We start from the raw sequence: 110,537 nt of genomic DNA, 5'->3' as shown, positions 1-110,537 counted from the left end.
GCCGTCGAGGACGAACACCGGCAGGATCAGGTCATCGACACTGAGGCGGTGCTCGCGCACCAGGCGCCGGGAAAACTCATCGCGGCGATTGCGGCGCAGGCGAGAGGCGGGGAACAGGCGATTACTCACAACAGGCTCCAGAGCCCGCACAGCGGGCGAGTGTGACAGTTATAAGCGGACATTATGACCAATTGATGACCGTCATAGCGGATCAGCGACGGTCCGCCGCAGGCCCATTGTGGTCGCGCCGGCCCGCATCCGTCGAGTCGCCCGCGGTTTTCCGCCTGGGCCGAAGAGCCAGGCCCCGCCCTGCGCCGGCCGACCGCGGCGACAGAGTGCGCATCGCCAGCAGACGGCAACCTCGGCGAGGGCGATTGCCGGCCCGGCTACCGCCATCCCGCCTCAGGCCGGCAGCACCTGTACCGGGCGCGGAGCGAGGTACAGGGCCAGTGCGCTGGCCAGGCCATAGCCGAGCAGCAGGGCCCAGCCACGCCCATCCATGGCCAGCAGCCCGAGGCCGTCGGCCAGGGCGAACAGCGGCAGGTTGGCCAGCAGCCGGACGCCCTCCAGCGCCCGCGCCCAAGTCCGGTTCTCCAGCCATACCCCGAGGCTGTAGAGCCCCAGGGCCAGCCAGACACAGGCTAGGCTTAGCGCCTGCACCGATTGCCCCTCGGCAATCGCCAGCAGGTAGCAGCTGGCCAACAGATAGCCACTGAACTGCACGATCGCATAGAGCCGCTGGTAGCGGCTCAGCGGCACCTCGAATTTGACGAACCGGCTCAGGTTCGGCTTGACCTGCGGATACCGCGCCGCGACATCCGTCGGGCGCCAGCCGGTGGGCATAAACCAGATGCGCAGCCGGTCCCACCAGGACGCCGCGCGCCGCGCATCCCGCCAGAGCGCCACGTACACCTGCAGATTGGCCCACAGCGGATTCCAGCTGGCCAGCGGCGTGGTCACACCGAAGATCGCCGGCTGCTCGTCCAGTTCTTCCTGATAGCTGCCGAACAGCCGGTCCCAGAGGATGAATACGCCGCCGTAATTGCGATCCATGTACACCGGGTTCTGCGCATGGTGCACGCGGTGACTGGACGGGGTGATGAAAATCCACTCCAGCCAGCCGAGCTTGGGCACATGGCGGGTATGCACCCAGAACTGGTAGAGCAGGTTCAGTGCCCCGACCGTGAGGAACACCAGCGGCGGCACCCCGAGCAGGGCCAGCGGCAGGTAGAAGACCCAGCCCAGGAGAAAGCCGCTGCTGGTCTGGCGCAACGCCGTGCTGAGGTTGTACTCCTCGCTCTGGTGATGCACCGCGTGCGCCGCCCAGAGCAGGTTGCGCTCATGGCCCAGGCGGTGCAGCCAGTAATAGCAGAGGTCGTAGCCGAGGAAGGCCAGGAACCACAGCCAGGGGTTGTCCGCGGGCCACTCGGCCAGCGCCCAGTGCTGCCATGCCCAGCCGTAGGCGAGCAGACCGAGCGCCTTGCTCAGCAGGCCCGTGGTGATCGAGAGCATGCCGGCACTCAAGCTGTTCAGCGTATCGGCCAGGCGATAGCTGCTGAGGCCCCGCCAGCGGTCGGCCAGCCATTCGAGGGCCATCAGGGCGAAAAACCCGGGCACGGCGTAGAGGATGTAATTCATGTCGGCGTCATATCCCTGTACGAAGGCAAGGGCTAGGATTGCACTAGATCCTAACGCGCTGGCGGCGTGCCGCCCGCGGCGCACCACGACAACCCGAGAGACATTTGACGACAGCATGCGCCGATCCCTTCGCTGGCTCCTGTGCGGCCTGATCCTGCTGAGCCTGGCCGCCCTGCTCGGGCTCTATCCCTATCGCGCCGCGCTGTTGCCCGCGCACGACGACCTGGCCAGGGCGAAGGCCCGTCTGGCCCCCCAGCTGAGCCTGTTTACGCCGACCGGGGCCGGCCCCTTCGCCACCGTGCTGGTGTTTCATGGCTGCAGCGGGCAACGCCAGGCGATGGTCGACAGCGTCAAGGCCTGGCTGCTGCCGGCCGGCTATGCCGCCCTGTTCGTCGACAGTTTCGCCGCACGCGGCATCGACGACTGGCGGCCGGTATGCGCCGGCAAGCGGCTCTGGGGCAATCAGCGGGCGCTGGACGTCTACGCGGCCATCGAGCTGGCGGCGCAGCTGCCGCAGGTCGATGGCCGGCGTCTGGCGCTGCTCGGCTTCTCCCATGGCGGCTGGAGCGTACTCGATGCCCTGGCCTATGGCGGCGCGGCCGGGCATGGCTTCTCGGCGCCGGGCCCGCAAGGCCTGGCCCGGGTCAAGGCGGCGATCACCTACTATCCCTATTGCGGCTTTCCGGCCCAGCTGCAGCGCCACCTGAGCGCCGACCCGCCGCTGCTGATGCTGCTGGCCGGCGAAGACCGGGTGACCGATCCCCGCCAATGCCTGCAGGCCCTGGATGGCTTGCCAGTCGGCGCCGTACAGGTGCAGCGCTATGCGCACGCCGGCCACGTGTTCGACCATGCCAGCGAACTGGCCACCTACCAACCCCAACTCGCCGAGGATGCGCGACTGCGAGCCAGCGACTTTCTGCGCGCCCACCTCGGCCCCGAACCATGACCAGGAGTAGACGATGAACAAGAAGGTAGCGGTGATTCTTTCCGGCTGTGGGGTCTACGACGGCTCGGAAATCCACGAGAGCGTGATTACCCTGTTGCGCCTCGACCAGCGCGGCGCCGAGGTCCAGTGCTTCGCACCGAACGTGAACCAGCTGCACGTGGTCGACCACTACAGCGGCGACGAGGCGGACGAAACCCGCAACGTGCTGGTCGAGTCGGCGCGTATCGCCCGCGGCAAGATCAAGGACGTACGCGAGCTGCACGTCGCCGACTTCGATGCGCTGATCATGCCCGGCGGCTTCGGCGTGGCCAAGAACCTCTCCGACTTCGCCCTGAGTGGCGCCACCTGCACGGTACAGCCCGATGTGCTGAACGCCGCCCAGGGCTTCGTCAAGGCGGAAAAACCGGTGGGCCTGATCTGCATCGCCCCGGCCCTGGCGGCGAAGATCTTCGGCGCCGGCATCGTCTGCACCGTCGGCAACGACCACGACACGGTCGCCACCCTGGAGCAGATGGGCGCCGTGCACAAGGAATGCGAGGTGACCGAAATCATCGAAGACCCGCTGCACAAGCTGGTCACCACCCCGGCCTACATGCTCGCCCAGTCGATCAGCCAGGCGGCGGCGGGGATCAACAAACTGGTCGACCGGGTGCTGGAACTGACCCACGCCGACTGACCCTCAGCAGGCCGATCCGGCCAATGCGCGCGCCACTCCCGCCGCACCCCTGGCCAAGTGCCCGGGAGTGCGGCAGCGTGACGACAATCCCCAGCGAGCATGGCGCCGATGACCAGCCAACCCTTCGAACTCACCGCCGAACTGCAGCAGGCGGTGAGCAGTTTTTTCCAGCACATCCCGTTCAACCAGGTGCTCGGCATCCAGCTCGATGAGCTCAGCACCCAGCGGGTGACCATGCACCTGCCGATGAAGCCCGAGCTGATCGGCAACTTCGTCCACGGCATCCTGCATGGCGGCGTGATCTCGTCGCTGCTGGACGTGGCCGGTGGCGCCATGGCCCTGATCGGCGCCTTCGAGCGTCACCAGCACCTGTCCAGCGCCGAGCGCATGGCCCGGCTGTCGAAGCTGGGCACCATCGACCTGCGCATCGACTATCTGCGTCCCGGCCGCGGCCAGCGTTTCACCCCCAGCGCGGTGCTGCTGCGCTCGGGCAACAAGGTGGCGGTGGTGCGCAGCGAGTTGCACAGCGACGACGGCACCCTGGTCGCCGTGGGCACCGGCACCTACCTCTGCGGTTAGGCACGCGCCAGACGGGTGAGGATGCGGTCCAGCGAGTTGGCGAAGGTCTGCCGGTCCTTGTCCGAGTAGGCGGCCTGGCCGCCACCGACCTGGCCCTGCTCGCGTAGCTCGGTGAACAGATTACGGGTGGCCAGCTTGTCGCCCATATTGCGCTCGTCGAATTCGCGGCCACGCGGGTCGAGGGCGGCCACGCCCTGCTTGACCAGGCGATCGGCCAGCGGCACGTCGCTGCAGATCACCAGCTCGCCCGGCACGGCGTGCTCGACCAGGTAATCATCGGCCGCATCCGGCCCGCTCGGCACCACGATCAGGCGCACACAGGCGAAGCTCGGCCGGGCCACCGGCTGGCCGGCGACCAGCACCACCTCTAAGCCCCGCTTGAGGGCGAACTTCACCACCTGATCGCGCGCCGCCCGCGGGCAGGCATCGGCATCTATCCACACTCGCATCGGCCTTCACCCTCCGTCGCCCTGTCGCTCAATCCCGGCATCTTAGGTCATTTGCCGGACGTCGGCAGGCGCGAGCCTCAGGCCGCGCCGAGCGGGCTCCGGCGCCGCTCGCCAACCCAGCTGCGCCCGTAGAGCAGCGCGATCATCGCCAGGGCCAGCCCCTGGGCCGCCAGACTGTAGCCATCGGCATGAATGCCCAGCCAGTCGAAATCGAAGAAGGCCACGGGGCGAGTCGCCAGCACGCCGGCCTCCTGCAGGGCGGCGACGCCGTGGCCGGCGAACACCACCGCCAGCACGCAGAGCAGCACCGCGTTGGCGCTGAAGAAGGTCGCCAAGGGCAGCTTGCGTGAGCCGCGCAGGATCACCCAGGCCAGGCCGAGCAACAGCAGCAGCGCCGCGCCAGCGCCGGCCAGGACCAGGCCATGGCCCTGCGGGCCGGCCTGCAGCCAGAGCGTCTCGTAGAACAGGATCACTTCAAACAGCTCGCGGTAGACCGAGAAGAAGGCCAGCAGGGCGAAGCCGAAACGCCCGCCACCGCCGACCAGGCTGCTCTTGATGTAGTCCTGCCAGGCGGCCGCATGGCGGCGGTCGTGCATCCACACCCCGAGCCAGAGCACCATGACACTGGCGAACAAGGCAGTGATGCCTTCGAGCATCTCGCGCTGGGCGCCGCTGACGTCGATCAGGTAGGCCGCAAGCGCCCAGGTGCCGACCCCGGCCAGCAACGCCAGCCCCCAACCCAGGTGCACACTGCGCACCGCCCGCTGCTGTCCGGTGTTGCGCAGGAAAGCGAGGATCGCCGCCAGTACCAGGATCACCTCCAGGCCCTCGCGCAGCAGGATCAGCAAGCTGGAAAAGAAGCTCAGCGAGTCCGACAGGCCGCCACCGTCGAGCAGGGCCGCGGACTTGTCCAACTCGACCTTGGCCGCCTCCAGGCGTTGCGCCGCCAGGGGCAGCGAAGCGCCATCCTGCAGCGCCTGACGGTAGGCCATCAGCGCCTTCTCGGTGGTCTTGCGCTGGTCCGGATCGAGATTGTTCAGGGCGCTCTCGACCAGCTCGAAGCCTTCCAGGTAGGCGCCGACCGAGAGGTCGTAGGCCTGCTCGCGTTCACCGCGGCCATAGGCCAGCAGGCTCTGCTCCAGGGTGGTGCGGCTGTGTTCGATCAGTTGCAGCGGCCCGCGCTGCTGAGCCGGCGGCCGGGCCCGCTGGGCACGAAATGCCGCCGCGGCCGCCGCGCCCTGCTCCGCGGCCACCTGCGCGGGGGTGGTGGCCGCCAGGGCAGCCAGGGTAAAGGGCGCGGCCTCGGCCGCCGGCGCGGCGCTGAAGCCGGCAATATAGCTGGCCAGATCCCAGCGCTGGCGCTCGTCGAGCTGATCGGCGAAGGCCGTCATGTCGGTGCCGTCGATGCCCAGGCCGATGGTGTTGTACAGGTCGTACAGGCTCAGCCGGTCCATCCGCGCCAGGTCCCGCAGGTTGGCGGGCGGCGGTTCCAGGCCGATCCCGGCGGGGCCGTCGCCGGCGCCCTGCTGGCCGTGGCAAACGCTGCAGTGTTGGGCGAACAGCGGTGCGCCGCGAGCCGGATCGGGGGTGATGGCCGGCGTCTGGCTGACCGCATAGGCCCTGGCCAGGGTGGCGGCCAGTTGCCGAGCCTGGGCGGCGACGGCACTGCCCTGCTCGCGCCGCTCGATGCCCTGGCGTAGGCTGGCGATACCCTGCTCCAGTTCGACCTGCTCGCGGCGTGCCGGCAGCGCGACAATCAGGCCCTGCAGCACACCGAGAAACTCCAGTTGCTCGCGGTACTCGCCAGCATCGACCACTTCGCCATTGGCCACGGTCGCCGGATAGTCCGCGCCCAGGTAGCCCAGCAGGTGCAGGGCCTGCGCCGCGTCTGCAGCGGGCTCGGCCAAGGCGCACAGGCTGCACAGCGCCAGCACAGGCACCAGCAGCCAGGGCAGAATACGGGAAGACGACATGGGGCCAATCCAAATAAGAATTAATAGTGTTTGATTATTGTCCTCCCCGGATCCGCTCTCAAGCCCCGGGCCACCTTCATCATGCGACCTTTTGTCGCCACCCAGCGGAGTCTTCGCCATGCACCTATGGGATCGCCTGCAGGAACCCGCCAATGCCCTGGTCTGCGGCGCCAGCCGCGGCATTGGCCTGGCCCTCGTCGAACAACTGCTGCAGCGCGAGGAGGTCGCCGGCGTGTGGGCCATCGCCCGGCATGCCAGCGAGTCGCCGGGCCTGACCGAGCTGCTCGAGCGCCATGGCGAACGCCTGCGCTGCCTGGATGTGGATGCCTGCGACGAGCAAGCGTTGAGCCGGCTGGCCGTACGGCTGCAGGACTGCCTGCCGCGCCTGCACCTGCTGCTGTGCACGACCGGGGTGCTGCACGACGGCGCGGCGAGCGCCGAGAAGGGCCTGGCGCAACTGGATCTGCCGGGCCTGCAGGCGGCCTTCCAGACCAACGCCTTCGCCCCGATCCTGCTGCTAAAGCACCTGTTGCCACTGCTGCGCGGCCGTCATCCGTGCACCATCGCTGCCCTCTCGGCACGAGTCGGCTCGATCGGCGACAACCGCCTCGGCGGCTGGTACAGCTACCGCGCCAGCAAGGCCGCACTGAACCAGCTGCTGCACACCGCCAGCATCGAACTGGCCCGACTCAACCCCGAGGCCTGTGTGCTCGCCCTGCATCCGGGCACCACCGCCACCGAGCTGTCCCGGCCGTTTCAGCGCAACGTGCCGGCCGACAAGCTGTTCAGCCCCGCCTTCGCCGCCGCCCGGCTGCTGGAGCAGGTCGAGCGCCACGGTCCGCCGCAGTCCGGCAGCTTCTGGGCCTGGGACGGCCAGCCGATCGAATGGTGAGCGCGGCGCGGAGTCAGGCCGGGGCGCGGCGCAGGGTGGCCAGTAGCGCCGCGGCGCCGACGAACAGCCCGGCGAAGGTACGGTTCATCAGCCGCTGTTGGCCGGGCGAGCGCAGCAACCGCAGGACCCGCGAGGCGAGCCCGGTGTAGCCAGCCATCACCACCAAGTCGACAGCGATCATGGTCAGCCCCATCAGCAGGTACTGGCCGAGCAACGGCGCCTTTGGATCGAGAAACTGCGGCAGCACCGCGAGCATGAACACGATCGCCTTGGGGTTGCTGATGTTGACCAGAAAGCCGCGGCTCACGAGCACCAGCGGTCGCCCCAGCGGGCGGATGGTTTCGGCCGCCATCTCGGCGGGCAGGGCCTGCCACTGGCGATAGCCGAGATACGCCAGATAGGCCACGCCGAACCACTTGATCAGGCTGAAGGCCAGCGCCGAGGTCGCCAGCAGCGCGCCCACGCCGGCGGCGACGATCAGGATCTGCAAGGCCAGGCCCAGTTGCAGACCCAAGGCGTTCCAGTAGCCGCGCCAGAAGCCGTACTGCAGCCCGGCGGACATCGAGGCGATGGCCCCGGCACCGGGCGACAGGCTGATCACCCAGCAGGCGACGAAGAAGGCGAGCCAGGTTTGCAGTGCCATGGCAGATACCTCAGAACAAGTGAAGGAAACAAGGACAGGCCCAATAGCCTACCCCCTGCCAGGCAAGGCGCCCAGCCTCGCCGGTCAGTCCGGCGAAGCCTTGCGCAGCTGCACCGGCTCCGGCGTCTCCTGACGTGCGCGCGCGCGGGCGGCGCGCAGGCGAATGTTGATCGCCTCCACCGCCAGCGAGAAGGCCATGGCGAAGTACACATAGCCCTTGGGCACATGCACGTCGAAAGCTTCGGCCACCAGCACGGTGCCAACCACGATGAGGAACGACAGGGCGAGCATCTTCAGGCTCGGGTGGCGGTCGATGAAGTCGCTGATGGTGCCGGCCGAGAGCATCATCACCAGCACCGAGATGACGATGGCGGCGATCATCACCTGGACATTGTCGACCAGGCCGACGGCGGTGATCACCGAGTCGAGGGAGAAGACGATGTCGATGATGGCGATCTGCACGATGATGCCCATGAAACCATAGGCCTTGCCGCCGGCCTGCTGCGCCTCCTCGGCGCCCTCCAGGCTGTGGTAGATCTCCGCGGTGCTCTTGAACAGCAGGAACAGTCCGCCGAAGAACAGGATCAGGTCACGCCCGGAGATACCCATGCCGAGCACCTGGAACAGATCATTGGTCAGGCGCATGACCCAGGCGATCGACAGCAGCAGGAGGATCCGCGTGCCCATGGCCAGGGCCAGGCCGAAGAGCCGCGCCTTGGGCTGCTGGGCCTTGGGCAGGCGACTGACCAGGATCGAGATGAAGATGATGTTGTCGATGCCGAGGACGATTTCCAGGGCGGTCAGGGTGAGAAACGCGACCCAGATTTCCGGGTTGGTCAGCCATTCCATCAGGGTCAGATCTCTAAGTGACGGGTGGGAGAAACTTCGCCATTGCGCCAGCGGCGCACGGCTTTCTGGAAGAACAGGCTGTTGGGCACCTGCAACTGGGCGCCATTGGATCCCTCGGCCAGGTCCTGCAGGGTGGTATAGAACAGGTTGATGGACAGCACCCGGCCCTTGATCCCGGTCTTCTCGGCGCCATCGATCAGCTCGAGGTGGTCCCCCAGGCGAAACGGCCGCAGGGCAAAGATCAGCAGGGCGCAGAACAGGTTGGACAGCACGCTCCAGATGGCGAAGAAGGCCACCGCCGCCACGGCGACGAAGCCGGTCAGCGCGGTCCACAGGATCTGTGCCGAAACACCGAGCCGCTCGAGTACCAGCAGGCCGGCGCTGCCGATTACCAGCCAGCGCAACACGGTGCGCAGCGGCCGCAGCAGCTCCGCCGGCAACTGCGGGTAGCGCGCCGCCAAACGCCGCAAGCCGCGCCCGAGCAAACGCTGCAGCAGCCACGCCAGCAGCAGAATCAGCAGCACCTGGCCGGCCCTTATCAGCGGCTCGCTCCAGGTGACCAGCCATTGCCAGTCCGGCAGTGCAACAGTCAACTGGCGGCCTCCAGTTCGGCCTGCAGGGCCTCAAGGGTTTCCAGGGCGAGCATCCAGCGCTCCTCCAGATCCGCTTCGCGGCCCTTCAGCCTGGCCTGCTCGGCCAGCAACTCGCGCAGCTCGTCCTTGCGCGCCGGCTCGTAGAGCTCACTGTCACCCAGGCGGGTCTCCACCGCAGCGAGCTTCTCGTGCAGCTGGCCGAGTTCCTTCTCCAGCTTGTCGGCTTCACGCTTGTGCGGCGCCAGCTGCTGGCGCAAGGCCGCGGCGGCCTGGCGCTGGGCGCGCTTGTCGGCCTTGTCGACGCCACCGTCCCCGCCGCCCGCCGACACCGGCGCCTGCCGGGCGCGGTAATCGACCAGCCAGCGCGCGTAGTCTTCCAGGTCACCGTCGAACGGCTGGACCCGGCCATCGGCCACCAGCAGGAACTCGTCGGTGGTGCTCTTGAGCAGGTGGCGGTCGTGGGACACCACCACCACCGCGCCGGAAAACTCCTGCAGGGCCATGGTCAGGGCCAGGCGCATCTCCAGGTCGAGGTGGTTGGTCGGTTCGTCCAGCAGCAGCAGGTTGGGCCGGCCCCAGGCAATCAGGGCCAGCGCCAGGCGCGCCTTCTCGCCACCGGAGAAGTTCACCACCGGCTCCTCGCAACGCGGGCCACGGAAGTCGAAGCCGCCGAGGAAGTCACGCAGCGTCTGCTCGCGCTCGCTGGGCGCCAGACGCTGGAAATGCAGCAAGGGGCTGGCCTTGTCGTCGAGGGCATCGAGCTGATGCTGGGCGAAGTAGCCGACCACCAGGTTCTCGCCGCGGCGCAGGCGCCCGCCGAGCGGCTCAAGTTCACCGGCCAGATTCTTGATCAGGGTCGACTTGCCGGCGCCGTTGGGCCCGAGCAGGCCGAGGCGCGCCCCTGGCGCCAAGCTCAACTTGACCTGCTCGAGCACCACCTTGTCGCCATAGCCCAGGCGCCCCTCACTGAGGTCGAGCAGTGGACTGGAGATCTTGCTGGCCTCGCGAAAGACGAAGTCGAACGGCGAATCGACATGCGCCGCCGACAGTTCCTCCATGCGCTCCAGGGCCTTGATCCGGCTCTGCGCCTGGCGCGCCTTGGTCGCCTGGGCCTTGAAGCGGGCGATGTACTTCTCCATGTGCGCGCGCTGCGCCTGCTGCTTCTCGTAGGCCTGCTGCTGCTGGGCCAGGCGCTCGGCGCGGGTGCGCTCGAAGGCCGTGTAGCCGCCGCGGTAAAGGGTCAGCTTCTGCTGGTCGAGGTGGACAACGTGATCGACCACCGCATCGAGGAAGTCGCGGTCATGGGAGATCAACAGCAGGGTGCCCGGATAGCTTTTCAGCCAGCCCTCCAGCCAGAGAATCGCGTCCAGGTCCAGGTGGTTGGTCGGTTCGTCCAGCAGCAACAGGTCGGACGGGCACATCAGCGCCTGAGCCAGGTTCAGGCGCATGCGCCAGCCCCCGGAGAAATCGCCGACGCGTCGATCCATCTGCGCGCTGTCGAAGCCCAGGCCCGCCAGCAACTTGCGCGCGCGCGCGTCGGCGCTGTAGCCGTCGAGGTTGTCCAGCTCGGTGTGCAGGCGGGCGATGGCCGCACCATCGTGAGCCGCCTCGGCCCGGATCAGCTCGGCCTGGACCCGGCGCAGATGGCTGTCGCCATCGAGCACGTAGTCCACCGCCTGACGCTCGACGGCATCGACCTCCTGGCGCATATGAGCGATGCGCCAGTCCGCCGGAATCAGGCAATCGCCCGCGTCCGGCGTCAGCTCACCGCGCAGCAGCGCGAACAGGCTGGATTTGCCGGCGCCGTTGGCGCCGATCAGGCCGGCCTTCTGGCCGGGATGCAGGCACAGCTCGGCGCCTTCTAGCAGACGCTGCGGGCCACGCTGTAGAGTGAGGTTCTGGAGTCGGATCATAATGGCGGCGGAGTCTACCAGAGTCCCTCGCCGCATACTCGGAATGCACCATGCCTGCTGACCTGTGGCGTTTCGCCCAAGACTATTACCAACGCCCGGGCGTCGAGGCCGCGTGCCTGCAACTACAGGGCCAGGGGGCGGACGTCTGCCTGCTGATCTGCGCCGCCTGGCTGGGCCGGCGCGGGGTGGCCTGCAGCACGGCGCGCGTCGCGCAACTGCGCCGCCTTGCGCAACCCTGGCAGCAAGAGGTGGTCGGCGTGCTCAGACAGGTGCGCCAGGATTGGCGCGATGCGGCTCGCCACGACAAGCAACTGGCCGAGCTGCGCGAACGGGTCAAGCAATTGGAGCAGGAGGCCGAACGCCTGCAACTGCAGCGCCTGGAATCGCTCGGCGAGGCCTGGCCGTGCGCGGTCGCGGCGGACTCGCTTGCCTGGCTGGAGCAGGTGTTACCGACCGCCTGCCGAACTGACCGCGCCGCGCTTGTGCAGCTGCGCGACGCGGCCATCCAGCCCTAGGAGGCGGCAGGAGGTGTGCGGGTACCGGCAGCGGGGGCCGCACCCTCCTCGCTCGCCGGCGCGGCGGCGGGCTTGGCCGCCGTCGGTTTAGCGGCCACTGGTTTGGCCGCCGCCGGTTTGCGTGCCGCCGGCTTCTTCGCCGCAGGCGTGACCCGCGGTTTCGCGGCGGTCCGGGCGGCGGGCTTGCCGGCGGTTTCGGCAGAGACAGCACCCTCGCTCGCGACCGACGCGGGCTTGCTCGTCGGCTTGGCGCGGCGGGTAGCGGCCGCTTTGACAGCAGGCTTGGCGGCGCCAGAGCGGCCAGCCGGTTTCGAGGCAGCTGCGGCGGCCGGGGCCTGATCGGCAGCGGGCTTGGCCGCTGTGGCGGTGGTTTTCCGCGCCGCTGGTTTTGCTCGCGGCTTGGCCGGGGCCTTGCTGGCTGCAGGTGCGGCAGGCGACGTGGAGGCCGGCGCCTTAGCCGCGGCCGCCTTGGCGTCACGATGACTCAGGGCCTTGCCGACCGCCTCCTTGACCTTACCCACGCCCTGAGCCAGCTTCAGACTCTCCTGGGCGTCACGCTTGAGCCCAGCGATATAGCTGCGGGTCTCGGCCTGGCGCTCCTTGAGTTCGTCGAGCAGTTCCTCCAGTTCGGCCACGGCGGCCTTGGCCTTCGCCTGCGTCTTGACCTTGCCGGCAACGGCCGCCTGCTGCAGCTTGTCACGCGACTTGTGCAGCTTTTCCTGGGCCTTGCCACGCTGCTTTTCCAGCTTGGCGAGTAACTTTTCCGCCTCGAGCAGCGCCTGCGAACAGGCCTGCTCCAGGTGCTCGAGCAGGCTACTGGACAACTGCTGAAGCAAATGCAACGGCGTATTGACCGATTTCTTCTTCGAGTTCTTCTTTGCCGACATAGCTCGCCTCCTGGCGGGTAGGGATGCCCCCATACTAGCCCCCGTACCTGTCACTCGCTAGCCGTGATACTCGCCCGGCGCGCCGATATGGCATGACCACGACGCGCCGGCAGGCACTGGCGAATGGCAAATGGCAAATGGCAAATGGCAAATGGCAAATGGCAAATGGCAAATGGCAAATGGCAAATGGCAAAGACAGGCTAGGAGCGCCGGATGTTTCTTGCCAGTGGATCCGCAGAAGATGAACGCAGACCGACCGACAGCAGCAAGCTGTAGCGGTTCAGGAAAGGCTGCATTGTCGACCTGCTGGGCGCCTGGGCCGAGGACGCAGCCCAGATAGCCAGGCTTCGTCAGTGGGCTGGAGCGACCTGTTGCTGATGAGCGTTGTGCAGCACTTCGATCAGGCAGTCTTCCAGCTCGAAGCGCTCGTGCAGCAACTGCCCGAGATGCGCCACTTCTTCACTGAGGGATACGCCCTCGCGGCAATCGCCATTGTCGCAACGGTCATTGAAGGACAACGCCACTTCGGTGATCGCTTCGATACGTGGATAGATCTGCTTGGCCAGGTCGAGCCCGCGTTGATCGCCAAAGGCCTTGGCTTCACTGGTCAACTGCTCGTAGACCTCGAAATGGCCCGCCGACACGTAATCGACCAGAACCTCGCAGAACCTCTGCAAGGTTTGCGCGTTAGCACTGGGCGCCTGCGGGGAATTGCTGATGGCGGTGAAGGCAGCCACCAACTCTTGGCGCTCCTGCAACCAACGGTCAATCAGCAGGTGAACTCCACCCCAACGTTCCTGGGCGTTCTGACAACTCTCAAGCATGATGACCTCGCTTCCCTTGTTGGCGTTGCTGTTATACGTCCGCTCCGAGACGTTATTCTGTCTATCGGTGCATGATCTTGGGAAGGCAACCGCAGAATGGCAAATTTCCGGCGGTGCGTGCAGGCAGATTATGCCGCTGGGCTTGCGCCATCAAGGCGCACCGCCGAGAAACTTTCATACGAGCGTTTAATCTGCAAGCCGCGCGGCAACGGCCGCCGGCGCGCAGCCGGCGGCCGCACTGCGCATCAGTGCGTACGGCGAAAAACGCCTGGCCCTGCGGCCTCTGGCGTCAAACTCTGCGCAGCAACTGGAGCAGGGCGAACAACCCCATGGCGACAAAACCGAGCAGGCTCCACTCGGGAATGCTCATGCCGAACAGGGTCCAGTTGACCTCGGCGCAATCGGCCGAACCATGCAGAACCAGGCGCACGATATCCTGAAAGGGCAGGGCCTCCATCATGTAGTCGAGACTGGGCAGACAGGCCGGCAACTCGTCCGCGGGAACCCCTTGTAGCCAGATTTGCCGGCCTGCCGTGGCGCCGCCCGCGCCGGCGAACAGCAGCGCCAGCACCGCGTAGACGCCGCGCCCCAGGGCGCCAGGCGCATGCAGGGTGGCCAACAGGCAGACCAGGCCGAAGCCGATCACGCAGATGCGCTGCACCACGCACAGCGGGCACGGCTCCAGGCCGACCACATGCTCCAGATAGAGTGCGGCCCCCATCAGCGCCACGCTGGCGAGGAAAGCGAGAAAGAACAAGGAACGCGGGCTGGCCAGGGGCATGGCGGCTCCGAAAGTGATCAAAGGGTGCCTACGGTAGTGGAAAGCCCCTCGCCCTTTCAAGCCAAACAGCCAGCCCAGAGCGGCTGGCCATCAGCAACGCGGCACCGGGCGTCCATCGCCCGCTGCGCGCTCGGTCTCATCCGCGAACCGCAGTCGCCACCGGCTGCGGGCCGCCAAGACGCTGATCGAGCAGACTCAGGCCCTCCTGAAACAGCTTGTTGCTGCCTTCGACCTCGCCCAACTGGGCCAGCAGGTGCGCCAACTCGGCACAGGTTTCCGGGTGGCGCTGGAACACCAGGCTGCTTTCGAAATACTCGCGGGCCTTGCCCCACAGCTTGCCGTGCAGGCATATCCGACCGAGGGTGAGCAGCAGGTCGGCATCCTTGGGGTGGTCCTTCAACCAGCCCTCGGCCACCTGCAGCTGGCGCGCCGGGTCGCGGCCACGGAGCAGGCCGTAGAGCCGCACCAGACGCGTATCGTAGTGACGTTTCAGGGCCTGCTGCAACAATTCTTCGGCTTCGGCCTCGGCGCCTAACAGGCGCAGCTGCTCGGCATACACGACCAGCAATTCCGGTTCCTGGCGCTGCGCCGAGGACAGCTGCTGCCAGGCCTCGGTCAGGTTTGCCAGGGCGCCGGACACATCCCCTTCGCTGGCCTGGCCGGCATCGGCCAAACGGCCACGCCAGGCGCGCTGCTCGACCTCCAGCAACTCGGCGGCGCTAAGGACCTTGAGCTTGCGCAACTCCGGCAGCAGGCCGAGCAATGCCGACCAGCCGCCCGTCAGCAGGTACAAGCGCTGCAACTGGCGCAGCACCTGACGCTGCTGGGGATGGCGCCGATTCATGACTTCGAGTGTGTCCTTGGCTGCCTCTAGGTCACCCCGCTCTTCCTGCAATTCGGCATGGTTCAGGGCGATGGCCAGCTCGGCCTCCGGTTGGCGCTTGAGGGCCTGTTCGAGCAGGCTGTCGCTGTCTTCATGCTGACCGAGCTTGTGGGCCGCACGGGCGGCCCCCAGGTAATACATCAGCGGCTGCTCCTCGCCCTCTGCAGCCCGGCGCAGGTGACGCAGGGCTCGCACCCAGCGCCCCTCGGCCAGGTCGAGGAAACCCTGCTCGCTGGCCTGACGCACGCGCCGGCTGCGATGCAGGCCGGACCAGGGGTTGACCAGGCCAAACGATACCAGCAGCAGGCGCACCAGCAGACGCAACAGATAGAGCAGCAGGACGACCACGGCTGCCAGCACCAGAAAGGCCCACAGGCTCGACTCGTAGCGAAAGCCCTGGTAGGCGAACAGCACATAGCCCTTGTGTTCGGCGATGGCCAGGCCGAGCAGCGCCAGGCCGGCCGCCCCGAGCAGCACGACGAGCAACAGGTAGATGCGCTTCATGGGCGAGCCTCCTCGGCGCTTGGCGCCGCCTCGTCCGGCGCCTCATTGGCCTGAGCCTGGCGCTCGACCCGCTGACGCGCCGACTGCTTGTGCTCGATGTAGGCCTGCACCGCCGTGAGCGTGCCGCTCAGATCCGGCACTACCACCGCCACCGGTCGCTCGATCAATTCGTCGGCACGCATGCGCAGGGCCCGGCTGGCCGGATTGTCACGATTGAAATTGCCATCCAGCACATCGCGCGCCTGCTCCAGCGCCCGGCGATAGACCTCGGACTCGCCGTGCAACGCCGCCCACTGCGCCTGCTCCAGCGCCAGGCTGAGGGCCAGCCGCACTTGCGCCAGGCTCTGCCCGGCCAGCAGCGGCCGGATGTTCTGGTCGGCATTGAAATCGAGGCGGAAATACTGCGACAGGGTTTCCAGGCCCCTGGCCCACCAGCTGTCTGCATCGCTCTGCGCGGCCAGGTCGGCGAGCACACCGCCCTGGCTGTCGAAGGCCGGGTTCAGCGCATTCAACTGCATCACCTGCTCACGCAGGGCGCCGAGTTGAAGGAACAGCCCGGTGCGATCGGGGTCGACCGTGGTGCGCAGCGCTTCCAGGCTTCTGGCCAGCTGCTCGCGCGCGGCAAAAGCGGCGGGGTCGTCCTGATCGCGAAGAATCTCGTCGGCGCCCTGCACCAGGGCCGTGGCGCTGTTGATGTCCTGCAGCGCCGACAGGCGCAGGCTGGCCAGGCGCAACAAGTGCTCGGCCTCCGCCAGGCGCCAGTCCTGGCGGCTGGCACCGAGCGCCGTCTCCAGGCGCTGATTGAGCAGCTGCTGATCGCCTTGCAGCTGGGCAAGCAAGCGCCGCTGCGCCTCCAGCTCGTCGGCTGGCGGCAGTTGCTGCAGGCGCCCGCCCAGGGTCGCGACCCGCTGCGCCAGGGCCTCGGTCTCGCCGCGGGCCTCCTGCAACCGGCCGAGCTGCTGTTGTTCACGAGTCTCCAGCGCGCGTAGCTGCCAGGCACTCCAACCCGCCGCGCCGGCCCCGGCGGCTGCGATCAGCAGGGCCAGCACCGCCAGGCCGGTGCCGCGCGACGCCGGTTTGTGCGCCGCGCTGGCCGAGGCGGCGACGGCGTCCGGTACAGGTTGCTCTTGCTCTTTCGGGGAAGTCGCTTCGCTCACGTATCCATCCTTTGCATCAGAGGTCGGGGGCAGGTTGCGCCTGCAACGCCGCCAGCAACGCCGCGGCATTCGCGCCACGGCAGTCCACAACAGTCTCGGCGCCCGCGGCGCGGGCCTGATCGGCCACCCGCGGACTGGGTACAAACAAGGGTAGCCCGGCCAGCGCAGACCAGTCGGCAGCGGCCAGTTGCAGCAGGTTGGCGAGCCCCTGGCCACTGCTGACCACCAGGCCGTTCAATTGCTCCGTGCGCACCCGTTCGGCCAGCGCCCGCGGTGGATAGGTCGGCAGCAGGCGACGATACAGCGGCAGATAGTCGACCTGCACACCCTGCTCGCGCAATCGCTCGGCGAGCCATTCGCGGCCATCCTCGCCCCGCATGATCAACACCCTTGGGGTATGCGCCGTGGCGACGGCCTGCTGCAGTTGCGGCAGGTCGAGCAAGGCTTCGCTGTCGTCCGCCCGGTCCGGGCAATACACGGTCAAGCCATAGTCATCGAGGATCTGGGCGGTCGCCGCGCCGACGCCGAACCAGGGCTGCGCGGCCAGTGGCTGCGGCCAGTAGCGATCGAGCAGCTCCAGGCCAAGCCGCGCCGCGGGCTTGCTCACCACGATCACCGCGCAGTAACGGTCCAGGTCGAGAATCGCGGCGCGCTGCTCGGGCGTCTCGGCCAACGGCTCGATCGCCAGCAGCGGCAGGCTGCTGCTGTAGATGCCCTGCTCGGCCAGGGTCGCGGCCAGAGCCGCGCACTCTGGCGCCGGCCGGGTCAGCAGCAAGCGCCAGCGACTCACTCGGCAGCGGCCTCGCCGTAGACCGCCGCGAGGATCGCCGCGGCGCCCTGGGCCAGCAGCGCCTCGGCCACCTCGACGCCGAGCCGCTCGGCCTCGCCGGCCGGGGCGCGGCGCTCGGCCCGCAGCAACAGGCCGCCATCGGGCTGGCCGACCAGGCCACGCAGCCACAGCTGCTCGCCCTCGAGCACCGCGTAGCAGGCGATCGGCACCTGGCAGCCACCATTCAGGCGCTTGTTCAGCGCCCGCTCGGCGCTGACCCGCAGCGCGGTATCGCGATGGTGCAACGGCGCCAGCAACGCATGGATCTCGGCGTCGCCGGTGCGGCACTCGATGCCGACCGCACCCTGTCCGCCCGCCGGCAGGCTCTCATCGACGCCGATAGAGGCGCGGATGCGCTCGGCGAAACCGAGGCGGATCAGCCCGGCGGCGGCGAGAATGATGGCGTCATACTCGCCGGCGTCGAGCTTGGCCAGGCGGGTATTGACGTTGCCGCGCAGGAAGCGGATCTGCAGGTCGGGCCGGCGCGCCAGCAACTGGGCCTGGCGCCGCAGACTGGAGGTGCCGACCACGCTGCCGGCCGGCAGCGCGTCGAGGCTGTCATAGCTATTGGAAACGAAGGCGTCGCGCGGATCTTCGCGCTCGCAGATGCAGTACAGGCCCAGCCCCTCGGGAAAGTCCATCGGCACGTCCTTCATCGAATGCACGGCGATGTCGGCCTGGTTGTCCAGCAGGGCGGTCTCCAGCTCCTTGACAAACAGCCCCTTGCCGCCAATCTTGGCCAGCGGCGCATCGAGCAACTTGTCGCCGCGACTGACCATCGGCACCAGGCTCACCCTCAACCCCGGATGAGCCTGCTCGAGGCGGGCCTTGACATGTTCGGCCTGCCACAGAGCCAGGGCGCTTTTTCGGGTGGCGATACGGATTTCACGGGGCATGGGGCAATTCCAGAAAACGAACTGCCGGGGATAATAACAGGCTGGCCAGGCTCAAGCCCAAGCGCTCGAGACACGCCGGCAGCCAATAGCGACTAGAGGCTGCTCATCAGCTTGCGCACCCCGGCGACATGCCGGCGACTGACGATCAAGGCCTCGTCACCAAGCCCCTTGAGAAACAGCTGAAAATGTCCCAGCGGCGTACGCTGCAAGCGCTCGATTCGGTCCCGGGCGACCAGCGCATTGCGGTGGATGCGCACGAAGCGATCGCCGAACTCATCCTCCAGCGCCTTGAGCGGCTCGTCCAGCAACACCTCGCCGCCCTCGTGGCGCAAGGTCACGTACTTGTGGTCGGCGATGAAATAGATCACCTGATCGAGGGGGATCAGCTCGATGCCCTTGCGCGTGCGCGCACTGATATGGGTGCGCGGGCCGCTGCCGCTTTCCGCCGCCGGCCGGGTCAGCGCCGCGAGCTGCACGCGGTTCGGCCGCTCGGCCTTCTTCAATGCTTCGCTCAGGTTCTCGGGGCGCACCGGCTTGACCAGGTAGCCGACGGCACTGACCCTGAACGCCTCCAGGGCGAACTCGTCGTGGGCGGTGCAGAAGATCACCGCTGGCGGCGCCTCACGCTCGCAGAGCTTGGCCGCCACCTGCAGTCCGTCGAGGCCAGGCATGCGGATATCCAGCAGCACCACATCCGGCTTGAGGCTGTCGATCAGGGCCAAGGCCTCTTCACCGTTGCTCGCGGATGGTTCGAGGACACGGTAGCCATCGAGTTCGCCGACCATGCGGCTGAGGCGCTCACGGGCCAAGGGTTCGTCATCGACGATCAGGACATTCATAGGGCTCCGACTTCCTGCGTGAGTCTGGCACAAGGATAGCGTAGACAAGTGAAGTGGCGGCCGTCACGGCGCTCGACGCTGAGACTGGCAGCCGGCCCGAAAAGTGCCGCGAGGCGCGCATGGATATTGTCCAGGGCCTGGTGCGTGCCAGTCGACGCCTGCCCCTCGCCTCTCTCCTCGTAGGGGTTGCTCACGCACAGGTGGAAGGTGCCGTCGGCATAACTCGCCTCGACACGCACCAGGCCACCCTCGATGCGCGGCTGAATGCCATAGATCAGGGCATTCTCCAGCAGGGGCTGCAAGGTCAGTTGAGGAATCGGTAGATCGCTGGGCACGCCATGCACCTCCCATTGCAACTGTAGTCGCTCGCCAAGGCGGTAGTGCTCGATCGACAGATAACGCTTGGCCAGCTCCACCTCCTCGCGCCAAGGCACCAGGGAACCGGGTCTGGCCAGGCTGGCGCGGAACAGGTCGGACAGATCCAGCACCGCCTGCTCGGCCTTGTCCGGATCGACCGCCACCAGGCTGGCGATGCTGTTCAGGCTGTTGAACAGGAAATGCGGACGGATCCGCGCCTGCAAGGATTCGATGCGCGCACGCAACTCCGCCTGCTCCTGCCGCCGCCATTGGCTCTGCAGATAAAAATAGCGTAGCAGCAGCGCCGACATGATCAGGCTGATCAAGGCATGGCGCAGGTAGAGCTTGGCCTCGCCGGCATGCGGCAAGGGCCCGCCGAGGCTGTAGAAGTCGGCGACGGCGGTGCAGGCCAGGGTCAGGCCGACCACGATCGCACAGCACAACCCCCCGGCCAGTGCCGGCCCGAGGCGCGCCAGCAGGGGCCGCAGACGACACAGCAGGGCGGCCGAGAGCAGCACGTTCCATTGCACGAACAGGGAGGTCAGGGCCAGGCGCACCCAGTCGAAACCGGGCTGCATGGGCTCGGCCAGCACCAGCACCAGCACCAGCAACTCGGCCAGCAGCACCATGCTCAGCAGGGCCTCGGACTGGCAGAGCTCCGGGACGAAGAAGTCGTCGACGGCCGCCGTGTGTTTGTTCATTTCACCCCCTCGAATCGGCATGGGCGCAGTTTCCGCGCGCCCTGCCCGGGCGGCAAGGGTGCCGGCCTCCGGCAGGCGAAATAAAGCCCGCGAATGGCGCCTGACGAAGCAAACTGTGACCGGCGCAACACTGCCCGGGCGATTGCCGCGCGGCCCGATTGGCAGCAGTGGCCCGGCGATTTTGCCCATCACCCCTGTTATTATCGGCTGACTATTCCGTCACGCCGGCCGCCATCCGCGGCCGCCCGAACAGCGCACCAGCCGAGCGAATCCCATGAGTACAGAGAAGACCAACCAATCCTGGGGCGGCCGCTTCAGCGAACCCGTCGACGCCTTCGTCGCCCGCTTCACCGCCTCCGTCGAGTTCGACAAGCGCCTGTATCGTCACGACATCATGGGCTCGATCGCCCACGCGACCATGCTGAGCCAGGTCGGGGTGCTCACCGAGGTCGAACGCGACAGCATCATCGGCGGCCTGCAGGCCATCCAGAGCGAAATCGAGGCCGGCCAGTTCGACTGGCGCGTCGACCTGGAAGACGTGCACATGAACATCGAGGCGCGCCTGACCGACCGCATTGGCGTCACCGGCAAGAAGCTGCACACCGGCCGCTCGCGCAACGACCAGGTGGCCACCGACATCCGCCTGTGGCTGCGCGACGAGATCGACGTCATCCTCGGCGAGATCAGCCGCCTGCAGCAGGGCTTGCTGGAGCAGGCCGAGCGCGAGGCCGAGACCATCATGCCCGGCTTCACCCACCTGCAGACGGCCCAGCCGGTGACCTTCGGCCATCACCTGCTGGCCTGGTTCGAGATGCTCAGCCGTGACTACGAGCGCCTGGTTGATTGCCGCAAGCGCACCAACCGCATGCCCCTGGGCAGCGCCGCCCTGGCCGGCACCACCTACCCGATCGACCGCCAGATCACCGGTCAGTTGCTCGGCTTCGACAGCATCGGCGGCAACTCGCTGGACGGCGTCTCCGATCGCGACTTCGCCATCGAGTTCTGCGCCGCCGCCTCGCTGGCGATGATGCACCTGTCACGCTTCTCCGAGGAGCTGGTGCTGTGGACCAGCGCGCAGTTCCAGTTCATCGACCTGCCCGACCGCTTCTGCACCGGCAGCTCGATCATGCCGCAGAAGAAGAACCCGGACGTGCCCGAGCTGGTGCGCGGCAAGACCGGCCGGGTGTTCGGCGCCCTGACCGGCCTGCTGACCCTGATGAAGGGCCAGCCGCTGGCCTACAACAAGGACAACCAGGAAGACAAGGAGCCGCTGTTCGACGCCGCCGACACCCTGCGCGACTCGCTGCGCGCCTTCGCCGACATGATCCCGGCCATTAGACCTAAGCATGCGATCATGCGCGAAGCGGCTCTGCGCGGTTTCTCCACCGCCACGGATCTGGCCGACTACCTGGTGCGCAAGGGCCTGCCGTTTCGCGACTGCCACGAGATCGTCGGCCATGCGGTGAAGTATGGCGTGGACAATGGCAAGGACCTGGCCGAGATGAGCCTGGAAGAGCTGCGTCAGTTCAGCGACCAGATCGAGCAGGACGTGTTCGCTGTGCTGACCCTGGAAGGCTCGGTGAATGCCCGCGACCATATCGGCGGCACCGCGCCAAACCAGGTGCGCGCGGCGGTCAAGCGCGGCCGCGAACTGCTCGCCGGCCGCTGATCACCGTGGCCCAGGCGGCTCCCCCGGGAGCCGCCTCATCTCAGCCCTTCGCCTTGGCCTGAATCATCGCCAGAAACGCCGGCATGGCAGCATCGCGCTCGGCGGCGATGCGCTGCACATGGGGGTTCTGCTTGAGCCGGGTGAGCAGCTCGAGCGCCGCCGGGAAGTCGGCCAACAGGTCGAGGTCGAACAGCTTCTTGGCCACCCCGCAGGCCAGCTCGATGCTGTAAAGGAAGTAGATGTCGGCCAGGCCGAAGCCCTCACCGGCGAGGTAGGGCGCGAAACGACCATGGCGTCTGAGGGTGGCCATACCTGCCAGCAGTTCCTCCCGGCAGCGGGTCTTGAGCGCCGCGGGGATGGGCGCCGCGAAGAACGCCTCGGCGTAGCCGAGACGTGCCGGCAGCTCGATGTACAGCTCGATTTCCTTCATCAGACTGCGCACCTGGGCCCGGGCGAATGCGCCCTCGGGCAACAGCGGCCGGCCCTCACCGGCCTCCTCCAGGTAATCGAGAATCGCGCTGGTCTCGTTGATGAAACCCTGCTCGGTCTCCAGCACCGGCACCTTGCCGCGTGGGCTGATAGCGAGAAAATCCTCGCCCTGAGTGGCGTAGACGGTGACTTCCTCGAATGCCAGTCCCTTTTCCAGCAGAGCCAGCTTGACCATATTGAAGTAGTTGCTGACCGCGAATCCGTATAGCTTGAGCATGGCAACGGCCTCCGACGCCGACGATTGGACCACTACCTTTAGCCGATGACCGCGCCGGCGGCCAGTCGCATCGACTCGGTGAATGGCGCGCCCCGCGCCGGGCTGGCACACTGCAGACAAACTCCACGGACAACACCGCCATGAGCGAACACGATCAAGACGAAGACGAGGCCTTTGCCGAAACGGCGCTGATCCAGGCCATCGAGAATCAACTCGAGGCCGGCGAACCGCCGGCGGCCCTGGCCACCCTGAACAAGCTGACCCTGGTCGGCTATGAGCGTGACGAGATCCTGCAGATGATGGCCCTGGTCCTGGCCCATGAAGTCAAGGCCATGCTGCGCGAGGATCGCGCCTTCGACGGCGACGCCTACGAACAGTCGCTGCGCGCCCTGCCGGCCTTGCCGGATGAAACGGCCTGAATTGGCCTGCCAGTCGCCGGAGCGCGCGCGCGCCAGCGCGGCTCGCTACACTGCACAGACCCGCGGCCTGCTTCACCCAACGCGGGACACCCTCGGGCCGGCCGCACGGTCCAACAGATAATCACAAGAGCCTGGAGCACTTATGTCCATTACCCCTGAGCTGGTTGCCGAACTGGAACTCCTCTCGCTGTTCAACCTGGCCAATATCCAGGAAGGCCTCAAGGTTCACCATGTTGCCGCGCCCGAGGCGATCGCCGCGGCCAAGCGCTTGCACGCCAAGGGCCTGGTCACCCAGGAAGATGGCGGCTACCTGACCAGCCTCGGCGTGGAAGCCGCCGAGCATGCGCAAGGCCTGCTGACCATCCTCAAGGTCGGCGAAACCGCCTGATCCCGCCCTGCCCCGCTCGCCGTCGCCCTTCAGGTCGGCGCCGAGCGGGCGATATAACCCTGTACACAACACCCGACACCCGCAATCGAGCCCTGCATGACCCGCAGCCAGGAAATTCGCCCGGACATCGACGACGGCATCGACCGCAAGGTCCTGGGACAGCTGCGTGCGCGTTTTCTCAAGGTCAATGACGGCCGCCTGGACCGCGCCATGCAGGCGCTGTCGACGCGCCAGCAACTGGTGCTCAAGCTGCTGCCGCTGTTGCTGCACGTCAATCACCCGCTGCTGCCCGGTTATGTCTCCGGGCTGACCCCGGCCGGCCTGAGCGGCTACCAGCCGAGCGCCGAGGTGCTGGCGGAGGCCCAGCGCCTGACCCGCTCGTTCGCCTACAAGGCGCGGCGCGGCAATCCGCTGGGCGGCGCACCTAATCTGCCGATTCATGGCCTGTTCCTGATGGGCAGCCTGGGCACCGTGGCCCAGGCCGAGCAGAGCGACATGGACCTGTGGCTCTGCCATGCCGCCGATCTGGCCCCGCTGGAGCTGATCGAACTGCGCAAGAAGTGCGACCAGCTCGAGGCCTGGGCCGCGACCCTGGGTGCCGAGGTGCATTTCTTTCTGGTCGACGCCCTGCGCTTCAGCGCCGGCGAGCGCGAATCCAAGCTGACCTCGGACGACTGCGGCACCACCCAGCACTACCTGCTGCTCGACGAGTTCTACCGCACCGCCATCTGGCTGGCCGGCCGCACACCGCTGTGGTGGCTGGTGCCGGTCTACGAGGAAGCGCGCTACCGCGACTACGTCGACACCCTGCTGAGCAAGCGCTTCATCCGCGCCGAGGAGGTGATCGACCTCGGCCACCTGGCCCGCATCCCGCCGGCGGAGTTCATCGGCGCCGGCATGTGGCAGCTGTACAAGGGCATCGAGTCGCCCTACAAGTCGGTGCTCAAGCTGCTGCTCACCGAGGTCTACGCCAGCGAGCACCCCAGGGTCGAGTGCTTGTCGCTGCGCTTCAAGCAGGCGGTCTACGCCAATCGCCTCGACCTCGACGAACTCGACCCCTACATGGTGGTGTACCGACGCCTGGAGGAATACCTCAGCGGCCGCGGCGAGCACGAACGCCTGGAGCTGATCCGCCGCTGCCTGTACCTCAAGATCGACAAGAAGCTCAGCCGGCCGCCGCGCGATCGACGCAAGAGCTGGCAGCGCCTGCTGCTCGAGCGCCTGACCGGTGACTGGCAGTGGGACAGCCGGCAGCTGGCCCTGCTCGACAGCCGCAGCCAGTGGAAGATGCGCCAGGTCGGCGCCGAGCGGCGCATGCTGGTCAACGAGCTGACCTACAGCTACCGCTTTCTCTCCCAGTTCGCGCGTAGCGAACAGGCCGGCAGTTCGCTCAGCAGCCGCGACCTGGGCGTGCTTGGCCGCCGCCTGTATGCGGCCTTCGAGCGCAAGGCCGGCAAGGTCGAGTTTATCAACCCGGGCATCGCCCCGGACCTCGCCGAGGACACCCTGACCCTGGTGCACTGCCATAACGAGAAGGCGCCGGACGACAGCCAGTGGGCGCTGTTCAATGGCAGTCTCGGCGCCCAGGAATGGCGCGATTTCGCCCCGCTGAAACGGGCGCGCGAGCTGATCGAGCTGCTCGCCTGGTGCCACCGCAACGGGGTGATCGACAGCAGCACCCGGCTGTCGCTGCACCCGGGCAACAGCGACCTCAGCGAATTCGAGCTGTCCAGCCTGCTGGCCAGCCTCCAGCAGGCCCTGCCGCTGCCGTTTGCCGCCGTCGCCGAAGCGGCGCTGTTGCGCGCCAGTGCGCCACGCGAGGTGCTGCTCCTGGTCAATGTCGGCCTCGACCCGCTCAAGCAGCACAGCCTGATGAATGTGCACATGACCAGCGAGCGCACCGACGCCCTGGGCTATTCGGGCGTGCGCGAGAACCTGATTCTGACCCTCGACCAGGTCAGCCTGAACAGCTGGAACGAACTGCTGGTCAGCCGCTACGACGGCCCTCAGGCCCTGCTCGACTGCCTGCGCGACCTGCTCAACAGCCTGCCGGCCAGCGGCGAGCGGCCGACCCTGCGGGTGCGCTGCTTCTGCCGCAACCGCGCCCATGCCATCGCCGAGCGGGTCGAGGCGCTGTTCGCCGAGGTCCTCGGCCACTTCGATGGCGCGCAGCCGATCCGCTACCTGCTGCAGATCAAGCAGCAGTTCCATGTCCTCGACCTGATCCCCGGCCAGGTCCGCCACACGGCATTGAGCAACCTGCCGGCCCTGCTCGACCACCTGGGCCAGGATCAGCCCGGCTACCGCCCCCTGCACCTGGATCGCAGCGCGCTGGAAGGCGAGGACCTGGCCACGATCCTGCCGCTCGGCCAGCCCGACTGCATCCAGGTGTTCTATCGCCTGGACGAAACCGGCGAGCAGGCCGAAGTGACCGTGCTCGATGAACACAACGCCCTGTGGCGCCAGCGCATGGCGTTTCGTGACGAGCAGAGTCTGCTGACGCCACTGCAGCGTTTTCTCCAGTCGCTGCTCTATCGGCGCAACGCCCAGCTGCCGCTGGACAGCCCGCAGCCGACGCCGGCACTGGAGGTCCTCTACTATCAGGTGCTGCCGGCGGCGCCGCTGCGTGCGCAACGCCTGGAGCGCCGGCCGCCGCCGCAGTCGCCGCTCAGCCACCCGTTCTACGATGTCCAGGCGATCGTCGAACCGGCCGATGGCAAGCGGCGCCAGGTGACCCTGTACTGCAACCACCGCGAATTCTCCGAACTGGAGTATGCCGGCGACCTGTATGCCGCTGTGGCCCGGCACATCCTCGCCCAGCGCCGCGGCGGCGAGCGCTACCCCTGCTACATCACCGACCTCGACCTTTCCGCGGTGCTGGAGGGCCAGGCGCAGACCGTGCACTACCTGCGCTACAAGGCCGAGCTCGAGAATGCGCTGAACCAGGCCCTGCAGCGCGCCTGAACCCGGAGCGGGCCGCCAATGACAGCCGGCAACGGCCGATTGCTGCAGTTGCGGTCGCCGGGCGACAGCTGGGGACGACCAATGCTGATCGTGAATCCGTTGTTCAAGCCCTTGCGGCAATCAACGAAACAAAACCCCGCGTGGCGTCGCGGGGTTTTGCCTGTGTCGGGCCGACCGTAGCACAGCCGCCCGAATCGACCAGAGCGGGCGCTCAGGCCCAGGGCTGGCGCAGGCGCGCCTGGGCAGCCTGGCAGATGGCGCGTCGCCGCGCCGGGTCGGCAGCCCCCCATTCGAGGATCTCCGTCAGCAAGCGACCACAGCCCAGACAGACGTCGCGCGGGTCCAGGCAGCACTGCCGCCGACATGGCGAGGCGACCGATTCCTGGGCATCCACGGCCGGAGAGGCGCGTGGGCTATCAGAGCTCTTCGAACTCAAGATCGGCTCCCGACTGTTCCAGGGTGATACGCGCAAGCATCTCGCCGAGCTGCTCGGCGCTGCTGTCGCAGACCCAGCGCTCGCTGGCCGGATCGTAGTCGAAGTGGAAGCCGCCCGAGCGCGCCGCCAGCCAGAGCTGGCGGATCGGTTCCTGGCGGCTGAGGATCAGCTGCGTACCATTCTCGAACCGCACCGTGAGTACCCCGGCGGAGTTTTCCAGATCGATATCCAGGTCGCTGTCATCGAAGATGTCCTCCACCGCCTGCTGCGCGGCGTCGACCAGGTCGTGAAAGCGGGCTTCGGTCAAACTCATTGCGGGTGTCCTCGAAATAATCAGGCAGGTGGATTCTGGGCTCGTGCGGCGCCCTGCAAACAGCGCCGGACCTGCAGCGCTCGGGCATCAATTGCCCGCGGTCGGTGCCAGACCACGGCGATAATGCAGCAGCAGTTGCCGATGTGTCTCGCCCGGCAGCAGGGTGCAGGATAACCCAGCTACCCCCTTCGACACCCATCGCGGCAATGCGCAAGCGGTGCCGGCAGGACTCGCGGCGCGCTCCAGGCTGGTCAGTGAAAGCGGACCTCGGAGCGCTGCGCAGGGCTCCCGGCAGCCGCCTCGGGCGTCCGTAAAAACCGACGAAAGCCCCGTCCGCCGGGAATCCCGGCGCATAGGCAAGGCGCTGGGGCGCCGGTATACTCCTGCGCATTACTGCTTTATCACAAGGATTTCGCCATGAAGCGGCTGTTGACTGCCCTTTTCGCGCTCGTCGCCCTCACCTCCGTGCTTGCCGGTTGCGGCCAGAAAGGCCCGCTGTACCTGCCAGACGACGGCAAGACGGCACAAGAGCGCGACCGAGACGTCTTTCTCTAAGGGGGTTCCATGCAAGCTTTCAACCACCGCGACGGCGAGCTGTTCGCGGAAGGCGTGGCGCTGTCCGCCATCGCCCAACGCTTCGGCACCCCGACCTACGTCTACTCGCGCGCCCATATCGAGGCGCAATACCGGGCCTATGCCGATGCCCTGCAGGGCATGCCGCACCTGGTCTGCTTCGCGGTCAAGGCCAACTCCAACCTGGGCGTGCTGAACGTGCTGGCACGCCTCGGCGCCGGTTTCGACATCGTCTCGCGCGGCGAACTGGAGCGCGTGTTGGCCGCCGGCGGTACGCCTGCCAAGATCGTCTTCTCCGGGGTCGGCAAGACCCGCGACGACATGCGCCGTGCGCTGCAGGTCGGCGTGCACTGCTTCAATGTCGAGTCCAGCGATGAACTGGAACGCCTGCAGCTGGTCGCCGCCGAACTGGGCGTCAAGGCGCCGGTATCGCTGCGGGTCAACCCCGATGTCGACGCGGGCACCCACCCGTACATCTCCACCGGGCTGAAGGAGAACAAATTCGGCATCGCCATCGCCGATGCCGAGCAGGTCTACGCCCGCGCCGCCGAACTGGCCAACCTCGAGGTGATCGGGGTCGACTGTCATATCGGTTCGCAGCTGACCAACCTGCCGCCCTTCCTCGATGCCCTCGATCGCCTGCTGGCCCTGATCGATCGCCTGGCCGAGCGCGGCATCCAGATCCGCCACCTCGATCTCGGCGGCGGTCTCGGCGTGCAGTACCGCGACGAGCAGCCGCCGCTGGCCGGCGACTATATCCAGGCCGTGCGCCAGCGCATCGCCGGCCGCGAACTGGCCCTGGTATTCGAGCCGGGCCGTTCGATCGTCGCCAATGCCGGCGTGCTGTTGACCCGGGTCGAGTACCTCAAGCACACCGAGCACAAGGATTTCGCCATCGTCGACGCGGCGATGAACGACCTGATCCGTCCGGCGCTGTACCAGGCCTGGATGGACGTGCAGGCGGTGCGCCCGCGCGAGGGCGCGAGCCGTCCTTACGACATCGTCGGGCCGATCTGCGAGACCGGCGACTTCCTGGCCAAGGAGCGTGAACTGACGCTGGCCGAGGGTGACCTGCTGGCCGTGTGCTCGGCCGGCGCCTATGGTTTCGTCATGAGTTCCAACTACAACACCCGCGGCCGCGCCGCCGAGGTGATGGTGGACGGCGAGCAGGCCTACCAGGTGCGCCGACGCGAGACTCTCGACGAACTCTTTGCGGGCGAAAGCCGGTTGCCGGAGTAAGGCCATGTTATTGCGCTTTACCAAGATGCACGGCCTCGGCAACGACTTCATGGTGCTCGACCTGGTCAGCCAGCACGCCCACATCCAGGCGAAGAACGCCAAGCAGTGGGGCGATCGCCACACCGGCGTCGGCTTCGATCAGCTGCTGATCGTCGAACCGCCGAGCAACCCGGACGTCGACTTCCGCTACCGCATCTTCAATGCCGACGGCTCGGAAGTGGAACAGTGCGGCAATGGCGCGCGCTGCTTCGCCCGTTTCGTGCTGGACAAGCGCCTGACCGTGAAGAAGCAGATCCGTGTCGAGACCAAGGGCGGCATCATCGAACTGCACGTGCGGCCCGACGGGCAGATCACCGTGGACATGGGCGCCCCGCGCCTGGATCCAGCCCAGATCCCGTTCCTCGCCGAACAGCAGGCGCTGAGCTACCCGGTCGAGGTGGACGGCCAGACCTACGAATTGGCGGCGGTGTCCATGGGCAACCCGCATGCGGTGCTGCGGGTCGACAGCGTCGATGCCGCGCCGGTGCATGAACTGGGGCCGAAGCTGGAACACCACCGGCGCTTCCCTCAGCGGGTCAACGTCGGCTTCCTCCAGGTCATCGACCGCCAGCGCGCACGCCTGCGCGTGTGGGAGCGCGGCGCCGGCGAGACCCAGGCCTGCGGCACCGGCGCCTGCGCGGCAGCGGTAGCGGCGATCAGCCAGGGCTGGATGGACTCGCCGGTGCAGCTGGAGCTGCCCGGCGGCAAGCTGACCATCGAGTGGGCAGGCCCTGGCCAGCCGGTTATGATGACCGGACCCGCGATGCGCGTGTACGAAGGACAGGTTCGCCTATGACCGACCAGCAGGATTCGCCCAAGCCACTCGATCCGGAGACGGTTGCCGCCTACCTGCGCCTGCATCCGGAATTCTTCATCGACCACGACGAGCTGATCCCTGAGCTGCGCATCCCGCACCAGCGTGGCGACACCGTGTCGCTGGTCGAGCGCCAGGTCAAGCTGCTGCGCGAGCGCAACATCGAGATGCGCCACCGCCTGTCGCAGCTGATGGACGTGGCCCGCGACAACGACCGCCTGTTCGACAAGACCCGCCGCCTGGTGCTCGACCTGCTCGACGCGGCCAGCCTCGAGGAAGTGGTCAGCGCCGTGGAAGACAGCCTGCGCCATGAGTTCCAGGTGCCCTTCGTCAGCCTGATCCTGTTCAGCGAGTCGGTCCTGCCGGTCGGCCGCTCGGTCAGCAGCGCGGAGGCGCATCAGGCCATCGGCGGCCTGCTGGCTGGCGGCAAGACCATCTGCGGCGTGCTGCGCAGCCACGAACTGGCCTTCCTGTTTGGCGACAGCGAGGCCGAGCAAGTCGGTTCGGCGGCGGTGGTGGCGCTGAACCACCAGGGCCTGCACGGCGTACTGGCCATCGGCAGCAGCGACCCGCAGCACTACAAGAGCTCGCTGGGCACCCTGTTCCTCGGTTATATCGCCGAGGTGCTGGCCCGGGTGCTGCCACGCTTCGCCATGCCGCTACGCTCGGTACGCTAGCCGAGCGCCCGCTGCGGGTCGCTGCCGCTCAGCTCACTGCCACGAGAATTCAGCATGACATTCAGCAGCACCACGCCCATTCTGCGGATTTTCGACGAGGCCAAGGCCCGCGAGTTCTACCTGGACTTCCTCGGCTTCAAGCTCGACTGGCAACACCGCTTCGCCGAGGACCTGCCGCTGTACCTGCAGATATCCCGGGACGGCTGCGTACTGCACCTCTCGGCGCACCACGGCGATTGCTGCCCGGGGGCGGCCCTGCGCATCGAAACTGATGATCTGCAGGCATTGCATCAGGAGCTGCTGGCCAAGGCCTACGGCTTCGCCCGCCCGGGCATCGAGCAGATGCCCTGGGGCAGCGCCGACATGCCGATCCACGACCCGTTCGGCAACCGGCTGATCTTCACCAGCGCGGCCGGGACCTGACCCGCCGTCCGGGAGCTCGCATGCAGCGCCACCTCGATGCCTATCTCGACCACCTGCGTCACGAACGCCAGGTCTCGGTGCACACCCTCGATGGCTATGCCCGCGACCTGCGCAGGCTGATGGCACTCTGCGACGACGAGGGCCTGCCCGACTGGACTGGCCTCGACGGTCGTCGACTGCGCCGCCTGGTCGCCACCTTGCACCAGCAGGGCCAATCCAGCCGCAGCCTGGCGCGCCTGCTCTCGGCGGCGCGCGGCCTCTACCGCTACCTGATCCGCGAAGGCCTGGCCCAGCAGGACCCGGCCAGCGGCCTGAGCCCGCCGAAGGGCGAGCGGCGCCTGCCCAAGACCCTCGACACCGACCGAGCCGCACAACTGCTCGACGGCGCACGGGAGGACGACTTCATCACCTGCCGCGACCAGGCCATGCTGGAACTCTTCTACTCCTCGGGCCTGCGCCTGTCCGAGCTGGTCGGCCTGGACCTCGACGGACTCGATCTGGCCGCCGGGCTGGTGCGGGTGCGCGGCAAGGGCAACAAGACCCGCGAGCTGCCGGTCGGACGCAAGGCTCGCGCGGCCCTGGATCAGTGGCTGACGCTGCGCGCCCTGGCCCGGCCGGTCGAGGCTGCGCTGTTCATCAGCCAGCGAGGACGGCGCCTGGGCCCGCGCGCGGTGCAGTTGCGCGTGCGCCAGGCGGGCGTGCGCGAACTGGGCCAGCACCTGCATCCGCACATGCTGCGCCACAGCTTCGCCAGTCATATGCTGGAGTCCTCCCAGGACCTACGTGCGGTACAGGAGCTGCTTGGCCACGCCGACATCGCCACCACCCAGGTCTATACCCACCTGGATTTCCAGCACCTGGCCAAGGTTTACGACAGCGCCCACCCCCGGGCCAAACGCAAAGGCAGTAGCGAATGAGCATTGAGCTGATCACCTTCGACCTCGACGACACCCTGTGGGATGTCTCGCCGGTGATGCAGGACGCCGAAGCGGCGCTGCGCAACTGGCTGGCCCTGCACGCCCCGCGCCTGGGCGGCGTTCCGGTCGACCACCTGTGGTCCATCCGCGCCCGCCTGCTCGCCGCCGAACCCATGCTCAAGCACCGCCTCAGCGAGCTGCGCCGGCGCATCCTGTACCACGCCCTGGAAGAGGCCGGCTACCCGCACGACGAGGCACAGGCCTTGGCCGAATGCGGCTTCCAGGTGTTCCTCGCCGCCCGCCATCAAGTCGAACTGTTCGCCGAGGTGCACCCGACCCTGGAGATCCTGGCCGCTCGCTACACCCTGGGGGTGATCACCAACGGCAATGCCGATGTACGCCGCCTGGGACTGGCCGACTACTTCCAGTTCGCCCTGTGCGCGGAGGAGCTGGGGGTCGGCAAGCCGGACCCCAAGCCCTTCCAGGAGGCCCTCAGGCGCAGCGGCATCGCCGCTCGGCACGCCGTGCATATCGGCGATCACCCCAGCGACGACATTGCCGGTGCCCAGGCCGCCGGATTGCGGGCCATCTGGTTCAATCCCCTGGGCAACCCCTGGGAGGCCGCCGAGACGCCCGATGCCCAGATCAGCAGCCTGGCCGAACTGCCCGCGCTGCTGCAGGGCTGGCGCTAGCCCGCGCACGCGGCTGAACGCGAGAAACAAAACACCCTGCGCAGGGCCAGCCTGCGCAGGGCGTCGGGAAGAGCTTCTCGGCAGTCCGCCACACAGACGGACGCCGGGTGGGCGGTCAGGCCTCAGATAGGCCGACTGCCGTATTTGCTGTCCGGTTTCTTGGGCGGGTCGGAGACCACATTGGGCTCGACCTCCTGCACCTTGCCACCACGCGCCAGGAACTCTTCCATGGCCCGGGCCAGGGCATCGCGCTCCTTCTGCTTGGCTTCGACGCTGGGTAGCTCGTTGACATCGACGGCCTTGGCCTTGGCCTTGCTCTTGCCGGCAGGAACGACCTCGTCGTCGCCATCATCGCCGTCGTCACCATCGTCGGCGGCCGCCAGCTCTTCGCCGCTGTCCTCGTCGGCCCCTTCGAGTTCGTCTTGTTCCAGATCTTCGTCGCTCATGTTCAACCTCATGACTTGCGAAAAGCAGGTTAGTTATAGCCCAGCTGCGTAGGCATTCGTACGCCGCCGGGAAAAATTCAATTGACCTTGCCTGGCAAAGCCGCCGAGCGCTCGTTGCCTCGGCTCGGGTGAGCGCGCCTTTGCAGGCGGCGCTCACCCCACCGGGCGCATTCTAGCGCGCCGCCAGAAAAAACAAAGGGCGCCCTTAGGCGCCCTCGCTGAAACCAGTAGCGATCAGGACTTGGTGAACTCCGGGTAGGCTTCCATGCCGCATTCGGCCAGGTCCACACCTTCGTACTCTTCCTCTTCGCTGACGCGCAGGCCGATGACCGCCTTGAGGATCGACCAGACGATCAGGCTGGCCACGAACACCCAGGCGAAGATGCAGCCGATACCCAGCAGCTGGGCGCCCAGGCTGGCATCGCCGTTGGTCAGGCAGACCGCCAGCAGGCCCCAGATACCGACCACACCGTGCACCGAGATGGCGCCGACCGGATCGTCGAGTTTGAGCTTGTCCAGGCCGAGGATGGAAAACACCACCAGCACGCCGCCCACTCCACCGATCAGGGTGGCCTGCAGGGCAGTCGGGGTCAGCGGCTCGGCGGTGATGGCCACCAGACCGGCCAGGGCACCGTTGAGGGCCATGGTCAGGTCGGCCTTGCCGAACAGGATGCGGGCGACGATCAGCGCCACCACCAGGCCGCCGGCGGCGGCCATGTTGGTGTTGACGAACACCTGGGCCACCGCGTTGGCGTCTTCGATGGTGCTCATCTTCAGCTGCGAACCGCCGTTGAAGCCGAACCAGCCCATCCACAGGATGAAGGCACCCAGGGTCGCGATCGGCAGGTTACAGCCGGGAATGGCATTGACCTGGCCACCCGCGCCGTACTTGCCTTTACGTGCGCCGAGCAGCAGCACGCCAGCCAGTGCGGCGGCGGCACCGGCCATGTGCACCACGCCGGAGCCGGCGAAGTCGAGGAAGCCGGCTTCGTTGAGGAAGCCCGAGCCCCACTTCCAGAAGCCCTGCACCGGGTAGATGAAGCCGGTCATGACCACCGCGAAGGCGAGGAAGGCCCACAGCTTCATGCGCTCGGCCACCGCACCGGAGACGATCGACATGCAGGTCGCGGCGAACACCACCTGGAAGAAGAAGTCGGAACGGGCCGAGTAGTAGGGCGCATCATCGCCACCGGCGAGGACCGACTCGACGCTGTTCTCGTCGCCGAGCAGGAAGCCCAGGCTCGGCAGGATGCCGCCTTCCGGGCTGGAGTACATGATGTGGTAGCCGATCACCAGATACATGATGCTGGCGACGGCATACAGGGCGATGTTCTTGGTGAGGATTTCGGTGGTGTTCTTGGAACGTACCAGGCCCGCCTCGAGCATGGCGAAACCGGCCGCCATCCACATCACCAGGGCACCGCAGATCAAGAAATAGAAGGTATCGAAGCCGTACTGCAGTGCAGTCAATGCTGTGTTATCCATGGTTCACCTCTTTCCGGCGCGCTTTTTTATAGAGCGCTGTTCGGTTAAGGCGCCCGGGTTGGCTCCGGGCGCACTCCGTGTGCTTACAGGTTGTAGCCACGCTCGTTGTGCAAGGCGAGATCGAGCCCCACTGTTTCCTCCTCGTCAGTGACCCGCAGGCCCATGACCAGGTCGATCACCTTGAGGATCACGAAGGTGACGATGGCGGTGTAGATCACGGTGAAGGCCACGCCCTTGAACTGGATCCACAACTGCAGAGCGATGCTCTCCACCTCGCCGAAGCCGCCCAGTGCGGGCGCGGCGAATACCCCGGTGAGCAACGCGCCGACGATGCCGCCGATGCCGTGCACGCCGAAGGCGTCGAGGGAGTCGTCGTAGCCCATCTTGCGTTTCAGGCTGGTGGCACAGAAGAAGCAGATCACCCCGGCCGCCAGGCCGATGACCAGGGCGCCCACCGGGCCGACAGTGCCGGCGGCCGGCGTGATGGCAACCAGGCCGGCGACCACGCCGGAGGCAATGCCCAGGGCGCTGGGTTTACCGTGAGTGATCCACTCGGCGAACATCCAGGCCAGTGCCGCCGCCGCCGTAGCGATCTGGGTCACCAGCATGGCCATGCCGGCCGTACCGTTGGCCGCCACGGCAGAGCCGGCATTGAAGCCGAACCAGCCGACCCAGAGCATGCCGGCGCCGATCAGGGTCAGCCCCAGGTTGTGCGGCGCCATGGCCGTGGTCGGAAAGCCCTTGCGCTTGCCCAGCACCAGGCAGGCGACCAGACCGGCGATACCGGCATTGATGTGCACCACGGTGCCGCCGGCGAAGTCGAGCACACCCCAGTCCCACAGCAGGCCACCGTCGCCACCCCAGACCATGTGCGCGATGGGCGCGTAGACCAGGGTAAACCAGACAGTCATGAACACCAGCATGGCGGAGAACTTCATGCGCTCGGCAAAGGCGCCGACGATCAACGCGGGGGTGATGATGGCGAAGGTCATCTGGAAGACGATGAACACGCTTTCCGGGAAGGCCGCAGTCAGGCTGTCGGGGGTCACGCCGTTAAGGAACGCGAGGCCCAGACCGCCGACGAAGGAGTTGAAGTTGACAACCCCCGCTTCCATGCCAGTGGTGTCGAATGCCAGGCTGTAGCCGTAGACCATCCACAGGATGCTCATCAGGCCGGTGATGGCGAAGCATTGCATCATCACCGAGAGGATGTTCTTGGAACGGACCATGCCGCCGTAGAACAACGCCAGGCCGGGAATGGTCATGAACAGCACCAGCGCCGTGGCCGTGAGCATCCAGGCGGTATCGCCGCTGTTCAACACAACCTCGTCGGCCAGGGCCAGGCCAGGGAAAACGAGGGACAAAAGGGCTCCTAGCCCTGCGAATCTTCGCAGAGTCATGGTTTAACTCCTGGGGCGGGGGGTTCGGAGGCTTAGATCGCGTCGGTATCGGTTTCGCCGGTACGGATGCGGATCGCCTGTTCCAGGTTGACCACGAAAATCTTGCCATCACCGATCTTGCCGGTGTTGGCCGCCTTGGTGATGGCCTCGATGACCCGATCCAGCTGGTCGTCGGCGATGGCCACGTCGATCTTCACCTTCGGCAGGAAATCGACTACGTATTCGGCGCCGCGGTACAGCTCGGTGTGGCCCTTCTGACGCCCGAAGCCCTTGACCTCGGTGACAGTGATGCCCTGCACGCCAATCTCTGACAGTGATTCACGAACGTCGTCCAGCTTGAACGGCTTGATGATGGCAGTGACTAACTTCATGAAACTTTCTCCCGTGTAAGGTGGACTTGCCCCAGGAATTACGAACCCGACTCAAGTCTAAGCGCAGTGTCTGGCTTTTGTAATGCATCGGCTGTCCTTGCTTGGCGACCCCGATACCCACCAACCGCTCCTGGCGAAAGGCGTTCTGCCTCGCCGGATGCACTGGAACTGCATCGGTGCATCCGTCACCTGCGTCCAAGCAGAAATCTTGCCAATTTAGCGAAAAGCGCTTTTTTTCAGTCAGTTACCAGCAAAATGCTGTCCGAACGCGCACTGCACCAGGAGAATAGCGCACGATATCGGTGCGCGCCCGCCAGCTGCCATGCGCGAAAAGTGTGCAGCCGGCCGGCGCACCCGGCGACGTGCTACACTCGCCCGCTCTGCTACTGGAACCTCGCCATGCTGCCGCCCAAAGCCCTGCTCGATGCCCTCGGCTCCCACGCCTCGCGCCTGTTCAATGGCGATACGCCGCTTCCGCGCAGCGAGTTCGAAGCCCAGTTCAAGGCGCTGCTGCAGAGTGGCTTCAGCAAGCTCGATCTGGTCAGCCGGGAAGAATTCGACAGCCAGATGACCGTGCTGGCGCGCACTCGCGCCCGCCTGGAGGCCCTGGAAGCCAAGGTCGCCGAACTGGAAGCCCGCCTCGCGACAGAGCCCGCGCCGCCCGCCGAGTAAGCACTCGGTCCATGGCGGCAGACGATCAAGGAGCGATCGATGTCCCTGGCCATAGTCCATAGCCGCGCCCAGGTGGGCGTCGAGGCCCCCGCCGTCACGGTCGAGGCGCACCTGGCCAATGGCCTGCCGTCGCTGGCACTGGTCGGCCTGCCCGAGACCGCGGTCAAGGAAAGCAAGGATCGCGTGCGCAGCGCCATCCTCAACTCGGCGTTCGACTTCCCGCCGCGGCGCATTACCCTGAACCTGGCCCCGGCTGACCTGCCCAAGGACGGCGGCCGCTTCGATCTCGCCATCGCCCTGGGCATCCTCGCCGCCAGCGGTCAGGTACCCGGCGCCGCCCTGGAGCAGCTCGAGTGCCTGGGGGAGCTGGCCTTGTCCGGCGCCATACGCCCAGTCCAGGGCGTGCTGCCCGCCGCCCTCGCCGCGCGCTGCGCCGGACGCACCCTGGTGGTGCCCAGGGCCAATGCCGAAGAAGCCAGCCTGGCCTCGGGCCTGAGCGTGATCGCCGTCGACCATCTGCTGGAACTGGCCGCGCATCTCAACGGGCATACGCCAATCGCCCCCTACCAGGCCCAAGGCCTGCCGCGCCAGGCGCAGCCATACCCGGATCTGGCCGAGGTACAGGGCCAGGTGGCGGCCAAGCGCGCCCTGCTGGTCGCTGCCGCAGGCTCACACAATCTGCTCTTCACCGGCCCGCCCGGTACCGGCAAGACCCTGCTGGCCAGCCGCCTGCCCGGCCTGCTGCCGCCGCTGGACGAGGCGGAGGCCCTGGAGGTCGCCGCCATCCACTCGGTGGCCAGCCATGCGCCGCTGGACGCCTGGCCGCAGCGCCCGTTCAGAAACCCCCATCACAGCGCCTCCGGGCCGGCCCTGGTCGGCGGCGGCAGCCGCCCGCAACCCGGCGAAATCACCCTGGCCCATCAGGGCGTGCTGTTCTTGGATGAGCTGCCGGAATTCGACCGCAAGGTCCTGGAGGTACTGCGCGAGCCCCTGGAAAGCGGCCAGATCGTCATCGCCCGGGCGCGCGACAAGGTACGTTTCCCTGCACGATTTCAGCTGGTGGCCGCCATGAACCCCTGCCCCTGTGGATTTCTCGGCGACCCCAGCGGCCGCTGCCGCTGCACCCCGGAACAGATCCAGCGCTACCGCGGCAAGCTGTCCGGACCGCTGCTCGACCGTATCGACCTGCATGTCACCGTCGCCCGGGAAGCCACCGCGTTGCATGTGCCAACTGGCGAATCCGGCGCCGACAGTGCCAGCAGCGCCGCCCGGGTCGCCGCCGCACGCCGGCACCAGCTGCAGCGCCAGGGCGTGGCCAACGCCTTTCTCGACCTGCCCGGCCTGCGTCAGCACTGCAGCTTGCTGGCGACCGATCAGGCCTGGCTGGAGAGCGCCTGCGAGCGCCTGGGTCTGTCCCTGCGTGCCGCGCACCGGATCCTCAAGGTGGCGCGCACCCTGGCCGATCTGGAGCAGGCCGAGCAGATTGCCCGTCAGCACCTGGCCGAAGCCCTGCAGTACCGCGGCCACCCGCAGAGCTGAGCGCGGCGCCGCCGGCGCTCAGCCGATGCGCTCGACCGCGGGCAAGCGCATCGCCGCCACTTCGGCGAGGAGAAAATCGCGCAGCCGCTGGAAGCGCTCCTGGCCGCGGCGCGCCTTCGGCCAGACCAGGTAGTAGCTGCAACCGCTGGGCACGGCGCAGGGCCAAGGCAGCCCCAGGCGGCCCTGCTCGACATCCTCGGCGATCATCACCAGGTCGCCGATCGACACCCCATAGCCGCGCGCCGCGGCGACCATGCCCAGCTCCAGGGTGTCGAATACCTGGCCGCCCTTGAGCGGCACCTGCTCGCCCAGGTCCATTGCCTGCAACCATTGGCGCCAGTCGCGCCGGTCCGGCGTCGGATGCAGCAACTCGGCGTCCTGCAGCCGCGCCAGATCCCAGGGCGCGGCGCCAACCGCTTGCGGCGCGCAGACGGGGATCAGCCACTCGTCGAACAGCCGTGTCACCTGCCACTCCTCGGCAAAGCCACCGGCACTGAGCAGCACCGCGCAATCGAAGGGCTCATGCTGGAAATCCACCTTGTCCACGTCCATCCAGGCACTGGTCAGCTGCACCTCGATGTCGCGCTGCTGCAGGCGAAAGCGCGACAGCCGCGCCAGTAGCCAGCGCATGGTCAGGGTCGAGGGCGCCTTCAGGCGCAGGATCGCATCGTCCACACGCAGCAGGGTGCAGGCGCGCTCCAGGGCATCGAAACCCTCGCGCAAGCCGGGCAGCAACTGACGTGCCGGCTCGGTCAGTTGCAGGCTGCGACCGCGGCGCTCGAACAGACGGCAGGCGAAGTGCTCCTCCAGGGTGCGCACATGCCGGCTCACCGCGCTCTGGGTGATCGCCAGCTCTTCGCCGGCGCGGGTGAAGGAGCCGTGCCGTGCCGCCGCCTCGAAGGCACGCAGGGCGTAGAGCGGTGGAAGGCGTCGATTCACAGCGCCACTCCATGAGTATTAGTCATGCATTGCATCGTTTTTTTCCCTTTGTGGCCGTCGCCTCAACTCCCGAGAATTGCAGAATTCTCGGCCTGCACGAATTCCCGTGGCAAGCCCTTTCACTGAGCCAAACTCATCATGAGCCACGCCCTTCGCAATGAACTCCTGGCCATCCTGCGCCTGGCCGGCCCCCTGATCGCCGCGCAACTGGCCCATGTGCTCATGGTCTTCACCGATACCGTGATGATGGGCCTGCTCGGCCCGCAGGCCCTGGCCGGCGGCGGCCTTGGCGCAGCCAGTTATTCATTCGTGTCGATATTCTGCGTCGGCGTGATCGCCGCCGTCGGCAACCTGGTGGCCATCCGCCATGGCGCGAACGACCCGGCCGGGGTCACCCGCCTGACCCAGAACGGCCTCTGGCTGGGCTGGACGCTGGCCTTGCTGGCCGGCCTGGCGCTGTGGCACCTGCAGCCGCTGCTGCTGCGCCTCGGTCAGTCGCCGCAGAACGTGGCCGCGGCCATGCAGTTTCTCGGCACTCTGGTGTTTGCCCTGCCCGGCTACATGAGCTTCATGGCCCTGCGCGGCTTCACCAGCGCCATCGGCCGGCCCGGACCGGTGATGGCGATCAGCATCGGCGGCGCGCTGGCCAACTTCGTGCTCAACTATGCCCTGATCGAGGGCTGGTTCGGCCTGCCGCACCTGGGGCTGGCCGGCATCGGCCTGGTCACCGCCCTGGTGATGAATGCCATGGCCCTGCTGCTGACCTGGCATGTGCTGCGCCACCGTGCCTATGCCGGCTACCCGCTCGCTCGTGGCCTGCTGCGCCCGGCCAGGGGCGAGCTCAAGGAGCTGTTGCGCCTGGGCCTGCCGATCGGCGGCACCTATGCCGTGGAATCCGGATTGTTCGCCTTTGCCGCCCTGTGCATGGGGGCGTTGGGCAGCAGCCAGCTGGCGGCCCACCAGATCGCCGTGCAGTCGGTGTATGTGGCCTTTATGGTGCCGGTGGGCATTTCCTATGCCGTGACCTTTCGCATCGGCCAGCACTTCGGCGCCGGCCGCCTGTCCGAGGCACGCCGCGCCGGCCACCTGGGCCTGGCCCTCGGCGCCGGCTGCATGCTGGGCTTCGCCAGCCTGTTCTGGCTGGCGCCCGAGTGGGTCATCGGGCTGTTTCTCGATCGCTTCGACCCGGCCTACCGCGAGGTGGTCGCCCTGGCTGCCGGCCTCCTGGCGATCGCCGCCTGGTTCGAGCTGTTCGACGGTATCCAGACCATCGCCATGGGCGCGATCCGCGGCCTCAACGATGGCAAGACCACCTTCCTGGTCGGCCTGGGCTGCTATTGGGTGGTCGGCGCGCCCCTGGCCTGGACCCTGGCCTTTGTCCTGGGCTGGGGCGCCGCAGGCGTCTGGTGGGGCCTGGCCGGCGGCCTGGGCTGCGCAGCGGTCGGCCTGAGCCTGTGCTTCGAACGCAAAACCGCTTGCCTGCTGCGCCAGAGCGCCTGCACCGCGCAACTGGCCGCGCGAGCCTAGCGCACGGGTGCGCCCAGGCCCGGCAGCGGCTGGCGCAGGCCGAAGACCAGCAGGCGCGCCAGTTCGTTCAACGGCAGCGCCTTGCTGATCAGGTAGCCCTGGATCTGGTCACAGCCGAACTGGCGCAGCAAGGCCAACTGCTCGGCGCTTTCCACGCCTTCGCCGACCACCTCGAGGTTGAGGTTGTGCGCCAGGTTGATCATCGCCCGCACCAGCTGCCGGTTTTCCGTCCGCCCATCCATGCCGGCGACAAAGCTGCGGTCGATCTTCAGCAGGGTGATCGGCAGGTTGTTGAGATGGACGAAGGAGGAAAAACCGGTACCGAAATCGTCCAGCGAGAACCGCACGCCCAGCTGCCCCAATGCCTGCATGGTCTGCTGCACCCGGTCGCTGCGGCGCATCACCGCGGTCTCGGTCAGCTCGAACTCCAGCCAACGGGCATCGACCCCGCGCTCCTCGATCAGACGCTGCAGGGTCGCCAGCAGCTGGCTGTCCTGGAACTGGCGGAACGACAGATTGATCGCCATATGCAGCGCCGGCAGGCCCCTCCCACGCAACCACTGCATGTCGCGCAGCGCCCGGGAGATCACCCAGTAACCGAGTGGCACAATCAGGCCGCTTTGTTCGGCCAACGGCACGAACTCGTTCGGTACCAGCAGACCACGCTCGGGGTGACGCCAACGCACCAGTGCCTCCAGGCCGACGATCTGCCCGCTTTGCAGGCACAGACGCGGTTGGTAATGCAGCTCCAGCTCGTCGCGGCGCAGACCACGGCGCAGCTCGCCCTCCAGATCCGCCAGGCTGCGCACGCGGCGATGGATACGCTGATCGAACAGATGCCAGGTACAGCCCTGCTGGCTCTTGGCCTGCTGCATGGCCGTGTGCGCGTGCCACATCAAGGAGTCGGCGTCGCCGTCCACGCGGGCGTAGGCAAGGCCCAGGCTACAGCCGAGCAGCAGGCTCTCGCCGTCGACCCAGTAGGGCTCCCCCAGGGCTTCGCAGATGCGCTCGGCCAGGCGCTCGGCACGCGCCGGATCGCGCCGGGTATCGAGCAACAGGGCGAACTCGTCACTGCCCAGGCGGGCGAGGATGTCACCGGATTTCAGCTGCGCCTTGAGCCGTGCCACTACCTGCAGGATCAGACGGTCGCCGGCCTGGTAGCCGAGGGCATCGTTGGCATGGCGGAAGTTGTCCAAATCGAGATGACCGAGCGCCAGCCCGCTGCCGCCCTGCTCGAGCTGGCGGGCGGCCAGCAGGGTCTGGAAGCCCTGGCGATTGGCGATTCCGGTCAACGCATCCTGCTCGGCCAACCGCTGCAGGCTCGCCACCAGGCCACTGCGCTCGCGCAGATAGCGCAGGCTTCGGCGCAAGGCGTCGAGACTGAAGGAATCGGCCACCAGCCAGTCGACCACCCCGGCTGGCACCTGCCGGGGCTCCTGCTCCAGCAGCAGGACGATCGGCAGTGAACACAGCCCCGGCTCGGGCAGCCGATCGGGCGTACACAGCAACAGGCATTGGCCGGGCTCGTCGAACAGGCTGCTGGCCGCCTCCCAGGACGGCACGCTGATCAGGCTGTGGCCACAGCCGAGGGCATCCAGCGGGTCACGCAGGCGCAGCGCCCATGACCTCGATTCGGTCAACAAGAGCAAGCGTATTGGTTCGACTGGCGCAGCCACTGGACTCCCGTTAAGCGAATAGAAGGCGGGCACCCTGAACGGCAGTGGGCGCACCGCCGAGAAAGCTTGAACACGGGAACGAAGCTACCCAAGTGCACCCAGAGCGGCCAGTAGCAGAGCGGGAAGCTGTGAGCGAGATCATGTCCCTGAGCAAAAGCGGCGGCCCAGAGCCCTTTGCCGGCTGGGCCGGGACGGGTGCGATCAGGCGAGGTGGGCGAGCGGCGCCGCAGGCAGGCGGTGCATCTGCCGCTGCAGGAAGGGCTGCAGCTCATGCAGCGGCAGGGGCTTGCTGATCAGGTAGCCTTGCCCCTGGTCGCAGCCGAATTGCTGCAGCAGGGTCATCTCGGCTTCGGTTTCCACACCTTCGGCGACCACCTCCAGGCCCAGATTACGCGCCAGGTTGATCATCGCATTGACCAGCCGGGCCTGGTCGGCATGCACCGCCATGCCGGAGACGAAACTCTTGTCCAGCTTGAGCAGGGAAATCGGCAGGCTGGCCAGGTGGACGAAGGACGAATAGCCGGTGCCGAAGTCGTCCAGCGAGAAGCGCACCCCCAGGTTGCCCAGGGTCTGCATGGTGGCCAGCACATAGTCACTGCGGCGCATCACCGCGGTCTCGGTCAGCTCGAACTCCAGCCAGCCCGCGTCGACCGCGCAATCGTCGATCAGGCGCTGCACGGTCGGCAGCAGCTGGCTGTCCTGGAACTGGCTGAACGACAGGTTGACCGCCATGTGCAGCGGCATGTCACGCTCGGCCAGCCAGCGCAGGTCCTGCAGGGCACGAGCCACCACCCAGTAGCCGAGCGGCACGATCAAGCCGCTCTGCTCGGCCAGCGGGATGAACTCCTGCGGGTAGAGCAGCCCGCGTCCTGGGTGACGCCAGCGTACCAGGGCCTCCAGGCCGACGATGGCGCCGCTATTGAGGTCCTGGCGCGGCTGGTAATGCAGCACCAGCTCGTCACGCCGCAGGGCCCGGCGCAACTCCGCCTCGAGATCGGCCAGGGTGCGGGTCTCGCTGGAGGTTCGCTCGTCGTACAAATGGTAGCTGCAGCCTTCCTGAGCCTTGGCCTGCTGCATGGCCAGGTGGGCATGCCAGAGCAGCGGATCGGCGTCCTCGCCGGCGCGGCCGTAGGCCAGCCCCAGGCTGCAACCGAGAATCAGGCTCTCGCCTTCTATCCAATAGGGCTCGGCCAGCGTCTGCATCAGCGCCATGGCCAAGGGCTCGACCCGCAGCGCCGACTGGCTGATATCGAGGAGCAGGGCGAACTCGTCGCTTCCTATCCGCGCCAGACTGTCCTGGGGTTGCAGCAGCCCCTGGATACGCTCGGCCACCTGTTGGATCAACAAGTCACCGGCCAGATGGCCGAGACTGTCGTTGGCATGGCTGAAGTTATCCAGGTCCAGATAGCCCAGCAGCAGCCCGCGCCCCTGATTCTGTTGCAGGCGCTGGCGCAACAGCCGTTGGAAACCCTGGCGATTGGCGATACCGGTCAGCGGATCGCGCTCGGCCTGCACTTGCAGACGCTGGCGCTGGCGACTGTAATCCAGGCAGCGGCGCAACACCTCGGCGGTCAGGCTGTCGCGGGCAAGCCAGTCCTGGGCGCCGGCCAAGGGCTCCAGCGGCGGGCGCTCGAGCAGCAGGATGGGCGGCAACGGGCAGTCGTCGGCTGGTGGTTGGCATGGCGGGGTGCAGAAGATAAGGTCGGGGGCCTGTTGCCGATAGCGACGCCGGGCGTCCTCCCAGCTGCTGGCGACGAACAACCAGGCCGGCTCGGGCTGCTCGGCGAGCAACGAATCGAGCAGCTTCACCCAGTGGCTTTCTGTCGTCACTATCAGCAGTCGGCAGAAATCGCGTTGGCAGGTCACGTAACCTCCGCAGGGCCCTAGTTCACAAACTACATTAACTTATAGCCTCATCCACCTAATTAAGCACAAAAAAATGACGATTGCCACCTTATCGTCATTTCCTTGACGGCCGCCGTGACCAGGGCCCCTGGCCGACATTCCTGATAGAATCTGCGCCCTTTTTCCCAACTCCCATAGCCCATGTCCCGACTCAATCCCCGGCAGCAGGAAGCCGTGAACTACGTCGGCGGCCCTCTTTTGGTGCTCGCCGGCGCAGGCTCCGGCAAGACCAGCGTGATTACCCGCAAGATCGCCCACCTGGTGCAGAACTGCGGCATCCGCGCCCAGCACATCGTCGCCATGACCTTCACCAACAAGGCCGCGCGCGAGATGAAGGAGCGCGTCGGCACCCTGCTCAAGGGCGCCGAGGCGCGCGGCCTGACCGTGTCGACCTTCCACAACCTGGGCATGAACATCATCCGCAAGGAGTACGCGCGCCTGGGCTACAAGCCGGGCTTCTCGATCTTCGACGAGGGCGATATCAAGGCGCTGCTCAGCGACATCATGCAGAAGGAGTACGCCGGCGACGACGGCATCGACGAGATCAAGAACTACATCGGTTCCTGGAAGAACGACCTGATCCTGCCCGACCAGGCCCTGGCCGAGGCCCGTGGTCCCAAGGAGCAGACCGCAGCCATCGTCTACCTGCACTACCAGCGCACGCTCAAGGCCTATAACGCGGTGGACTTCGACGACCTGATCCTGCTGCCGGTGAAGCTGTTCCAGGAGCACGCCGACATCCTCGAGAAGTGGCAGAACCGCATCCGCTACCTGCTGGTGGACGAATACCAGGACACCAACGCCAGCCAGTACCTGCTGGTGAAGCTGCTGGTGGGCATGCGCAACCAGTTCACCGTGGTCGGCGACGACGACCAGTCGATCTATGCCTGGCGTGGCGCCCGCCCGGAGAACCTGATGCTGCTCAAGGAAGACTACCCGTCGCTGAAGGTGGTGATGCTCGAGCAGAACTACCGCTCCACCAGTCGCATCCTCAAGTGCGCCAACGTGTTGATCGCCAACAACCCCCACGCCTTCGAGAAGCAGCTGTGGAGCGAGATGGGCATGGGCGACGAGATCCGGGTGATCCGCTGCCGCAACGAGGACGCCGAGTGCGAACGGGTGGCGCTGGAGATCCTCACCGAGCACCTGCGCACCCAGCGCCCCTACAGCGACTACGCCATCCTCTACCGCGGCAACTACCAGGCCAAGCTGATGGAGCTGAAGCTGCAGCACCATCAGATCCCCTATCGCCTCAGTGGTGGCACCAGCTTCTTCGCCCGCCAGGAGGTGAAGGACCTGATGAGCTACTTCCGCCTGCTGGTCAACCCGGACGACGACAACGCCTTCCTCCGGGTGATCAACGTGCCGCGCCGCGAGATCGGCTCGACCACCCTGGAGAAACTCGGCAACTACGCCACCAGCCGCAAGATCAGCATGTACGCCGCCGCCGGCGAACTGGGCCTGCAGGAAGTGCTCGATAGCCGCTTCACCGAGCGCCTGGCGCGCTTCACCAAGTGGATGGACCGGGTGCGCCAGGAATGCGCGCAGAACGACCCGATCGCGGCGATCCGCAGCATGGTGATGGACATCGACTACGAGAACTGGCTGCGCCAGAACGCCTCCAGCGACAAGGTCGCCGACGCGCGCATGGGCAACGTCTGGTTCCTCGTCGAGGCGCTGAAGAACACCCTGGAGCGCGACGAAGACGGCGACATGACCATCGAGGACGCCATCGGCAAGCTGGTGCTGCGCGACATGCTCGAGCGCCAGCAGGAGGAAGAGGAAGGCGCCGAGGGCGTGCAGATGATGACCCTGCATGCCTCCAAGGGCCTGGAATATCCCTCGGTGTATATCCTCGGCGTGGAGGAGGAAATCCTCCCGCACCGCTCCAGCATCGAGGCCGATACCGTCGAGGAAGAACGCCGCCTGGCCTACGTTGGCATCACCCGCGCCAAGCGCAACCTGACCATGACCTTCGCCGCCAAGCGCAAGCAGTACGGCGAGATCATCGACTGCTCGCCAAGCCGCTTCCTCGACGAACTGCCGCCCGAGGACCTGGTCTGGGAAGGCCAGGAAGACGCGCCCCCGGAGGTCAAGGCGGCCACCGGCAACTCGGCACTGGCCAACATGCGCGCCCTGCTGAAAAAATGACCGATCTCAACCCGGCGCAGACCGGCACCGGCACAACCAAGAGGGACACCGCGTGGAAGCGCTGAAACAGAAAATTCGCGACGAAGGCATCGTGCTCTCCGAGCAGGTGCTGAAGGTCGATGCCTTTCTCAACCACCAGATCGATCCTGTGCTGATGCAGCAGATCGGCCACGAGTTCGCCCAGCGTTTCGCCGGTCAGGGCATCAGCAAGATCGTCACCATCGAGGCTTCGGGCATCGCCCCGGCGGTCATGGCCGGGCTGGAGTTGGGCGTGCCGGTGATCTTCGCCCGCAAGTACCAGTCGCTGACGCTCAAGAACGACCTGTACATCTCCAAGGTGTTCTCCTTCACCAAACAGACCGAGAGCACCATCGCCATCTCCGCCAAGCACCTGAGCAGCGCCGATCATGTGCTGCTGGTCGACGATTTCCTCGCCAACGGCCATGCGGCCAAGGCCCTGATCGACGTGATCGGCCAGGCCGGCGCGAGCATCGCCGGAATTGGCGTGGTGATCGAGAAGTCGTTCCAGGCCGGCCGCGCCGAGCTGGACGCTCTCGGCTACCGGGTCGAATCCCTGGCGCGGATCAGCTCTCTGGAGGCTGGCCAGGTCGACTTTCTCGACGAGTAGCCTGCAGCCCCGCCAGCAATAGGCGCCGATACAGGGCCTCACGCACGCCGCACGGCTGGGCCAGGCCCATGCGTGCCAGCTGCGCCGCGAAAGCATCGCTCGGCGGAGCCGCCACCAGCGCCTTGAGCAGTGCCGCGAGAATGCCGAGCCGGGTCTTGGGCTTGAGCCAGTGCAATGCCCGCAGCAGATCACGCTCCTCAGCGGTGAAATCGCAGCCCAGCGGATACTCGTCGAACAGCGTCGGATGCCGCGCCTGCAGCGCCTGCAGGCGCCACGGCAGGTTATCGGTGAGGCGCGGATCGAGGCGAAAGTCCCTGGGTAATTTACCTGCCTGTTGCGCTTGGGTGATCAGCGCCGGCTGGAAACGTGAATCGCTGATCGCCAGCAGCGCCCCGATCACCTCGGCATCGTTCTTGCCGCGCAGGTCGGCGATGCCGTACTCGGTCACTACCATATCGCGCAGGTGGCGGGGAATGGTGGCATGGCCATAGCTCCAGACGATGTTCGAGCTGATTCGCCCGGCCGCCTCGCGCCAGCTGCGCAGCAGCAGGATCGAACGCGCGCCGTCCAGCGCATGGGCCTGGGCGACGAAGTTGTACTGCCCGCCGACGCCGCTGAGCACCCGCCCATCCTCCAGCTGATCGGCCACCGCGGCGCCGAGTAGGGTCATGCAGAACACCGAGTTGACAAAGCGTGCATCGCGACGCTGCAGGCGCTTGAGCGGTTCTTCACCATGCAGCTCATTGATGAAATGGATCCCGCACATGGCGAAATGCGCGAGCCGCTCCGGCCCCATTGCCCGCAAACGCCGGTAGAAATCGGCGGGACCGAGAAAGAATCCACCGTGCAGCACCACCCCACCCGCCGCCGGGCGCAGGAAATCATCCAGAACAGCCTGGGTCTGCGGATCACTCAGCACGCTCGCCAGCTGGCGACCATCGGGTAACTGCAAACGGTCGCCACGCAGCTGCAACGCGCCGTCCAGCAGGCCGCCGGCCTGCAACCAGGCCAGACTCCGCGCATCCAACTCGGCGGGCACCCCGGCGTCGAGCAAATGCTGCACGCTACGCGGGCGGCCCAGGTCATCCAGCGCCCCGGCCGTCGCCAGCCGCTGCACGCGCAGTTCGGGATAGACCCGGCGCCGCACCACCCCGGCCTCGGCCAGCGCCAGCAAGCCGTAGGCGAACATTTCACTGCAGCCGTACAGGCCTTCGGCAAAGGGCCCCAGGTTGTCATCCTGGCCAGCCGAGGCCCCCTGCAACGCCGTCAGGACCGAGCGGTAACCGGCATTGTCACGATGACGGGCCAGCAGCGCCGCGCTCAACGCATCGCCCATCGAACCGATACCGATCTGCAGGGTACCGCCGTCACGGATCAGGCTGCTGGCATGCAGGCCGATGCAGTGATCCTGCACACCGACCGGCATGTTCGGCGTGGAGAACAGGGTAGTGCGCTCCACCTCCCGCACCTGCAGATCGAAGCTGTCGCGGCGCACCTGCGCCGCCCCCGCCATATAGGGCAGCGCCTCATGCACCTGGGCCAGACACAGAATGTGCTCCCCAGCCCCACGGCGCTCGGCCAGCAGCGGCAGCAGGTCCAGGGTGATATCCGGGTTGCAGCTGAGACTGAAGTACTGCGGCCTCTGCGGGTCGCACGCGACCAGCTGGGCGATCAGGTTCACGCCCTTGTCGTTGAGATCGCGGGCAACATGGCTGTAATTGCAGCTGATGTAGTCCTGCTGCGCCGCCGGGCAGTCCAGCAGGCTGCCCGGCTGCAGGTAGAACTGCTCGATGTGCACATTGGCCGGCAGGCGGCCGGCGCGCAGGTCGGCGAGAAAATCCAGTTCGGGGTAGTCGCCGTAGATGCGCTCGACCACTGGCTCGAGGAAGCGCCGCTGCAGATCATGCGAGGCGCCCGGGCGCTCCAGGCACAGGGCGGTATAGATGGTCAGCCGGCGCTCGGGCAAGCCCTTGATCCGCGCGTACAAGGCATTGACCCAGCGGTTCGGCTTGCCCAACCCCAAGGGCAGGCCCAGCCGAATCGGCCCTGGGATGTCCCGCAGCACCCGCTCGACAGCTTGCTCGATGGAACACCACTGCGACACCTGGCGACCCCCAACTGCATCCATGAGAGATTCAGTTTGGACCCTGCGAGGTGCCTTGTAAGAAAATGGCACTGCGCCAACATGCAAAAAGCCGCCCGAAGGCGGCTTTTCTACACGGCAGCGAAGGATTACAGGCCGGACATTTTCTCGATGGCGGCGCGCAGCTCGTCGTCCGTGCAATCGTTGCAGGTGCCTTTGGGCGGCATGGCGTTGAGGCCGGAGATGGCATGGGCCAGCAGGCCGTCGATACCATTGGTGGCACGCGCCTGCCAGGCAGCGGTGTCGCCGATCTTCGGCGCGCCCAGTACGCCGGCCGTGTGGCAGGCGCCACAGTGCTTGGCGATGATGTCGTCGGCGGTGCGCGCACCGCCACCGGCGGCGGAGGCAACGGCTTCGATGCCCTTGCACTCCTCGCCCATGACGCAGACTTCACCGACCGGTTTCAGGCGCTCGGCGATGGCCTCAGCGGTCGTGGCCTGAGCAGTTGCTGCCCACAGGGCCAATACGGCAGCCGGCGCTACCAGCATGTTCTTAATCAGATTCACGGTACACCCTCATCGTGGCTAGTCACGCCCGCGGCCACGGTTTCGCGAGCGGCCGACAGTATAACGACAAGCCCGCGGCGCCGAAACAACCCTAATGTCGCAGGGTTATTATCGGGCGCCGTGGGCGACTGATCAGAAGTTCGCCGGCGTGGTGGCGCTGATCAATCGCGCCGGCCTGTCGAACGGGTTGCGGAAACGGTGCGGCCGGCTGCTTTCGAAGTAGTAGCTGTCGCCCGGCTCGAGGATGAACACCTCCTCGCCGACGGTCAGCTCCAGGCGCCCCTCCACCAGCAGGCCGGTCTCCTCGCCCTCGTGGGTGTACATGTCGTCACCGGTATCGGAGCCGACCGGGTAGGTCTCGTCGAGCAGGGTAATGGCACGGTTCGGGTGGGTCTTGCCCACCAGCTTCATGGTGATCGCGCCACTGTGGATATCCGTCAGCTCCGCGGCCCGGTATACCACCTGGGTATGATTGTCCTGCTCGGCGTCCAGGGAGAAGAACTCGACCAGGGACATGGGGATACCCGCCAGCACCTTCTTCAACGAGCTGATCGAGGGGCTCACGCTGTTCTTCTCGATCATCGAAATAGTGCTGTTGGTGACACCCGCGCGCTTGGCGAGTTCACGCTGAGACAGGCCTTTGAGCTTGCGAATGGATTGCAGTCGAACACCGACGTCCAATGCTGGAGTCCCCCTCGGGAAGATACGGAAAAGTGCCCGTATCATCGCAACAGCGTTCAGTATTTACAACACCCTGGTCGCAAATACTAGCCGGCGGCCCGATCAGTCGCCGGAATAGAGCAACGGCACCCGGCGCAGGTTGCAAAACAGCTGGTAGGGAATGCTGCCGGCGCGGATCGCCACCTCACTGGCGAGGACCTGCTTGCCCCACAGCTCGACCCGACTGCCCAGGCCGGCGGCCGGTAGGTCGGTCAGATCGACCGTGAGCATGTCCATCGACACCCGGCCGATCAACCGGCTCGGCTGGCCGTCGATGGCCACCGGCGTGCCGGTCGGCGCGTGGCGCGGGTAACCGTCGGCATAGCCCATGGCGACCACGCCGACCCGGGTCGGCCGTTCGCTGACGAAGGCCGCGCCATAGCCGACCGGCTCGCCGGCCGGCAACTCGCGCACGCTGATGATCTTCGACTCCAGGGTCATCACCGGCTGCAGACGAGCGGACACGGCCTGATCCTGCTCGAAGGGCGTGGCGCCATAGAGCATGATGCCCGGACGCACCCAGTCACTAGGGATGCGCGGCCAGCCGAGTACCGCCGGCGAATTGCGCAGACTGATCTCCGCCGCCAGGCCCTGGCGGGCCTGCTCGAACACCGCCAGCTGCTCCTCGCTGCGCGGGCAATCGAGTTCGTCGGCGCGGGCGAAGTGGCTCATCAGCACGATCTTCGCCACCTTGCCACTGGCCAGCAGGCGCTGGTAGGCGGCCTGGTATTCCTGCGGGAACAGGCCGACCCGGTGCATCCCCGAATCCAGCTTGAGCCAGACGTTCAGCGGCTTGCCCAGCCTCGCCTGCTCGATGGCCTCGACCTGCCACAGCGCATGCACCACGCACCAGAGATCATGCCGTTCGATCAGCGCCAGCTCGTCGGCCTCGAAGAAGCCTTCCAGCAGCAGAATGGGCGCACCAATACCCGCTTCGCGCAGCTGCAGCGCCTCCTCGATACAGGCCACGGCAAAGCCGTCGGCCTCGGCTTCCAGGGCCTGGGCGCAGCGTACCGCACCGTGCCCATAGGCATCGGCCTTGATCACCGCCAGCGCCTTGGCCCCCGTGACTTCACGGGCCAACCGGTAGTTGTGACGCAGGGCTTGCAGATCGATCAGGGCACGGGCTGGGCGCATGGCTGGGCACTTCTTGTTGTGGAATTACGCTCGGGGCGCAGCGCCCCGGACTGACGATTAAAAAAACCCGGCATCGAGGCCGGGCAGAAGCCAACTAGTAGGTTAGGTCAGGCGCTCGGACGGCCGCCACCACCATCATCTCGACCAGCACCTCGGGCCGGTACATCCTGGCCTCGACGTTGGCCAGGGTCTCGCGGGTCTGCTGCACGATGTCGCCGCCATGATCATCCGCCAACTGCCCGGCCAGGTAGACCGTGCCGTTGTGGATGATCTCGCTGCAGCGCGTCTCAGTGTGCAGGCGCTGGACTGGCATGTCCCGCGGCCTCCTTGGAGCGGCCGTAACGGAAGATGTCCAGGCCCTCGGTGCTGATCTGCGGGCGCTTGTTGGCCATCAGGTCGGCAAGGAAACGGCCGGAGCCGCAGGCCATGGTCCAGCCCAGCGTGCCGTGACCGGTGTTGAGGAACAGATTGCGCAAACCGGTGGCACCGACAATCGGCGTGCCATCCGGGGTCGCCGGGCGCAGGCCGGTCCAGAACTCGGCCTGGCTCAGATCGCCGCCTTGCGGATAGAGGTCGGCCGTGATCATTTCCAGGGTCGCCCGGCGACGCGGGTTGAGGCTCAGGTCGAAACCGGCGATCTCGGCCATGCCGCCGACCCGGATACGGTTGTCGAAGCGGGTGATGGCGACCTTGTAGGTCTCGTCGAGAATGGTCGAGTTCGGCGCCATGTCGCCATTGGTGATCGGCACGGTCAACGAGTAGCCCTTGAGCGGGTACACCGGGGCACGGATGCCCAGCGGCTTGAGCAGCTGCGGGCTGTAGCTGCCGAGGGCGAGCACGTAGCGGTCGGCGGTTTCCAGCTTGCCGTCGATCCACACGCCGTTGATCCGATCGCCGGCCGAGTCCAGGCGCTCGATGTTCTGGCCGAAGCGGAATTCCACACCCAGCTGCTTGGCCATCTCGGCCAGCTTGACGGTGAACATCTGGCAGTCGCCAGTCTGGTCGTTGGGCAGGCGCAGGGCGCCGGCCAGCTTGTGCTTGACCCCGGCCAGGGCCGGCTCGACCCGGGCGATGGCGTCGCGGTCGAGCAGCTCGAAGGGCACCCCGGACTGCTTGAGCACGGCGATGTCCTTGGCCGCGTTGTCGACCTGGGCCTGGGTGCGGAACAGCTGGGTGGTGCCCAGGCGCCGACCTTCGTAGCCGATGCCGGTCTCGGCGCGCAGCTCGTCGAGGCAGTCGCGGCTGTACTCGGACAGGCGCACCATGCGCTCCTTGTTCACCGCATAACGGCTGGCGGTGCAGTTGCGCAGCATCTGCGCCATCCACAGGTACTGGTCGATATCGGCGGTGGCCTTGATCGCCAGCGGAGCGTGCTTCTGCAGCAGCCACTTGATGGCCTTCAGCGGCACGCCAGGGGCGGCCCAGGGCGAGGCGTAACCCGGGGAGACCTGACCGGCGTTGGCGAAGCTGGTTTCCATGGCCGGGGCAGGCTGACGATCGACCACCACCACCTCGAAGCCCTGACGGGCCAAGTAGTACGCACTGGCCGTACCCACCACACCACTACCCAGCACCAGTACCCGCATCGTCTTCTCCTCGCCGCGACTATGCGCTGGCGTTTTTTCTATTGAGCGTTGATGCGCGCAGTATATTGAGCAGCAGCCAGTGTTTTTCACTATATATATAGCTATATTTGGAAATAATTCTTGGCAAAAATCGCTTCTACGGAGGGGCATCCGCCATGCGTACCCAGCATCAGAGCCGCCGCGAACTGGACAAGATCGACCGCAACATCCTGCGCATCCTCCAGGAGGACGGGCGCGTCTCCTTCACCGAACTGGGCGAGCGTGTCGGCCTGTCGACCACGCCCTGCACCGAACGGGTGCGGCGCCTGGAGCGCGAAGGCATCATCATGAGCTACAACGCCCGGCTCAACCCGCAGTACCTCAAGGCCAGCCTGCTGGTGTTCGTCGAGATCAGCCTGGACTACAAGTCCGGCGATACCTTCGAGGAGTTCCGCCGCGCGGTGCTCAAGCTACCGCATGTGCTGGAATGCCACCTGGTCTCCGGCGACTTCGATTACCTGGTCAAGGCGCGGATCAACGAGATGGCCAGCTACCGCAAGCTGCTCGGTGACATCCTGCTCAAGCTGCCCCACGTGCGCGAGTCCAAGAGCTATATCGTCATGGAGGAGGTCAAGGAGTCGCTGGCCCTGCCGGTACCGGAATGACTGGCCGCTGTCGCTAGACCAGCACCTGGCGGGTACTGGCGATCAGCTGATGGACCTGCCGCTCGACGCGTGGCTCGGTCGGCTGCTGCGGCCCGCGCCCGCGCGGACAGGGCAGGCTCGGCGTGGTACCGAACAGGCGGCAGATCAGCGGCCGCTGGTCATACACCTCACAGCCCTGGGGGCCGAGGTGGACACAGTTGTATTGCGCCAGGGCGGCCTCGTGCTCGGCATCGCTTTTCACCGGCAGGCGCGCCATCTCCTCGGAGGAGGCGGTCACCGGGCCGCAGCAGTCGTGACAGCCGGGCACGCAGTCGAAGCGGGGAATCTGCAGGCGCAGATGGTCGATCTTGCGGCTGGTACAACTCATCTACGGCGTCCTCGGAAGAAAGGCGACCTATGGTATGCCCAGGACGTCAGGAGACATCGGCGAATTGGCGAGTTTCCCGACGAAATTACAGTTTTTGGCTTCTGCCCCTTGGCTCCAGGCAGAAACCGCGCTTATTCTGCGTCAAATTTTCCAAACACAACAATCAGGATTCCACACATGAACGCCCGCGTTCACCAGCCGGTGCACAGCACCCAGCACGCCGCCTCCTACTATGCCGCCAGCAGCAACCGCCACCTGGACTACCCGCCCCTGCGCGGCGAGTTGCGCGCCGACGTGTGCATCGTCGGCGGCGGTTTCTCCGGTTTGAACACCGCCATCGAGCTGGCCCAGCGCGGCTTCTCGGTCGCGCTACTGGAGGCACACAAGATCGGCTGGGGCGCCAGCGGCCGTAACGGCGGCCAGCTGATCCGCGGGGTCGGTCACGGGGTCGAGCAGTTCGAGCCGGTGATCGGCGTCGAGGGCGTGCGCCAGCTCAAGCTGATGGGGCTGGAGGCGGTGGAGATCGTGCGCCGGCGAGTCGAACAGTTCGCCATCGACTGCGACCTGACCTGGGGCTACTGCGACCTGGCCAACAAACCCAGCCACCTCGAGGGCTTCGCCGCCGACAAGGCCGAGCTGGAAGGCCTGGGCTACCGCCACCAGCTGCGCCTGCTGCAGCCGCAGCAGATGCACGAAGTGGTGGGTTCCAGCCGCTACGTCGGCGGCATGATCGACATGGGTTCGGGGCACCTGCACCCGCTCAACCTGGCCCTGGGCGAAGCCGCGGCCGCCCAGTCCCTCGGCGTGCAGCTGTTCGAGAACTCGACGGTGACCCGCATCGACTACGGCAGCGAGGTCAAGGTGCACACGGCCCAGGGCATAGTGCGCGCCGCCCAGCTGGTGCTCGGCTGCAATGCCTACCTGGGCCAGCTGAACCCGACCCTGGGCGGCAAGGTGCTGCCTGCCGGCAGCTATGTGATCGCCACCGAGCCGCTGTCCGCGGCCGAGGCCAAGGCGCTGATCCCGCAGAACATGGCGCTCTGCGACCAGCGCGTGGCCCTCGACTACTACCGGCTCTCGGCCGACCGCCGCCTGCTGTTCGGCGGTGCCTGCCACTACTCCGGCCGCGACCCGGCGGATATCGCCGGCTATATGCGGCCGAAGATGCTCAAGGTGTTCCCGCACCTCAAGGACGTCAGGATCGACTACCAGTGGGGCGGCATGATCGGCATCGGCGCCAACCGCCTGCCGCAGATCGGCCGGCTCAAGGGCCAGGAAAATGTCTACTTCGCCCAGGCCTATTCCGGCCACGGGGTCAACGCCACCCACCTGGCCGGCAAGCTGCTCGGCGAAGCCATCGCCGGCCAGGCCGGTGGCGGCTTCGACCTGTTCGCCCGGGTGCCGCACATGACCTTCCCCGGCGGCAGGTACCTGCGCTCGCCGCTGCTGGCCCTGGGCATGCTCTGGCACCGGCTCAAGGAACTGGCCTGAGGCCTGGCTCCCGGCCAGTCGCTCAGAGCCTCCAGAAGGGCCGCAAGGCCTCGGCGCGTGCCTCGGCGCGGCTGAGGCCGATATCCGCAAGCTGCTCGGCACTCAGCTCGAGCAGCGCCCGCCGCGTGCGCCAGCGCCGCCAGAACAGGGTCCAGCGCCGCCCGCCGACGGCGCCCGACGCCGCTGGTGCCGCCCGTCCAGCCTCCTGCAGTTCCTGCTGACGCAACACCAGCCTGACATCACCGAGTCCATTCATCGCCCCACCTCCGACCTTCATGCTGCCTGGGCGACCATGATCGCCAGCTGTGCGCCGGCATTACAGATTCAAAAAAGCTATTTTTGCGGCATACAGATTCGGCGAAATTGCTCTGAATCCTGTATTTTTCAGCCATCTGTATGGTTTTCGGCTAACCAGGCGCCACCCGCGGAGCAACTGTCATGACCCTCTACCTCAACCTGGCCGAACAGCTCGGCGCCCGTATCGAGCAGGGCCTGTACCATCCCGGCGACCGCCTGCCCTCGGTGCGCGCCCTCAGCCAGGAGCATGGCGTCAGCCTGAGCACGGTGCAGCAGGCCTACCGCCACCTGGAGGACCTCGGCCTGGCCACGCCACGGCCGAAGTCCGGCTACTACGTGCCCCTGGAGCGCCAGGTGCCGGCACTGCCGCAGGTCAACCGGGCGGCGCAGCGGCCGGTCGAGGTGTCGCAGTGGGACCATGTGCTGGAACTGATCAGCAGCTCGCCGCAGCGCGGGCTGATCCAGCTCGGCCGCGGCCGCCCGGACATCGCCAGCCCCACGCTCAAGCCGCTGCTGCGCATGCTCTCGCGCCAGGCCCGGCGTCAGGACCCCGAGGTGCTGACCTACGGCAGCATCCGCGGCGAGCTGCGCCTGCGCGGGCAGATCTCGCGACTGATGCTCGGCTCGGGCTGCCGGATTGCGGCCGAGGACATAGTCGTCACCACCGGCTGCCACGAGGCGCTGTCGGCGTCGATCCGCGCTATCTGCCAGCCCGGCGACATAGTCGCGGTGGACTCGCCGAGCTTCCACGGGGTCATGCAGGCCCTCAAGGGCTTCGGCATGAAGGCCCTGGAGCTGCCCACCGACCCGCTCAGCGGGATCAGCCTCGACGCCCTGGAAATGGCCTTGGAACAATGGCCGATCAAGGCCATCCAGCTCACCCCGAACTGCAACAACCCGCTCGGCTACATCATGCCCGAGGCCAACAAGCGCGCCCTGCTGGCCCTGGCCCAGCGCTTCGACGTGGCCATCATCGAGGACGACGTCTACGCCGACCTGGCCTTCAGCTACCCGCGCCCGCGCACCATCAAGTCCTACGACGAGGACGGCCGCGTGCTGCTCTGCAGTTCCTTCTCCAAGACCCTCGCGCCGGGCCTGCGGGTCGGCTGGGTCGCGCCCGGGCGCTACCTGGAGCAGGTCCTGCACATGAAGTACATGGGCACCGGCAGCACCGCCCAGCTGCCGCAGCTGGCCCTGGCCGAGTTCCTCGAGGCCGGTCACTTCGAGCCGCACCTGCGGCGCATGCGCGCCCAGTACCTGCAGGGTCGCGACCTGATGGTCGACTGGGTCAGCCGCTACTTTCCGGCCGGCACTCGGGTCAGCCGGCCCCAGGGCGGCTTCATGCTCTGGGTGGAGATGCCGAGCGGTTTCGACAGCCAGCGGCTCAATCGCACGCTGCTGGCCCATGGCATCCAGATCGCCCCGGGCAGCATCTTTTCCGCCGCCGGCAAGTACCGCAACTGCCTGCGCCTGAACTATGCGGGCAAGCCGACTCCGGCACTCGAGGACGCCGTGAGCCGGGTCGGCGAAATCGCCGGCCAGCTGCTCGCCGAGCTGCCCGAGCCGGTCTAGTCACCACGCACCGGCGCGGTCGCCAGGGCAGGCTCGAAACCGCTGTCGCGCCAGGCCAGCACCACGAACACCGCGGCGCCTATGGCCATCAGCAGTGGCAAGGCGTGGCCGGTCAGCCACTGGCTGGCCGCCCCGGTGAGCAGCGGCCCGATCAGGCAGCCCAGGCCCCAGAGCTGGGCGACGTGGGCGTTGGCGCGGACCAGTTCGTCGTCGCTGTAGCGCTCGCCGATGAGGATCAGCGACAGGGTGAACAGGCCGCCGGCGCTGGCGCCGAACAGCACCAGCAGCGGCCAGGACAGCGGCGAATGCAACAGCAATGGAATCGCCAGGCTGCTGAGCAGCAGGGTCAGCCCGCAGCCGCGGAACAGCGTGCGCCGCGACATGTGGTCGGCCAGCAGACCGATCGGCAACTGCAGCACCGCATCGCCGACCACCACCACGCTGACCATCAGCAGCGCCACCTCCTGGGTGAAGCCCTGGCGCAGGCCATAGATCGGCAGCAGGGTGAGCATCATCGCCTCGAATGCGGCGAACAGCATCACCGCCCAGGCGATCGCCGGCAGCTTGCGGCAGAACGCCGCCAGCCCGCGCCCCGAGGCGCTCTGTGCATCGACCCGCGGCGCGCCGCTACGGCCCAAGAGCAGCAGCGAACCGCCGATCAGCAGACCGGTGCCGGCCCAGAAGCCCAGGTCGGTAGCGGCGCCCAGGGCCGTGAGCAGTAGCGGCCCGCAGAGCTGGCTCAGCGCATAGCCGGTGCCGTACAGCGCCACCAGCCGGCCGCGCCACTTCTCCACCGCCAGCTGGTTGATCCAGCTTTCGCCGAGGATGAACACCAGGGTCAGGGCCACGCCGATCAGCAGGCGCAGCAGCAGCCACACCGCGTAGGTCTGCACCAGCGCCAGCAGTGCCACCGACAGCGCGCTGCACAGCAGGCTCAATTGCATCAGACGGGTGGTACCCAGGCGCCCGGCCAGGCGTCCGGCCAGGGAGGCACCGAGCAGCACACCGACCGCCGGGGTCGCCGCCATCACGCCGATGGCGAAGGCATCGTGGCCCCAGCTCTCCAGGCGCAACGACACCAGCGGCATGGTCACGCCGAGGGCCAGGCCGATGCTGATCACCGCCGAACAGACGGCGAAATAGGTACCCCAACGCATTGCCAGACTCCTTTATGTCATGGCCATTGAAAACAGAACGGCCGGGCTCCCAAGGGGAACCCGGCCGCAGGTGTGGCTCAGACGAGCCGGCCCCGAAGGGCGGACCTTGAGGCGGTCGCCCGCCCCTCGAGTGACGTTACAGCTTGATCCAGGTGGCTTTCAACTCGGTGTACTTGTCGAAGGCGTGCAGCGACTTGTCACGGCCGTTGCCCGACTGCTTGAAGCCGCCGAACGGCGCGGTCATGTCGCCGCCGTCGTACTGGTTGACCCAGACGCTGCCGGCGCGCAATGCCTTGGCGGTGAGGTGGGCCTTGGACAGGTCGCGGGTCCACACCGCCGCCGCCAGGCCGTAGGGCGTGTCGTTGGCGATGGCCACCGCCTCCTCGGCGCTGTCGAAGCCGATCACCGACAGCACCGGACCGAAGATCTCTTCCTGGGCGATGCGCATGGCGTTGTCGACGCCGTCGAAGATGGTCGGCTCGACGTAGGTGCCGCCGGTCTCCTCCATCACCCGCTTGCCGCCGGCGACCAGTTTGGCGCCATCGTCATGCCCGGCCTGGATGTAGCCCAGCACGTTGTTCAGCTGGGTGGTATCGACCAGCGCACCGACGTTGGTCGCCGGGTCCAGCGGATGGCCCGGCTTCCAGGCCTTGATCGCCTCGACCACCAGCGGCACGAACTGCGCCTTGATCGAGTTCTCCACCAGCAGGCGCGAACCGGCGGTGCACACCTCGCCCTGGTTGAAGGCGATGGCGCCGGCGGCGGCCTCGGCGGCGGCCTGCAGGTCGGGAGCATCGGCGAAGACGATGTTCGGGCTCTTGCCGCCCGCCTCCAGCCAGACGCGCTTCATGTTCGACTCGCCGGCGTAGACCATCAGCTGCTTGGCGATTTTGGTCGAGCCGGTGAACACCAGGGTGTCGACGTCCATATGCAGGGCCAGGGCCTTGCCCACGGTGTGGCCGTAGCCTGGCAGCACGTTGAACACGCCGGCCGGAATGCCGGCCTCGATGGCCAGCTGGGCGATGCGGATGCCGGTCAGCGGCGACTTCTCGGACGGCTTGAGGATCACCGAGTTGCCGGTGGCCAGGGCGGGGCCGAGCTTCCAGCAGCTCATCAGCAGGGGGAAGTTCCAGGGCACGATGGCCGCGACCACGCCGATCGGCTCGCGGGTGACCAGGCCCAGCTCGTTGTGCGGGGTAGCGGCCACCTCGTCATAGATCTTGTCGATCGCCTCGCCGCTCCAGCGGATGGCGCGGGCGGCGCTGGACACATCGATGCCCAGCGAGTCGCTGATCGGCTTGCCCATGTCGAGGGTTTCCAGCAGGGCCAGTTCCTCGCGGTGCTGCTCGATCAGCTCGGCGAAGCGGATCATCACTTCCTTGCGCTTCACCGGCGCCAGGCGCGACCAGACTCCGGAATCGAAGGTGCTGCGGGCATCGGCCACGGCAATCTCGGCGTCGGCCAGGTCGCAGCTGGCGACCTGGGCCAGCAGGCGGCCGTCCACCGGGCTGATGCACTCGAAGGTCGCCGCGGAAGCAGCGGCGCAGTATTGGCCGTGAACAAAGGCGCGGCCTTCGATGTTCAGATTCTTGGCGCGCTGTTCCCAGTCGGCGCGAGTCAGGCTAGTCATTCGAGCATCCTCTATCAGTAGAACGTGCGACGATTCAGGCTCGCGCACTGTCAATAATTCTGCAAGGCCCGGGACGGGCCATTTCCTGCCGCCAACACTAAACCAGAGGGCCCCACATTTTCAATATTTTTGACAAAGCGCAGTAAAACCCCCTTGTCATGTTCGTTTTATTAAACATAGACTGCGCAAAATCGCTCCCCAGCCTCCCTCTTTCAGCGCGTTTGGATAGCCAGCATGACCCTCGACAGCCGCTTGCACGTGAACAATAAAAACCACAGCCTCGACGATTTCTGGATGCCCTTCACGGCCAATCGCCAGTTCAAGGCCAAGCCGCGCCTGCTGGAAAGTGCCGAAGGCATGTACTTCACCAGCAGCGACGGCCGCCAGGTGCTGGATGGTACCGCCGGCCTCTGGTGCTGCAACGCCGGCCACGCTCGCCGGGAAATTACCGAAGCGGTGAGCACGCAGATCGCCAAGCTGGACTTCGCCCCGACCTTCCAGATGGGCCATTCGTTGCCCTTCGAGCTGGCCAGTCGCCTCGCGGAAATCGCCCCGGCCGGCCTGAACAAGATTTTCTTCACCAACTCCGGCTCGGAGTCGGCCGACACCGCCCTGAAGATCGCCCTGGCCTACCAGCGCGCCATCGGCCAAAGCAGCCGCACCCGCCTGATCGGCCGCGAGCTGGGTTACCACGGGGTCGGCTTCGGCGGCATCTCGGTCGGCGGCATGGTCAACAATCGCCGCGCCTTCCCCCTGCAGCTGCCGGGGGTCGATCACCTGCCGCATACCCTGGACGTCGCCCGCAACGCCTTCAGCCGCGGCCTGCCGGAGTTCGGCATCGACAAGGCCGACGAACTGGAGCGCCTGGTCACCCTGCACGGCGCCGAGAACATCGCCGCGGTCATCGTCGAGCCGATGTCCGGCTCGGCCGGGGTGGTGCTGCCGCCGGTGGGCTACCTGCAGCGCCTGCGCGAGATCACCAGGAAGCACGGTATCCTGCTGATCTTCGACGAGGTCATCACCGGTTTCGGCCGCGTCGGCAAGGCCTTCGCCGCCCAGCGCTGGGGCGTCACCCCGGACATCATCACCACCGCCAAGGGTCTGACCAACGGCGCCATTCCGATGGGCGCGGTGTTCGTCGACGAGCGCATCCACGACGCCTTCATGCAGGGCCCGGACGGCATCGAACTGTTCCACGGCTACACCTATTCGGGGCATCCGGTGGCCTGCGCCGCCGCCCTGGCGGCTCTGGACATCTACCAGCGCGACGGCCTGTTCGAGAAGGCGATCGAGCTGGAAGGCTACTGGCAGGATGCCCTGTTCAGCCTGCAGGGCCTGCCCAACGTGATCGACATCCGCGCCATCGGCCTGGTCGGCGGCGTGCAGCTGGCGCCAAGCGCCGAGGGCGTCGGCAAGCGCGGCTACCAGGTCTTCGAGCAATGCTTCCACAATGACCTGATGGTGCGCGTGACCGGCGATACCCTGGCCATGTCGCCACCGCTAATCGTCGAGAAGCCTCAGATCGACAGCCTGGTCGAAAGGCTCGCCGACGCCATTCGCACTGCCCACTAACCGCCAGCCAAGGAAGCCCACGATGAACATCGACCAGATCCTCGACTTCGCCCAAGCCACCACCGCCGCTGAACACTATCGGCCGGCCCCGGAAAAGATCCTCAAGGGCGACCCCGAGCAGAGCGTGCGCAACCACTACGCCAGCCCCTGCAGCCAGTTCAACGCGGGCATCTGGGAAGGCGCGGTCGGCCAGTGGACCATCAGCTACAGCGAGCACGAGTACTGCGAGATCCTCCAGGGCGTCTCGGTGATCCGCGACGCCGAGGGCAACGCCAGGACCGTGCGCGCCGGCGACCGCTTCGTCATTCCCGCCGGCTTTTCCGGTACCTGGGAAGTGCTCGAGCCCTGCCGCAAGGTCTACGTGATCTTCGAACAGGCCGCCGCCTGACACCCCCGAATTTCATGCGTCACCCTTTAGCCCGCACTGAGCGGGCTTTTTTTTACCGACTGCTTAACCGCTCATTCAGGGATGCCGGTCGAGGCGCCGCGCCCTCCGGGCCTGCGCCGGCGCGGCGGTGGGGGTGCGGAGCAACGCGGCCTGCCACTGGCCGGCGGTGAAGGCGTCCGTCTCCTGCAGCAGCTGGACCTTGCCGGCGACCAGGCTCGCCACCGGCACGCCGTCGCGGTACAGCAGGCGATTGCCGGGCAGCGCCGGCACCTTGCTGCCGGGCAGCAGGGTACCGACCAGGTTCAGCGGGTCGCTGGCGGACACGGCGACCAGGCTGCCGTCCGCCGAGCGCTTGCGCACCTCGCGCAGCAGGCCGACCGCCTCGGGCAGGGCGAACTGCTCGCCGACCAGGCCAGCGACGAAGCGCCCGCCACGGATCTCGCCGCGCGCCTCCAGGCGCTGATAGACCCGCAGCAGCTCGCGCCAGGGCGGCAGCCAGTCGGCCTCGCGCGCCAGCAGGCGCCAGCAGACCACGCCGTAGCGACGCAACAGGGTGCGCGCCACATGCTCCAGCACTTCGGCGTCGATCTTGCCGGGGGCCTCCTCGCCGCGCCCACGCAGCAGGGCCCAGCGCCCGGCATCCTGCATATTGGCCAGCGCCCGGCGCGCGCGGCGCTGCTGCTGACTGCGCTTGGCCGCCGGCAACAACAGCGAACGCAGGCCGGCGAAGCTGTCGGCATGCACCAGGCCGAGGCTGACCAGCTCGCCCAGCGCATCCTCCAGCTCGCTGCGCAACAGGTGCGCCTCGTCCTGCAGTTCATCGAAGAACAGCGCCCCCTGGCTCGCCAGCACCTGACGCACCCGCTCGGCGCGGGCGCTCGGCTCGCTCGGCGCGGCCTCGCCCAGGCAGGCGCGCCACAGGCGCAGGTGCTTGCGCGGCAGCAGGACGATCGGCGTGCTGCGCAGCGGCCCGCCGGCCGAGCGGCGGCGCCCGGCCAGGTTGAGCCCGGCCAGGCGGCACCAGACCAGGCGCCCGGAACGGCACAGATCGTCCAGCCAGTTGATCCCGTAGTCGGCCACCCGGCTCGGCAGCAGCTCGCTTTCCCAGGCGCCGGCGGCGGCCTGGAAACCCTCCAGCTGGCCCAGCACCCCGGCCAGGGCTTCGCCACCGCGCACCCGGAGGTCGGGGGCGATGCGCTGCCAGTCGAACAGAAAGCGCATGAAGTCGGCGCGCGGCACCGGCTCGATCTCGCGGCGCAGGCGTTTCAGCGTGTAGCGGTGGATGCGCGCCAGCAGGTGGCGCTCGCACCATTCCTGCTCGGCGCCGCCTGGCGAAAAGTGGCCGCGCAGCACATGCCCCTCGCCCTCCAGGCTGGCCAGGGCACCCGCCACCGCGCTGGCCGGCTGGCCGAGATCGGCGGCGAGCCGCCGCGCCGGCAGCGGGCCGAAGCCGCTCAGGCGTCCGCGCACCAGTTCGACCAGCGCCGCCTGCGCCGTCCAGGGTTGGTCGAACCCGCCGGGCGCTGCGATCGCCGGGTCGAACTTGCCCTCGGACGCCAGCGCCTGCCACTGGCTCAGGCGCTCGGCGGCCAGCCACAACGCCGGCTGCGCGCTGCGCTGCAGACAGCTGGCGCGCCTGGCCTTGACCAGCTGCGCCAACCAGGCCCGCCAGCCGGAATGGGCGTCGACCTCGGCCTGGGTGATGGCGCCGAGCCCCAGCAGCGCCTCGTGCAGTTCGTCGGCATCGCGCACCTGCGGCCAGGCTTCCTCGCGCACCGCCGCTATGGCCGCGACATCCAGTGCGCCGAGGTCGTCGCTGGCGGCCGCCTCGCTCCAGCGACGGTTGTGCACCGCCTGGGTCCGCCGCTCTTCCAGCGGCGCATCGTCGAGGAAGGCGTAGGGCCGGGCACCGAGGATCTCCGCGGCCAGCGCCGAGGGTGCCGGCAGGTCGCGCGCCAGCAGCTCGACCGCGCCGGCCTCCATGCGCTTGAGCAGGGCCAGCCAGCCTTCGCAGTCCATGGCCTGGTGCAGGCAGTCGTCGAGGGTCTGCGCCACCAGCGAGTGCTCGGGAATCTCGCGCTCGCCGACGATGTTCTCCAGGCAGGCCACCTGGTCGGGGAACACCGCGGCCAGCAGGTCCTCGCTGCGCATGCGTTGCAGCGGCGGCGCCACCCGGCGCCCGCCGGAGAAGCGCGGCAGGGCCAGGGCGACGCCGGCGTTCCAGCGCCAGCGCACGGCGAACAGCGGCGCATCCAGCACGGCCTGGATCAGGATGTGCTCGGCGCTGTTGCTGTGCAGGTAGCGCCACACCTCGTCCAGCGCGAAGCTGTGGCTGGTGGACAGCGAGAGGATCAGCGCCTCCTCGGTGGCCGCCGCCTGCAGCTCGAAGTTGAAGCGGCGGCAGAAGCGCTTGCGCAGCGCCAGGCCCCAGGCGCGGTTGAGGCGGCTGCCGAACGGCGCGTGGATGATCAGCTGCATGCCGCCGGACTCGTCGAAGAAGCGCTCCAGCACCAGGCGCCGCTGGGTCGGCAGCGCGCCCAGGGCGGCGCGGGCACGGGCCAGATAGTCGACGATCTGTTCGGCGGCCGACGGGTTCAGGCCCAACTCGTCGGTGAGCCAGCTGACGGCGCCAGCCAGCCCCGCAGGCTTATCTGCGGGCTCCCTGGTGGAAAACGCTTCGCGGTCTTCCACCCTGCACGGGAGTTCGGCCGGCGCTGCCAAGCGCTGCTCCACTGCCTCGCGCAGGCGCGCCACCGCGGCCGACAGTTCGTCGCTGCGCCCGGGCGCCTCGCCGAGCCAGAACGGAATGCTCGGCGGCAGGCCGTGGGCATCCTCGACCCGCACCTTGCCCGGCTCGATGCGCAGGATGCGGTAGGACTGGTTGCCCAGCTGGAAGATGTCGCCGGCGTTGCTCTCCACCGCGAAGTCCTCGTTGAGCGTGCCGATGGCCTGCCCCTGGGGCTCGAGCAGCACGCTGTAGTCGCCGGCGTCGGGAATGGTGCCGCCGGAGGTAATCGCAGTCAGGCGCGCGCCGCGGCGGCCGCGCAGGCGCCGGTTGACCGCATCGGGGTGCAGGTAGGCGGCGCGCACCCCGCGGCGGCCGTGGTAGCCCTCGGCGAGCATCCTCACCAGGGCGTCGAAACTGGCGCGCGGCAGCTCGGCATAGGGCGCGGCGCGGGTCAGCAGCTGGTACAGCGCGTCCTCGCCCCACTCGCGGCAGGCCACCTCGGCGACGATCTGCTGGGCCAGCACGTCCAGCGGCGCGCGGGGGATGACCAGGGCATCCAGCTCGCCGCGCCCGACGCAGTCGAGCAGCGCCGCGCATTCGACCAGGTCGTCGCGCGACAGCGGGAACAGCCGGCCCTTGGGCGTGCCGCCGACGCTGTGACCGGAACGGCCGACCCGCTGCAGGAAGGCAGCGATGCTGCGCGGCGAGCCGAGCTGGCAGACCAGTTCGACCTCGCCGATGTCGATGCCCAGCTCCAGCGAGGCGGTGGCTACCAGCACCTTGAGTTCGCCGCGCTTGAGCCGCCTTTCGGCGTCCAGGCGCGCCTCCTTGGCCAGGCTGCCATGGTGGGCGGCGACCGTTGCCGCGCCGAGGCGCTCGCCCAGGTGGCGGCAGACCCGCTCGGCCAGACGCCGGGTGTTGACGAACACCAGGCTGGTGCGATGGGCCCGCGCCAGCTCGGCCAGGCGGTCGTAGACACTGTCCCAGCCGTCGTGGCTCATCACCGCCTCGAGCGGCAGCGGCGGCACCTCGAGGGCCAGGTCGCGGGCGCGCTGGTAGCCGATATCGACGATCGCGCAGGCGCCCCGCCCGTCCGCCGCCGCGCCGAGCAACAGGTGCGCCACCGCCTCGATCGGCTTCTGCGTGGCGGACAGTCCGATGCGCACCAGCGGCACCTGGCACAGCGCCTGCAGCCGCTCGACGCTGAGCATCAGGTGACTGCCGCGCTTGCTGCCGGCGAGGGCGTGGATCTCGTCGATGATCAGGCTGCGGCAACCGGCCAGCAGCGTCCGCCCGGACTCGGAACCGAGCAGCACGTAGAGCGATTCCGGGGTGGTCACCAGGATATGCGGTGGCCGCCGGCGCAGCGCCTCACGCTCGCTCGGACTGCTGTCGCCGGTGCGCACCGCGGTACGAATTGACACGTCGGCCAGGCCCTGGCGCGCCAGCTCGGCGCGAATGCCGAGCAGCGGCTGCTCCAGGTTGAGGTGGATGTCGTTGGACAAGGCCTTGAGCGGCGAGACGTAGACCACGCTGCAGCGCTCCTCGAGCGCCCCGCCCCGGGCCAGCCCCTCACGCACCAGGGCGTCGATGGCGGCGAGGAAGGCGGTCAGGGTCTTGCCCGAGCCGGTCGGCGCGGCCACCAGGGTGCAGCGCCCGGCCTGGATCGACGGCCAGGCGCCCGCCTGCGCCGCCGTGGGCGCGGCGAAGGTGGCGCGAAACCAGGCCGCGACGGCGGGATGAAAGCCCGCCAGCGCGGCCGCGCCGTTAGCGGGGGAAACGGGGCGCGGGGTCATCACCCCACTATGCTAGGCCCGTGCTGCCCTCTCAAGGCTTGGCGACCGACGGCCGCCCCAGAGGGATTGGCGCTGATCAGCGCAGTGCGGACCGGCAAACTCCAGGCAAGAAAAAGCCCGCCATGAAGGCGGGCTCTTTCGGCAAGGTGCAGGATCAATTACTTGATCTTGCCTTCCTTGTAGATCACGTGCTTACGCACAACCGGATCGAATTTCTTGATTTCGATCTTGTCCGGAGTGGTGCGCTTGTTCTTGTCGGTAGTGTAGAAATGACCAGTACCGGCACTCGAGATCAAACGGATCAGTTCACGCATGACTTACTCCTTAAACCTTTTCGCCGCGAGCGCGCAGCTCGGACAGCACTACGTCAATGCCACGCTTGTCGATGACGCGCATGCCCTTGGCGGATACGCGCAGACGCACGAAACGATTCTCCGACTCGACCCAGAAGCGGTGATGCTGCAGGTTCGGCAGGAAACGACGACGGGTTTTGTTGTTTGCGTGGGAAATGTTATTCCCGGTTACCGGACCCTTACCGGTAACTTGACAGACTCTCGACATGCCTCAGCCCTCTAAAACCACATGCCCAACCCGGCATGGGTTGGCCGCTTAAACTCAATGTCAATGGCGCTCTGCGCCGCGTTTCTCGAGGGTCTTACCGGTCACACCAGAAAGCGCAACTACCGGGCCCCTAGAAAAGAGCGCTGCTTTATACCAGAAAGCCCCCAAGGCAACAAGGACGAACGCACTTTCTTGCCGATGCCGCTGGACGCCCGGATGGCGGCCGAGCCGGCTGCCGGGGGCTGCTGCTGCCCTCGACCACTCGTCGCAAAGGCCCGCGATTTCGCCGCCCCTCATGCTCCAGGATTGAATCTGGCCGGCACGCGCAGGACGCGTGCGCTGCCCTCGCCCAGAAGAATGCCATAGGCGCCGCCCTCCTGGCCGCCTGGGCTACAGCCAGCCGTGCTCGGCCAATGACAGTGGCTCGCCGTCGCCGACGATGAAGTGATCAAGTACCCGCACCTCGACCAACTCCAGCGCCGCCTTCAGACGCTGGGTCAGCACCCGGTCGGCCTGGCTCGGCTCGGCTACCCCCGAGGGATGGTTATGGGTCAGGATCAAGGCCGCCGCGTTGTGCGCCAGAGCGCGCTTGACCACCTGGCGCGGATAGACGCTGGCGCTGTCGATCGAGCCGTGGAACAGCGCCTCGAACGCCAGCACCCGATGCTTGGCGTCGAGGAACAGACAGCCGAACACCTCATGCGGTTCGTGGCGCAACAGCGCCTTGAGGTAGTCGCGCACCGCCTGCGGACTTTCCAGCGCCGAGTCGCGGCGCAACTGCTCGGCCAGGTGCCGACGGGCCATCTCCAGCACCGCCTGCAGCTGGGCGAACTTGGCGGGGCCCAGGCCCAGACGTCGACTGAAAGACGGCAAGTCCGCCTGCAGCAGGGTGCGCAGACCGCCGAAATCGGCGAGCAGGTGACGCGCCAGGTCCACCGCACTCTGCCCGGCCACGCCGGTGCGCAGGAAGATCGCCAGCAACTCGGCGTCGGTCAGACTCGCCGCCCCCTGGACCAGCAGCTTTTCCCGCGGACGCTCCGCCGCGGGCCAGTCGCGAATACTCATGCCACCTCCCTGTCGAGCCAGGCGGGCCGCTGCTCCGCTACGGCCGCTGTGCTATCGTAGCCCAGTTTTTACGCGGCGACCGGCCTGGGGAGGCGTCATCGCCGCGCTACATTTTCACCTCGATAACAAGGCAGGCCTATGCAGCGGCTCTATCGCAAACGCATCGTTCTTGGCGTGGGGGGTGGCATCGCCGCCTACAAGAGCGCCGAGCTGGTCCGCCGCCTGCGCGACCAGGGCGCGGACGTCCACGTGGTGATGACCAAGGGCGGCCGCGAGTTCATCACCCCGCTGACCCTGCAGGCGCTGTCCGGCCATCCGGTCCACCTCGACCTGCTCGACCCGGCTGCCGAAGCCGCCATGGGCCATATCGAGCTGGCCCGCTGGGCCGACCTGGTGCTGATCGCCCCGGCCACCGCCGACCTGATGGCACGCCTGGCCCAGGGCGTGGCCGACGACCTGCTGAGCACCCTGGTGCTGGCCACCGACGCCCCGGTGGCCCTGGCCCCGGCGATGAACCAGGCGATGTGGCGCGACCCGGCGACCCAGGCCAACGCGCAACTGCTCAGCGCGCGCGGCATTCGCCTGTTCGGCCCCGGCGCCGGCAGCCAGGCCTGCGGCGACGTCGGTCCCGGGCGCATGCTCGAGGCCGAGGAGCTGGCGCAACGCGCCGCCGACTGCTTCGAGAACCTGGCGCTGACCGGCAAGCACGTGCTGATCACCGCCGGACCGACCCAGGAGAACATCGACCCGGTGCGCTACATCACCAACCACAGCTCCGGCAAGATGGGCTTCGCCCTCGCCGAAGCGGCCGCCGAGGCCGGCGCCAGGGTCACCCTGATCAGCGGCCCGGTGCACCTGCCGACCCCGGACCGAGTCGAGCGCATCGACGTGGTCAGCGCCCGCGACATGCTCGCCGCCTGCGAGGCCGTCATGCCCTGCGACCTGCTGATCGCCGCCGCCGCGGTGGCCGACTACCGCCCGGAAGTGGTCGCCCAGCACAAATTGAAGAAAGACCCGAGCAGCGCTGACGGCCTGCTCCTGCAAATGGTGCGCAACCCGGATATCCTCGCCACCCTGGCCGGACGCAGCGACCGGCCGTTCAGCGTCGGCTTCGCCGCCGAGACCGAGAACCTGCTCGGCTACGCCTCGCGCAAGCTGCAGGACAAGAACCTCGACCTGATCGTCGCCAACGACGTGGCCAACCCGACCATCGGCTTCAACAGCGAGGAAAACGCCATCACCGTCATCGACCGCGAATTGCAGCAGAGCAGTTTCGCCCAGACCAGCAAGGGCAAGATCGCCCGCCAGCTGGTGGCCTTCATCGCCGAGCGCCTGCCCGCCTGATGCACTCACTCATCGACTACAGAGCCTGACATGCACGCCTTACAAGCCAAGATCCTCGACCCGCGCCTCGGCGACCAGTTTCCCCTTCCGCAATACGCCACCCCGGGCTCGGCCGGCCTCGACCTGCGCGCCATGCTGCAACATGAGCAGGTGCTGGAGCCCGGCCAGACCGTGCTGATCCCCACCGGCCTGTCGATCTATATCGGCGATCCCGGCCTGGCCGCGATGATCCTGCCGCGCTCGGGCCTGGGCCACAAGCATGGCATCGTCCTCGGCAACCTGGTCGGCCTGATCGACTCGGACTACCAGGGCGAGCTGATGGTCTCCTGCTGGAACCGCGGGCAGAGCGCCTTCAGCATCGCCGTCGGCGAACGCATCGCCCAGCTGATTCTGGTGCCGGTGGTGCAGGCGCACTTCGAGCTGGTCGAACAGTTCGATCAAAGCCAGCGCGGCGCCGGCGGCTTCGGACACTCCGGCAGCCATTGACCCCTTGCCCTTTCAGGATGAACCGCCGAGGAGACGCTGGATGAAACTCTTCAAGCATGCCGCCAAGGATGCCGCGCCGACCAAAGCGGGGCGCAAGGTATCGGCTGCCAGCAGCGCCCCCCTCGGCGTCTGGCTGCCCGCCCTGCTGGCCACCCTGGCCGGCCTGGCGACGGCCGCCGGACTGCTCTGGTTCGGCGTACTCGCCGACGCCCAGCAAAGTCAGCAGCGCCAACTCGTCCAGGCCTGGGGCGGCAGCCAGGCCGCCGCCCTGCAGCAAGCCCTCAAGCAACTGGCCGCCGACACTCGCGCGGCGGCGGCCAACCCGCAACTGCTCGAGGCCCTGCAGAGCCAGGACAGCGACCAGATCAGGGCCGCCGAGCGCAACCTCGGCTACTGGGACGGAGTGGTCGACGCGCACCTCAACGCCCAGGGCCAGGCCGTGCAGGACATGAGCCGGCGCGCGCCTATGAACTTCGCCGCGCTGGACATGCTACGCCGGGTGGAGAGCGGTCAGACGCCTGCCGCCGAAGCCTACAAGGTCGACCAGCGCTGGCTGATCTATAGCGCCGCCCCGGTGCGCCTGGCCGACGACCAGCCACAACAGGGCACCCTGCTCCTGGCGGTCCAGCTCGATCGCCTGCTGGCCAACCTGCCCGCACTGCCGGCTGGTGTCGGCCAGGTGCAACTGACCCAGCAGTTCGGCAACGGCCCCGCCCAGCTGCTGGCACAACGGGGCCAGGCTCAAGGCGAGGTGCAGACACTCAGCAGCGGCAATCCGCACTGGAGCCTGCGCTTCACGCCGGGGCCTGCACTGAGTGTTTCGTCCTACTCGCCGCTGTCCCTGGGCCTGGTGGCCCTGACAGCCCTCGGCGGCGCCTTGCTCGGCCTGTACCTGGCGCAGAACGCCCTGCAGCAACGCGTGCGCAAGGACGCACGCCAACTCGGGCAGATGCTCGAAGAACTCTCGGCGGGAAAAGCCATCAAAGCCATCAACCTCAGCCTGCCCCCGCTGGCCAGCCTGGCCCACAGCCTGGCGCGCCTGCCACGCCGCAGCAGCCCTGCGCCGCAGGAGCGCAACGGCCAGGGCACAACCGCGGACGCCGCGGCGCCAAGCCAGCCTGCCGGGCTGGTCGACCCTCTGTTTCAAGACACCGATATCCTCGATATCGACATTCTCGACGACGACCAGGATCTCCTGGGACTGGAGCAAACCATCGATATGAATAGCCCGCAGCACGCAGCCCCTCGATTGCCCGCCGACATCTTCCGCGCCTACGACATTCGCGGCGTGGTTGGCAGCAGCCTGACACCGGAGACCGCGTACTGGGTGGGTCGCGCCATTGGCTCGGAGAGCCTGGCCCAGGGCGAGCCCAACATCGCCGTCGGCCGCGACGGCCGCCTGTCCGGCCCGGAGCTGGTGCAACAGCTGATCCAGGGCCTGCTCGACTGCGGCTGCCACGTCAGTGACGTGGGCATGGTGCCGACCCCCGTGGTCTATTACGCCGCCAACATCCTCGCCGGCAAGTCCGCGGTAATGCTCACCGGCAGTCACAACCCGCCGGACTACAACGGCTTCAAGATCGTCATCGCCGGCGACACCCTGGCGGGCGAGCAGATCCAGGCGCTCAAGGCGCGCATCGACAACAACGACCTGGCCAATGGCGTCGGCAGCGCCGAGCAGGTCGACGTGCTGGAGCGCTATTTCCAGCAGATCCGCGACGACATAGCCCTGGCCCGCCGGATGAAGGTGGTGGTCGACTGCGGCAACGGTGCCGCTGGGGTCATCGCCCCCCAACTGATCGAGGCACTCGGCTGCGAAGTGATCCCGCTGTACTGCGAGGTCGACGGCACCTTCCCCAACCACCACCCGGATCCGGGCAAGCCGGAAAACCTGGCCGACCTGATCGCCAGGGTCAAGGCCGAGAAGGCCGATCTCGGCCTGGCCTTCGACGGCGATGGCGACCGCGTCGGCGTGGTCACCAACACCGGCACCATCGTCTACCCGGACCGCCTGCTGATGCTGTTCGCCAAGGACGTGGTATCGCGCAACCCCGGCGCCGACATCATCTTCGACGTCAAGTGCACCCGCCGCCTGACCCCACTGATCAGTGGCTATGGCGGGCGCCCGGTGATGTGGAAGACCGGCCACTCGCTGATCAAGAAGAAGATGAAGGAAACCGGCGCCCTGCTGGCCGGCGAGATGAGCGGCCACATCTTCTTCAAGGAACGCTGGTTCGGCTTCGACGACGGCCTCTACAGCGCCGCCCGCCTGCTGGAGATCCTCAGCCAGGACAAGCGCGACGCCGAGCAGGTGTTCGCCGCCTTCCCCAGCGATATTTCCACCCCGGAGATCAACATCCAGGTCACCGAGCAGAGCAAATTCGCCATCATCGATGCCCTGCAACGCGATGGCCAGTGGGGCGAGGCCAACCTGACCACCCTGGACGGCGTGCGCGTCGACTACCCTAAGGGCTGGGGCCTGGTCCGCGCCTCCAACACCACGCCGATGCTGGTGCTGCGCTTCGAGGCCGACAGCGAAGAGGAACTCGGCCGGATCAAGGACGTGTTCCGCGCCCAGCTTGCCAACGTCTCAGCCGACATTAATCTACCGTTTTGATTGCCGAATCAGCATTGGAGTCCAGCATGACCCTCGAGCGTGATGCCGCCGTCCAGGTGGCCAAGGTTCTTTCCGAAGCCCTGCCCTATATCCGCCGCTTCGTCGGCAAGACCCTGGTGATCAAGTACGGCGGCAACGCCATGGAAAGCGAGGAGCTCAAGACCGGCTTCGCCCGGGACGTGGTGCTGATGAAGGCGGTCGGCATCAATCCGGTGGTGGTGCATGGCGGCGGCCCGCAGATCGGCGACCTGCTCAAGCGCCTGAGCATCGAGAGCCACTTCATCGACGGCATGCGCGTCACCGATACCGCCACCATGGACGTGGTGGAAATGGTCCTCGGCGGCCAGGTCAACAAGAGCATCGTCAACCTGATCAACCAGCATGGCGGCAGCGCCATCGGCCTGACCGGCAAGGACGCCGAACTGATCCGCGCCAAGAAGCTCAAGGTCAGCCGCCAGACGCCGGAGATGACCCAGCCGGAAATCATCGATATCGGCCATGTCGGCGAAGTCACCGGGGTCAACACCGACCTGCTCAACATGCTGGTCAACGGCGACTTCATCCCGGTGATCGCGCCCATCGGCGTGGGCCCGGACGGCGAGTCCTACAATATCAACGCCGACCTGGTGGCCGGCAAGGTCGCCGAGGCGCTGAAGGCCGAGAAGCTGATGCTGCTGACCAACATCGCCGGCCTGATGGACAAGCAGGGCGAGGTCCTCACCGGCCTGACTACCGAGCAGGTCGACGGCCTGATCGCCGATGGCACCATCTACGGCGGCATGCTGCCGAAGATCCGCTGCGCCCTGGAAGCGGTGCAGGGCGGCGTCACCAGCGCGCACATCATCGACGGCCGGGTACCCAATGCAGTGCTGCTGGAAATTTTCACCGACAGCGGCGTCGGCACCCTGATCTGCAACCGCAAGCGCCACTGAGCGGCGCCACCGTTCGGCAGCGAGCAACCAACCGGCGAGCGCCGGCTGGTTGCTTGGCGTGGCGCTAGCGCTGCCTGTCGAGCAACTCGCCAAGCCGCGCACGATCGGCGGCAAAGCTGACTTCGGCCTGCTCGCGCAACTCTTTATAGCGGTCGATTTCCTTCTGCAGGCGCCGCTGCTCATCCTTCTGGCTGTCGATCTGGCTCAACAGCTGTTGCGGCACGGCGCGCCCGGCCCGCTCGTAGTCGGCGGCCTGGCTCTGCAGATTGGCCTGCTGGGTACGCGCCGACTGCAGGTTGCCCTGCGCCACGCCGATCAGGCCGTCGAGTTCGACCAGCTTGCGCTCGCGGGCACGGTCGACGTCGGCAGGACTCGAGTACAAGCGCAGCAGCTGCTTGTCCGAGCCGGCCCGGGCCTTTTCCATCAGCAGGCGCTGCATTTCCTCGGCGCTCGGCGCCGGCGGCACCACCTGGATCACCCGCCCCTGCTCGTTAAGCACCTCATAGCCCTTGCCGATGAGTTCCGGCGGCACGCCCTGACGGCTGAGCACGGTGACGCCCTGATCGTCGACGTAGCGGTACAGCTCGGTAGCCGGCGCCAGCGCCGGGAGCAGCAGGCCGAGCAGCAGCGTGGAACGAATCAGGGCCGGTTTGAGCATCGGGCAACACCTTGGGTCAGGGGGTCAGATTCCGTACTCGGCGCGGTAGGCTTCTACCGCCGGCAGGTACTGCTTGAGCTCGGCATCGTCGGCCAGGTATTCGAGCACCTGCTCGAGCGAGACGATGCTCACCACCGGCATGCCGAAGTCACGTTCGACTTCCTGAATCGCCGACAGTTCGCCCTGGCCCCGCTCCTGGCGGTTCAGCGCGATCAGCACCCCGGCGGCTTGCGCGCCTTGGGCGCGGATGATCTGCATCACCTCGCGAATCGCCGTGCCGGCGGTGATCACGTCGTCGACGATCAGCACCTTGCCGGCCAGCGGCGCGCCGACCAGGGTACCGCCTTCACCGTGATCCTTGGCCTCCTTGCGATTGAAGCACCAGGGCAGGTCGCGCTGATGGTGCTCGGCCAGGGCCACCGCGGTGGTCGCCGCCAATGGAATACCCTTGTAGGCCGGACCGAACAGCACGTCGAAATCAATCCCGCTGTCGACGACCGCCGCGGCGTAGAAGCGTCCCAGCTGAGCCAGGGCCAGGCCGCTGTCGAACAGCCCGGCGTTGAAGAAATACGGGCTGGTGCGCCCGGACTTGAGAGTGAACTGACCGAAGCGCAGCACCCCCCGCTCGATGGCAAAACGAATGAACTCGCGCTGGTACGCTTGCATGGATAACCCTGGACGGCACGGAATTGGCTAGGAATTTAGCTTATTGAAGACGAGCTCGGGTATCATACACGCACGTGTTTTTAGGGGCCATTTATGCGGATCATCAGTGTGAACGTGAATGGTATTCATGCGGCAGTCGAGCGTGGTTTGCTCAGTTGGCTGCAAGCACAGAATGCCGACGTCATCTGCCTGCAGGATACCCGTGCCTCCGCCTTTGACCTGGACGACCAAGCCCTCCAACTGGACGGCTATTTCCTCTATGCCTGCGATGCAGAAGTGCCCAGCCAAGGCGGCGTGGCGCTGTATTCGCGGTTGCAACCCAAGGCGGTAATCAGCGGCCTCGGCTTTGAAATGGCCGATCGCTATGGGCGCTACCTGCAGGCGGACTTCGACAAAGTGAGTATCGCCACCTTGCTGCTGCCGTCCGGGCAGAACGGCGACGAGAGCCTGAACCAGAAGTTCAAGTTCATGGACGACTTCACCCACTACCTGGACAAGCAACGACGCAAGCGCCGCGAATACATCTATTGTGGCTCGCTGTACGTCGCGCACCAGAAGCAGGACGTGAAGAACTGGCGCGACTGCCAGCAGTCACCCGGCTTCCTCGCGCCCGAGCGCGCCTGGCTGGATGAGGTGATCGGCAGCATGGGCTATGTCGACGCCCTGCGCGAAGTCAGCCGCGAAGGCGACCAGTTCAGCTGGTGGCCGGACAGCGAGCAGGCCGAGATGCTCAACTTGGGTTATCGCTTCGACTACCAGCTGCTAACCCCCGGCATGCGCCGCAGCGTGCGTTCGGCGCGCCTGCCGCGCCAGCCGCGCTTCTCGCAGCACGCCCCGCTGATCGTCGATTACGACTGGATTCTCAGCCTGTAGGTCGCTCAGCCAGAAAAAAGCCGGCGCGATGCCGGCTTTTTTTCTGAACAGCGGGTTACTTGATCAGCCGCCAACAGATGGGGTAACGATAGGCCTCGCCGGCATTGGCCTTGATCCCGGCGATGATCGTCAGCACCAGCGCGGTGACACTGACCAGCAACATCAGCGGAAAGCCGATCACCACCCAGGCCAATACGCCACAGAGCATCATGGCCAGGCTGAAGGTGATCTGGAAGTTCAGCGCCTCGCGCCCCTGGTCATCGACGAAGGCCGCGCTGTCCTTCTTCATCTGCCAGACAATCAGCGGCCCTATCACGTTGCCGACCATCGGCACCAGAAACCAGAAGAACGCCGCGTAATGACAGAACATCGCCCACTTGCGCGCTTCCGGCCCCGGCGTCGGTACGAGTTCCTGTTGCTCCATGCTCCCCCCCCGAACGGCTCAAACGCCTCAGTCTGCCAGCGCCGCCTGCTGAAGTTCGAACAGCTCGGCCATGCCCTTCTGCGCCAAGGCCAACATGGCGTTCAGCTCCTCGGGCTGGAACGGCGCGCCTTCGGCGGTGCCCTGTACCTCGATGAAACCGCCGACACTGGTCATCACCACGTTCAGGTCGGTCTCGGCGGCCGAATCCTCAAGGTAGTCGAGATCGAGCACCGGCTCGCCCTGGTACATGCCCACCGACACGGCGGCGATCATCTGCTTGAGCGGGTCGCCAGCCTTGAGGCCGCCGCGTTTCTTGATCGCCTTGAGCGCATCGGCCAGCGCCACCATCGAGCCGGTGATCGCCGCGGTGCGGGTGCCACCGTCGGCCTGGATCACGTCGCAGTCGACGTACAGGGTGAACTCGCCGAGCTTGGACATATCCAGGGCGGCGCGCAGCGAGCGGCCGATCAGACGCTGGATCTCCAGGGTGCGGCCGCCCTGCTTGCCACGGCTGGCCTCGCGCTGGTTGCGCTCGCCGGTGGCCCGCGGCAGCATGCCGTACTCCGCGGTCAGCCAGCCCTGACCCTGGCCCTTGAGAAAGCGCGGCACGCCCGACTCGACGCTGACCGTGCAGATCACCTTGGTATCACCGAACTCGACCAGAACCGAACCCTCGGCGTGCTTGGTGTAGTTGCGGGTGATGCGAATCGAGCGCAACTGATCGGCGGCGCGGCCACTGGGACGTTTCATCGGGGAATACCTACTCTGGCTTGAAATCTGCCGAGCATTATAGAGGTCGCAGCCCCGCTACGACACGACCAATTGGGAGCGAGCGACGCACTGCGCTACAATCCTGCGCCTTTGCTTCTGTCTTTCCGCGAGGTTCGCCCCCATGATTCACAGCATGACGGCCTTCGCCCGTGCCGAGCAGGCCGGGTCCAACGGCACCCTGAGCTGGGAGCTGCGCTCGGTCAACCACCGCTACCTGGAGCCCCACCTGCGCCTGCCGGAAGCCTTCCGTGACCTCGAGGGCGCTGTGCGCGAGGCGCTGCGCCAGGGACTGTCGCGAGGCAAGGTCGAGTGCACCCTGCGCTACGCCGAGGACAGCGCCGGCAAGCCGCTGCAAGTCGATCGCGAGCGCGCCGCCCAGCTGGTCGCCGTTGCCGAGAGCGTGGCCAGCCTGATCAAGCAGCCGGCCGCGCTCAACCCGCTGGAGGTGCTCGGCTGGCCGGGCGTGCTGGTCGCCGACGCGGTCGACCCGCAGGCGCTCAACAAGGCCGCACTGGCGCTGTTCAACCAGGCCCTGGACGAACTGAAGAAAGGCCGCTCGCGCGAAGGCGCCGAGCTGGCCAAGCTGATCGGCGAGCGCCTGGATGCCATCCTCGCCGAGGTGGCCGCGCTACGTGAACTGGTGCCGCAGATGCTGGCCGCGCAGCGGCAGAAGATACTCGAGCGCTGCGCCGAGATGCAGGCCGAGCTCGACCCGCAGCGCCTGGCGCAGGAGCTGGTGCTGCTTGCCCAGAAGAGCGATGTCGCCGAGGAGCTGGACCGCCTCAGCACCCATGTCACCGAGGTGCGCCGCGTACTCAAGACAGGCGGCCAGGCCGGTCGCCGTCTGGACTTCCTGATGCAGGAACTCAACCGCGAAGCCAATACTCTCGGCTCCAAGGCGTTCGACCCGCGCAGCACCCAGGCGGCGGTCAACCTCAAGGTACTCATCGAGCAGATGCGCGAGCAGGTACAGAACATCGAGTAACACCAGGCCCGGCGCCAGGCAGATTCATACGACCAGCAACAAGACAGTCTCGGGAAGCTTTCATGACCATTACCACCGGCACCCTCTATATCGTTTCCGCCCCCTCCGGCGCCGGCAAGACCAGCCTGGTCAAGGCGCTGATCGACAGCGAGGCGCAGATCCGCGTTTCCGTCTCCCACACCACCCGTGCCATGCGCCAGGGCGAAGTGGAAGGGGTGAACTACCACTTCGTCAGCCGCGAGCAGTTCCATGCGATGCTCGACAAGAGCGAGTTCCTCGAGCACGCCGAAGTGTTCGGCAACCTCTATGGCACCTCGCAGCAGTGGGTCGAGCAGACCCTGGCCGAAGGCTTCGACCTGATCCTGGAAATCGACTGGCAGGGTGCGCAGCAGGTGCGCCGGCTGATGCCACAATCCAAGTCGATCTTCATCCTGCCGCCGACCCAGGAAGCTCTGCGCCATCGTCTGACCAATCGCGGCCAGGACAGCGGCGAGATCATCGAGCGGCGCATGCGCGAGGCGGTCAGCGAGATGAGTCATTACGTCGAGTACGACTACCTGGTGATCAACGACGACTTCGCCCACGCCCTCAGCGACCTGAAGGCCATCTTCCGCGCCAATCAGCTCCTGCAGGCGACGCAACAGCAGCGCCATAGCGGCCTGCTCAGCGAACTGCTAGCGTAGGCAACAGGGTCCCAGGACCATGCCGGCGCCGGAAATCTCGGGTCAGGCATGGCCCTTTTCCGCACGTCTGGGAGGCGGCCATACATATAGCGCTTCCCTTATTGCTGGTGATTTTTTAGACTATTCAGTCCACTCGCCCATCTGGGCCCAGTTTCATTCCGCATCAGTTACGAGGAACACCATGGCCCGCGTTACCGTCGAAGATTGCCTGGAAAACGTTGATAACCGCTTCGAGCTGGTCATGCTCGCTACCAAGCGCTCGCGCCAACTCGCCACCGGCGGCAAAGAGCCGAAGGTCGCCTGGGAAAACGACAAGCCGACCGTGGTCGCCCTGCGCGAAATCGCCGCCGGCCTGATGAGCTATGAGGTGGTCGCCGAGGAAGAGATCATCGAAGAAGAGCCGCTGTTCGCAGCCTTTGAGGATGAGGCCAACGAGCCTCTGTAAGCCCATGCCTGGTCGAAGCTACGCGGCGTTGCGCCTGGATTGGCAAGGGGAACTCCCATGCCAAGCATAGACGCTCTCGCCGAACGACTTTCGACCTACCTCGACAGCGATCAGGTCAACCTGATCCGGCGCGCCTATTTCTACGCCGAGCAGGCTCACGACGGCCAGCGCCGGCGTAGCGGCGAGGCCTATGTCACCCACCCCCTGGCGGTGGCGTGCATCCTCGCCGACATGCACATGGACCATCAGAGCCTGATGGCCGCCATGCTGCATGACGTGATCGAAGACACCGGCATCGCCAAGGAAGCGCTCGACGCGCAGTTCGGCGAGTCGGTCGCCGAACTGGTCGACGGGGTCAGCAAGCTGACCCAGATGAACTTCGAGACCAAGGCCGAGGCCCAGGCCGAGAACTTCCAGAAGATGGCCATGGCCATGGCCCGTGACATTCGGGTGATTCTGGTCAAGCTGGCCGACCGCCTGCACAACATGCGCACCCTGGAAGTGTTGTCCGGCGAAAAGCGCCGGCGCATCGCCAAGGAAACCCTGGAAATCTACGCACCGATCGCCAATCGCCTGGGCATGCATGCGATGCGCGTCGAATTCGAGGATTTGGGCTTCAAGGCCATGCACCCGATGCGCTCCGAGCGCATCCGCGCCGCAGTGCGCCGGGCCCGGGGCAACCGCAAGGAAATCGTCAACAAGATCGAGGAATCGCTGGTCCACTGCCTGCAGCGCGAAGGCCTGGAAGGCGAGGTCCACGGCCGCGAGAAGCACCTGTACGGCATCTACCAGAAGATGCGCGGCAAGCGCCGGGCGTTCAACGAGATCATGGACGTCTATGCCTTCCGCATCATCGTCGACAAGGTCGACACCTGCTACCGCGTGCTCGGTGCGGTGCATAACCTGTACAAACCCCTGCCGGGGCGCTTCAAGGACTACATCGCGATCCCCAAGGCCAACGGCTATCAGTCCTTGCACACCACCCTGTTCGGCATGCACGGCGTGCCCATCGAGATCCAGATCCGCACCCGCGAGATGGAAGAGATGGCCAACAACGGCATCGCCGCCCACTGGCTGTACAAGGCCAACGAGGAAGACCAGCCCAAGGGCACCCATGCCCGCGCCCGCCAGTGGGTCAAGGGCGTGCTGGAGATGCAGCAACGCGCGGGCAATTCGCTGGAATTCATCGAGAGCGTGAAGATCGACCTGTTCCCCGACGAGGTCTACGTGTTCACGCCCAAGGGCCGCATCATGGAGCTGCCCAAAGGCTCCACCGCGGTCGACTTCGCCTATGCGGTGCACACCGACGTCGGCAACACCTGCATCGCCTGCCGCATCAACCGCCGCCTGGCGCCGCTGTCCGAACCGCTGCAAAGCGGCTCGACGGTGGAGATCGTGTCCGCCCCCGGCGCCCGGCCGAACCCGGCCTGGCTCAACTTCGTGGTCACCGGCAAGGCCCGCACCCATATTCGCCATGCGCTCAAGCTGCAGCGCCGCTCGGAATCGATCAGCCTCGGCGAGCGCCTGCTGAACAAGGTGCTGACCGGTTTCGACAGCCACCTGGAGAAGCTGCCGGCCGAGCGGGTGCAGGCGGTGCTGGGCGAATACCGCCTGGAGGTCGTCGAAGACCTGCTCGAGGATATCGGCCTGGGCAACCGCATGGCCTATGTGGTCGCCCGTCGCCTGCTGGCCAGCGACGGCGATGAACTGCCGAACGCCGAAGGTCCCCTGGCGATTCGCGGCACCGAGGGCCTGGTGCTGAGCTACGCCAAGTGCTGCACGCCGATTCCCGGCGACCCGATCGTCGGCCACCTGTCGGCCGGCAAGGGCATGGTCGTGCATCTGGAGGGTTGCCGGAACATCGGCGAGATCCGCCACAACCCGGAAAAATGCATCCAGCTGTCCTGGGCCAAGGACGTGGTGGGCGAGTTCAATGTCGAACTGCGTATCGAGCTTGAGCACCAGCGCGGCCTGATCGCCTTGCTCGCCGGCAGCGTCAACGCCGCCGACGCCAACATCGAGAAGATCAGCATGGACGAGCGTGACGGTCGCATCAGCGTCGTGCAGCTGGTGGTCAGCGTGCACGACCGCGTCCACCTGGCCCGGGTGATCAAGAAACTGCGCGCACTCGCCGGCGTGATCCACATCAACCGGGTTCGCGCTTAAGCCGATGCCAGCAGACTCATTCCACTAGAGTGAGCCTCAACCCACCACTCGCTAATACCCAATGGTGGCTCCAAGCCCACCGCCTACCCTCACCAGGAGAATCCAATGAGCAAGAGCGTTATCAGCAGCGACAAGGCCCCGGCCGCCATCGGCACCTATTCCCAGGCGATCAAGGCCGGCAATACCGTCTACATGTCCGGCCAGATCCCGCTGGACCCGAAAACCATGGAGCTGGTGGAAGGCTTCGAGGCGCAGACCGTGCAGGTGTTCGAGAACCTCAAGGCCGTGGCCGAAGCCGCCGGCGGCTCGTTCAAGGACATCGTCAAGCTGAACATCTTCCTCACCGACCTGGCGCACTTCGCCACCGTCAACGAAGTCATGGGCCGTTACTTCGAACAGCCCTACCCGGCCCGCGCGGCCATCGGCGTCGCCGCCCTGCCGCGCGGCTCCCAGGTGGAAATGGACGCCATCCTGGTCATCGGCTAAACCCTGCGGCGGGGCCTGCGCCCCGCCATTCTTCTCGCGCAGGAGTCGCCATGCGCCCATGCCTCAGCCTACTGCTCGCCTACGGAGTGCTCGCCGGCTGCGCCAGCCCGCCCAGCGATCCCAACGGCACCTGGATCAACCGGGCAGCGATCGAGGCCGCCAGTGAGCACGGCAGCCTGCGCGAAGCCCTGCTCGCCTACGGCCCCAATCTGGAATGGCAGATCGACGGCCAGCGCCAGCAGGCCAGCTTCAGCAATGGTTTCGAGCTGGGCGAGGGACAACTGGTCGGCGAGGACCTCGGGCGTTTTCGCATCGACTTCTACGGTGACTACCACGAATACCTCAGCCTGGACGGCGATGAACTGGCCCAGCAAGCCAGCGGCGTCTGGCCGGAGCAGCGCTTCGTCCGCGCCGACAGCGTCGCACCCGCCGACGCCCCACCCGGCAGCGCCTTCGAACAGGCGCTCTACCGCAGCTACCTGGGCGGCACCTGGACCATTCGCCAAGGCCAAGGCGAAGGCGGCCTGGTGCTGTTCCACAGCGACGGTCAGGTGCAGGGGCTACCCGGTGCAGAGCGCTATGCGCTGTGCCTGGCCGGCGACTGCGCAGCCATGAGCGGCGAGCACGATAGCCTGTGGCTGCAACTGGGCGAACAGGGCCAGGCCTGGCTGTTCGAGCACGACGGCCCACAGCTGAGCATCTTCGAGGCGCTCAACCGTGCCCCGTTCGACGAGATGCCCGATTACCAGAAAGGCGCGCAACGCTGGCTGCTCGAACGCCGCAGCCAATAGCCGTGTCTAGCCGCGGGCGCGCCGCACCTCAGGGCTCCGCCAAGATCGCCGCATAGCCCTCACGGTAGCTCGGATAGCGCGGCGTCCAGCCCAGGGCACGCGCCCTGGCGTTGCTGCAGCGCTTGCTGCCGGCGCGGCGCACGCTGGCCTGCTCGGCCCAGCCGCTCACGCCCAGCCGCTCGCGCAACCAGCCGACCACCTCGTGCAGCGGGGCCGGCTCATCGTCGACGCCGATATAGCAGTCCTCCAGCGCCGCCCCCGCCGCATCGGCCTGCAGCAGGAAGGCCAGCAGCCCGGCGGCATCGTCGGCATGGATGCGGTTGCCGTACAGCGGCGGCTCGCTGGCGACCCGATAGCCCTGACGCACCTGATTGAGCAGCCACTGCCGACCCGGCCCGTAGATACCGGTCAGGCGCACCACGCTGGCGGCAACAGCGCCGCCCAGGGCCAGGCGCTCGGCCTCGCGCAACACGCGTCCGGCATAGCCCTCGGCCAGTGCCGGCGACGTCTCGTCGACCCACTCGCCGCCCTGCTGGCCATAGACGCTGCTGCTGGAAACGAACAGCAGGCGCCTGGGCGTCTGTCCGCACTGAGCCAGCCAGCCGAGCACCCGGCGCAGCCCGTCCACGTAGGCCGCGCGATAGCCGGCCTCGTCGTGCTGGGTCGCCGCCGCGCAGTAGACCAGGTAGTCCAGCTCGCCAGTGGGCCAGGCGGGCGGGCAGCTGTCGAGCTGCAGGTCGCCTGGCACCGCCAGCAACTCGGCGGGCAAGGCCGCCACCGAACGGCGCAAGCCATACACCGTCCAGCCGGCGTCGGCCAGGCGCAGCCCCACGCGGCTGCCAACATCGCCGCATCCGGCAATCAGTAGTCTCGTCGCCCTTGCCATAAACCCCTCCGAATTTCCCAGGCGCCCAGTTTAGCCCTGTTGGTTGATTGCAATGCAAAGGCTATGCTTAGCGGCAATTTAATGGATAAACACTATGACCCTCACCGAACTGCGCTACATCGTCACCCTCGCCCAGGAGCAGCACTTCGGCCGCGCCGCAGAGCGCTGCCACGTCAGCCAGCCAACCCTGTCGGTGGGGGTGAAGAAACTGGAAGACGAACTTGGCGTGCTGATCTTCGAGCGCAGCAAGAGCGCGGTGCGCCTGACGCCGGTCGGCGAGGGCATCGTCACCCAGGCGCAGAAGGTGCTGGAGCAGGCCCAGGGCATCCGCGAACTGGCCCAGGCAGGCAAAAATCAGCTCACCGCACCGCTGCGGATCGGCGCCATCTATACGGTCGGCCCCTACCTGTTCCCCCACCTGATCCCGCAGCTGCACAAGGTGGCCCCGCAGATGCCGCTGTATATCGAGGAAAACTTCACCCATGTGCTGCGCGACAAGCTGCGCACCGGCGAACTGGACGCGATCATCATCGCCCTGCCGTTCCAGGAGGCCGACGTCCTGACCAAGGCACTGTACGACGAGCCCTTCTATGCCCTGCTGCCGGCCGACCACCCCTGGACGGCCATGCCGAGCATCGACAGCAAGCTGCTCAACGACAAGAGCCTGCTGCTGCTCGGCGAAGGCCACTGCTTCCGCGACCAGGTGCTGGAGGCCTGTCCGAGCCTGCGCAAGGGCGGCGAAGAGCAGGGCAAGCACACCACGGTGGAGTCCAGCTCGCTGGAAACCATCCGCCATATGGTCGCCTCCGGCCTGGGCGTGTCGATACTGCCGCTGTCGGCGGTGGACAGCCACCACTATGCGCCCGGGGTGATCGCGGTGCGTCCGCTCAGCGCCCCGACCCCCTTTCGCACCGTGGCCATCGCCTGGCGCGCCAGCTTCCCGCGGCCCAAGGCCATCGAGATCCTTGCCGACTCCATTCGTCTGTGCTCGGTCGCCCGTCCGCAAGCGCAAACCGCCTAGGGTTCGCCCATGACTGAGCTCGCTGCGGTATCGGTCACCGCGCTCAAGGGCGTCGGCGCCGCCCTGGCCGAGAAGCTGGCCAAGGTCGGCCTGGAGAGCTTGCAGGACGTACTCTTTCATCTGCCCCTGCGCTACCAGGACCGCACCCGCATCGTACCGATCGGCGCCCTGCGGCCCGGCCAGGACGCGGTGGTCGAAGGCGTGGTGGCCGGTGCCGACGTGGTCATGGGCCGCCGCCGCAGCCTGCTGGTACGTCTGCAGGATGGCAGCGGCACCCTGTCGCTGCGCTTCTACCATTTCAGCCAGGCGCAGAAGGAAGGCCTCAAGCGCGGCACCGCGCTGCGCTGCTACGGCGAGGTGCGCCCCGGCTCCTCGGGCCTGGAGATCTACCATCCGGAGTACCGCGCCCTGTCCGGCAACGAACCGATCGCCGTGGAACAGTGCCTGACGCCGATCTACCCGACCACCGAAGGCCTGACCCAGCAGCGCCTGCGAGCCTTGAGCGAGCAGGCCCTGGCCCGCCTCGGCCCGCGCAGCCTGCCGGACTGGCTGCCGGCGGAGCTGGCCCGCGACTACCGTCTGGCCCCGCTGGATCAGGCGATCCGCTACCTGCACCGGCCGCCGGCGGACGCTGACTTGGAGGAGCTGGCCGAGGGCCGCCACTGGGCCCAGCATCGCCTGGCCTTCGAGGAGCTGCTGACCCACCAGCTGTCGCTGCAGCGCCTGCGCGAACAGGTGCGGGCCCAACAGGCCCCGGCACTGCCGCCGGCCAAGCGCCTGCCTGCACTGTACCTGGACAACCTGGGCTTTCGCCCCACCGGCGCCCAGCAACGGGTCGGCGCCGAGATCGCCTACGACCTCAGCCAGGACGAACCCATGCTGCGCCTGGTGCAGGGCGATGTCGGCGCCGGCAAGACCGTGGTCGCCGCCTTTGCCGCCCTGCAGGCGCTGGAGGCCGGCTACCAGGTGGCGCTGATGGCGCCGACCGAGATCCTCGCCGAACAGCACTTCCTCAACTTCAGCAAATGGCTGGCGCCACTCGGCATCGAGGTCGCCTGGCTGGCCGGCAAGCTCAAGGGCAAGGCCCGCGCCGCCGCCCTGGAGCAGATCGCCGCTGGAGTACCCATGGTGGTCGGCACCCACGCGCTGTTCCAAGACGAGGTACGCTTCCACAAGCTGGCGCTGGTGATCATCGACGAGCAGCACCGCTTCGGCGTGCAGCAGCGCCTGGCCCTGCGCCAGAAGGGCGTGGGCGGGCGACTCTGTCCGCACCAGCTGATCATGACCGCCACCCCCATCCCGCGCACCCTGGCGATGAGCGCCTACGCCGATCTCGACACCTCGATCCTCGACGAGCTGCCACCGGGGCGCACGCCGGTGAACACCCTGGTGATCGCCGACAGCCGTCGCCTGGAAGTCATCGAGCGGGTACGCTCGGCGTGCAACGAGGGGCGCCAGGCCTACTGGGTGTGCACCCTGATCGAGGAGTCGGAGGAGCTGACCTGCCAGGCCGCCGAAACCACCTTCGAGAACCTCGCCGCCGCCCTCGGCGGCCTGCATGTCGGCCTGATCCACGGGCGCATGAAGCCGGCGGAGAAGGCCGCGATCATGGACCAGTTCAAGCAGGGCCAGCTGCAACTGCTGGTCGCCACCACGGTGATCGAGGTCGGCGTCGACGTGCCCAATGCCAGCCTGATGATCATCGAAAACCCCGAGCGCCTGGGCCTGGCCCAGCTGCACCAGCTACGCGGGCGGGTCGGGCGCGGCAGCGCCGCCAGCCACTGCGTGCTGCTCTACCACCCGCCGCTGTCGCAACTGGGCCGCGAGCGCCTGGGCATCATGCGCGAGACCTGCGACGGCTTCGTCATCGCCGAGAAGGACCTGGAGCTGCGCGGGCCCGGCGAGATGCTCGGCACCCGCCAGACCGGCCTGCTGCAGTTCAAGGTCGCCGACCTGATGCGCGACGCCGACCTGCTGCCGGCGGTGCGCGATGCCGCGCAGGCCCTGCTGGCGCGCTGGCCGCAGCATGTCAGCCCGCTGCTGGAGCGCTGGTTGCGCCATGGCCAACAATATGGGCAAGTGTGAACCAGTGCACAGGCGCCCGTCGCCTGAGCCTTCGATCCGCAGGCCTGCTGTTTATACTTCGGAGCACTTGCTCCCCTTGAACCGGACTTCGTCATGAGTGATGCCGCCCTCGCCCCCGCTACCGAACCAAACCCGCCAGCGGTGATCCTGCAACTGCTGGATAAACTCGGCGTGACCTACCGGGCATGCAGCGAGGAGTCGACGCTGGCGGCCGCCCAGCGCCTGCAGGCCGTGCTGCTGGAGGATCCGGTCGGCGCCCTGTTGGTGCTGTTCCCGCAGGATCAGCTGCTCGATCTCAATCGCCTGACCGAGCTGACCGGACGCCAGCTCACCGCGCTCAGGCCGGAACGCCTGCAGCGCATGCTCGCCAAGCATGCACTCGGCGTGCTGCCCGGGCTCCCCCCCCTGACCAGCTCGCCCTGCCTGTACGATGAGCGCCTGCTGCAGGTGCCCAGCCTATTTGTCGAGTCGGGCCAGCCCGGGGTGCTCCTGGAGATTCCCAGCGAGGCCTTCAAGGGCCTGCTGAGCAAGGCCAGCGCGGCGCGTTTCGGCGAGCCGCTGAGTACGATCCGGCCGAACCTGGACCGCCCGGACGACGACCGCGCGGAAATTACCCAGGCGGTCCAGGCCTTCACCGCCCGGCGCATCCAGCAGCGCCTGGAAGAAACCATCGAGATTCCGCCACTGCAGGAAACCGCACAGCGGATCATCAAGCTGCGTGTCGACCCGGACGCCACCGTGGACGACATCACTGGCGTGGTCGAGACCGATCCGGCCCTGGCCGCCCAGGTGGTCAGCTGGGCGGCTTCGCCCTACTACGCCGCGCCCGGCAAGATCCGTTCGGTGGAGGATGCCATCGTTCGCGTGCTGGGCTTCGACCTGGTGATCAACCTGGCCCTCGGCCTGGCCCTGGGCAAGACCCTGAGCCTGCCCAAGGACCAGCCGCAGCAAGCCACCCCCTATTGGCAGCAGGCGATCTACAGCGCCGCGGTGATCGAGGGCCTGACCCGCGCCATGCCCCGCGCCCAGCGCCCGGAAGCCGGCCTGACCTACCTCGCCGGGCTGCTGCACAACTTCGGCTACCTGGTGCTGGCCCACGTCTTTCCGCCGCATTTCTCGCTGATCTGCCGCCACCTGGAGGTCAACCCGCACGTGTCGCACAGCTACGTCGAGCAACACCTGCTGGGCATCAGCCGCGAGCAGATCGGCGCCTGGCTGATGCGCTACTGGGACATGCCGGAAGAACTCACCAGCGCCCTGCGTTTCCAGCACGACCCCAGCTATGCCGGCCCCCACGCGGTCTACCCCAACCTGGTCAACCTGGCGGTCGGCCTGCTGCGCAATCAGGGCATCGGTGCCGGGCCGCAACGGGAGATTCCCCAGCACCTGTTCGACGACCTGGGCCTGAGCCGCGACAAGGCCGAGGAGGCGGTGAACAAGGTGCTCGCCGCCGAGGTGGCGCTGCGCGAACTGGCATCGCAGTTCCACCCGCCGCACTGAGCCCTGGCCACGGGAGCCAGCACAGACCAGAAGGGACCGCACAGGTCCCTTTTTCATGGTCCCGCGCAGGCTACTTGAGCTTGCCGCGCCGCGCCGCGAACAGCTTCGGCAGGGCCCGCAGGCTGCCTTCGAGCAAGCGCGCAACCTCGGGCTGGCGATACAGCGCGGCATACTCGGCCAGCTCGGTGCTGGGCATCCGCCGATAGGCATAGAGCATGAAGGACTCCACCGCCTGGGCACTGCTGACCCGCAGCGCCTCGACCTGAGCCTGGGTCTGCTCCGCCAGCGCCCGCTCATCGAGGGTCTCGCCGCGGGCCCTGAGCGCCAGCAGTGCCTGGGTCTTGCCCACCTCGTAGCGCAACAGGGCGGCCAGGTCGGAGGTGTGCGCCGCGGCATCCAGGCGCCGCACCAGGGCCAGGCGCTGGCTCAAGGGCGGCCGCTCGCTGAGCCGCTGACGGTATTCGGCCAGGGCACTGGCCTGTTCGCCCACCGCCCGCTCCGCGGCGCTGAAACGCCGGGCCAGCGGGCTGTCGAGCAATGCCCGGGCCTTTTCCAATTGAGCCTGGTCGAGGGTACCGGCCAATCGCCCGGCCAGGTCCAGGCACAGCGCATCGGCAGCAAAAACCTTGTCCATCTCGGCCCGCTGCTCGCCGCTCAGCCCCCGCCGCAGCAGGGGCGCGGTCTGTTCACAGAGCAGGCGGATCCCGGCCAGCTGAAACACCGGGGCGAAGTCATCGGCTTTGGGCGGCGCGGCATGCGCCAGACCGGCCGACAGCAACAGGGCGAGGATGAGCATTGGCATGAGCAAGGCTTCCGCAGTGACTCAGCGCAGCCTAGCCAATCACGCGGGCGCCAGCCAGGCGCGGCACCCGCCAGTGGGAATCAGGCCGCCTTTTTCTCGGCGCTGCCCGGCTTTTTCGGCATCAGGTACTTGGTCAGGCCCTGGAACCACAACACCAGCGCCGGGTTGCCCTGGATCTGGATGTCCTTGTTCTGGATGCCCTGCATGAAGGCCAGCTGCTTGTTCTTCGCGCTCATGGTGGCGAAACCATAGGCGCCGTCCTTGAACCCGAGGGCAAAGGCCGGCTCGGGGGCCGGACCGCGCTTGCTGCTGATGCGCTGGTTCTTGACGATGAAATGACGGGCGATCTTGCCGTCCAGGGTGTGCAGCTGAAACTGCATGTCACGGTCGACGAGCTGTTGCTGGAAGGCGGGATTGTCGCGGCTGGCCTTGGCCATCAGGCGACCCAGCATCCACAGGAGAAAACGGAATTTCATGCGCACGGCCTCGGCGGGGAAGAAAACGGCGGCGCATTGTAGCGGTTTGCCACGAGTACTACAGCCCATCGAGCGCCGGCGGCGCGCGACCGACGAGTCATTTCACGGGTGGGTCCGGAGCCGTTGCCGGCCCCGGACGGGCGAGGCTCAGTTGACCGCGTCTTTCAGGGACTTGCCCGGCTTGAAGGCGACGGTGTTGCTGGCCTTGATCGTGACCGGCTGGCCGGTCTGCGGGTTTTTGCCGGTGCGAGCACCGCGGTGGCGCTGCACGAAGGTGCCGAAGCCGACCAGGGTCACGCTGTCCTTGCGGTTCAGGGCACCGGTGATTTCTTCCAGTACGGCGTTGAGTACACGACTGGCCTGGTCTTTGGTCAGGTCAGCCTTCTCCGCGATGGCGGCGGCGAGTTCCGGTTTACGCATAAATGCCTCTTTGACGGTTTTTTTGTTGTTGTCCGTGCTGCTCGTCCAGAACAGCGCCAAGGCGCCGCAACAGCTCTGCGCTGCGGCAGACCCTGGCAGAATGGCATGACATCTGGCGCGGCGCCAGCCTGCGACGCTACTTTGCGTCGGCCGCTTCAGGCTGTTTACGCCAGAATGCCTGACATTCACGCCAACAGGGGCGGCAGCTCCTTGTTCAGAGCCAGCTTCTCCTGCACCGCCGAGCCGGTCAGGGCGTAGCCGAGCAGCGCCCCGTCGCCATCGCGGCACAACGCCTTGATATCGGCGCCGCTGCCCTCCACCGTCCATTCGCCCTGGCGGCCGCGCGGGGGCGGCGACACGACCAGCGGACAAACCGGCGTCTTCACCGTGACCGGCATCGGCCCATAGCGCACCTCGGTCGGCTTGCCCGCGAGGGTCTGGGCCAGGGCACGGGCGCAGGCCATCAGAGGCATCACGTAGAGCAGGTTGAGGCCATCGACCTCGGCGCAATCGCCCAGGGCATAGATGTTGGCGTGGGAACTCTGCAGCAGGCGGTCCACCTGAACCCCGCGCCCCACCGCCAGGCCGGCAGCCGCCGCCAGCTCGGTGCGCGGGCGCAGTCCGACGGCCGAGATCACCAGATCGCAGGCGAGCTGGGTGCCGTCCGACAGCTGCGCCAGCAGGCCGCCGTCGACGTGGTTGAGGCTGTGCAGCACCGGGCCCAGGTGAAAACGGGCGCCCAGGCTCTCCAGCCCGGCCTGCACGGCGGCGGCCGCCGCCGGATGCAGCAGCCCGGGCATCACCTGCTCGCAGGGCGCCACCAGCTCGACCTGGAAGCCGCCGAGGCTGAGGTCGTTGGTGAACTCGCAGCCGATCAGGCCGGCGCCGAGCAGCAGCACCCGCTGCTTGCCGGCGGCGGCAGCGCGAAAGCGCGCGTAGTCCTCCAGGTCGTTGATCGGGAAGATCGCGTCCTCGGCATCGCCGGCCACCGGTACCCGGATCGGCTCGGCGCCCCAGGCCAGCACCAGGTCGCGGTAGCTCACCGCCTCCTCGCCGAGCCACAGGCGCCGATGGCCCGGGTCGATGCCGGTGACCCGGGTGTGGGTGCGGATCTCGGCGCGCAGTTGCTCGGCCATGGCGCCCGCTTCGGCCATGCACAGGGCGTCGGCATCCTTGTGCTTGCCGAAGCCGGTCGAGAGCATCGGCTTGGAATAGGAGCGGCCGTCGTCGGCGCTGATCAACAGCAGCGGGGTTTCGCCATCCAGCTTGCGGAACTCCCGCGCCAGGTTGTAGCCGGCCAGGCCGGTACCGACGATTACCAGGGGTGCACTCATGTCCTTTCCTCGATCCTGACGCGACGCGCCAGCCGCACGGCCAACGCCCCATCATGGGGTTATTCGGGGGATTGCCGGTCGGGTTCAGCCGACCTCGATCATCTCGAAATCCTGCTTGCCTGCGCCGCAGTCCGGGCACACCCAGTCGGCGGGTATGTCTTCCCAGCGGGTTCCAGGCTCGATGTTGTCTTCGGGCAGGCCTGTGATCTCGTCATAGATGAATCCGCAGACCACGCATTGCCACTTGCTCATGGGCGCCCTCGTCACTGACTCCTGCACAGACCCTACTGCAACCGTCCGGCAAGCGCCAACACCGGCGGGCGCACCAATAAAAACGGCGGCCCCAGGGCCGCCGTTCGCTAATCCTGGGCATCAGGCGATTTCGATCATCTCGAAATCCAGCTTGCCTACGCCGCAATCCGGGCACAGCCAGTCTTCCGGCACATCCTGCCAAGCGGTTCCGGCGGCGATGCCCTCATCCGGCCAGCCCTGGCTCTCGTCATAAACCAGTCCGCAGACCACGCATTGCCACTTCTTCATATCGACCTCAGGGTGTATCTAGGGGGTAACGTCAGGAAAAACTACCGCAATAGCGGGCAAACGCCAAGCCGCCAGACGCGTGCAACGGACGACTGACATCGAACCCCGCCAGCCGCTCGGCTCAGGCAGGCCAGGCCGTCTACGCCGGCTCACCCTACCGGCCGACCACCGAGGGTTGCTACACTCGCCGGCTTCCAGACCTCCGCCGTGCCGCCCGTGACCCACGCCACCCTCGCCCATCCGCCCCGCTGGCTGACCGCCAACCAACTGCACCCGGCCCCGGCCGCCGGGGTGCGTGAGTGGCTGTTCAACCAGGACTCGCTGACCCGCCGCCTCACCGCGCTGTCCAACCACGGCTTCAGCGTCAGCCCGCTGGCCGAGGGCTGGCAGCGCCTGCGCAACGACGAGTGCGCGGCCCTCGGCGTCCGCGACGGCAGCCAGGGCTGGGTGCGCGAGGTGCTGCTGTGCGGCCACGGCCGGCCCTGGGTATTCGCCCGCAGCGTGGCGGCGCGCAGCGCCCTGGAGGGCTCGGGGCTGAACCTGGCCGACCTGGGCAGCCGTTCGCTCGGCGAGCTGCTGTTCAGCGACCGCGCCTTCGACCGCGGCGCTCTGCATGCCTGCCGCTACCCCGCCGCCTGGCTGCCCGCCGCGGTGCGCGACGAGCGCCTGTGGGCGCGCCGCTCCTGCTTCAGCCGTGGCGCCCTCGGCGTGCTGGTGGCCGAAGTGTTCCTGCCGGCGTTCTGGCCGGCGGCCGGGATAGATGCCTAGGCTGGACAACCGCGACGCGCTTTCCACCGCCCCATCGCCCACCCTGATGGATCGCTAAAGCCCGATCCACCCTAGGCCGCCATCATCCGTATAATCCGCGGCAGCCCGCACGGAGACGCGCCCCGATGTACACCCGCCTGCTGAAATCGCTGAATCGCCTGCATCCTCGCGCCTGGGACTTCATCCAGCTGATGCGCCTGGAAAAACCCATCGGCATCTACTTGCTGCTGTGGCCGACGCTGTGGGCGCTGTGGGTGGCGGCCGAAGGCGTGCCCAGCCTGAAGAACCTGCTGATCTTCGTGTTCGGGGTAATCCTCATGCGCGCCGCCGGCTGCGTGATCAACGACTATGCCGACCGCGACTTCGACGGCCACGTCAGCCGCACCCGGGCGCGACCGCTGGCCAGCGGCAAGATCCAGCCGCGCGAGGCGCTGCTGCTGTTCTGCGTGCTGGTGGCGGCGAGTTTCGTGCTGGTGCTGCTGACCAACGCCGCCACCGTCTGGCTGTCCTTCGGCGGCCTGGCCCTGGCGGCCTGCTACCCGTTCATGAAGCGCTACACCTTCTACCCGCAGGTGGTGCTGGGTGCGGCCTTCTCCTGGGGCATGCCGATGGCCTTCACCGCCGAGACCGGCAGCGTGCCGGCCGAGGCCTGGCTGCTGTATATCGCCAACCTGCTGTGGACGGTGGCCTACGACACCTACTACGCCATGGCCGACCGCGAAGACGACCTGAAGATCGGGGTCAAGTCCACCGCCATCCTGTTCGGCGAAGCCGACCGGCTGATCATCGCCACCCTGCAGGGCCTGGCGCTGCTATGTCTGCTGCTGGCGGCCGCGCGTTTCGAACTGGGCCTGTACTTCCATCTGGGCCTGCTGGTGGCGGCGGGCTGCTTCGCCTGGGAATACCACCAGACCCGCAACCGCAAGCCCATGGCCTGCTTCAACGCCTTCCTGCACAACCACTGGGCCGGCCTGGCGATCTTCGTCGGCCTGGTGCTGGACTACGCCCTGAATACCTAGCCGGCGCGCATGCCTGGTGGGCGCAATTGCGACCACCAGCTGTCATATCGCTGCAATAATTCCGTTATCTAATGCGCCTACGACAGTTAAACGAGCCGAGACTGGACCCATGGTTGGCAAGAACATCCTGATCGTCGATGACGAAGCACCGATCCGCGAGATGATCGCGGTGGCCCTGGAAATGGCCGGCTACGAGTGCCTGGAAGCGGAAAACACCCAGCAGGCCCACGCCATCATTGTCGATCGCAAGCCCGACCTGATCCTGCTCGACTGGATGCTCCCCGGCACCAGCGGTATCGAGCTGGCCCGCCGCCTCAAGCGCGACGAGCTGACCTGCGACATCCCAATCATCATGCTTACCGCCAAGGGCGAAGAAGACAACAAGATCCAGGGTCTGGAAGTCGGCGCCGACGACTACATCACCAAGCCGTTCTCCCCGCGCGAGCTGGTCGCCCGGCTCAAGGCCGTGCTGCGCCGCGCCGGCCCCAGCGACAGCGAGGGGCCGATCGAGATCGGCGGCCTGCTGCTCGATCCGGTCAGCCACCGGGTGACCATCGACGGCAAGCCGGCCGAGATGGGCCCCACCGAATACCGCCTGCTGCAGTTCTTCATGACCCATCAGGAAAGGGCCTATACCCGCGGCCAGTTGCTCGACCAGGTCTGGGGCGGCAATGTCTATGTCGAGGAGCGCACCGTCGACGTGCACATCCGCCGCCTGCGCAAGGCCCTCGGCGAGGCCTACGAGAACCTGGTACAGACCGTTCGCGGCACCGGTTACCGCTTCTCCACCAAGAGCTAGTCACCCGCATTCTGGGTTAGGATTGCCGACGGCCGGCCCGGCGCGGCGCAAAGGATCGATTGGCGGATGACTTCCACGTGAATAACAACTGGCGCGGCGCCCTGGTGCGCCGCCTGCTGCTGCTGGTCGGTGGCTGCCTGCTGCTCGGCCTGCTCACCGGCGCCTACGCCTGGATCCTGGCGATCGGCCTGGCGACCTACCTGTGCTGGCACCTCGGCCAGCTGCTGCGCCTGCACCGCTGGCTGAAGGAACAGCCGGACGAGCCGCCGCCGGACGGCTACGGCCTGTGGGGCGAGGTGTTCGACAGCATCTACCACCTGCAACGGCGCAACGAGAAGGCCCGCGGCCGCCTGCAGGCGGTGATCGACCGGGTCCAGGAATCCACCGCGGCGCTCAAGGATGCGGTGATCATGCTCGACAGCCAGGGCAACCTGGAGTGGTGGAACCGTGCCGCGGAAACCCTGCTGGGCCTGAAGACCCCGCAGGACAGTGGCCAGTCGATCAGCAACCTGGTGCGCGACCCGCGTTTCAAGGAGTACTTCGACAAGGGCAGCTACCAGGAGCCCCTGGACCTGCCCTCGCCGGTCAACGGCAATCGCCGCCTGCAGTTCCATATCACCCAGTACGGCAACCGCGAGCACCTGATGCTGGTACGCGACGTCACCCGCATTCACCAGCTGGAACAAATGCGCAAGGACTTCGTCGCCAACGTCTCCCATGAGCTGCGCACGCCGCTGACGGTGATTTCCGGCTACCTGGAGACCCTGCTGGACAACGTCGAGGCGGTCAATCCGCGCTGGCTGCGCCCCCTGCAGCAGATGCAGCAGCAGGGAGGGCGCATGCAGAACCTGCTCAATGACCTGCTCCTGCTGGCCAAGCTGGAGGCCACCGACTACCCCTCGGACAACCACCCGGTGGCCATCGACCTGCTGCTGCTGTCGATCAAGAATGACGCCCAAGCCCTGTCCGGCGATCGCGGCCACCGCATCAGCCTGGAAGCCGACGCCCACCTCAAGCTCAAGGGCAGCGAGGCCGAACTGCGCAGCGCCTTCTCCAACCTGGTGTTCAACGCGGTCAAGTACACCCCGGACGAAGGCCAGATCCACATCCGCTGGTGGGCCGATGAACAGGGCGCGCACCTGGCGGTACAGGACAGTGGCCTGGGCATCGAAGCCAAGCACCTGCCGCGCCTGACCGAGCGCTTCTACCGGGTCGACTCCAGCCGCGCCAGCAACACCGGCGGCACCGGCCTGGGCCTGGCCATCGTCAAGCACGTGCTGCTGCGCCATCGCGGGCGCCTGGAAATCAGCAGCCGCCTGGGCAAGGGCAGCACCTTCACCTGTCACTTCCCCGGCTCGCAGATGGTGCGGCGGCCGCAGTAACGCCTAGACTTGCAAAGGCAGGCGGCAGCCCCCACCCTTTAGCGCTCATTGGCCAACCGAACCCCATATGGACCCCTCCACGAGCTACTCCGCCGCCACCTACTTCGCCGACTTCGGCCTCCTGCTGTTCGCCCTGCTGCTGGTCCTGCTCAACGGTTTCTTCGTCGCCGCCGAGTTCGCCATCGTCAGGCTGCGCGCCACCCGGGTCGAGGCCCTGGCCGTCAAGAGCGGATGGCGCGGGCATATCCTGCGCACCGTGCACAACCAGCTGGACGCCTACCTGTCGGCCTGCCAACTGGGCATCACCCTGGCCTCGCTGGGCCTGGGCTGGGTCGGCGAACCGGCCTTCGCCCACCTGCTCGAGCCGCTGCTCGGCGCCGCGGGCATCGATTCGCCGCAGCTGGTCCACGGCATTGCCTTCTTTACCGCCTTCTTCATCATCTCCTACCTGCACATCGTGGTCGGCGAGCTGGCGCCCAAGTCCTGGGCGATCCGCCAGCCCGAGCTGCTGTCTTTGTGGACGGCGGCGCCGCTGTACCTGTTCTACTGGGCCATGTACCCGGCGATCTTCCTGCTCAACGCCAGCGCCAACGCCATCCTGCGTATCGCCGGCCAGGGCGAGCCGGGACCGCACCACGAGCACCACTACAGCCGCGAGGAACTCAAGCTGATCCTCCATTCCAGTCGCGCCCACGACCCCAGCGACCAGGAGATGCGCGTGGTCGCCTCGGCGGTGGAGCTGGGCGAGCTGGAGGTGGTGGACTGGGCCAACTCTCGCGAGGACCTGGTGTTCCTGGAGCTGAACACCCCGCTGGAGGAGGTGTTCAGCCTGTTCCGCCGGCACAAGTACAGCCGCTACCCGGTGTACGACGAGGCCGCCGGGGAATTCGTCGGAGTACTGCACATCAAGGACCTGCTGCTGCACCTGTCGCTGCTGGAGATGCTGCCCGCGGCGCTGAAGATCGCCGAGCTGATGCACCCGATCGAACGGGTCAACCGGCACATGCCGCTGTCCGACCTGCTCGAGCAGTTCCGCAAGGGCGATGGCTCGCACTTCGCTCTGGTCGAGGAGGCCGACGGCAAGGTGATCGGCTACCTGACCATGGAAGACGTGCTCGAGGCGCTGGTCGGCGACATCCAGGACGAGCACCGCAAGGCCGAGCGCGGCATTCTCGCCTACCAGCCGGGCAAGCTGCTGGTGCGCGGCGACACCCCGTTGTTCAAGGTCGAGCGCCTGCTCGGCCTGGACCTGGACCACGTCGAGGCCGACACCCTGGCCGGGCTGATCTACGAGACCCTCAAGCGGGTACCCGAGGAGGAGGAAGTCGTCGAGGTCGAGGGCCTGCGCATCATCGTCAAGAAGATGAGAGGGCCGAAGATCATCCTGGCCAAGGTCCTCAAGCTGGACTGAAGCGCCTCATTCGTCCAGCGCCGCCGCGCCGCGCCGCCAACCCAGAAGGCTGTGGCCGCACAGGGTGAGCAAGATCAGCCCGCCGCCCAACAGCACCTGGCGGCTCGGCGCCTCGCCCAGCAGCCACCAGACCCAGAGTGGCCCCAGCACCACCTCCAGCAACAGCAGCAGGCCCACCTCGGTGGCGCTGATCCAGCGCGGGCCGAGTTGGATCAGCATGAAGGCCAGCGGCAGCAATACCCCGGCCATGACGGCCAGACCGGCCCACTGCGGCACGCTCAGTAGCGGACTGCCGCCGACGAGGAAGCCGAGCAGCGACACCAGCAGGGCGCCGGGGATCAGCGCGGGGCTCATGTCCACCGCCGGCCGGCTGCGTGCCAGGGTGAAGTTGCCGGCCAGCAGGGTGGCCGCCGCCAGGGCCCAGGCGTTGCCAGCCAGGCTGTTGCCGGGCTGGCGGTCGGCGACGATAAGGCCCACCCCGGCGACGCAGATCAGAATCGCCAGCAGGGTGCGCAGGGCCAGGCGCTCGCCGAGGAACAACCAGGCCAGGGCCGCGGCGATCAGCGGGGCGATGCTGAGGATCAGCAGGGTATTGGCCGCCCCGGCCAGGGTGATCGCCTGAACGAAGCCGAGGGTACTGATGCAGTAGCACAGCCCACAGCCGAGGCCGACCCAGCCGCAGCGCCGGGCGGCGGCCGGCAATTCGCCGCGGTAGCGCCAGGCCAGCAGCAGGCCCAGGCCGATCGCCATCAGCAGCCCGCGCCAGGCCAGGACCTGCATCGCATCGGCGGCCAGCCAGCGCAGCACCAGGGCGTCCGGGGACAGCACCAGCACCCCGAACGCGGTCAACAGCAAGCCCTTCTGCCTGTCCTGCACCCTTGCACTTCTTCCTATGATTGCGCCACGCCCCCGTGGCAGTGACCCGGCCGGCGCCTGACTCGACGCCAGCCCGGCACATACAGGATAGAGCCCGGCGCTCGGCCTCGGGCCAGAAGACTGGCAATAGTCGCCTCTTCGACGGGGAAAGGGCTGAGCCGTGGCCCCGCACCGGAAACCGAGCCGGGATCACGACATTCGGCGACGTCCTCGGGCATGCAGCCGTCGCTTTGTCCGGACAGGATGGTGTCGGCAGCGGCCTTGCGCGTCATAACCGTCTGCCGGACATCAAACCAACAAGAAAAATGCCGCCGAGCCGTGCGCTGACCAGCAGAGTGCAGCGCTCGCTCAGGGCGCCTGGAAACGCTATGAATATGATTCTATCGGGGGCGATCATCGCCTTGCTGGCGACCACTGTGCTGGTCCTGATCCGCTGGGGCAACCTGCGTTGCAGCGGCCCGGAGCCTGTGGGGCTGTTCACCTTCTTCGCGATCCTCTTCACCTCCGGCCTGGACATGGGCCTGATCATCTTCCCCCTGACCGAGTTTCCCACCTACGCGGAGGAGGCCCAGTATCAATTCTCCAACCCGCTGGCGGTGGAGTTCGGCTTCTGGGGCTTCCTGATCTGGGCCTTCTATTTCATCACCACCTTCTACTTCTGCGTGGTCGAGCCCCGGGTCAAGCTGTTCGAACTGCGTCCGGTCAAGCTGATCAACAACCTGGTGATCATCTCTACCTGCGCCTTCACCGCCTACCTGTTCCTGGTCAACATCGCCTGGTACGCCCCCGAACTGGGAGACGGCCTGGCCTACCTGGTGGTGCTGGGGATAGTGCTGGCCGCGGTCTATTCCAGCACCGACATTCGCTATCTGAAGGTCCTCAGCGTCGGCTCGACCTGGCTGTTCTTCGCCCTGATCCTGGGGATGTGGTGGGCGGCCGGTTTCGGCGCCGACCATTTCGCCGGTGCGGCGAGCAAGATCGCGACGGGCTACTTCGCCGAACTGCCCGGCTTCATCCTGCCCCTGGGTGATTACCACGCCTTCTACCTATTCTGGTGGTTCGCCTGGAGCGTGATGATTGGCCAGTTCGTCTCGCGCTTCGTCGGCGGCCTGCGCACCTGGCAGCTGCTGCTGGCCCTGCTGGTGATTCCCTCAATCCCCCTGGCCATCTGGTTTGCCGTGCTCTACGGCTACTTCGACCTGGGCCTGGAAGTCAGTCATTTTTGGAAACTGGCGATGCTCGGCGTCGGGGTGATCTTCGTGATCAACTCGGTAGACTCACTGGTGCGCCTGTACACAGATAACCTCGGCATCAGCGTGGAGCGGCTCGGCCGCCCGCGCTTCATCGCCTTGAACATGACCCTGCTGGTCAGCCTGGTGCTGCTGTTCAAGTTCACCCCGTTCGAGATCCAGTGGGTGGGCCTGGTCGTGATCGCCCTCTATGCCGTAACCCTGGCGCTGCTGTCGCTGCGCCATCGTCCGGCCCTGCGCAGCATCCGCGCCAGCCACTAGACCAGCGACCGGCTGCGAGCAGCCCATGCCCGAGTCCCGCCCCGAGGGGCGGCTCGGCGTACCTTACGGGTTGCTGAAGCAGCACTCGATAACGGGGTTGCCACCTACCCTGATCATCCTGCCGCTGATGTCAGCGCAGCTGCCCCCGATCCTCCATGGCCCCGCGTCGCACAGCCAGACAGATCAGCTGCGCCCGCGCGCCCGAGATCAGGGGCGAGTGAAGGGGGGATAGCTCAGCGGCGGCATCATTCGCCGCCGACGGCGAAGTTCGGCAGGCTGTCGACCGGTTGGGCGAAGTTGAAGGGAATCGACTCCAGGGCCAGACCGACGTTGCGCTGGACCACGAAATGCAGATGCGGGCCGGTGCTGTTGCCGGTATTGCCGGAGCGTGCGATCAGGCTTCCGGCCTTCACCCGGCGGCCCTCCTGGACCTGCACCGAGCCCTTCATCAGGTGCAGGTAGACGCCCATGGTGCCGTCGTCATGGAGGATGCGCACGTAGTTGCCGGAGGGGTTGTTGCCACGACCGCTCTGGGCGTTCTCGGTCTTCACCACCACCCCGCCGCGCGCGGCGACGATGGGCGTGCCTTCGGGCATGGCGATGTCCATGGCATAGCGCCCCTTGGGGGTGAAGTGGCTGTATTTGCCGTTGGCGCCCTGGGTTAGGCGAAAGGGTCCGCCGCGCCACGGCAGCGGGTAGCGCTGCTGGCTCGGCTGCAGGCGCGGATCACCCAGGGCGTAGCGCAGCTTGGGCGTGTAGCGCAGCGGCTGGCCGGCATCGCGCGGCGCCAGGGTCGCCAGGCGGATCTTGCTGCGTGGCGGCAACACCCAGTTGATCGGCTGCTCCGGGGCACCGACCGCATTGGTGACATCCACCAGCTTCAGTTCGATCTGCACCGGGGCGTAGAGGTCGTTGCGCACCAGCAGGGTCTCGCCGGCCTCGTGCTTCTGGGTCTCCAGCTTCACCTGGTTGTCCAGGCGCTCGACCATGCGGTCGCGGAACACGAATACCTGGGCGCCTGGCGCCGCCTGATCGCTATAGGTCACCACGCCGTTGGCATCGGTGTACTTGTAGATGGTCAGGGCGGCCGCCTGGCTGCTGAGCAGCGACAGAAGGCACAGGGTGGTCAGGCGAAGGCTCATGGGATTACATGACTGCAGAGTTCATCCAGGCCCTAAGACTAGCAGCGGCGCCGGGGGCCCGCGAGCCGAAGCCGGGTGGAATGTGACGCCTGCCCACCCCCGGAGCTCGGCGGTACCCGGTCAGGCCCCGGGTACGAAGTGCTTCTGGGTGGTGCCGCGGGCGATCAGGCGGGACAGGTAGTCGAGCTTCTGCGGGTCGCGGTCGACGAACTTGAAATTGAGCAGCAACCATTCGCTGTCCGGCTTGGGCTCCAGCGCCGCCACCGAATGCAGATAGCCGTTGAGCCGCGCCACCTCGGCCCCCTCGCCCTGCTCCAGGTCGAGCACCGCGCTCTCCAGCACCTGCGGCAGGTTTTCCCCACGCTTGACCACCAGCTGCGCGTCCTTGAGGCTGAGCGCCTTGATCACGCAATTCATGCTGCCGCCGGGCAGGCGCAACTGGCCCTGGCCCCGACCGCCCGGCGCCTGCGCCGCCGACTTGGCCGAGGGCGCTGGGGCCGGTGCCGGCGCACGCTCGGCGGCTGGCGCCGCTGGCTTGACCACCGGCGCCTGGCCGCCGGTCAGCGCGGCCAGCGAGTCGTTGGCAAAACCGCCGCCCGCCAGCACCTTGGGCGGTGCGCTGGCGGCCAGTTGGGCGAGCTTGCCGGCGCGGCTCAGGGCCTTCTTGACCTTGGTCACCAGTTGCTCGTTGGAGAACGGCTTGCCGATGTAGTCGGAAACCCCGGCCTGAATCGCCTGCACGACGTTTTCCTTGTCGCCGCGGCTGGTGACCATGATGAAGGGCACGCTTTTCAGGTTGTCCTGCTCGCGGCACCAGCTGAGCAGCTCCAGCCCGGACAGCTCGGGCATCTCCCAATCGCAGAGGATCAGGTCGACCGGCTGGCGCGCGAGCAGCTGCTGGGCCTTGCGTCCGTTGATCGCCTCGGATATCTGCAGGCCGGGAAAATGGTCTCGCAGGCCCTTCTTCACCAGATCACGGATAAAGGTTGCATCGTCTACTACCAGCACGCTGACTTTGCTCATCGGCCACTCCTGTTCGAATGGCCCCTAGCATAGTCGCCGCGGCTGGCCGAAGGCCAACCCTAAAGGCACCAACGGCGGGTTACTTGCCCTTGCCCTGCACCTCTTCCTGCATGCGCGCCAGGCCCATGTGCTTCACGTCGGTGCCGCGCACCAGGTAGATCACCAGCTCGGCGATGTTGCGCGCATGATCACCGATGCGCTCCAGCGAGCGCAGCGCCCAGATGATATTGAGTACCCGGGCGATCGAGCGCGGGTCTTCCATCATGTAGGTGACCAGCTCGCGCAGGGCGGTCTTGTATTCACGGTCGACGGTCTTGTCGTACTGCGCCACCGACAGGGCCAGGTCGGCGTCGAAGCGGGCGAAGGCATCCAGCGCTTCCTGGACCATCTTGCGCACCTGATCGCCGATATGCCGGACCTCGACATAGCCGCGCGGCGCCTCGCCCTCTTCGCTGAGGAGGATGGTGCGCTTGGCGATCTTGGTCGCCTCGTCGCCGATGCGCTCCAGGTCGATCACCGACTTGGAGATGCTGATGATCAGGCGCAGGTCGGAGGCCGCCGGCTGGCGCCGGGCGAGGATGCGCACGCATTCCTCGTCGATGTTGCGCTCCATCTGGTTGATCTGGTCGTCGATCTCGCGCACCTGCTGGGCCAGGCCGGAGTCGGCCTCGATCAGCGAGGTGACCGCGTCGTTGACCTGCTTCTCGACCAGGCCGCCCATCGCCAGGAGGTGACTGCGCACTTCCTCCAGTTCGGCGTTGAACTGCTGGGAGATGTGATGGGTAAGGCTGTCTTTGTTGATCATGTGCGAACCCTTGAGTTAACCGGATGCGTTTACAGGTGAAATGGTCTTTGCCAGAGCGAATCGGGCAAGGCGGCCAAGCGCTGGCAGTACGGCCGGTACCGCAAGCCTCGCCGCCGCAGCCCGGCGCGCAAAGACAGCCATCAGCCGTAGCGACCGGTGATGTAGTCCTCGGTCTGCTTCTTCGCCGGGTTGGTGAACAGCGCGTCGGTATCGCCGAACTCGATCAGCTTGCCCATGTACATGAACGCCGTGTAGTCGGACACCCGCGCGGCCTGCTGCATGTTGTGGGTCACGATGACGATGGTGTACTTGGATTTCAGCTCGTAGATCAGCTCTTCGACCTTCAGCGTGGAAATCGGATCCAGCGCCGAGCAGGGTTCGTCGAGCAGCAGCACTTCCGGCTGCACCGCCACCGTGCGGGCGATCACCAGGCGCTGCTGCTGGCCGCCGGACAGGCCGAGGGCCGAATCGTGCAGGCGGTCCTTGACCTCATCCCACAGCGCCGCGCTCTTCAGTGCCCACTCGACGGTCTCGTCGAGAATGCGCTTCTGGTTCACGCCCTGGATGCGCAGGCCGTAGACCACGTTCTCGTAGATGCTCTTGGGGAACGGGTTGGGCTTCTGGAACACCATGCCGACGCGACGGCGCAGCTCGGCGACATCCTCGCCCTTGCGGTAGATGTTGCGGCCGTCGAGGTTGATCTCGCCGTCCACCCGGCAACCGTCGACCAGGTCGTTCATCCGGTTGAAGGTACGCAGCAGGGTCGACTTGCCGCAGCCGGACGGGCCGATGAAGGCGGTCACGCGCTGCTTGGGTATATTCATGCTGACGTCGAACAGCGCCTGCTTGTCGCCGTAGAACAGGTTCAGGCCGGGCACCTCGATGGCCACGGTTTCCTCGGCCAGGTTGAGGCTCTGCTTGCTGCGGCCCAGGGCGGCGATGTCGATGCCGTGACTCGGAGTTTGGTGCTGCATGGGAGGCTCCCTACGCTAACAATTGGGTCACCACCGGCCCCGCCGAACGGGCAGGGCCGGTAAGGAAATTAATGATCCAGCGCCTTGTACTTCTCGCGCAGGTGATTGCGGATATACACCGCACTGAGGTTGAGCAGGGCGATCACCAGCACCAGCAGCAGCGCGGTGGCGTAAACCAGCGGCCGCGCGGCCTCGACGTTGGGGCTCTGGAAGCCGACGTCGTAGATATGGAAGCCCAGGTGCATGATCTTCTGGTCCAGGTGCAGATAGGGGTAGTTGCCATCCAGCGGCAGCGCCGGGGCCAGCTTGACCACGCCCACCAGCATCAGCGGCGCCACTTCGCCGGCGGCGCGGGCCACGGCAAGGATCAGGCCGGTCATCATCGCCGGGCTGGCCATCGGCAACACCACCTTCCACAGGGTCTCGGCCTTGGTCGCGCCCAGGGCCAGCGAGCCTTCACGCAGGGCCCGGGGAATGCGCGCCAGGCCTTCCTCGGTGGCCACGATCACCACCGGCACGGCGAGGATCGCCAGGGTCAGCGAGGCCCACAGCAGGCCGGGAGTGCCGAAGGTCGGCGCCGGCGCCGCTTCCGGGAAGAACAGCTGGTCGATCGAGCCGCCCAGTACATAGACGAAGAAGCCCAGGCCGAACACGCCGTAGACGATCGCCGGAACGCCGGCCAGGTTGTTCACCGCGATGCGGATGATCCGGGTCAGCGGTCCCTGCTTGGCATACTCGCGCAGGTAGATGGCCGCCAGTACGCCGAACGGGGTAACGATCACCGCCATGATCAGGGTCATCATCACGGTGCCGAAGATCGCCGGGAAGATGCCACCCTCGGTGTTGGCCTCACGCGGGTCGTCACTGACGAACTCCCAGACCTTGGCGAAGTAGAAGCCCAGCTTGTCCAGGGTCGACATGGCATTGGGCTGATAGGCCCGCACCACCTTGCCCAGGTTGATGTCCTGCTCGCGGCCGTCGACGCTTCTGACCGTCACGCTGTCGCGGTTGAACTGCTGGTTGAGTTCGCTCAGCTGCGTCTCCAGCACCTTGTACTCGGCATCCCACTGGGCACGCTCGGCGTCCAGGTCGGCCTGGGCGGCGGCGTCGAGCTGATCGTTGAGCTGCAGTCGGCGGGTCTTCAGGCGCAGATTTTCCAGGCCATGGTTGATCCGGCCAATGTCCTTCTTCTCCAGCCGGCTGATCTGCTGGTGCAGCTGGTCGGTCCGCTCGAGACGCTGCTGCAGTTCGGCCCAGGCCGCATCGCCCTCGGCCACTACCTGGCCGGCCTGCTTGACGCTGACCAGGTAGCCATAGAAGTTGCCCCACTCGCGGCGCTCCATCACCACCAGATTGGCCGGTCGCCGCGCATCGCTGGTCCACTCGCCCACCACCCAGCTGAAGTCGGCACCGTACAGATCGCGGTTACCCACCTTGAGCAGCTCGCGGGTCATGAACTCGCCGCCACTGGTGTCCACCGGCAGGCCGGCGGCGGCCAGGCGCGCACGCGGCACCTCTTCGGCTTGCACCAGTTCACCGGCCAGCACCCGCGGCGCTTCCCCGGGGACCTGGTAGGTGGACTCGATCACGTCGGCCGGCCAGAAATGCGCCAGGCCGCGGGTGGCGATCACCGCCAGCAGGCCCAGGGTCATGATCACCGCGATGGATACCCCACCGGCGGTCATCCACACCCAGGGACTGCCGCTCTGGAACCAGGATCTGAGGTTTTGCTTTTTCACGTTCACGGACGTCTACCTTCCCGAGTCTTAGAGCGAGGCGTATTTCTTGCGCAGGCGAGTACGGATCACTTCGGCCAGCGTGTTCATCACGAAGGTGAACGACAGCAGCACCAGCGCCGAGAGGAACAGCACCCGGTAGTGGCTGCTGCCGACTTCGGATTCCGGCATCTCCACCGCCACGTTGGCGGCCAGGGTACGCAGGCCTTCGAAGAGGTTCATGTCCATGATCGGGGTGTTGCCGGTGGCCATCAGCACGATCATGGTTTCGCCGACGGCGCGGCCGAGGCCGATCATCAGCGCCGAGAAGATGCCCGGGCTGGCGGTGAGGATCACCACCCGGGTCAGGGTCTGCCAGGGCGTCGCACCGAGCGCCAGGGAGCCGAAGGTCAGGCTCTTGGGCACGCTGAACACCGCGTCCTCGGCGATCGAATAGATGTTCGGGATCACCGCGAACCCCATGGCCAGGCCGACCACCAGGGCGTTGCGCTGATCGAAGGCGATGCCCAGGTCATTGCTCAGCCACAGGCGCATGTCGCCGCCGAAGAACCAGTTCTCCATGTGCCCGCTCATGCTCAGGGAGAAGGTGGCGACCAGCAGGATCACCGGGATCAACAGCGCCGCTTCCCAACCATCGGGAATCAGCAGGCGGATGCGCTCGGGCAACCGGCTCCAGCCATAGGCCGCCAGCAGGATGCCGATTGGCGTGAGCAACAGCAGGCTGAAGATGCCCGGCAGGTGTCCCTCCACATAGGGCGCGAGGAACAGCCCAGCGAAGAAGCCGAGGATCACCGTCGGCAGCGCCTCCATCAGCTCGATCACCGGCTTGATCTTGCCGCGCATGGCCGGGGCCATGAAGTAGGCGGTGTAGATGGCCGCGCAGATGGCCAGCGGAGCGGCCAGGAGCATGGCGTAGAAGGCTGCCTTGAGGGTGCCGAAGGTCAGCGGCGAGAGGCTCAGCTTGGGCTCGAAATCGCTGTTGGCCGAGGTCGACTGCCAGACGTACTTGGGCTCGTCATAGCTCTCGTACCAGACCTTGCCCCACAGCGAACTCCAGGACACCTCGGGGTGCGGGTTATCCACGGCGAAGGTCTGCAGTTGGCCGTTGGACTCCACCAGCACGCGGCTGGCACGCGGCGACAGGGCCGCGACACTTGCGCCTTCGGCCACCGGCTCGACCAGCAGGGTGCGGTGCGCGGTGCTGTGGAAGATGCCCAGATTGCCGGCGGCGTCCAGGGCCATGAAGCCCTTGCGCCGCTCTTCCGGCATGAACTGGGTGACAGGGCTGTCGCCCAGCTTGAAGTCACGGATGCGGGTAAAGGCAGACTTGTCGTCCTTGTCGCGCACCATGAACCACTGGGCGATGCCGCCGCGGCTGTCACCGATCAACAGCGAGATGCCGCCGAGCAGCGGGCTGACCGTGGTCACCTCGGCCTCGCCGTCGAGCAGGTTATAGCGGCCGTTGAGGCGGTTGCTGCGCAGGTCGAAGACATCGGCGGTGGCCTTGCCGTTGAACACGTACAGCCACTGCTGGCGCGGATCGATCACCAGGGCCTTGATCGGCTCGGCAATCTGCGGCAGCTCGATGCGCGTCTGTTCCTGGCTGGTCTCGCCGGTGAACTCGTTCTCTTCGTTGGTCAGCGACAACACATGCAGCTCGGCCCCGGTCGAGGCGCTGAACAGCACGGTGTCACCGTTCTGGTTGACCGCCACATGCTCCAGCGGACGACCCTGGGGGTCGAGGTCGATGGGCGTCTCGCCGAGGGGATACTGCAACACCGGGGTGATGGTCTTGACGTTGTTCGGGTAGCTGACCGCGTAGTTCTGGCGGAACAGCAGCACCTGGCCATTGGACAAGCCCAGGACGATACGCCGACTGCCCGGCGCGCCCTCGCTGGCCGAGGTGATGGTGGTGCCCGCCGGAATCGCCAGGTCATAGCTGTTGAGCGCCGTGCCGTCCTTGAGCGCGAAGAACTGGACATGGCCAACACTATTGAGGCGCATGGCCACCTTGTTCTGCTCTTCCACGGCCAGCAGCAGCGCCTCTCCCTGTTCGGCGAGCCAGGCTGGCTGCTGCGGCTTGCGCGCTTCCAGATCGGCGCCGGAGAAGAGCGGCATGACCACATAGGCCAGGTAGAAGAAGATCAAGGTGATCGCCGCCAGCACTGCCAAGCCGCCGATGGACACGTACCAATGGGCCAGGCGGTCCTTCAGCGCACGCATGCGCCGCTTGCGCAGCAGCGCCGGGGTGTTGAAGTCCAGCCGTTGGCTGCGATTCGAGGAAGCGGTCATGGAATCTTTGGCCAGGTCGTTCATACATGGGTCTCTGAGCGGTTGGGCGCTCGCGCTGCAGAATACGCGAAGGCCAAATCTAACGCTCTTGTGTGACAGAAAGATTACAACGTAATGACGCAAAAACGCCCGCCACTCCAGCGGAGTGGCGAGCGTTGGAGCACTGCCTGCGGCCCTAGGGGGCCTCAGGCCGGCGCCGGCTTAGAGGCCCAGGTCCTTCAGGGCCTTGGCGGCCACCTTGGACGGCAGCGGAATGTAGCCATCCTTGACCACGACTTCCTGACCCTGCTTGGACAGCACCAGCTTGACGAACTCGGCTTCCAGCGGGCTCAGGGCCTTGTTCGGCGCCTTGTTCACGTAGACGTAGAGGAAGCGCGACAGCGGGTACTTGCCAGCCAGGGCGTTGGCTTCGGAAGCTTCTTCGGCCACACCCTTCTTGTCCACCAGGGGCACGGCGCGAACACTGGAGGTCTTGTAGCCGATGCCCGAGTAGCCGATGGCATTGAGGGTGCTGGAGATCGACTGCACTACCGAGGCCGAACCCGGCTGCTCGTTGACATTGGCCTTGAAATCGCCCTTGCACAGGGCTTCTTCCTTGAAGTAGCCGTAGGTGCCGGACACCGAGTTGCGGCCGAACAGCTGAACCGGCTTGGCGGCCCAGTCACCAGTCAGGCCCAGGTCGCCCCAGGTCTTGACGTCCGAGCCACCGCACAGGCGGGTGGTGGAGAAGATGCCGTCAACCTGCTCCATGGTCAGGCTCTTGATCGGGTTGTCCTTGTGCACGAATACGGCCAGGGCGTCGATCGCGACCGGGATGGCGGTCGGCTTGTAGCCATACTTCTCTTCGAAAGCCTGCAGCTCGGCATCTTTCATCTTGCGGCTCATCGGGCCGAGGTTGGAGGTGCCCTCGGTCAGAGCGGGCGGCGCGGTGGAGGAGCCAGCAGCCTGAATCTGGATATTTACGTTGGGGTACTGCTTCTTGTAATCCTCGGCCCACAGGGTCATCAGGTTGGCCAGGGTGTCGGAACCTACGCTCGACAGGTTGCCGGATACGCCCGAAGTCTTTTCATAGGTCGGCAGAGCCGGGTCGACAGCGGCAACCGCGGTGGCGGTGACAGCACCAGCGGCGACAAAAGTCATGGCCGCCATCAAACGCGTAAGTTTCATGCCTTGCTCCTAACAAATCAGGGTGGGGTTGGGTCGAGGCCAAGTATCTGCAGGCCGTGTGACCAATCTATGAAAGCAATATGACAGTTAGATGAACGCCGGCAGGATTGCACGCAACTTCCGGAAATACTTGGCTTGGCGCTGGAGCAAAGCGCCGCAGTCGCCCGGCGACCGTTCAGTCGGTATACTTCCCCAACCCGCGCCCTTGCGGGTTAACAGGTCGCCGAACACCGCTGTTCCCGGCCTGCTCCGCGCCAACAACAACAACCGCGCCGCGAGCCCATCTGAGATGAAAGATTTCGAACAGGAAGATCCGATCCCCCAAGGCGACCTGGCCCTGCAACTGACCGCCCTGCCACGCGAGACCAACGGTTTCGGTGACATCTTCGGTGGCTGGCTGGTGTCGCAGATGGACCTGGCCGGCACCGCCATGGCCAGCCGGGTGGCCGGTGGCCGGGTGGCCACCGTGGCGATCGATCGCATGGCCTTCCTGGTGCCGGTAGCGGTTGGCGCCCAGCTGTCCTTCTACACCCAGACGCTGGAGGTCGGTCGCAGCTCGATCCAGATGCTGGTCGAGGTGTGGAGCGACGACCCGCTGTCCAATGAATGGCGCAAGGTCACCGAAGCGGTATTCGTCTTCGTCGCCATCGACGGCAGCGGTCGCACCCGCCCGGTGCCGGCCCGGCGCTGATACAGCGATAGCACGATAAAAAAACGCCGGCTGATACGCCGGCGTTTTTTTCCCAGCCGCGATCGTCAGCCGCGGATGTTGTAGATGACCTTCTCGCTGACTTCGGCGTAGTCGTACAGGCGCTGCAAGTAGTCCTTCTGTTGCGCCCAGACCTTGGCCGCTACCGGATCGGCAGCAGCGGCGGCATCGACCACTTCGCTGGCCACGGCTTTCAGCTGGCTCAGTACTTCGTCCGGCAGGCTCCGCACCTCGACCCCTTCGGCCTTGAGCTGCTCCATGGCTTCCATGTTGCGCGCGTTGTAATCGTCGAGCATGTCCGCGTTCACATCGCGCGCCGCCGCGCGGACGATGGCCCGCAGGTCCGCCGGCAGGGTTTCCCAGGCCTGGAGGTTGATATCCAGCTCGAAGGTGACGTTCGGCTCCTGCCAACCCGGGGTGTAGTAGTACTTGGCCGCCTTGTGCAGGCCCAGGGCCTGGTCGTTGTAGGGGCCGATCCATTCGGTGGCGTCGATCGCGCCGGTCTGCAGCGCGGTGAAGATCTCACCGGCCGGCATGTTGACCACGGTGCCGCCCATCTTGGTCAGCACTTCGCCACCCAGACCCGGGGTGCGCATCTTCAGGCCCTTGAGGTCTTCGACCGAGTTGATCTCCTTGTTGAACCAGCCGGCGGTCTGCACGCCGGTGGCGCCACAGGCCATCGGCAACACGCCGAAGGGCTTGTAGACCTCTTCCCAGAGCTCGAGACCGCCGCCCTTGTGCAGCCAGGCATTCATTTCCTGGGCATTGGGGCCGAACGGCAGGGCGCAGAAGAACTGCGCCGCCGGCACCTTGCCCTTCCAGTAGTAAGGCGCTCCGTGG

At 66.8% G+C, this 110,537-nt stretch carries 108 protein-coding genes (2 of these 108 cut by a window edge); 47 read left to right on the top strand and 61 right to left on the bottom strand.

Annotated features, from left to right (window positions below; genetic code table 11):
* A protein-coding gene (gene hemB, locus AB5S05_RS02300; protein WP_369285851.1) for a porphobilinogen synthase crosses the window boundary here: on the bottom strand, window positions 1–141 show its start. The gene continues 873 nt to the left of window position 1, outside the view; 141 of the gene's 1,014 nt are visible here — the first part of the coding sequence; the start codon lies at window positions 139–141; its stop codon lies off the left edge, out of view.
* 261 nt (window positions 142–402) lie between these two features.
* The gene (locus AB5S05_RS02295; RefSeq protein ID WP_369285801.1) at window positions 403–1,638 is read right to left on the bottom strand and encodes a sterol desaturase family protein; all 1,236 of its coding nucleotides are present in this window, start codon (window positions 1,636–1,638) and stop codon (window positions 403–405) included.
* A gap of 115 nt (window positions 1,639–1,753) precedes the next feature.
* On the opposite strand from AB5S05_RS02295, the gene AB5S05_RS02290 reads away from it, so the two are divergent.
* From AB5S05_RS02290 to AB5S05_RS02280, 3 genes are all read left to right on the top strand, one after another.
* Complete coding sequence (locus AB5S05_RS02290; RefSeq protein ID WP_369285800.1) at window positions 1,754–2,584, top strand: dienelactone hydrolase family protein; 831 nt, start codon at window positions 1,754–1,756, stop codon at window positions 2,582–2,584.
* A 13-nt stretch (window positions 2,585–2,597) separates the two neighbouring features.
* Window positions 2,598–3,260, top strand: coding sequence for an isoprenoid biosynthesis glyoxalase ElbB (gene elbB, locus AB5S05_RS02285; protein WP_369285799.1), 663 nt, complete (start codon window positions 2,598–2,600; stop codon window positions 3,258–3,260).
* A gap of 108 nt (window positions 3,261–3,368) precedes the next feature.
* Window positions 3,369–3,839: a thioesterase family protein gene (locus tag AB5S05_RS02280; RefSeq protein WP_369285798.1), complete on the top strand. Its 471-nt coding sequence runs from the start codon at window positions 3,369–3,371 to the stop codon at window positions 3,837–3,839.
* On the opposite strand, the gene AB5S05_RS02275 is transcribed toward AB5S05_RS02280, so the two are convergent.
* Together AB5S05_RS02275 and AB5S05_RS02270 are read right to left on the bottom strand one after the other, a co-directional pair.
* On the bottom strand, window positions 3,836–4,288 hold the full coding sequence (locus tag AB5S05_RS02275; protein WP_369285797.1) for a YaiI/YqxD family protein: 453 nt from the start codon (window positions 4,286–4,288) through the stop codon (window positions 3,836–3,838). The genes AB5S05_RS02280 and AB5S05_RS02275 overlap by 4 nt on opposite strands.
* 77 nt (window positions 4,289–4,365) lie before the next feature.
* Window positions 4,366–6,261, bottom strand: a complete 1,896-nt coding sequence (locus tag AB5S05_RS02270) for an FTR1 family protein (RefSeq protein ID WP_369285796.1) — start codon at window positions 6,259–6,261, stop codon at window positions 4,366–4,368.
* Window positions 6,262–6,379: 118 nt separating this feature from the next.
* Between AB5S05_RS02270 and AB5S05_RS02265 the strand changes: the two genes are divergently transcribed.
* A complete protein-coding gene (locus AB5S05_RS02265) occupies window positions 6,380–7,153 on the top strand; it encodes an SDR family NAD(P)-dependent oxidoreductase (RefSeq protein ID WP_369285795.1) in 774 nt (257 codons plus the stop codon).
* A gap of 13 nt (window positions 7,154–7,166) precedes the next feature.
* Here AB5S05_RS02265 and AB5S05_RS02260 read toward each other — a convergent pair whose 3' ends face one another.
* From AB5S05_RS02260 to AB5S05_RS02245, 4 genes are all read right to left on the bottom strand, one after another.
* The gene (locus AB5S05_RS02260; protein WP_369285794.1) at window positions 7,167–7,796 is read right to left on the bottom strand and encodes a LysE family transporter; all 630 of its coding nucleotides are present in this window, start codon (window positions 7,794–7,796) and stop codon (window positions 7,167–7,169) included.
* A gap of 84 nt (window positions 7,797–7,880) precedes the next feature.
* Window positions 7,881–8,645 carry a TerC family protein gene (locus tag AB5S05_RS02255; protein ID WP_369285793.1) on the bottom strand — a complete coding sequence of 255 codons (765 nt, stop codon included), beginning with the start codon at window positions 8,643–8,645 and terminating at the stop codon, window positions 7,881–7,883.
* Between the two features lie 5 nt (window positions 8,646–8,650).
* Window positions 8,651–9,238 (bottom strand): mechanosensitive ion channel domain-containing protein, encoded by a 588-nt coding sequence (locus AB5S05_RS02250; RefSeq protein ID WP_369285792.1) that lies wholly within the window; start codon window positions 9,236–9,238, stop codon window positions 8,651–8,653.
* A complete protein-coding gene (locus AB5S05_RS02245) occupies window positions 9,235–11,151 on the bottom strand; it encodes an ATP-binding cassette domain-containing protein (protein ID WP_369285791.1) in 1,917 nt (638 codons plus the stop codon). Before AB5S05_RS02245 ends, AB5S05_RS02250 begins: the two co-directional genes overlap by 4 nt.
* A gap of 50 nt (window positions 11,152–11,201) precedes the next feature.
* Between AB5S05_RS02245 and AB5S05_RS02240 the strand changes: the two genes are divergently transcribed.
* Window positions 11,202–11,666 (top strand): TIGR02444 family protein, encoded by a 465-nt coding sequence (locus AB5S05_RS02240; protein WP_369285790.1) that lies wholly within the window; start codon window positions 11,202–11,204, stop codon window positions 11,664–11,666.
* On the opposite strand, the gene AB5S05_RS02235 is transcribed toward AB5S05_RS02240, so the two are convergent.
* From AB5S05_RS02235 to AB5S05_RS02195, 9 genes are all read right to left on the bottom strand, one after another.
* Window positions 11,663–12,553: an AlgP family protein gene (locus AB5S05_RS02235; RefSeq protein ID WP_369285789.1), complete on the bottom strand. Its 891-nt coding sequence runs from the start codon at window positions 12,551–12,553 to the stop codon at window positions 11,663–11,665. The genes AB5S05_RS02240 and AB5S05_RS02235 overlap by 4 nt on opposite strands.
* A 350-nt stretch (window positions 12,554–12,903) precedes the next feature.
* Window positions 12,904–13,377, bottom strand: coding sequence for a sigma D regulator (rsd, locus tag AB5S05_RS02230; protein ID WP_369285788.1), 474 nt, complete (start codon window positions 13,375–13,377; stop codon window positions 12,904–12,906).
* Between the two features lie 289 nt (window positions 13,378–13,666).
* Window positions 13,667–14,158, bottom strand: a complete 492-nt coding sequence (locus tag AB5S05_RS02225) for a disulfide bond formation protein B (RefSeq protein ID WP_369285787.1) — start codon at window positions 14,156–14,158, stop codon at window positions 13,667–13,669.
* A gap of 136 nt (window positions 14,159–14,294) precedes the next feature.
* Complete coding sequence (locus tag AB5S05_RS02220; RefSeq protein WP_369285786.1) at window positions 14,295–15,545, bottom strand: heme biosynthesis HemY N-terminal domain-containing protein; 1,251 nt, start codon at window positions 15,543–15,545, stop codon at window positions 14,295–14,297.
* Window positions 15,542–16,702 (bottom strand): uroporphyrinogen-III C-methyltransferase, encoded by a 1,161-nt coding sequence (locus AB5S05_RS02215; RefSeq protein WP_369285785.1) that lies wholly within the window; start codon window positions 16,700–16,702, stop codon window positions 15,542–15,544. Before AB5S05_RS02215 ends, AB5S05_RS02220 begins: the two co-directional genes overlap by 4 nt.
* A gap of 16 nt (window positions 16,703–16,718) precedes the next feature.
* Window positions 16,719–17,492, bottom strand: a complete 774-nt coding sequence (locus AB5S05_RS02210; RefSeq protein WP_369285784.1) for a uroporphyrinogen-III synthase — start codon at window positions 17,490–17,492, stop codon at window positions 16,719–16,721.
* Window positions 17,489–18,427, bottom strand: a complete 939-nt coding sequence (gene hemC / locus AB5S05_RS02205; protein ID WP_369285782.1) for a hydroxymethylbilane synthase — start codon at window positions 18,425–18,427, stop codon at window positions 17,489–17,491. The genes AB5S05_RS02210 and hemC overlap by 4 nt, the downstream gene beginning before the upstream one ends.
* Before the next feature lie 92 nt (window positions 18,428–18,519).
* Window positions 18,520–19,266 carry a LytR/AlgR family response regulator transcription factor gene (locus AB5S05_RS02200; RefSeq protein WP_369285781.1) on the bottom strand — a complete coding sequence of 249 codons (747 nt, stop codon included), beginning with the start codon at window positions 19,264–19,266 and terminating at the stop codon, window positions 18,520–18,522.
* On the bottom strand, window positions 19,263–20,345 hold the full coding sequence (locus AB5S05_RS02195) for a sensor histidine kinase (RefSeq protein WP_438943523.1): 1,083 nt from the start codon (window positions 20,343–20,345) through the stop codon (window positions 19,263–19,265). The genes AB5S05_RS02200 and AB5S05_RS02195 overlap by 4 nt, the downstream gene beginning before the upstream one ends.
* Before the next feature lie 253 nt (window positions 20,346–20,598).
* On the opposite strand from AB5S05_RS02195, the gene argH reads away from it, so the two are divergent.
* Complete coding sequence (gene argH / locus AB5S05_RS02190) at window positions 20,599–21,993, top strand: argininosuccinate lyase (RefSeq protein ID WP_369285779.1); 1,395 nt, start codon at window positions 20,599–20,601, stop codon at window positions 21,991–21,993.
* 40 nt (window positions 21,994–22,033) lie between these two features.
* Here the strand turns inward: argH and AB5S05_RS02185 are convergent, their stop codons facing one another.
* Window positions 22,034–22,699: a glutathione S-transferase family protein gene (locus AB5S05_RS02185; protein WP_369285778.1), complete on the bottom strand. Its 666-nt coding sequence runs from the start codon at window positions 22,697–22,699 to the stop codon at window positions 22,034–22,036.
* A 140-nt stretch (window positions 22,700–22,839) separates the two neighbouring features.
* Here AB5S05_RS02185 and AB5S05_RS02180 point away from each other — a divergent pair, with 140 nt between their 5' ends.
* From AB5S05_RS02180 to AB5S05_RS02170, 3 genes are all read left to right on the top strand, one after another.
* Window positions 22,840–23,118: a hypothetical protein gene (locus AB5S05_RS02180; RefSeq protein WP_369285777.1), complete on the top strand. Its 279-nt coding sequence runs from the start codon at window positions 22,840–22,842 to the stop codon at window positions 23,116–23,118.
* Window positions 23,119–23,260: 142 nt separating this feature from the next.
* Complete coding sequence (locus AB5S05_RS02175; RefSeq protein ID WP_369285776.1) at window positions 23,261–23,506, top strand: TIGR02647 family protein; 246 nt, start codon at window positions 23,261–23,263, stop codon at window positions 23,504–23,506.
* A 96-nt stretch (window positions 23,507–23,602) separates the two neighbouring features.
* Window positions 23,603–26,470: a class I adenylate cyclase gene (locus AB5S05_RS02170; protein ID WP_369285775.1), complete on the top strand. Its 2,868-nt coding sequence runs from the start codon at window positions 23,603–23,605 to the stop codon at window positions 26,468–26,470.
* A gap of 211 nt (window positions 26,471–26,681) precedes the next feature.
* Here the strand turns inward: AB5S05_RS02170 and AB5S05_RS02165 are convergent, their stop codons facing one another.
* Together AB5S05_RS02165 and cyaY are read right to left on the bottom strand one after the other, a co-directional pair.
* On the bottom strand, window positions 26,682–26,864 hold the full coding sequence (locus tag AB5S05_RS02165) for a DUF1289 domain-containing protein (RefSeq protein WP_369285850.1): 183 nt from the start codon (window positions 26,862–26,864) through the stop codon (window positions 26,682–26,684).
* 22 nt (window positions 26,865–26,886) lie between these two features.
* Window positions 26,887–27,219, bottom strand: coding sequence for an iron donor protein CyaY (cyaY, locus tag AB5S05_RS02160; RefSeq protein ID WP_369285774.1), 333 nt, complete (start codon window positions 27,217–27,219; stop codon window positions 26,887–26,889).
* A gap of 417 nt (window positions 27,220–27,636) precedes the next feature.
* On the opposite strand from cyaY, the gene lptM reads away from it, so the two are divergent.
* From lptM to AB5S05_RS02125, 7 genes are read left to right on the top strand one after another with little or no spacing between them, the layout of a single operon-like run.
* Complete coding sequence (lptM, locus tag AB5S05_RS02155) at window positions 27,637–27,774, top strand: LPS translocon maturation chaperone LptM (RefSeq protein ID WP_369285773.1); 138 nt, start codon at window positions 27,637–27,639, stop codon at window positions 27,772–27,774.
* 9 nt (window positions 27,775–27,783) lie between these two features.
* On the top strand, window positions 27,784–29,031 hold the full coding sequence (gene lysA / locus AB5S05_RS02150; protein ID WP_369285772.1) for a diaminopimelate decarboxylase: 1,248 nt from the start codon (window positions 27,784–27,786) through the stop codon (window positions 29,029–29,031).
* Between the two features lie 4 nt (window positions 29,032–29,035).
* Window positions 29,036–29,866 carry a diaminopimelate epimerase gene (dapF, locus tag AB5S05_RS02145; RefSeq protein WP_369285771.1) on the top strand — a complete coding sequence of 277 codons (831 nt, stop codon included), beginning with the start codon at window positions 29,036–29,038 and terminating at the stop codon, window positions 29,864–29,866.
* Window positions 29,863–30,561, top strand: a complete 699-nt coding sequence (locus tag AB5S05_RS02140) for a DUF484 family protein (protein WP_369285770.1) — start codon at window positions 29,863–29,865, stop codon at window positions 30,559–30,561. The genes dapF and AB5S05_RS02140 overlap by 4 nt, the downstream gene beginning before the upstream one ends.
* Before the next feature lie 54 nt (window positions 30,562–30,615).
* On the top strand, window positions 30,616–30,984 hold the full coding sequence (locus AB5S05_RS02135; RefSeq protein ID WP_369285769.1) for a glyoxalase superfamily protein: 369 nt from the start codon (window positions 30,616–30,618) through the stop codon (window positions 30,982–30,984).
* Window positions 30,985–31,004: 20 nt separating this feature from the next.
* Window positions 31,005–31,901: a tyrosine recombinase XerC gene (xerC, locus tag AB5S05_RS02130; protein WP_369285768.1), complete on the top strand. Its 897-nt coding sequence runs from the start codon at window positions 31,005–31,007 to the stop codon at window positions 31,899–31,901.
* On the top strand, window positions 31,898–32,593 hold the full coding sequence (locus AB5S05_RS02125; RefSeq protein ID WP_369285767.1) for an HAD family hydrolase: 696 nt from the start codon (window positions 31,898–31,900) through the stop codon (window positions 32,591–32,593). The genes xerC and AB5S05_RS02125 overlap by 4 nt, the downstream gene beginning before the upstream one ends.
* Before the next feature lie 122 nt (window positions 32,594–32,715).
* Here the strand turns inward: AB5S05_RS02125 and sutA are convergent, their stop codons facing one another.
* From sutA to glnK, 4 genes are all read right to left on the bottom strand, one after another.
* A complete protein-coding gene (gene sutA, locus AB5S05_RS02120; RefSeq protein ID WP_369285766.1) occupies window positions 32,716–33,039 on the bottom strand; it encodes a dormancy-specific transcriptional regulator SutA in 324 nt (107 codons plus the stop codon).
* Between the two features lie 234 nt (window positions 33,040–33,273).
* A complete protein-coding gene (locus tag AB5S05_RS02115; protein ID WP_369285765.1) occupies window positions 33,274–34,524 on the bottom strand; it encodes an ammonium transporter in 1,251 nt (416 codons plus the stop codon).
* Window positions 34,525–34,607: 83 nt separating this feature from the next.
* On the bottom strand, window positions 34,608–35,924 hold the full coding sequence (locus tag AB5S05_RS02110; protein WP_369285763.1) for an ammonium transporter: 1,317 nt from the start codon (window positions 35,922–35,924) through the stop codon (window positions 34,608–34,610).
* Between the two features lie 32 nt (window positions 35,925–35,956).
* The gene (glnK, locus tag AB5S05_RS02105; protein ID WP_003096476.1) at window positions 35,957–36,295 is read right to left on the bottom strand and encodes a P-II family nitrogen regulator; all 339 of its coding nucleotides are present in this window, start codon (window positions 36,293–36,295) and stop codon (window positions 35,957–35,959) included.
* Window positions 36,296–36,694: 399 nt separating this feature from the next.
* Here glnK and AB5S05_RS02100 point away from each other — a divergent pair, with 399 nt between their 5' ends.
* Both AB5S05_RS02100 and AB5S05_RS02095 read left to right on the top strand, forming a co-directional pair.
* Window positions 36,695–36,967 (top strand): accessory factor UbiK family protein, encoded by a 273-nt coding sequence (locus AB5S05_RS02100; RefSeq protein WP_369285762.1) that lies wholly within the window; start codon window positions 36,695–36,697, stop codon window positions 36,965–36,967.
* 39 nt (window positions 36,968–37,006) lie between these two features.
* On the top strand, window positions 37,007–38,506 hold the full coding sequence (locus AB5S05_RS02095; protein ID WP_369285761.1) for a YifB family Mg chelatase-like AAA ATPase: 1,500 nt from the start codon (window positions 37,007–37,009) through the stop codon (window positions 38,504–38,506).
* A gap of 18 nt (window positions 38,507–38,524) precedes the next feature.
* Here AB5S05_RS02095 and AB5S05_RS02090 read toward each other — a convergent pair whose 3' ends face one another.
* On the bottom strand, window positions 38,525–39,445 hold the full coding sequence (locus tag AB5S05_RS02090; protein WP_369285760.1) for a LysR substrate-binding domain-containing protein: 921 nt from the start codon (window positions 39,443–39,445) through the stop codon (window positions 38,525–38,527).
* A gap of 138 nt (window positions 39,446–39,583) precedes the next feature.
* Between AB5S05_RS02090 and AB5S05_RS02085 the strand changes: the two genes are divergently transcribed.
* Window positions 39,584–40,972, top strand: a complete 1,389-nt coding sequence (locus tag AB5S05_RS02085; RefSeq protein WP_369285759.1) for a NorM family multidrug efflux MATE transporter — start codon at window positions 39,584–39,586, stop codon at window positions 40,970–40,972.
* Here the strand turns inward: AB5S05_RS02085 and AB5S05_RS02080 are convergent.
* Window positions 40,969–42,648 (bottom strand): putative bifunctional diguanylate cyclase/phosphodiesterase, encoded by a 1,680-nt coding sequence (locus AB5S05_RS02080; protein ID WP_369285758.1) that lies wholly within the window; start codon window positions 42,646–42,648, stop codon window positions 40,969–40,971. The genes AB5S05_RS02085 and AB5S05_RS02080 overlap by 4 nt on opposite strands.
* Before the next feature lie 201 nt (window positions 42,649–42,849).
* Window positions 42,850–44,514 (bottom strand): putative bifunctional diguanylate cyclase/phosphodiesterase, encoded by a 1,665-nt coding sequence (locus tag AB5S05_RS02075; protein WP_369285757.1) that lies wholly within the window; start codon window positions 44,512–44,514, stop codon window positions 42,850–42,852.
* A gap of 180 nt (window positions 44,515–44,694) precedes the next feature.
* On the opposite strand from AB5S05_RS02075, the gene rep reads away from it, so the two are divergent.
* Together rep and AB5S05_RS02065 are read left to right on the top strand one after the other, a co-directional pair.
* Window positions 44,695–46,704 carry a DNA helicase Rep gene (rep, locus tag AB5S05_RS02070; protein WP_369285756.1) on the top strand — a complete coding sequence of 670 codons (2,010 nt, stop codon included), beginning with the start codon at window positions 44,695–44,697 and terminating at the stop codon, window positions 46,702–46,704.
* Window positions 46,705–46,756: 52 nt separating this feature from the next.
* Complete coding sequence (locus tag AB5S05_RS02065) at window positions 46,757–47,332, top strand: xanthine phosphoribosyltransferase (protein WP_369285755.1); 576 nt, start codon at window positions 46,757–46,759, stop codon at window positions 47,330–47,332.
* Here the strand turns inward: AB5S05_RS02065 and AB5S05_RS02060 are convergent.
* The 6 genes from AB5S05_RS02060 to dadA all read right to left on the bottom strand — a co-directional run bounded on the left by AB5S05_RS02060 (window position 47,289) and on the right by dadA (window position 53,424).
* On the bottom strand, window positions 47,289–49,460 hold the full coding sequence (locus AB5S05_RS02060; protein ID WP_438943522.1) for an acetyl-CoA hydrolase/transferase C-terminal domain-containing protein: 2,172 nt from the start codon (window positions 49,458–49,460) through the stop codon (window positions 47,289–47,291). The two genes, AB5S05_RS02065 and AB5S05_RS02060, sit on opposite strands and share 44 nt — an antisense overlap.
* Window positions 49,461–49,564: 104 nt before the next feature.
* Window positions 49,565–49,981: a c-type cytochrome gene (locus AB5S05_RS02055; RefSeq protein ID WP_369285754.1), complete on the bottom strand. Its 417-nt coding sequence runs from the start codon at window positions 49,979–49,981 to the stop codon at window positions 49,565–49,567.
* Between the two features lie 132 nt (window positions 49,982–50,113).
* Entirely contained in the window at window positions 50,114–50,662 is a 549-nt protein-coding gene (locus AB5S05_RS02050; RefSeq protein WP_369285753.1) for a cupin domain-containing protein, read from the bottom strand.
* 102 nt (window positions 50,663–50,764) lie between these two features.
* The gene (alr, locus tag AB5S05_RS02045; RefSeq protein WP_369285752.1) at window positions 50,765–51,838 is read right to left on the bottom strand and encodes an alanine racemase; all 1,074 of its coding nucleotides are present in this window, start codon (window positions 51,836–51,838) and stop codon (window positions 50,765–50,767) included.
* Between the two features lie 94 nt (window positions 51,839–51,932).
* The gene (locus tag AB5S05_RS02040) at window positions 51,933–52,151 is read right to left on the bottom strand and encodes a RidA family protein (RefSeq protein ID WP_369285751.1); all 219 of its coding nucleotides are present in this window, start codon (window positions 52,149–52,151) and stop codon (window positions 51,933–51,935) included.
* On the bottom strand, window positions 52,126–53,424 hold the full coding sequence (dadA, locus tag AB5S05_RS02035) for a D-amino acid dehydrogenase (protein WP_369285750.1): 1,299 nt from the start codon (window positions 53,422–53,424) through the stop codon (window positions 52,126–52,128). Before dadA ends, AB5S05_RS02040 begins: the two co-directional genes overlap by 26 nt.
* Window positions 53,425–53,579: 155 nt before the next feature.
* On the opposite strand from dadA, the gene AB5S05_RS02030 reads away from it, so the two are divergent.
* On the top strand, window positions 53,580–54,068 hold the full coding sequence (locus AB5S05_RS02030) for an Lrp/AsnC ligand binding domain-containing protein (protein WP_369285748.1): 489 nt from the start codon (window positions 53,580–53,582) through the stop codon (window positions 54,066–54,068).
* Window positions 54,069–54,081: 13 nt separating this feature from the next.
* On the opposite strand, the gene AB5S05_RS02025 is transcribed toward AB5S05_RS02030, so the two are convergent.
* Window positions 54,082–54,435, bottom strand: coding sequence for a YkgJ family cysteine cluster protein (locus tag AB5S05_RS02025; protein ID WP_369285747.1), 354 nt, complete (start codon window positions 54,433–54,435; stop codon window positions 54,082–54,084).
* Between the two features lie 177 nt (window positions 54,436–54,612).
* Here AB5S05_RS02025 and AB5S05_RS02020 point away from each other — a divergent pair, with 177 nt between their 5' ends.
* On the top strand, window positions 54,613–55,926 hold the full coding sequence (locus AB5S05_RS02020) for an NAD(P)/FAD-dependent oxidoreductase (RefSeq protein WP_369285746.1): 1,314 nt from the start codon (window positions 54,613–54,615) through the stop codon (window positions 55,924–55,926).
* Between the two features lie 22 nt (window positions 55,927–55,948).
* Here the strand turns inward: AB5S05_RS02020 and AB5S05_RS02015 are convergent, their stop codons facing one another.
* Window positions 55,949–56,182: a DUF1127 domain-containing protein gene (locus AB5S05_RS02015; RefSeq protein ID WP_369285745.1), complete on the bottom strand. Its 234-nt coding sequence runs from the start codon at window positions 56,180–56,182 to the stop codon at window positions 55,949–55,951.
* Window positions 56,183–56,364: 182 nt separating this feature from the next.
* Here AB5S05_RS02015 and AB5S05_RS02010 point away from each other — a divergent pair, with 182 nt between their 5' ends.
* The gene (locus AB5S05_RS02010; protein WP_369285744.1) at window positions 56,365–57,795 is read left to right on the top strand and encodes an aminotransferase-like domain-containing protein; all 1,431 of its coding nucleotides are present in this window, start codon (window positions 56,365–56,367) and stop codon (window positions 57,793–57,795) included.
* On the opposite strand, the gene AB5S05_RS02005 is transcribed toward AB5S05_RS02010, so the two are convergent.
* Both AB5S05_RS02005 and AB5S05_RS02000 read right to left on the bottom strand, forming a co-directional pair.
* Complete coding sequence (locus AB5S05_RS02005) at window positions 57,792–58,952, bottom strand: MFS transporter (RefSeq protein ID WP_369285743.1); 1,161 nt, start codon at window positions 58,950–58,952, stop codon at window positions 57,792–57,794. The genes AB5S05_RS02010 and AB5S05_RS02005 overlap by 4 nt on opposite strands.
* Before the next feature lie 136 nt (window positions 58,953–59,088).
* Complete coding sequence (locus tag AB5S05_RS02000; RefSeq protein ID WP_369285741.1) at window positions 59,089–60,582, bottom strand: aldehyde dehydrogenase; 1,494 nt, start codon at window positions 60,580–60,582, stop codon at window positions 59,089–59,091.
* A 234-nt stretch (window positions 60,583–60,816) separates the two neighbouring features.
* Between AB5S05_RS02000 and aptA the strand changes: the two genes are divergently transcribed.
* Together aptA and AB5S05_RS01990 are read left to right on the top strand one after the other, a co-directional pair.
* Complete coding sequence (aptA, locus tag AB5S05_RS01995) at window positions 60,817–62,154, top strand: omega-aminotransferase AptA (RefSeq protein ID WP_369285740.1); 1,338 nt, start codon at window positions 60,817–60,819, stop codon at window positions 62,152–62,154.
* Between the two features lie 22 nt (window positions 62,155–62,176).
* The gene (locus tag AB5S05_RS01990; protein ID WP_369285739.1) at window positions 62,177–62,542 is read left to right on the top strand and encodes a cupin domain-containing protein; all 366 of its coding nucleotides are present in this window, start codon (window positions 62,177–62,179) and stop codon (window positions 62,540–62,542) included.
* Between the two features lie 75 nt (window positions 62,543–62,617).
* Here the strand turns inward: AB5S05_RS01990 and AB5S05_RS01985 are convergent, their stop codons facing one another.
* The 4 genes from AB5S05_RS01985 to radC all read right to left on the bottom strand — a co-directional run bounded on the left by AB5S05_RS01985 (window position 62,618) and on the right by radC (window position 68,692).
* Window positions 62,618–67,066: a DEAD/DEAH box helicase gene (locus AB5S05_RS01985; protein ID WP_369285738.1), complete on the bottom strand. Its 4,449-nt coding sequence runs from the start codon at window positions 67,064–67,066 to the stop codon at window positions 62,618–62,620.
* Window positions 67,067–67,224: 158 nt separating this feature from the next.
* Window positions 67,225–67,380, bottom strand: coding sequence for a 50S ribosomal protein L33 (rpmG, locus tag AB5S05_RS01980; protein ID WP_007894709.1), 156 nt, complete (start codon window positions 67,378–67,380; stop codon window positions 67,225–67,227).
* Between the two features lie 10 nt (window positions 67,381–67,390).
* Complete coding sequence (gene rpmB, locus AB5S05_RS01975; RefSeq protein WP_233683241.1) at window positions 67,391–67,627, bottom strand: 50S ribosomal protein L28; 237 nt, start codon at window positions 67,625–67,627, stop codon at window positions 67,391–67,393.
* A gap of 390 nt (window positions 67,628–68,017) precedes the next feature.
* A complete protein-coding gene (gene radC, locus AB5S05_RS01970) occupies window positions 68,018–68,692 on the bottom strand; it encodes a RadC family protein (protein ID WP_369285737.1) in 675 nt (224 codons plus the stop codon).
* Window positions 68,693–68,830: 138 nt separating this feature from the next.
* Between radC and coaBC the strand changes: the two genes are divergently transcribed.
* The 4 genes from coaBC (at window position 68,831) to argB (ending at window position 74,071) form a co-directional block, all read left to right on the top strand.
* Window positions 68,831–70,036, top strand: a complete 1,206-nt coding sequence (coaBC, locus tag AB5S05_RS01965; RefSeq protein WP_369285735.1) for a bifunctional phosphopantothenoylcysteine decarboxylase/phosphopantothenate--cysteine ligase CoaBC — start codon at window positions 68,831–68,833, stop codon at window positions 70,034–70,036.
* Window positions 70,037–70,066: 30 nt separating this feature from the next.
* Window positions 70,067–70,522 (top strand): dUTP diphosphatase, encoded by a 456-nt coding sequence (gene dut, locus AB5S05_RS01960; RefSeq protein ID WP_369285734.1) that lies wholly within the window; start codon window positions 70,067–70,069, stop codon window positions 70,520–70,522.
* A gap of 1,219 nt (window positions 70,523–71,741) precedes the next feature.
* Entirely contained in the window at window positions 71,742–73,139 is a 1,398-nt protein-coding gene (gene algC, locus AB5S05_RS22090) for a phosphomannomutase/phosphoglucomutase (protein WP_438943527.1), read from the top strand.
* Between the two features lie 26 nt (window positions 73,140–73,165).
* Complete coding sequence (argB, locus tag AB5S05_RS01950) at window positions 73,166–74,071, top strand: acetylglutamate kinase (RefSeq protein ID WP_369285732.1); 906 nt, start codon at window positions 73,166–73,168, stop codon at window positions 74,069–74,071.
* Window positions 74,072–74,135: 64 nt separating this feature from the next.
* On the opposite strand, the gene AB5S05_RS01945 is transcribed toward argB, so the two are convergent.
* Both AB5S05_RS01945 and pyrE read right to left on the bottom strand, forming a co-directional pair.
* Window positions 74,136–74,729, bottom strand: coding sequence for a DUF4124 domain-containing protein (locus tag AB5S05_RS01945; protein ID WP_369285731.1), 594 nt, complete (start codon window positions 74,727–74,729; stop codon window positions 74,136–74,138).
* A gap of 24 nt (window positions 74,730–74,753) precedes the next feature.
* Entirely contained in the window at window positions 74,754–75,395 is a 642-nt protein-coding gene (gene pyrE, locus AB5S05_RS01940; RefSeq protein ID WP_369285730.1) for an orotate phosphoribosyltransferase, read from the bottom strand.
* A gap of 93 nt (window positions 75,396–75,488) precedes the next feature.
* On the opposite strand from pyrE, the gene crc reads away from it, so the two are divergent.
* Entirely contained in the window at window positions 75,489–76,268 is a 780-nt protein-coding gene (gene crc / locus AB5S05_RS01935) for a catabolite repression control protein Crc (protein ID WP_369285729.1), read from the top strand.
* A gap of 55 nt (window positions 76,269–76,323) precedes the next feature.
* Here the strand turns inward: crc and AB5S05_RS01930 are convergent, their stop codons facing one another.
* Both AB5S05_RS01930 and rph read right to left on the bottom strand, forming a co-directional pair.
* On the bottom strand, window positions 76,324–76,692 hold the full coding sequence (locus AB5S05_RS01930) for a DUF4870 domain-containing protein (protein ID WP_369285728.1): 369 nt from the start codon (window positions 76,690–76,692) through the stop codon (window positions 76,324–76,326).
* Window positions 76,693–76,719: 27 nt separating this feature from the next.
* On the bottom strand, window positions 76,720–77,442 hold the full coding sequence (gene rph / locus AB5S05_RS01925; protein ID WP_369285727.1) for a ribonuclease PH: 723 nt from the start codon (window positions 77,440–77,442) through the stop codon (window positions 76,720–76,722).
* A 142-nt stretch (window positions 77,443–77,584) separates the two neighbouring features.
* On the opposite strand from rph, the gene AB5S05_RS01920 reads away from it, so the two are divergent.
* From AB5S05_RS01920 to AB5S05_RS01895, 6 genes are all read left to right on the top strand, one after another.
* Entirely contained in the window at window positions 77,585–78,448 is an 864-nt protein-coding gene (locus tag AB5S05_RS01920) for a YicC/YloC family endoribonuclease (protein WP_369285726.1), read from the top strand.
* A gap of 62 nt (window positions 78,449–78,510) precedes the next feature.
* Entirely contained in the window at window positions 78,511–79,131 is a 621-nt protein-coding gene (gmk, locus tag AB5S05_RS01915) for a guanylate kinase (protein WP_369285725.1), read from the top strand.
* Window positions 79,132–79,312: 181 nt separating this feature from the next.
* A complete protein-coding gene (rpoZ, locus tag AB5S05_RS01910; RefSeq protein ID WP_369285724.1) occupies window positions 79,313–79,576 on the top strand; it encodes a DNA-directed RNA polymerase subunit omega in 264 nt (87 codons plus the stop codon).
* Between the two features lie 57 nt (window positions 79,577–79,633).
* Window positions 79,634–81,742: a bifunctional GTP diphosphokinase/guanosine-3',5'-bis pyrophosphate 3'-pyrophosphohydrolase gene (spoT, locus tag AB5S05_RS01905; RefSeq protein WP_369285723.1), complete on the top strand. Its 2,109-nt coding sequence runs from the start codon at window positions 79,634–79,636 to the stop codon at window positions 81,740–81,742.
* A gap of 105 nt (window positions 81,743–81,847) precedes the next feature.
* Window positions 81,848–82,228, top strand: a complete 381-nt coding sequence (locus AB5S05_RS01900) for a RidA family protein (protein WP_369285722.1) — start codon at window positions 81,848–81,850, stop codon at window positions 82,226–82,228.
* 50 nt (window positions 82,229–82,278) lie between these two features.
* Window positions 82,279–83,019 carry a hypothetical protein gene (locus AB5S05_RS01895; RefSeq protein ID WP_369285721.1) on the top strand — a complete coding sequence of 247 codons (741 nt, stop codon included), beginning with the start codon at window positions 82,279–82,281 and terminating at the stop codon, window positions 83,017–83,019.
* A gap of 28 nt (window positions 83,020–83,047) precedes the next feature.
* On the opposite strand, the gene AB5S05_RS01890 is transcribed toward AB5S05_RS01895, so the two are convergent.
* On the bottom strand, window positions 83,048–83,905 hold the full coding sequence (locus tag AB5S05_RS01890; RefSeq protein WP_369285719.1) for an NAD-dependent epimerase/dehydratase family protein: 858 nt from the start codon (window positions 83,903–83,905) through the stop codon (window positions 83,048–83,050).
* Window positions 83,906–83,999: 94 nt separating this feature from the next.
* Here AB5S05_RS01890 and AB5S05_RS01885 point away from each other — a divergent pair, with 94 nt between their 5' ends.
* The 3 genes from AB5S05_RS01885 to AB5S05_RS01875 all read left to right on the top strand — a co-directional run bounded on the left by AB5S05_RS01885 (window position 84,000) and on the right by AB5S05_RS01875 (window position 88,511).
* A complete protein-coding gene (locus AB5S05_RS01885; RefSeq protein ID WP_369285718.1) occupies window positions 84,000–84,926 on the top strand; it encodes a hydrogen peroxide-inducible genes activator in 927 nt (308 codons plus the stop codon).
* A 9-nt stretch (window positions 84,927–84,935) separates the two neighbouring features.
* Window positions 84,936–87,011, top strand: coding sequence for an ATP-dependent DNA helicase RecG (recG, locus tag AB5S05_RS01880; RefSeq protein ID WP_369285717.1), 2,076 nt, complete (start codon window positions 84,936–84,938; stop codon window positions 87,009–87,011).
* Between the two features lie 93 nt (window positions 87,012–87,104).
* The gene (locus AB5S05_RS01875) at window positions 87,105–88,511 is read left to right on the top strand and encodes an aminoacyl-tRNA deacylase and HDOD domain-containing protein (protein ID WP_369285716.1); all 1,407 of its coding nucleotides are present in this window, start codon (window positions 87,105–87,107) and stop codon (window positions 88,509–88,511) included.
* Between the two features lie 70 nt (window positions 88,512–88,581).
* Here AB5S05_RS01875 and AB5S05_RS01870 read toward each other — a convergent pair whose 3' ends face one another.
* The 6 genes from AB5S05_RS01870 to AB5S05_RS01845 form a co-directional block, all read right to left on the bottom strand.
* Window positions 88,582–89,313 carry a hypothetical protein gene (locus tag AB5S05_RS01870; RefSeq protein WP_369285715.1) on the bottom strand — a complete coding sequence of 244 codons (732 nt, stop codon included), beginning with the start codon at window positions 89,311–89,313 and terminating at the stop codon, window positions 88,582–88,584.
* A gap of 80 nt (window positions 89,314–89,393) precedes the next feature.
* Window positions 89,394–89,789: a helicase gene (locus tag AB5S05_RS01865; protein ID WP_369285714.1), complete on the bottom strand. Its 396-nt coding sequence runs from the start codon at window positions 89,787–89,789 to the stop codon at window positions 89,394–89,396.
* Window positions 89,790–89,936: 147 nt separating this feature from the next.
* Window positions 89,937–90,209 (bottom strand): HU family DNA-binding protein, encoded by a 273-nt coding sequence (locus AB5S05_RS01860; RefSeq protein ID WP_208707821.1) that lies wholly within the window; start codon window positions 90,207–90,209, stop codon window positions 89,937–89,939.
* A gap of 185 nt (window positions 90,210–90,394) precedes the next feature.
* Window positions 90,395–91,543, bottom strand: coding sequence for an NAD(P)/FAD-dependent oxidoreductase (locus AB5S05_RS01855; RefSeq protein ID WP_369285713.1), 1,149 nt, complete (start codon window positions 91,541–91,543; stop codon window positions 90,395–90,397).
* Between the two features lie 84 nt (window positions 91,544–91,627).
* Window positions 91,628–91,795 (bottom strand): rubredoxin, encoded by a 168-nt coding sequence (locus tag AB5S05_RS01850; RefSeq protein ID WP_369285712.1) that lies wholly within the window; start codon window positions 91,793–91,795, stop codon window positions 91,628–91,630.
* A 120-nt stretch (window positions 91,796–91,915) separates the two neighbouring features.
* Window positions 91,916–92,083 (bottom strand): rubredoxin, encoded by a 168-nt coding sequence (locus AB5S05_RS01845; protein ID WP_369285711.1) that lies wholly within the window; start codon window positions 92,081–92,083, stop codon window positions 91,916–91,918.
* Between the two features lie 216 nt (window positions 92,084–92,299).
* Here AB5S05_RS01845 and AB5S05_RS01840 point away from each other — a divergent pair, with 216 nt between their 5' ends.
* From AB5S05_RS01840 to AB5S05_RS01820, 5 genes are all read left to right on the top strand, one after another.
* Window positions 92,300–92,851, top strand: coding sequence for a chorismate--pyruvate lyase family protein (locus AB5S05_RS01840; RefSeq protein WP_369285710.1), 552 nt, complete (start codon window positions 92,300–92,302; stop codon window positions 92,849–92,851).
* 125 nt (window positions 92,852–92,976) lie between these two features.
* Window positions 92,977–93,870 carry a 4-hydroxybenzoate octaprenyltransferase gene (gene ubiA / locus AB5S05_RS01835; RefSeq protein WP_369285709.1) on the top strand — a complete coding sequence of 298 codons (894 nt, stop codon included), beginning with the start codon at window positions 92,977–92,979 and terminating at the stop codon, window positions 93,868–93,870.
* 109 nt (window positions 93,871–93,979) lie between these two features.
* A complete protein-coding gene (phoB, locus tag AB5S05_RS01830) occupies window positions 93,980–94,669 on the top strand; it encodes a phosphate regulon transcriptional regulator PhoB (protein WP_369285708.1) in 690 nt (229 codons plus the stop codon).
* A gap of 77 nt (window positions 94,670–94,746) precedes the next feature.
* Complete coding sequence (phoR, locus tag AB5S05_RS01825) at window positions 94,747–96,051, top strand: phosphate regulon sensor histidine kinase PhoR (RefSeq protein ID WP_369285707.1); 1,305 nt, start codon at window positions 94,747–94,749, stop codon at window positions 96,049–96,051.
* 67 nt (window positions 96,052–96,118) lie between these two features.
* Window positions 96,119–97,462, top strand: coding sequence for a hemolysin family protein (locus tag AB5S05_RS01820; RefSeq protein WP_369285706.1), 1,344 nt, complete (start codon window positions 96,119–96,121; stop codon window positions 97,460–97,462).
* A gap of 6 nt (window positions 97,463–97,468) precedes the next feature.
* On the opposite strand, the gene AB5S05_RS01815 is transcribed toward AB5S05_RS01820, so the two are convergent.
* Window positions 97,469–98,338 carry an EamA family transporter gene (locus AB5S05_RS01815; RefSeq protein WP_369285705.1) on the bottom strand — a complete coding sequence of 290 codons (870 nt, stop codon included), beginning with the start codon at window positions 98,336–98,338 and terminating at the stop codon, window positions 97,469–97,471.
* Between the two features lie 368 nt (window positions 98,339–98,706).
* Between AB5S05_RS01815 and AB5S05_RS01810 the strand changes: the two genes are divergently transcribed.
* Entirely contained in the window at window positions 98,707–99,849 is a 1,143-nt protein-coding gene (locus AB5S05_RS01810; RefSeq protein WP_369285704.1) for a BCCT family transporter, read from the top strand.
* A 245-nt stretch (window positions 99,850–100,094) separates the two neighbouring features.
* On the opposite strand, the gene AB5S05_RS01805 is transcribed toward AB5S05_RS01810, so the two are convergent.
* The 7 genes from AB5S05_RS01805 to AB5S05_RS01775 form a co-directional block, all read right to left on the bottom strand.
* Entirely contained in the window at window positions 100,095–100,991 is an 897-nt protein-coding gene (locus AB5S05_RS01805; protein ID WP_369285703.1) for a peptidoglycan DD-metalloendopeptidase family protein, read from the bottom strand.
* Between the two features lie 120 nt (window positions 100,992–101,111).
* Complete coding sequence (locus AB5S05_RS01800) at window positions 101,112–102,014, bottom strand: response regulator (RefSeq protein ID WP_369285701.1); 903 nt, start codon at window positions 102,012–102,014, stop codon at window positions 101,112–101,114.
* A gap of 79 nt (window positions 102,015–102,093) precedes the next feature.
* Entirely contained in the window at window positions 102,094–102,819 is a 726-nt protein-coding gene (gene phoU, locus AB5S05_RS01795; RefSeq protein WP_369285700.1) for a phosphate signaling complex protein PhoU, read from the bottom strand.
* 140 nt (window positions 102,820–102,959) lie between these two features.
* On the bottom strand, window positions 102,960–103,793 hold the full coding sequence (gene pstB / locus AB5S05_RS01790; protein ID WP_369285699.1) for a phosphate ABC transporter ATP-binding protein PstB: 834 nt from the start codon (window positions 103,791–103,793) through the stop codon (window positions 102,960–102,962).
* A gap of 68 nt (window positions 103,794–103,861) precedes the next feature.
* Window positions 103,862–105,478, bottom strand: a complete 1,617-nt coding sequence (gene pstA, locus AB5S05_RS01785) for a phosphate ABC transporter permease PstA (protein WP_438943526.1) — start codon at window positions 105,476–105,478, stop codon at window positions 103,862–103,864.
* Between the two features lie 81 nt (window positions 105,479–105,559).
* Entirely contained in the window at window positions 105,560–107,845 is a 2,286-nt protein-coding gene (locus AB5S05_RS01780) for an ABC transporter permease family protein (RefSeq protein ID WP_369285697.1), read from the bottom strand.
* Between the two features lie 177 nt (window positions 107,846–108,022).
* Window positions 108,023–108,988 (bottom strand): PstS family phosphate ABC transporter substrate-binding protein, encoded by a 966-nt coding sequence (locus tag AB5S05_RS01775; protein ID WP_369285696.1) that lies wholly within the window; start codon window positions 108,986–108,988, stop codon window positions 108,023–108,025.
* A 289-nt stretch (window positions 108,989–109,277) separates the two neighbouring features.
* Here AB5S05_RS01775 and AB5S05_RS01770 point away from each other — a divergent pair, with 289 nt between their 5' ends.
* Window positions 109,278–109,679, top strand: coding sequence for an acyl-CoA thioesterase (locus AB5S05_RS01770; RefSeq protein WP_369285695.1), 402 nt, complete (start codon window positions 109,278–109,280; stop codon window positions 109,677–109,679).
* A 65-nt stretch (window positions 109,680–109,744) separates the two neighbouring features.
* Here the strand turns inward: AB5S05_RS01770 and AB5S05_RS01765 are convergent, their stop codons facing one another.
* Window positions 109,745–110,537, bottom strand: partial view of a TRAP transporter substrate-binding protein gene (locus AB5S05_RS01765; protein ID WP_369285694.1) — the 3' portion only. The gene runs 308 nt beyond the window's last position; the window shows 793 of its 1,101 coding nt (coding positions 309–1,101); the start codon falls outside the window, past its right edge; its stop codon occupies window positions 109,745–109,747.

It is taken from the genome of Pseudomonas zhanjiangensis (assembly GCF_041027545.1).
Classification (GTDB): Bacteria; Pseudomonadota; Gammaproteobacteria; order Pseudomonadales; family Pseudomonadaceae; genus Aquipseudomonas; species Aquipseudomonas zhanjiangensis.
This window is presented reverse-complemented; position numbering and strand designations above follow the sequence as displayed.

Excerpts from the sequence above, each read along its gene's own strand:
- xerC (WP_369285768.1), top strand. The coding sequence starts at position 31,005 with ATGCAGCGCCACCTCGATGCCTATCTCGACCACCTGCGTCACGAACGC.
- argB (WP_369285732.1), top strand. The coding sequence starts at position 73,166 with ATGACCCTCGAGCGTGATGCCGCCGTCCAGGTGGCCAAGGTTCTTTCC.
- AB5S05_RS02085 (WP_369285759.1), top strand. The coding sequence starts at position 39,584 with ATGAGCCACGCCCTTCGCAATGAACTCCTGGCCATCCTGCGCCTGGCC.
- algC (WP_438943527.1), top strand. The coding sequence starts at position 71,742 with ATGAATAGCCCGCAGCACGCAGCCCCTCGATTGCCCGCCGACATCTTC.
- AB5S05_RS02245 (WP_369285791.1), bottom strand. The coding sequence starts at position 11,151 with ATGATCCGACTCCAGAACCTCACTCTACAGCGTGGCCCGCAGCGTCTG.
- AB5S05_RS02170 (WP_369285775.1), top strand. The coding sequence starts at position 23,603 with ATGACCCGCAGCCAGGAAATTCGCCCGGACATCGACGACGGCATCGAC.
- AB5S05_RS02000 (WP_369285741.1), bottom strand. The coding sequence starts at position 60,582 with ATGACTAGCCTGACTCGCGCCGACTGGGAACAGCGCGCCAAGAATCTG.
- spoT (WP_369285723.1), top strand. The coding sequence starts at position 79,634 with ATGCCAAGCATAGACGCTCTCGCCGAACGACTTTCGACCTACCTCGAC.
- rsd (WP_369285788.1), bottom strand. The coding sequence starts at position 13,377 with ATGCTTGAGAGTTGTCAGAACGCCCAGGAACGTTGGGGTGGAGTTCAC.
- AB5S05_RS02135 (WP_369285769.1), top strand. The coding sequence starts at position 30,616 with ATGACATTCAGCAGCACCACGCCCATTCTGCGGATTTTCGACGAGGCC.
- AB5S05_RS01870 (WP_369285715.1), bottom strand. The coding sequence starts at position 89,313 with ATGCCAATGCTCATCCTCGCCCTGTTGCTGTCGGCCGGTCTGGCGCAT.
- AB5S05_RS01770 (WP_369285695.1), top strand. The coding sequence starts at position 109,278 with ATGAAAGATTTCGAACAGGAAGATCCGATCCCCCAAGGCGACCTGGCC.
- AB5S05_RS01800 (WP_369285701.1), bottom strand. The coding sequence starts at position 102,014 with ATGAGCAAAGTCAGCGTGCTGGTAGTAGACGATGCAACCTTTATCCGT.
- phoB (WP_369285708.1), top strand. The coding sequence starts at position 93,980 with ATGGTTGGCAAGAACATCCTGATCGTCGATGACGAAGCACCGATCCGC.
- AB5S05_RS02185 (WP_369285778.1), bottom strand. The coding sequence starts at position 22,699 with ATGCTCAAGCTATACGGATTCGCGGTCAGCAACTACTTCAATATGGTC.
- AB5S05_RS02280 (WP_369285798.1), top strand. The coding sequence starts at position 3,369 with ATGACCAGCCAACCCTTCGAACTCACCGCCGAACTGCAGCAGGCGGTG.
- rep (WP_369285756.1), top strand. The coding sequence starts at position 44,695 with ATGTCCCGACTCAATCCCCGGCAGCAGGAAGCCGTGAACTACGTCGGC.
- AB5S05_RS01890 (WP_369285719.1), bottom strand. The coding sequence starts at position 83,905 with ATGGCAAGGGCGACGAGACTACTGATTGCCGGATGCGGCGATGTTGGC.
- AB5S05_RS02265 (WP_369285795.1), top strand. The coding sequence starts at position 6,380 with ATGCACCTATGGGATCGCCTGCAGGAACCCGCCAATGCCCTGGTCTGC.
- argH (WP_369285779.1), top strand. The coding sequence starts at position 20,599 with ATGAGTACAGAGAAGACCAACCAATCCTGGGGCGGCCGCTTCAGCGAA.
- AB5S05_RS02275 (WP_369285797.1), bottom strand. The coding sequence starts at position 4,288 with ATGCGAGTGTGGATAGATGCCGATGCCTGCCCGCGGGCGGCGCGCGAT.
- recG (WP_369285717.1), top strand. The coding sequence starts at position 84,936 with ATGACTGAGCTCGCTGCGGTATCGGTCACCGCGCTCAAGGGCGTCGGC.
- AB5S05_RS01945 (WP_369285731.1), bottom strand. The coding sequence starts at position 74,729 with ATGCTCAAACCGGCCCTGATTCGTTCCACGCTGCTGCTCGGCCTGCTG.
- AB5S05_RS02125 (WP_369285767.1), top strand. The coding sequence starts at position 31,898 with ATGAGCATTGAGCTGATCACCTTCGACCTCGACGACACCCTGTGGGAT.
- AB5S05_RS02225 (WP_369285787.1), bottom strand. The coding sequence starts at position 14,158 with ATGCCCCTGGCCAGCCCGCGTTCCTTGTTCTTTCTCGCTTTCCTCGCC.
- AB5S05_RS02100 (WP_369285762.1), top strand. The coding sequence starts at position 36,695 with ATGCTGCCGCCCAAAGCCCTGCTCGATGCCCTCGGCTCCCACGCCTCG.
- AB5S05_RS01855 (WP_369285713.1), bottom strand. The coding sequence starts at position 91,543 with ATGAGTGCACCCCTGGTAATCGTCGGTACCGGCCTGGCCGGCTACAAC.
- AB5S05_RS02110 (WP_369285763.1), bottom strand. The coding sequence starts at position 35,924 with ATGACTCTGCGAAGATTCGCAGGGCTAGGAGCCCTTTTGTCCCTCGTT.
- AB5S05_RS01920 (WP_369285726.1), top strand. The coding sequence starts at position 77,585 with ATGATTCACAGCATGACGGCCTTCGCCCGTGCCGAGCAGGCCGGGTCC.
- AB5S05_RS02195 (WP_438943523.1), bottom strand. The coding sequence starts at position 20,345 with ATGCCGATTCGAGGGGGTGAAATGAACAAACACACGGCGGCCGTCGAC.
- AB5S05_RS01990 (WP_369285739.1), top strand. The coding sequence starts at position 62,177 with ATGAACATCGACCAGATCCTCGACTTCGCCCAAGCCACCACCGCCGCT.
- phoU (WP_369285700.1), bottom strand. The coding sequence starts at position 102,819 with ATGATCAACAAAGACAGCCTTACCCATCACATCTCCCAGCAGTTCAAC.
- AB5S05_RS02270 (WP_369285796.1), bottom strand. The coding sequence starts at position 6,261 with ATGTCGTCTTCCCGTATTCTGCCCTGGCTGCTGGTGCCTGTGCTGGCG.
- AB5S05_RS01895 (WP_369285721.1), top strand. The coding sequence starts at position 82,279 with ATGCGCCCATGCCTCAGCCTACTGCTCGCCTACGGAGTGCTCGCCGGC.
- AB5S05_RS01865 (WP_369285714.1), bottom strand. The coding sequence starts at position 89,789 with ATGAAATTCCGTTTTCTCCTGTGGATGCTGGGTCGCCTGATGGCCAAG.
- dut (WP_369285734.1), top strand. The coding sequence starts at position 70,067 with ATGCACGCCTTACAAGCCAAGATCCTCGACCCGCGCCTCGGCGACCAG.
- AB5S05_RS01860 (WP_208707821.1), bottom strand. The coding sequence starts at position 90,209 with ATGCGTAAACCGGAACTCGCCGCCGCCATCGCGGAGAAGGCTGACCTG.
- gmk (WP_369285725.1), top strand. The coding sequence starts at position 78,511 with ATGACCATTACCACCGGCACCCTCTATATCGTTTCCGCCCCCTCCGGC.
- lysA (WP_369285772.1), top strand. The coding sequence starts at position 27,784 with ATGCAAGCTTTCAACCACCGCGACGGCGAGCTGTTCGCGGAAGGCGTG.
- AB5S05_RS02295 (WP_369285801.1), bottom strand. The coding sequence starts at position 1,638 with ATGAATTACATCCTCTACGCCGTGCCCGGGTTTTTCGCCCTGATGGCC.
- AB5S05_RS02010 (WP_369285744.1), top strand. The coding sequence starts at position 56,365 with ATGACCCTCTACCTCAACCTGGCCGAACAGCTCGGCGCCCGTATCGAG.
- rph (WP_369285727.1), bottom strand. The coding sequence starts at position 77,442 with ATGAAACGTCCCAGTGGCCGCGCCGCCGATCAGTTGCGCTCGATTCGC.
- AB5S05_RS01810 (WP_369285704.1), top strand. The coding sequence starts at position 98,707 with ATGAATATGATTCTATCGGGGGCGATCATCGCCTTGCTGGCGACCACT.
- lptM (WP_369285773.1), top strand. The coding sequence starts at position 27,637 with ATGAAGCGGCTGTTGACTGCCCTTTTCGCGCTCGTCGCCCTCACCTCC.
- pstA (WP_438943526.1), bottom strand. The coding sequence starts at position 105,478 with ATGACCGCCGGTGGGGTATCCATCGCGGTGATCATGACCCTGGGCCTG.
- AB5S05_RS01875 (WP_369285716.1), top strand. The coding sequence starts at position 87,105 with ATGAGTGATGCCGCCCTCGCCCCCGCTACCGAACCAAACCCGCCAGCG.
- AB5S05_RS02255 (WP_369285793.1), bottom strand. The coding sequence starts at position 8,645 with ATGGAATGGCTGACCAACCCGGAAATCTGGGTCGCGTTTCTCACCCTG.
- dapF (WP_369285771.1), top strand. The coding sequence starts at position 29,036 with ATGTTATTGCGCTTTACCAAGATGCACGGCCTCGGCAACGACTTCATG.
- AB5S05_RS02060 (WP_438943522.1), bottom strand. The coding sequence starts at position 49,460 with ATGGATGCAGTTGGGGGTCGCCAGGTGTCGCAGTGGTGTTCCATCGAG.
- AB5S05_RS01775 (WP_369285696.1), bottom strand. The coding sequence starts at position 108,988 with ATGAAACTTACGCGTTTGATGGCGGCCATGACTTTTGTCGCCGCTGGT.
- AB5S05_RS02095 (WP_369285761.1), top strand. The coding sequence starts at position 37,007 with ATGTCCCTGGCCATAGTCCATAGCCGCGCCCAGGTGGGCGTCGAGGCC.
- AB5S05_RS02200 (WP_369285781.1), bottom strand. The coding sequence starts at position 19,266 with ATGAATGTCCTGATCGTCGATGACGAACCCTTGGCCCGTGAGCGCCTC.
- dadA (WP_369285750.1), bottom strand. The coding sequence starts at position 53,424 with ATGCGGGTACTGGTGCTGGGTAGTGGTGTGGTGGGTACGGCCAGTGCG.
- aptA (WP_369285740.1), top strand. The coding sequence starts at position 60,817 with ATGACCCTCGACAGCCGCTTGCACGTGAACAATAAAAACCACAGCCTC.
- AB5S05_RS02290 (WP_369285800.1), top strand. The coding sequence starts at position 1,754 with ATGCGCCGATCCCTTCGCTGGCTCCTGTGCGGCCTGATCCTGCTGAGC.
- AB5S05_RS01820 (WP_369285706.1), top strand. The coding sequence starts at position 96,119 with ATGGACCCCTCCACGAGCTACTCCGCCGCCACCTACTTCGCCGACTTC.
- pstB (WP_369285699.1), bottom strand. The coding sequence starts at position 103,793 with ATGCAGCACCAAACTCCGAGTCACGGCATCGACATCGCCGCCCTGGGC.
- cyaY (WP_369285774.1), bottom strand. The coding sequence starts at position 27,219 with ATGAGTTTGACCGAAGCCCGCTTTCACGACCTGGTCGACGCCGCGCAG.
- AB5S05_RS02235 (WP_369285789.1), bottom strand. The coding sequence starts at position 12,553 with ATGTCGGCAAAGAAGAACTCGAAGAAGAAATCGGTCAATACGCCGTTG.
- AB5S05_RS02140 (WP_369285770.1), top strand. The coding sequence starts at position 29,863 with ATGACCGACCAGCAGGATTCGCCCAAGCCACTCGATCCGGAGACGGTT.
- AB5S05_RS02180 (WP_369285777.1), top strand. The coding sequence starts at position 22,840 with ATGAGCGAACACGATCAAGACGAAGACGAGGCCTTTGCCGAAACGGCG.
- AB5S05_RS02005 (WP_369285743.1), bottom strand. The coding sequence starts at position 58,952 with ATGCGTTGGGGTACCTATTTCGCCGTCTGTTCGGCGGTGATCAGCATC.
- hemC (WP_369285782.1), bottom strand. The coding sequence starts at position 18,427 with ATGCCCCGTGAAATCCGTATCGCCACCCGAAAAAGCGCCCTGGCTCTG.
- sutA (WP_369285766.1), bottom strand. The coding sequence starts at position 33,039 with ATGAGCGACGAAGATCTGGAACAAGACGAACTCGAAGGGGCCGACGAG.
- pyrE (WP_369285730.1), bottom strand. The coding sequence starts at position 75,395 with ATGCAAGCGTACCAGCGCGAGTTCATTCGTTTTGCCATCGAGCGGGGG.
- elbB (WP_369285799.1), top strand. The coding sequence starts at position 2,598 with ATGAACAAGAAGGTAGCGGTGATTCTTTCCGGCTGTGGGGTCTACGAC.
- AB5S05_RS01885 (WP_369285718.1), top strand. The coding sequence starts at position 84,000 with ATGACCCTCACCGAACTGCGCTACATCGTCACCCTCGCCCAGGAGCAG.
- alr (WP_369285752.1), bottom strand. The coding sequence starts at position 51,838 with ATGCGCCCAGCCCGTGCCCTGATCGATCTGCAAGCCCTGCGTCACAAC.
- coaBC (WP_369285735.1), top strand. The coding sequence starts at position 68,831 with ATGCAGCGGCTCTATCGCAAACGCATCGTTCTTGGCGTGGGGGGTGGC.
- rpmB (WP_233683241.1), bottom strand. The coding sequence starts at position 67,627 with ATGTCGAGAGTCTGTCAAGTTACCGGTAAGGGTCCGGTAACCGGGAAT.
- AB5S05_RS01850 (WP_369285712.1), bottom strand. The coding sequence starts at position 91,795 with ATGAGCAAGTGGCAATGCGTGGTCTGCGGATTCATCTATGACGAGATC.
- AB5S05_RS02020 (WP_369285746.1), top strand. The coding sequence starts at position 54,613 with ATGAACGCCCGCGTTCACCAGCCGGTGCACAGCACCCAGCACGCCGCC.
- AB5S05_RS02040 (WP_369285751.1), bottom strand. The coding sequence starts at position 52,151 with ATGCCAGTCCAGCGCCTGCACACTGAGACGCGCTGCAGCGAGATCATC.
- AB5S05_RS02115 (WP_369285765.1), bottom strand. The coding sequence starts at position 34,524 with ATGGATAACACAGCATTGACTGCACTGCAGTACGGCTTCGATACCTTC.
- AB5S05_RS02015 (WP_369285745.1), bottom strand. The coding sequence starts at position 56,182 with ATGAATGGACTCGGTGATGTCAGGCTGGTGTTGCGTCAGCAGGAACTG.
- AB5S05_RS01805 (WP_369285703.1), bottom strand. The coding sequence starts at position 100,991 with ATGAGCCTTCGCCTGACCACCCTGTGCCTTCTGTCGCTGCTCAGCAGC.
- AB5S05_RS01930 (WP_369285728.1), bottom strand. The coding sequence starts at position 76,692 with ATGGAGCAACAGGAACTCGTACCGACGCCGGGGCCGGAAGCGCGCAAG.
- rpoZ (WP_369285724.1), top strand. The coding sequence starts at position 79,313 with ATGGCCCGCGTTACCGTCGAAGATTGCCTGGAAAACGTTGATAACCGC.
- crc (WP_369285729.1), top strand. The coding sequence starts at position 75,489 with ATGCGGATCATCAGTGTGAACGTGAATGGTATTCATGCGGCAGTCGAG.
- radC (WP_369285737.1), bottom strand. The coding sequence starts at position 68,692 with ATGAGTATTCGCGACTGGCCCGCGGCGGAGCGTCCGCGGGAAAAGCTG.
- AB5S05_RS01900 (WP_369285722.1), top strand. The coding sequence starts at position 81,848 with ATGAGCAAGAGCGTTATCAGCAGCGACAAGGCCCCGGCCGCCATCGGC.
- AB5S05_RS02175 (WP_369285776.1), top strand. The coding sequence starts at position 23,261 with ATGTCCATTACCCCTGAGCTGGTTGCCGAACTGGAACTCCTCTCGCTG.
- AB5S05_RS01845 (WP_369285711.1), bottom strand. The coding sequence starts at position 92,083 with ATGAAGAAGTGGCAATGCGTGGTCTGCGGACTGGTTTATGACGAGAGC.
- AB5S05_RS02260 (WP_369285794.1), bottom strand. The coding sequence starts at position 7,796 with ATGGCACTGCAAACCTGGCTCGCCTTCTTCGTCGCCTGCTGGGTGATC.
- AB5S05_RS01780 (WP_369285697.1), bottom strand. The coding sequence starts at position 107,845 with ATGAACGACCTGGCCAAAGATTCCATGACCGCTTCCTCGAATCGCAGC.
- glnK (WP_003096476.1), bottom strand. The coding sequence starts at position 36,295 with ATGAAGTTAGTCACTGCCATCATCAAGCCGTTCAAGCTGGACGACGTT.
- AB5S05_RS02240 (WP_369285790.1), top strand. The coding sequence starts at position 11,202 with ATGCCTGCTGACCTGTGGCGTTTCGCCCAAGACTATTACCAACGCCCG.
- AB5S05_RS02025 (WP_369285747.1), bottom strand. The coding sequence starts at position 54,435 with ATGAGTTGTACCAGCCGCAAGATCGACCATCTGCGCCTGCAGATTCCC.
- AB5S05_RS02220 (WP_369285786.1), bottom strand. The coding sequence starts at position 15,545 with ATGAAGCGCATCTACCTGTTGCTCGTCGTGCTGCTCGGGGCGGCCGGC.
- rpmG (WP_007894709.1), bottom strand. The coding sequence starts at position 67,380 with ATGCGTGAACTGATCCGTTTGATCTCGAGTGCCGGTACTGGTCATTTC.
- AB5S05_RS01985 (WP_369285738.1), bottom strand. The coding sequence starts at position 67,066 with ATGACCCCGCGCCCCGTTTCCCCCGCTAACGGCGCGGCCGCGCTGGCG.
- ubiA (WP_369285709.1), top strand. The coding sequence starts at position 92,977 with ATGTACACCCGCCTGCTGAAATCGCTGAATCGCCTGCATCCTCGCGCC.
- AB5S05_RS02030 (WP_369285748.1), top strand. The coding sequence starts at position 53,580 with ATGCGTACCCAGCATCAGAGCCGCCGCGAACTGGACAAGATCGACCGC.